This is a genomic window from Spiroplasma endosymbiont of Nebria brevicollis (assembly GCF_964030895.1).
Classification (GTDB): domain Bacteria; phylum Bacillota_I; class Bacilli_A; order Mycoplasmatales; family VBWQ01; genus Spiroplasma_E.
Genome location: NZ_OZ034986.1, coordinates 576,714 through 692,056, shown reverse-complemented (window position 1 = coordinate 692,056; position 115,343 = coordinate 576,714). Strand labels below are relative to the sequence as shown.

The following is a 115,343-nucleotide window of genomic DNA, read 5'->3' as shown; positions in this document are numbered from 1 at the left end:
TCCACCATGACATTAAAGACTTTACTAGTGTCCATAGTATGAAAAAAGATTATGTTAAAAACTTAAATCCAAACATGCAAAATAAAAATATCGCCATTTTAAATTATGATAGTTATCAATGAACTCCTGACATAAAACAAGCATTTGATGATGCAGTTAATAATTTAATTACCGATGGTGCTAAAATTAACAAAATTAATTTTGATGAACAATTACTACAAGCACTATTGCCAGTTTACATGATTATTTCCTTTGCTGAAGCGACAAGTTGTCATGCTAATTTAACAGGAATTAACTTTGGAATCCGAGAAGCAGGAGCAGATTATTCACAAGTAATGACAAATTCGCGAACTGCTGGTTTTGGCGATATGGTTAAAAGACGTTATATTATTGGTGCTTATGCATTGTCGGCAAGTCATCAAGAAGAATTATTTAACAAAGCCAAAAAAGTAAGAAGATTGGTCGTTGAAGCATTAACACAAATCTTTAAAAAATATGATGCCTTTATCGTAATGCCTACGATTACTAGTGCTCCAACAATTAAAGATGTTCTAGAGCAAAAAAAAGTTATTAGTCCCAAACACGACTATTTAGAAGACTTATTATTGTTATCTAATCTAAATGGTGGCCCAAGTATTACCATTCCTTTAACAACTGTTAATAATTTACCAATTGGTATTAATATTAACGCTGCACCTTTTGATGACCAAACAGCACTTGATATTGCTCAGTTTTTAAGTAACTATATTAATTTTAATAATAAAATGTTAGGTGATGAAAATGAATAATTATGATATTGTGATGGGGATTGAAATCCATTGTGAATTAAAAACTAAAACTAAATGCTTTTCTAGTGCACCTAATACTTTTGGTGAAAAACCAAATAGTCAAACTAGTGCGATTGATTGTGGATTTCCAGGCACTTTACCTGCTATTAATCAAGCAGTTATTGTTAATGCTATTCAAACTTGTAGTGGCTTAAATATGAACATTGATACGCTTGTCCGTTTTGATCGTAAAAATTATTTTTATCCTGATTTACCTAAAGGTTATCAAATCACGCAATTTTATCATCCCATTGGTCGTAATGGTTATTTAAAAATCTTAGTTGATGAACAACCATTTACGGTTGAATTTGAACGCTTACACATTGAAGAAGATACTGCTAAACAAACTCATCACAACGGAGAAACTTTGTTAGATTATAATCGTGCCGGGATTCCCTTATTGGAAATTGTTACGAAACCTGTTTTTACTACTAGTAATCAAGTCGTAGCTTACATTAATGCCTTACGAAGATTACTAATTCATCTCAAAGTTAGTGACGTGAAAATGAATGAAGGTTCATTACGTTGTGATATAAATATTTCCTTAAAAGCAGCAGGTAATGAAACCTTAGGAACCAAAGTGGAAATTAAAAATTTAAATTCAACTAATAATATTGCCTTAGCAATTCAAGATGAAATTTTTCGTCAAAGTCAAATCTTAAATAACAATCAAAAAGTATTATTAGAAACGAGAAGATTTGATGAAAAAAGTGGAAAAACGATTTTAATGCGTAGTAAAGAAAACAATATTGATTATAAATACTTTCCTGAACCTAATATTTTCCCCATTCAATTAGATGAAAAATGAGTGAAAACAATTATTAAGAATTTGCCTGAGTTACCAAAAGATTTAGAAGAACGGTTAGAAAAACAATACAAGTTAAACAAAACTGATATTAATATTCTAATTGATAAAATAGAAATCTTAAATATGTTCGAAGAGACTGTTAAAATAAATAATTTACCAATCCCAACTGTTAAATGTTTATTAGGTTTAGTACAAGCTTATTGTAATAGTAATAATATTAATATTGACGATACTAAATTAACTCCTGATAATTTATCAGAATTAGTTGTATTAATTAATAATCAAAAAATTAATGATAAACAAAGTAAAGAATTGTTAACTATCATTATGACTAATAATGAAAAAACTCCTAATAATTTAGTTAAATCATTAAATATGACACTAGTTAGTGATGAACAATCTTTAACTGACATTTTATTGCCACTAATAACAGAATATGAAAGTACTACGATTTTATATGAAGATAAACCAGAACGAGTTATGAAATTTTTTATGGGACAATTAATGAAAATTACTAAAGGTAGTGCTAATCCGCAAATTGCTCAAGAAATTTTAAAAAAATTACTCGATAATTATAAACAATAAAAAGTAATTGTCCCATAGTTACACAACTATGGGACAATTTAATAATTACTTTAAAAGACTACATTTTAAGGAGTGTTTTCATTTCCAATGATTCATATTTAACTTTTGGTAGGGGAGTGTTATTGTTATTACATTCTCCTACAAAAGTTTTTGAAAATGGTTCTTTTTTTGAATTTTCATTAATTGGTTTTGCTTTCAATTTTAAAATTACTGCTTTAAACCTTTCAATTTTAATATTGATTTCAGTATTGGATTGAAATATTTTATCACTTTTTTTGTTCTTTTTCTATATTTGAAATTTCTTCTGTTAACTTTTTAACTATAGTATCAATTTCTTGTTTTAACGCTGTAATTTTATTGTTTAATTCAGTTTTGATTCGAAATTCTTCGTTCTTATTATTAATAATTCAGTCTTTTAATTCGTTTAACTCATTTTTTATATTAGTATATTTAGTTTTTTCTTTTTCTAAAAAATCTTTTCTAATTAATTTATTAACTGTTTTTTCTTCTTCTTTTTTAATAAGTAAAGCTTTTAATTCATTAGACTTTAAAAGTCTAGTCTTTGTTAATTGTTTGTAATTATTTTTTATGGATTTTTGTTTGTTTTTTAAAGTATTAACAAAAATTTCTAATAAAGTTTTATAACTACCAAAATATTTTATTGCGCTAAAACAATCTAAATCTTTAAGTTCTTTTTCTGAAAAATATCTTATTATTGGGTTAATCAAATTAACAATTTTTTCTATTTTTTCAAATAAATAATCACTTTTTTTGATATTTTGAATTTGTCAAAGAGTAAAGTCTTGTTCTTGTAACCCTTCTGATTCCTTACTCAAATAACTACATATTTCTTCTACTTCTTTTACTATTGGTAAAATTTTCTTTTTTTGTTTAAAGATATCCAATTTATTCTTATTTTTTGATATACTGTTTTCTAATTTTATTCTTTTAAATAGTTTCATTTTTGCTTATTTCCTTTACAATAATTATTTTAAAATCTAACTAATTACAAAATACAATTAATTAGATTACCAATGATATTTTTATTGAATTATAAAAATATCATTGAGTAAATACTATAAAGGATTTTTTTTAAAAAAATCGACACATTTCGGGCGATAAGTGAAAATATTTTGTTTTAGATTTTTTAATCAAACCTTGATTTTATTTTAAAATTAATATTCACTTTATTGTTAAAAAGATTATTACTTATCTTTTTTGGCTTTAGGTTTAGAACTAGGTATTTTTTTAACATTAGAACCATTATTTTTACCGAATTTTTTTTTATTTTTTTTACCCCATCTTTTTCAAAATGGTAACTTCTTTTCTTGCGCTTTAGTAATCACTCGTTCAGGTACTTTCGTACTATTGTTTATAGAAAAATCGTTATAAACATTGTTAATATTATCATTAGAACTAATGAATAATAACTCATCATTTAACATTAATATTTCATTTCTACTAGGGATGATGACTTTACCATCGCGTTTAATAGCCACTAAGTTAATCTTATAATTAGTAGGAATGCGTAACGCTTCTAACTTCTTGTTAGTAAATCTCATATTTTTAACAATCACACTAGCAATTGAATATTTATCATCAACCGTTGTTAAATCAACACCTAATTTTCAAATAGCACGATAAGCAGCTTTTTTCCCTGCTTCTGTTTCTGATAAAATAATATTAGTAATACCAATGGCTTCTAAAATTAATTGGTGGGTACTATCAACAGCTTTGGCTACTAAATTAAGACGATTTAAAGTATTATTCTCACGATGAATTGCTAAAACATGAACAGCAGTGACAATTGATGCTGCTAAATCAGACCCCACAGCAATAATAATATTTTGAATTTTATGAATACCAGCATCTTCTAAGGCTCCTCGATTAGTAGAATCTAAAATTAAAGTTTCAGAAGCAATAGAGGAAACTAATTGACAGCGTTCTTCTTTTTTATCTATGGCCAAAGTAACTTTACCTAAATCTTCTAATGTTCTAACAACCGAAATACCAAATTTTCCTAAACCAATGACACAAAAATCATTTTCTGATGAAGACATTTGTACCCTTCTTTCTGTACTAATAATATTTACTTATACAAACGTATTATAATAAATTATACCTTAATTCAAAAGATATTAGTAATAAAACCAGATATCATAATTTTAAATATTGTTATCTTTCAAATTTGGTATTTGTTGTTAGAGTCTTGATTTTATTAGTTTATTCACCATTAGCAAACATAACTAACTTCATCTCAATTTTTAATAAATTTAATTTAAAATCAACTAGTAATTTTTATTGATTTTAGTTTTGATATTTTTTGACAGAATAATAAATTTTGGGAGCATAACTATGTTGTCGATTATCATTCATTAATTGTCTTAAAATTATAAAGTTAGACGAGAATAATTGAGACTAAGTTATGTAATTGTATATTAATCTTAGCACTTAGAAATCTATACGTTAGATTAATTCGTCCGTGCGGGGTGAGTAAAGTTAATGGTTAGATTTAATAAAAATATAAATGAGAGATAATACTCTCATTTTTTAATTGTTAAATTAAATATACTGTCGTAGAAGTCAAATAGTGAGTACTAAATGTAAATACTTCTATGTCAGGATAAAAGAGTGATTTATTAAAATTAATAGAATTGTTATTGTATGTAATAGAGTTTAATTGAATGGCCTTTTGGGTTCAGTAAGGATACTTATAGATTATGTAATAACCATAAACCCTGTTTTATTTTTATTTTTTAAATCATTACACTAAAGGGGGTTATATATAAATACATACCTTATAAATTATATATTAACATAAATTAAATAATTAGTATATATATTTTTATTTTTTTAGGCTTTATCACCTACAGTGATAAAGATCCTATTTATAAGATTTAAAAAAAGAAAATAAAAAACAGCAACTGCTTACTAAAAGTAGCAGTGCTGAATAAAAAGAAAGGTTTTTAAAATGAAACATAATTTTACTGTTAAAAGATATTATTGTAATTATTGTGATACTTATAGAATAAAACATTTATTTTATTTTCAAAATATATTTTTACAAGATAAAAATAATAAAGTTATTTGTATTTATTGTTGAAAATTAGAATTACATTTAAAAGAAATTTGATATGAAAAAAAAGAAAGGAAATATTAATGAGTATTGAAACAATCATATTATTAATAATAATAGGAATTTTTGCATGAATAATATTAACAACTCTGGGTTTATTTATGTGTAATGATAATAATGCAATGGGAGTAATAATATTATTTATTACTTTAAATCTTATAGGTTTATTATTAGGAATTGCAATTATTTATAATAAAAAACAAAAAGAAAGTAATAAATAAAAAGAAAGGTTTTTAAAATGATAATAGAATTTTCACAAGACCAAATTATTAAAGAAACAAATAATGGTGCAATAATAATTGAATTTGGAGAATATAAAATATCAATTTCTAAATGTTTTATTAAAAAAAATTCTTTTAATATTGATGAAACACGAATATATTGAGTTTTTAAAGATAATATAAAAAAAAGAATTAAATGGTAAAGAATTAAAAGAATTATTAAAACAATATATTCAAATTGAAGATTTAAAAGAAAAACCAATAATAAATAATAAAATTATTGAAAAATTAATTACTTTTGAATTTTATAAAAAATATAATGGTTATTATATTGGACAAATAAAAAATGAAGAATGTTTTAAATATAATATTACCTGAGAAAAAGATAGAAAAAGTTTTAAAATAAATAATCCATATAATCATAATGATTTAGTAATAAATTATATAGTAACATCATTAAAAGATTTAGTAACTCATAATAATAAAATATTTTATTTAAAATATTAAGAAAGGAAATATTAAACATGCAATATGTTTATTTATTAAAATATACAGTTAATTATACAAATGAAATAAAATATAAAGTTTTTACTAAAATTGAAAATGCTATTAATTTTCATAAAAATTATAAACATTATATATTAAAGAATGCTTATATTGAACATTATGAAATATTAGTAATGGAATTAAATATAAATAGTTAAAGGAGAATATATATGTATTTATGAAAAGAAAATATTGAATATAAAAAAACTTATTTAAATAATATTATTACTACTCATAGTTGTGATATATGTCGTAAACAATCATCTATAAATAATAGAACATGTAATAACTGTTTTTATAAATTAATAGGTAAAAATAATGAAATGTAAATTACATAATAAAAAATATATTTGAATTAGTGAAATAGATAATTCTTATTATTGTAATAAATGTATTAATAATATGATTGAAGAAGATATATATTTAACAAGTGATAACTATGATAGTTTATATAACTATTATATTAATGAATTACAATTAGAAAATTTTTAAAGGAGTGTAAATAATAATGGATAAATTAATTAATTATTTAGAATTACAACTTACAGTTAATAAATATATTAATATAAAAGATTTAATAAAAGATATAGAAGATGGTGATTTTAATGCCAGCCCTTAAGAAAAATAAAGAAGATTTAATTAATAAACAAATTCATATTAGAGCTAATAAAAATGATTATTATAAATTAAAAATAATTTGTGTAGAAAAAGATATTACAATTAATAAATTTGTAAGGAATTTAATTAAAAATGCAATTGAATAATAATTTAATTTTTAAAAAAGATACACATCAATATTTTATTAAAAATAAAGAATTAATTTCAGTTTCTAAAATTATTCAATATTATTTATATGAAGATAAAAATCCTTATGAAAATATACCTTTTGATAGATTAGAAAATGCTAGATTAAGAGGAGAAACTGTTCATAAAGTAGCAGAATTATATTTTAAAAATATAAATATTAATAATATAAAAGATAAATTATTAAATAATATTCAACATTTATTTAATAAAAATTATTTACAATATTGTGAAAATTTATTAAATAATTTACAAGAATTTAAAGTAAATACTAAATATATATGTGAACAAGTATTTACTTATGATATTATTGCTGGAACACCAGATTTAATTTATAAAGAAAATAATTTATATACAATAATTGATTTTAAAACATTATCAAATATGTATAAAGAAAATAAAGAAAAATCAATATTACAATTAACCGCTTATTATTGAATATTAAAAAATAATGGTTTTAATTTATCAAATACACATTATATTTATTGAATTCAAAAAGATAATGTAGAAAAAATATTAGTAGAAATAACAGATGAATTAGTATATGAATGAGAAATGGCAATTGCACTTTGAAAGGAAAATCACTAATGGCAAATTTAACTTTACCTAAAAATATAGATAAATCAAAAATACAACAATTTACTAACTATTATGAATTAACAAAATTAAATGATAAAAAATTATCAACATTAAATCCACAATCAGTTATTAATACTTTAGCAACTATATTTGAATTAGATTTAAGTAATAATCCAATTAAAAAAGAAATAGCATTAATACCTTATAATAATGAATTACAAGTACAAATACAAGAAGATGGTTTTTTAACTTTATTACAACGTTCAAATTGTGTAATTGATTTTCAAAGAGAAATTATTACTGATAAACATATTTTTAATAAAGAAACTCAACGTTGAGAATTAGACCCTAGTAAAATATTTGAAAATAAAATAATTATTGGTTATTATGGTATGATTTCTATTAAAAATTATTTAGGTAAAATAATTACTTTTATTAAAGGTATGACTAAACAAGAATGTGAAGAACATAGAAAAAAATATAGTAAAGCAAATGGTAATAGTCCATGAACTACTAGTTTTAATGCTATGGCACTTAAAACAGTTATTAAAGCAATTATTAGAGATATTAATAAAGACCCTAGTATTAAATTAGAAAATCAAAATATTATTGATAGAGCAATGCAAATTGATCAAGCAATAGTATTAGAAAATGAAAATATAATGTATGTTGATAATCCAAATAATGATAATAAAGAAATTAAATTAAAATCTATTGAAGAACCAAAAGAAGAAATAAATATTAATTATGAACAAATACAAACTAATATTGATAATTTAGATAAGGTAGTATTTAGTAATGAATAATTATTTACTTTCAATTGACCCAAGTATAAAAAATACTGGGTTTACATTATGAGAAAATAAAAAACCAGTATGAATAAATAGTTATAGTTTTAAAAAATATACTGAAAAATATATTGAAATTAAATTTAATGCTTTTATAATTGATGAAATTAATAGTTATGATGAATGTATAAATAAAAATAATTTATATTTAGTAATTGAACGTGGGATATTTAATCCAAAATTTGGTAAAGGTAAAGAAACTTTAGACCATTTACGTGGTTTTATTACTGGACAATTTAATAAATTATTAACAAAAGATATGTTAATAAGTCCTAAACAATGACAAAATTGATATTTAAAAGAATGAAGTGTAGCAAATTTTAAAAAAATTAATAAATGAGATAAATACTTATCATTAGAATTAGCAAATGAATTAATTGAACAATATTATTGAAATATAACAATATCAAATCATGATGAAGCTGATAGTTTATTAATTGGTTGATATTATTTAGATAAGGAAGTGAAATAATGTCTTGATGAGAAATTTTATTAATTAAATTACAATCTACAGATTTAGAAAATACTTCTGTTCAATTTTTTAAAATGTGTAAAAAACATCAATTAGATTTTAATAATAAAGTAAAAGAAATAAAAGAATATTATAAAAATAAGGAGTAATAATATGAATAAAGAATTTACTTATTTAAATGAAATTAGTTATTGATTATTAAATAAAAGTGATTTTACTCATAGTGAATATAATCTTAGTGGTAGTAGATATTCTAGTAAAACATATAGTATAGCAGAAGAATTAGCAATATTAATAGTTATATCAATTAAAGTACAAAAATCAATTGCTATTTATGCATTTAGAAAATTAAATAAAGATATTAATGATTTAGTAAAAGAAATATATAATGCTTTAATAATAATTGGATTGAATGATTATAAAGACTTTACTTTAAAATACCCTAATAAGCAAGCAGACTTTCGTTTTAAAGGTTTTAAATCATTTATTAGGGTATAATGGGTGTATATAGTAATTCAAATGATAGAATACCTTTAAAAGGTCTTTCTCGTAGTGAAATAAAAGGTTTTGATTTAGCAATTGAATGATGTGAAGAAGCAAATGAATTTAGTCAACAAGAATTTCAAGCAATAACATTTGCATTAGGTAATGCTAAAAAAAGAATAAAAATAAAAAGTTGTAATCCAGATAATATTTATCAATATTATATTGAATATATGAATAAAATTGTACCTTTTAATTTAGAAATAATGAAAGAAAAAAATGAACAAATTAAATCAATATTTGATAATAATATTTTTAAATTATTTCATTATAGTAATTGAAAAGTAAATGCTCATAATCTTACATTAGATATGATTAATGATTTAGAAGAATTAAAAGTATTAGATCCAATTAAAGCACAAAGTTGATATTATGGTGTACCAAGTATTTTACAAGGTGCTATTTTTGCTAGATATTTAGATAAAGTTAATACTAAATTAGATTTTCAAGTACAAAGATTAACTGGTGGTTTAGATATAGGTATGGCAACAAGTCCAAGTGGTCATCCTACATCTGCTTCATTATGATTTATTGGTGAAAATGATAATGGTAGAAGAGCACATAAAGAAAGTGAATTTTATCATAGTAATGTTACTATGCAATATAAAGATACTGATACTTTAGCAAATGATATTATTAATTATTATATTAATGAAAGTAAACGTTATATAGCAATGTTATTTGGTTTTACTTGTTATGTTGATTATGGTAATGGTGGGTTAGTATTTATTGATGTTTTAAAAAGTTGAGTTAAAAAACGTAATATAACATGATTAAAATTTATAGCAGTAGATAAATCAATTTTATATTTAAATGATAGAATTGATTTTACAACAATTTGTATGCTTAAAAATATTATTAGTTTTAATTGAGAAAGATGTCCAGAAACTAAAAGACAATATAGTTTAATGCAATGATTAGATAAAAAGAAATTAGATACTAATAATAATAGTCCGAAAATGTTAGATTTACATGATGATACTTGAGATAGTGATATGTATGCATTAATGCATGAAATGAAATGATTAATTAATGGTATTAATAATAAATTATTAATTAATAAAAATAATTTTGGTGGTGATTAATATGATAAATACAATGGAATATTTAAGTTGTGATAAAAAAGATTGATATATTGATATACCAATGATTATTGCTCAAAAATCAACTAAATTATGATTAGGTAAAGGATTTTTATTTAATTCAAGTAAAAAAGAAATATTAGATTATCTTAATGAAATGAATTTAAAAGATAAATGATTAGAAAAATTTTATAAATTTGGTTTACAAAATTCACTAATGGGTAAAGTATTTATTATGATTATAGTTAATGAAGATAATAGTAAATCCCTTAAAATATTACCTAATAGTTTTTGTGGTAGAGTTGCTAAATATAATGAACAAGAACAATCAGCAGAATTTTATTTTATTAATGAACAAGCAGATAGTGCTACTTTAACTTGAGTAACAATACAAAATGGAAAAGTTAAATATGAAACATATAAAGATAATAATAAAGATATTATTTTAGGTTCTACAAGAACTAAATTAAAACCAAATATAACACCATTAAATACTTATGAAATTAAAAATCCATTTAATTATATTCCTATTTTTGAAATAACTAATTTACCAATTATTAATTTATATGGTAATACAACTACTTTAAATGCATATCCAGATTGTACAGCAGTATGAGATTTAATATGAGATTTAAATCAAGTTATTAAGAAAAAAAGATTAGAAAGAGAATTTAATGTTACTACTTTATTTGCTGTATTAGATAATGAAACAGTTAAAGAAATGCAAGAAAATGGTAATATTATTGAAAATCCTAAAAAAGATATGATAGTTAATGTTGGTAGTGCTGGATATGATAAAAATGGGAATGGTAGTATGCAAATTATACAAGGTGACCCAAAATTTAGTGAATATTGATTAGATTATAATGGTACTGCTAAAGCAATATTTAATGGTTCTGGTTATGATTATGATGAACATGGTAATGATGTTTATACTAATAAAACACAAAGTATGTTTAATAATAAATTTGATATGGAAACAACAGAAATTAAAATAGCATTTTATAGTGCTTATTTTTATCGTATATTTGATTTACTTCTTATTAGTGAAAATTTATGAAATGGTATTGGTGAAAGACCTTATTCATTTAAATTTATACCTATAGCAATGACTGACCAAATAGTACAAGACCAAATTATTAATTCAAGATTAAATAATGGTACTATGACAGTAAGTGAAGCAATTGGTGAATATGATAATATTGACCAACTTATGGCAGAAAATAAATTTGAAAATATTATTACAGAAAATAAAAAATTAAATAAAGAATTAGGAGATAGTGAAAATGAGCAATCATCAACGAATTCAATTAATGAAACACGCACATCTAAATCTAAAGAGACAACAAGCAATAATTAAACGTTTAAGTCATTGAAAAATATTTCCATTTATAATTAATAATGGAGCAATACCTTTAACTGAAACTGGTTATAAACCTATTAATAGTAAAATTAGTGATTTTGGTCAATATGAATTAATACTTTCTGGTAATACTCCAGTTGTATGTATTTGAAAAAATAGTACTAAAATCTATCAAAAAAATAAAGGTATAACAGACCCAACTACTCATAAAACTACTGGACAAGACCAATATTATACTAAACAATATAAAATTGGTGATTATTGAAATGCTTATTTAATTGATGATACAAGTGGTGTAGATTTTGGTGGTTTACCTAATAATCAATTATTTAAAACAATTTCTACAACAAGACAATATATATTAGTTATGTTTGAAGAACAAATTACAGTAGATGATTATTTACAATTTTTTTGTGTATTTAATGATAAAAATGAAAATATTGGTGGTAATACTGGTAAAAATCAAGATAGACAATTATTATATATTTCAAATGTAACTAATTATTATAGTCCTTATAATGGTGAATTTAGTATGCAAGTATTAACTTTTAGTTCAGTTAATGATAGAGCAGTAGCAAGTGGTCAAAATACGCTTGATTATGTACAATATGCAAGTCCAGGTAGTGGTTATGCTTTCCCCCTACTATTCAAAATAGTTTAGTAACGTTAAATCGTACTTTAATGCGTGATATTGGAGTTAGATATAGTCATAGACAATCTTATGGTTTAGAATTATTATCTAGTTGTTATTATTATGGTAGACCTATAATACAAGGTCAAGCACCTAATCAAATTAATAATAATGAAATATTTGAACAAAAAGTATTTGCTTCAAGAAGATTATTTATTGCTGGTAATAATGACCATTCAAATACATCAGTTAAAAATAATGGTGGTTTATTAGCAGGTATTAATGATAAAATAACTACTAATAGTCATCCAGAAACTACATTTTATAATTTAATGGATGTAAAACCTACTGGATATCTTAATTTTAAAAATTGAAAAGAATGATTATCAACTAGTTTAAATTTACAAGCAAATTTATTTGTTACAAAAGATTTTAAAGGTATGTTAGCATTTGATAAAACAAAAGCAACTAATAGTAATGGTACAGCAATTGGAGAAGCTAAATTCTTTTGAGATAGTGAATGAAATATTAATAATATCTCTGGTAATTATAATGTAGATATGTCTAGTAATTTTAAATATAAAGACCCAGATACTAATTTAATTATTGGTTCACCAACTGTAGATTATTCAAAAATAAGTCAAAAATATATGAGTGCTATATTAAATTTTAATTCAGTAGTATTTAGTAGTTTAATACAAATGCCTTATGATAGTGTACAATGATTACCTTTTGCTTTAAGTGATATACCATTAATTGGTAAATTATTAAATGTTTTAAGTTTAGGTATTCCAATTGGTTTTATTATTAATCAAAATAATCAACAATATAAAAAAATGTTATATTTTAATGGTTTTATGTCAGCATTTTTTACAAATAATTTAGAAAATATTATTGGTAATGGTGGTTTAATTCCATTAAATGCTTTTGCTAATGAAAATGCTTTTGCTATTGGTAAATTATTAGGTGCTAATATTTCTACAACTGCTATGACTATGAAATTAACTGATAGAATATCAGTATATCCATGAGACCCTAAAACTGGTCATAAATTAAAAACAAAAGAACAAATAAGTACAGTTGATTTATCACAAAAGAAAAATAATAAAGTTTATATTTTAGCAGAAGATACTGAATTTTTAAATATAGCAAGTCCATTAACTAACTTAGACACAGAAATGCAATGAAATCCAACAAGTAATGGTGTTAGTGAAGGTTCTAATTATGCATACATTATTGATACAATTGTAACTCAATCATTACATCAAGGTGAAGAAAGACATACATTTTATAGTGATAATCCATTTACTTATCAAGGTGATTATAATGAACTTTCAATAGCACAATTTAGATATAAAAATAAAGGAGCATTAACTAGTAATGCTTTTAATTGAACTACTTTATATAAATTAAATCATGATGAATATAAAGAAACTGAAGAAACTACATTTAGTTATCCAGCAAATATCTTACCACCAAGTCCACAAAATATAGCAAAACAAATAGTTATTATTCCAAGTAATCCTACTTATACTGCTGATTTACCATTAGAAAAAATATTTGATATTAATAGTACCAGTGATTATAGTATGAGATATGCTCCTTATAATTGAAATAATTTTGTAGAACCAAAAATTAAGCCCTTAGAAATTGATTTAGATATTAAATCATTATTAGACCCAACTTTATTAATAAAAAACTTTGAAGATTTACAAAGATATTACAAAAGTATTGATATTTATATTTCTTGAAATTATAAAACAAGTAAACATACTAATACTACTTCTACTTATCCAGATTTTTATACATCTCAAACATTTAGTGAAAAAGAATATACACATACATTTCCTTATGATTTAAAAGACTTACTTTATTATAGTAATAATAAAGAATTATTAGTAGATAATGATAATTATAATATTAATAAATACGATAATGATTTAAGTCATACTTGAAAAGGTATTGCAACAATGGGTAAACATGTAAATAACAAAGATAACTTGTATATATTAAATGAAAAACCAATAAACGTTTCAGCAACTGAAGACCATAATGGTACTATTTACAATAAACAATATAATAGTAATATTTTACTTGGATTTAAAAATTTAGATAATTCAAGATTAAAATTTATACTGCAATTATTTCCTACTTATTTATACTCTATGGCTAATAGAACTGGAAGACACCCAAATAGTCAACATGAAGATTTATGATATATTGAAAATACAGACAGTTATTCAATATCAATTACTAAAATAGTATTAAATGTAAGATAAATGTATTATAATTTATTATTATAAAGGGGGAGATAAAAATGCCAACTTGAGCAATAATATTAACAGTGCTAGGTTCTATATTACTTTTAGGTTTTATTACATTATTTACAATGATAGGTGTAGCTATGTTAACTTGCATACGAGAAGATAGGAGTGCTTGGGGTATTCTAGTTTTATTCATAACATTAAATATATTTGGTTTAATAATAGGTATAATAATAATTCAAAAAAAATATAATGGATTGTTAGAAGAATTAGGAATTAAAAAAGGTAAATTAATTTTATATGATTATGAAAAAAGAAAAGAAGTAAAACAATTACAAGAAAAAGATAAAACCCCACAATCTTAAATAATAATGTATAATATAAAAATTCTTACTTAGAGTTTAATTAAGAAAAACATTAGGTTGGCACCTAATTAAAAAGTTACCTTAATTGGTAACTTTTTATATTTATTCTTGTAATTCTTCTAATTTTAAAATATTTCCATAAATAATACCACCAGCGTTGTTAATTCTAATAAAATTATTACTAACTTCTAATTTAAACAACTCAATTCTATTTTTAACTAAACTTCAATTTCGTACATAACTATCTATTGTATATATACAATCATTCTTGTTTGATACTAGTTTATCAAATTCTTTAGTTATAGAATAAGAAATAGGTTGCGTATCTCCGTATCACATATAAGTAACTCTATATTTTTTACCCACAATAAAATCATATAAAATTCTATCTTTAGTTTGTCTTGTTCCTACTTCTTTTCATTTTGGACATGGACAAGGTGTTGGTGGTATTGGTGGAGTTATTGGTAATATTTGTTCACTATAATTTTTAGTATTTGTATTTTCTGCTTCTTCTAATGAAAGCAAAAAACCAGTTTGATAATTATATTTTTTTAAATAAATCATTGCTGATGTAACACCTAAATCAACATAATTAGTTACTACCTTTTGATTATTTTCTGCTTGAAATGTACTATCTAATATAGCAGGTGCGCCTCTTCACATAAAAATTAAATATTTACTACTTCCATTACTTTTAAGATATGCTCATGAATAAGCAACTCTATATAAAGTATTTAATTTAAAATTATATTCAATATTTTCATTACTAATAGTACCAACTGATTTTCATTTAATAAAATTTAATTCATTAATTTTATCATCAACATATTTTTTATGTGGAATATCTAAATCATCAGTTACAAACGGATTATTTCTATATGTTAATGTATTAGCACCTTTTTTAATAACATTATTAATTAAATTAGTAGTAGTATCTTTATCATCTTTATTATCAAATATTCTATTTTCATCAACTGAACTTCCCCCAGTAGCACTAATTTTATTATTTTCATTAATAGCAGGAACAATTTCTTTTTTATCTGTAATTAATTTTTCATCTTTAATATTTTGTTTCAAAATTATATTACTCATATTATTAGTTACTTCAGTATGAAGTTGACTAATTTTTAATTCTACTGATTTTATATCATTATTATGATTTTCAATACTTTCTTTTTTATCTAATAAATTATTAGTTTCTTCTTTTTTATAATAATCAGTTAAATCTGGTGGTTCACTACCACCAGTAGCACTAATAATATTATCTTTAATAGTTATATTAGTACCTGCAATTAATTTATCTTGTTTTAATAATAATTTATCATCTGCATATTTTTTTGGAATTAAAGTTCCATTTAAATAACTTGAGTAATCTTCTGTAAACGGATTAAAATTTTTATAAGCAACTCATTTATATATAAAATTAGGTACTAAAGTATGTTTTAAAATTTCAATAGCATTTTTTTTATCATCAAGGTCATCAAAATAAATTACTTTATCACTAACATCACTATTAACTATATGAGTTTCTTTATCATATTTAATATTAATAGTTTTTTTTGGACTTTTAAATTCAGGTACTGTAGTACTTGTATTAATACCTCTAGTATCAATATTAACAACTGGTCTTAACATATTTTGTGTATTAGTAATAGTAATTTTAGTTCTAATATCTAATGATTTTATATTAGTATATGGTATATATGCATTTAATGGACTATCTTCTCCACAATTTGAAATAAATTTATTAAAATAATTATTTTTTTGTGGTTCTATTCCTTTTAAATTAAAACCTTTAATATTTGGATATTCTTTAATTTTTCTTAAATAATTAAATACTTCGGGTGGGATAAAATAAGGGTCATCTGGATTAGTTTCACTATAAGTTAATCCACCTTGACCCCGCACTAATGGGCGTATAAAGTTAATAGTTATAATTTAATTTTCTTTAAATGAAAGACAACATTAAATTATTTAATTGTTGGTATTATTATACCATACTATTAATATAAATACAGCATTTTTACTTTTTATTTTTATTATTTTATAACAAAAATTCCTAACTATTTAAGTTAAGATTTATTTAGTTTTAATAATATTAAAACAATAGATTTAATTTATTAATTCTTGCTGAATTAATTAAAAGCATATTATTAAATACTTTATCTGAATATATTTTAGCACCATACCCTTTTAATGATTTAACTAAATGTGAAACATCACTTTCAGCACAAACACCTTGATTTCAGTTTTCTTTTTGATTAATAATACCTTCTTTATTATTTTTAAAATATTTATATATTTTTTCATCAATATTATTTACTTTTAAAAATTTTAATAATTCATAATATTTACCATTATAAAATAGTTTTTTAGCATTTTTTAATTTTTCATTTTCTATTAAAAATAAATGCTTTTTTTAATGTTTTACAAGCATGATATCTATCAATTAAATATGGAATATTTTCTGATTTAGCAGAAGTTTTAATTCAAGGTGCGCCATCACCAATAAATACTAAACTACTTTTATTATAAATAAAATTTGAATTAAGAAAATCATAAATTTTATCAATTAATTCTACTTTTTTAATTATTTGACCATTTTTAGTTTTCATAAAAATAATTTTTTTATCTTTCAAAACATTTCTATTTTTAGTAGATTTTTTTAAATCTGTACCATTATTTGCGCTAATTGTACGAATACGATATTTTTGTTTTTTATTATCATTTAATAAATTTAAAAAACAATCATCCATATTTACAAATAATTTTTCATTTTCTAAGACTATCTTTTTTTCTTTTGGTTTTTCAATATTTATTTTAGTATTTTTCATTATATTAGTAATAGACATCTTAGAAATATGAGAATTTGGAATTATATCTTTAATATCACATTGTCTTTTACCATTTCCTGAGTTTTTTATTACTATATTTTCTAAAATATCAATTATTCTTTTTCTTTTTTTAATTTTTATATAATTATCTAATGGATAAAAATATTCGTTATTTTCTAAATTTAAATAACATTTTCTATAAATATTTTCTACTATACCATATTGAGTTTTTGGGCTTCTTTTAGCAGTTTTAACATATTTATATTTAGTTTTATACCAATCATTATCATAATTTAATCATTTATTTTTTAAATAATTAATAGTATTGTTATTTATTTCATTATCAAAATTATAATAATTAAATTCATTATTAATTAAAGTCATAATATTAATTCCTTTCTTAATTATTAATCTAAAATGATTATATATAAGAATAATAGTAAATGTTATAATATACATAAGGATAAAAGGTGAATAATATGCCAAAACAAAGAAAAGAATTAGGAGATTATGAGGTTAAAATTAGTAATTATTTACGAACAAAAAATAAAACATTAACACCACAAGGATTAAATAACGCTCTTGGAATTGATAGAAAATTTATATATGATTGCCGACGTAGAAATAGTCCATGACAAGTAAAATTTTTAAAAAGTTATGATAAAACACGTAGTATTATTTCAACTCATATGTTAGAAAAAGCATTAGTAACTCCACAATTAATTTATGAACATTGAAGAAAATCACATCCTAATGAATTTGATATTATTGAAGAAGATAATAATACACAAAGTAATATAATTATTAATATTACTGAACCAAGAAAAATTGAAAATAATGACTAGAACATCTATATCAAATATAGATTTTTTATTTATTTTAAAGGATAAAAATGATATAATTAATATTAAGGAAACAGTAGTCATTCTGTGAGAATAGGAGTTAAATATGGAAAACTTTAACTGAGATAAAAGTAAAAATTATACTAATGAAGAATTAGAAAGTTTATTAGAACAACACCGAAATTTTGTTTACAAAACTACTAAGACTGAATTAGAACCAAAACTACAAGAACAACAAACTAAATTAAAAGAATATGAAACTAAAATTAATAGTTATGAAGAGCAACAATTATTTTCTAATATTAAAGATACTAAAAAAGTAAATTTAATTAAAAATTTAATGAGTATTGATAATTATAAATCTTTATCTAAACAAGAAGCATTTAATAAAATAAATGAAGATTATAAAGAATTTCTTATTGATAAAATATCAGAATCTTTTAAACAAGAAAATAAACCTAATACAAATGATTTTAATCCTAAAACTCTTTTAGATTTACATACAAATAGTATTAATCTAGAAGAATTAGAAAGAAAATTAAATGAAAAAGCAAAAACTACAGGTATTACTGACCCTAACGAATTAGAAAAACTTGTAAATTTAGCAAGAGGAAATGCACTTAAATCTATTAAATAGAAAGAGGATAAAATGGCAATTCCACAAATACCTAAAGCATTTATTATTGGTGATAATACACCTACTGAAAATGCTGTTTTAAGTGTACTTGAAGCACAAGTTCGTGGTGAGTTAACTGCTGAAATAAGTACTTTATTTATGAGAAATACTGTTACTGCTGACCAAATAGTAAATATTAGTGGTGTCGCAATGGCAATATATAGAGCAACATTTCGTGTATTATGAGGTTCAACATGAGATGAATTTACTGGTACTAAAAGACAAAAAGGAACAGTTAAAACAACAACATTAATTATTGATAAAGAATTAACAATTGATTTTAATATTCCAGAATTTGATATTGAAAGATTTATGACTTCACCAGCAAATGTAGCAACTCAAATTGTTTCAAATTGAACAAGTTCATTTATGAGAAATTTAAGAGAAAATTTTGAATTAATATTTTTACAAGGTACCAAAGATTATGCAATTGCTAAATCATTAGTATTACCTTTAAATTTAAATAATATGACTAAAGAACAAGCATTAAATGCTTATTATATAATTGGAGAAAGAAATAATAAATTAATTAAAAAAGTAGATGATATTACGGTTGGTATTAATAAAGCAGATTTAACTGGTGCTTGTGGTATTGATAGTAGTTTTAATTTGGCAAAAGCATTTACATTATTAAATTATGGTCAAATTGCTGCAAATACTTTAGCAACTGGTAAAAGATATACAAATCAAATTATGGGTATGGAATTTTATGAAAGTTTTTATTTAGAACAAGATTTTATTCATGATACAGTTTCTGGTATGCATTTAGAAAAAGATTATAATTTATTAAATTTATTTGGTGTAGTTTATAACAGATATATGTGAGGTATGCCTATTTCATTTACAAAAGTAAGAAATAAATTAGATAATGCAACAGATAATATTCGTATTATTGGGAAAGCATTATATGCATTACCAAGTGCAATTAGACCAGATTTAATGTATATTATTCAAGAAAAAATGCCAACAATTGATGAAATTAAAACAGCAAGAGCAAAAAATTATAAAACAGACCCAACTAATGTTAATGCTACTTATCAATCAACAGATTATGATAATATGAATATTTTAGATTTACAAAATATAATTTATTATAAAGATTTAGGAAAAATTACTATTGCTAGTGATAATCCTACTAGTGATGAATTAGATATAGCAATAGTAAAAATAGGTAATGTTGGATTTGAACCTAAAAAAGCAACATATACTAATATTACTAATACAAGTGCAACTATGACTGGTGATAATAAAGAATATTATGGAACAGTTAAATTAACATTTACTAAGGCTTAAATTATGGAATTTATATATAAATATTTTAATGATAAATCACATATTATTATAAATTCCCCAAAACCAGAAGATTTAAATAGTTCACAAGATATATTAGCAATATTACTTTATGAATTTCCAACATTAAATCCAAATTATATAAGAGTAAGTAATGTACATGATAATTTTGCTGTATGTGTTGGAGATAATGTTAATTTAAAAGGTAAAGTATTAATTCAAATTAAAAAATCTACTAAATTATTAAAAGGAGAAAATAAACATGCCACAACATGCTGAAACTATACCATTGAGTAACTATACTTTAATAAAATTAATAAGAACAGGTATAAGTCCAATTTCAGCAATGATTGGAACCAGTGCTTATTATGGTCAATTAATAGGTAATCCAATATTAGGTTCAATTAATAGTTTATTATTTGGTAAAAAATTAGGTTTAGATATATGAAATTTAAATCAAAGACCTTCTTCTAAAACTAAATTTATTAATACTTCTAAAAAAATATTATTAGGTTTAGGAACTATTACTTTAGTAAATTATAGTAAGTTTTTAAAACTGTTATTACACCAATAGAACCTACTACAACACCGTTTCCTATTACTAGTAGTACAACACCTATACATACAACAACATTAAGCACTACAACTTCTAGTACAACAACTGTTAATCCATTTCCAGATAATTTATTTAATAATAATTCTAATAATTTAATGGATTGAGATACTTATATTTCATTAAATGCTTATGGTATTTCAAATCTTATTAGTGGAATTACTGAATTAATACCTAATAGATTTGAACCAATAAGAAAAATAGCAAATATGGGTACTGTTGGGTGTTTAATTAGTAGTGGTGTAGCAATGGGTATTAATAATGATTTTAATAATGCTTATGCTATTCCTACAATAATAGCGGGTGCTAGTGAAATTATACATAATTTATTACCAATGAAAACAAATCATGATAGAGAAATGCAAGAAACTTCATTTATTGATAATGAAACTCAACCAATAATATCAGATGATAATAATTTTGATTGAGATAACTATGAAACAAGAGATACTATTAATGATTATGACCCTAATATTCAACGTAGTAATAGTTTATTTACTTTATAATGTTACCTTTAATTATTAGATTAATATATTCTGCATTAGCTAGTGATGATATTCGAGTATTAATTGTTAGTTTATTAAAAAATTATAGTAAAGATAATGGATTAAAATCAGTGTTAGATAGTGAAAATGTTTCTATTGAAGAATTAAATCAACCTTATTCAGTTTTTAATCCTAATATTGCTAAAAAATTATTATCTATTTTAAAACCTAATGAATTAACTATTTTAAAAACTGAATTAGATAAATTATTTGTTAATCCAATTAAAAAAGTTAATAATTTATTTAAAGATAATAAAACTAAAGATACTAAAGATTTAAATAATAAAGATGTAAAAGAAACTGATAATAAAGATGATAAAGGTTGAGTAATATTATCTAGTTCATGATTAAAAAAAGGTTTATTTTATAAATCTAATAAATCACTTAAATTAGGATTATTACAAGTTTTAATACAATCTGATACATATAAAATAAACGTTGATATGGTCCATATACTTATCCTAATGTAAATGAAGAGACTTGAGAATTAATGAAAGTTCAAAAAGGTAAAAATGGTAGTGGTGCTGGAACAATATTTTGAAGATATTTTTTAAGGGGTTTTTTAACTTCACAAATACGTAAATATGTTAAGAAACAACTTAAAGAAGAAGAAAGGTATTAGTAAAGGTAAACAACGCTATAATGTGCTTAAATCAACTAATATTAATGTATTAAAAACAACTGCATTTATTAATAGATTAGAACGTGGATTTTTTAAACTTAAAGAATTTAAAACTTTACCAAAAACTGAATTAGGTAGTAGAGCATGAAGAGTAGAAAGAAAAGAATATTTAAATTTTCATAAAACAAGTAGTACTACTAAAAATATAGGTATTTCTATTTATAAAAATAAAAGTAAATATAAAACATGAAAGTAGGTGATTATATGGATATAGATTTAACAAAACCTATTAAACCAATTGGTATATGAAATACTATTAATCCAATATCAAAAGATAATAAAGAATATAAAAAATTAAATAAAATTTGATTTAATAAAAATAGTACTCATATAGATAAAATCAAAATATTAATATCTAATATTTTAAAAATAACTAGTCATATTATTGGTATATTAATAACATTATTTTTTACAATAACACCATGATTACTACCTAAAATACCAATAGAAATGGGAATTGGAAGTTATACAACTCAATATAATTTTACTTGACCTGACCATTTGGTTTTAACTTTATTTCCAATGTTTAGTCATATAGGATTAAATCTAGCAACTAAATTAGGTAATTATGGAAAATTACTTAAATTTGGATTAATAATAATTCCAATTATTATTACAAGTCCTTATTTAATTTATCAATATCAACAAATTAAAAAACATAAAAAAGAATGTATTTTATGTAAAAATCATTCAAATAAAATTCAAATAGAAAAGGTGTAATAAAAAATGAATTTAACAGTATATTTATTAATTGGAATTATAGGAGGAGCAGTTACTAGTGGTGTTATTATTACTTTTGTATTATCTATTATTTCAAAAAAATTAAAAAAAATAAACAAGATATAGTTGCTAAAGAACTTAAAATTAATAAATTAATTGAATATATTATTTTAAATATTAAACAATTAAATGATAGATTACAATTAACAGAAACTCCTATTGCACAAAAATTAGATGCTTTTGATGTTGATGAAAAAGATTTTGAAGATTTTATTATTGCTCAAAAAGCAAAACGTCAAGAATTAACAAATAAAGATAAGAAAAAAGTAACTAAAATTAAAATTTAAAGGGTTTAAATACCCTTTATTTTTACATTAAGGAGTAAATTATGACAATTAAAGACCCAATATTATTTATTACAGTTGAAGAATTTAAATTATCAAAATATTTTAATGAATTATTTTTTGATAAAGTAACTACTCCAGATAATGAAATTTGATTTGCAATATCTGTAGCTAGTAGTAATATTGATTATTTAAGTGGTTTTACTATTAGTAAAAAATGACCAGAAATAACACCAACAGATTTTACAGATAATGTTCAAACAGCAACTACTAATTATGTTAGATTTTTATTAACTAAAGATGTAGATTATTTACGTGGTCAAGGTTCAATTAGTCAAGGTGGATTAACTTATAGTGAAACTAATCCAGATGACCCTTATTTTATCCCACCCGAAGTATTTAATTATTTAAGAAAAATTAAAGAATATCCAAATATTAAAGGTTTTAATTTAAAAGGAATAGAACCACAAAAAAATAATTATTTTAATAAATTTATTTCAAATTGTGGAGAAGATAGTCCATTAAATGCATATATACCATATACTAATATAAAATCATTAGATATTAGAACTAAAATTACTATTACTAATACACAAAATATGTTAAGACCAGTTGTTAATATTGATACTAGAGGTATTAATACAAGTACTACAGTACCTGAATTTAAAAGTCCAAAAAAAACTATTAATATTAAATATGATAAAGAAACTCATATAGTTAATAGTGATGTTAGTGATAAAGTAATTTATTTTGATGACCTTGATGATAAAAAAAATGCTATTGAAATTTTAAAACATACTTTAGTACCTAATTTTATATATAAATGAGTTGCTTATAAAAATTTTAATCCGTTTACAGAAGATTACTCAAGTTATTTAAATGGAACTTTAATTCCAAAAAAATATGCAGATGATAAATTATTATTAAAACAAGATAAATTAATTGCAGGTACTAATATAACTATTAAAGATAATATTATTAGTGCTACTGGTGGTAGTGAACCACCAGATTTAACTGATTATTATAAAAAAGAAGAAACTAATAATTTATTAGATAAAAAAGAAAGTATTGAAAATCATAATAATGATATAAAATCAGTAGAATTAAAAATTAGTCAACTTCATACTGAAGTAACTAATAATATGAGTAATATAATTTTGAAACAAAATATTAAAGATGAAAAATTAATTACAGATAAAAAAGAAATTGTTCCTGCTATTAATGAAAATAAAGTAAATATTGATAAAAAAGAAAATAAATTAAATCTTATATATGAAGCAAATAATAAAAATCAAATATTATATAGAAATGAACCAGATGTAGGTACAGATTTATGAATTCCAAATGGTGGTTGAGTTAAAAAATATGTTGATGATGAAAATAAAAAATTAAATTTTATTAAATGAAAATCAGTTGGTACTATTAGTAATGAAAATATTGAATATAATTTTAAATTAAATACTTTATATCGTGTTAGTTATTCATGAGCATATCTTAAAAGTAATGGAAGTAGTAAATATTTAATTTTTATGTGAAGAGGCGCTCCTGCTATATTAGATAGTACATTTCAAGCAGAAAATAATCAAAAGGTAGTAACTAATTATGTTGATTTAGGTGTTACATCAGCAATGATTTATTTAAAAAAATATAATTACCAAACTGGTTTTTTGCTTTCATTAGAAGAAGCAGAAAATACAAATACTAAAAATTATAGTGAACAAATATTACCAATAACTCCACCAATACCACCAACACCTTGTCCATGTCCAAAATGAAAAGAAGTAGGAACAAGACAAACTAAAGATAGAATTTTATATACTTTTATTGTGGGTAAAAAATATAGAGTTACTTATATGTGATACGGAGATACGCAACCTATTTCTTATTCTATAACTAAAGAATTTGATAAACTAGTATCAAACAAGAATGATTGTATATATACAATAGATAGTTATGTACGAAATCGAAGTTTAGTTAAAAATAGAATTGAGTTGTTTAAATTAGAAGTTAGTAATAATTTTATTAGAATTAACAACGCTGGTGGTATTACTTATGGAAATATTTTAAAATTAGAAGAATTACAAGAATAAATATAAAAAGTTACCAATTAAGGTAACTTTTTAACCTTAAACCCCATATATAAATACAATACTTACCTAAGTAAGTATTTTTTATTATACATTAATATTTATTATTGTGGGGTAATAACTTTTTCTTTATTTTTTGTAATTGTTTTTTCATTACCTAAAATTAATATTCCCCATATAAAACCAAAAATATTTAGTGATATAAACATAAAAATTAATCCTAATGGTTTATTTCTATGGCATAAATCATGACCTTTACAAGCGATTATTGTTAGTAATATTATACCTATAATTGTAGAAACGATTATTACATCTGCTAATCAAAGTTCCATTTTTATTTCTCCTTTTTTAAAACATTTATTGTTTGATTTTTATTATAACAGAAAATAAATTTAATTATAACAGAAAATAAATTTATCTGGGATTTAACACTATTTTAGTAATATTTGTTTTAATATTATTAATATATCTGTAAGCATATGCATAACCTGTAAAATCTGCTGAATATATCATTTCTTGTCTACCAAAAGTTGCAAGTAAATAAAAATCTCAATATAATGCATTATTAATATTAATTATTCCTATTTGTAAAGGATTAGGATTTTCATATTTTTTTTCTATTCCAACTAATCTTTCGCCTACTGTAAAACTATATGAAAATAAATTAATAACCCCATCAGTAATATTATTTTTTCCATAAACATAAGCATAAGCACCATCATCATACTTATTAGTGATATAATCAAAGTTACTTTTAGAACTATTATTAGCGCTAGGTTCACTAGTTACAAAATTTAAGTTTTTTAAATCAATAGTAACAAAACTACTTTCTATTTTTGAATTTCTAAAATTTTCGGTTGTATAAAAACTAGAATTACCACTGTGACCTGCTATTGAAACATAATTATTTTGTATTTCTTCTTTTGTTTCTATTTCATAATCATAATATATAGTTATACTTTTATAATATCTTTGTAAGTCATTAAAAGTATTAATTAATAATGTTCGGTCTAATTTTGATTTAATATCTATCTTTTTTCTAGCTATTACATTTTGATTTTTATTAATTCATTGTTGAATATCATTAACATTTGGGGGAGAAATTATAAGTGTATTATTTTCATTAGCATTAATACTTATATTAGGTATTATAATTATTTGTTTTGCTATGTTTTGTGGACTTGGTGGTAAGATATTTGCTGGATAACTAAATGTAGTTTCTTCAGTTTCTTTATATTCATCATGATTTAATTTATATACAGTTGTTCAATTAAAAGCATTATTAGTTAAAGCACCTTTATTTTTATATCTAAATTGTGCTATTGAAAGTTCATTATAATCACCTTGATAAGTAAATGGATTATCACTATAAAATGTATGTCTTTCTTCACCTTGATGTAATGATTGAGTTACAATTGTATCAATAATATAAGCATAATTAGAACCATCACTAACACCATTACTTGTTGGATTTCATTGCATTTCTGTGTCTAAGTTAGTTAATGGACTTGCTATATCTAAAAATTCAGTATCTTCTGCTAAAATATAAACTTTATTATTTTTCTTTTGTGATAAATCAACTGTACTTATTTGTTCTTTTGTTTTTAATTTATGACCAGTTTTAGGGTCTCATGGATATACTGATATTCTATCAGTTAATTTCATAGTCATAGCAGTTGTAGAAACATTAGCACCTAATAATTTACCAATAGCAAAAGCATTTAATGGAATTAAACCACCATTACCAATAATATTTTCTAAATTATTTGTAAAAAATGCTGACATAAAACCATTAAAATATAACATTTTTTTATATTGTTGATTATTTTGATTAATAATAAAACCAATTGGAATACCTAAACTTAAAACATTTAATAATTTACCAATTAATGGTATATCACTTAAAGCAAAAGGTAATCATTGTACACTATCATAAGGCATTTGTATTAAACTACTAAATACTACTGAATTAAAATTTAATATAGCACTCATATATTTTTGACTTATTTTTGAATAATCTACAGTTGGTGAACCAATAATTAAATTAGTATCTGGGTCTTTATATTTAAAATTACTAGACATATCTACATTATAATTACCAGAGATATTATTAATATTTCATTCACTATCTCAAAAGAATTTAGCTTCTCCAATTGCTGTACCATTACTATTAGTTGCTTTTGTTTTATCAAATGCTAACATACCTTTAAAATCTTTTGTAACAAATAAATTTGCTTGTAAATTTAAACTAGTTGATAATCATTCTTTTCAATTTTTAAAAATGATGAGTTATCGACATCTTTGCCACGTTCCCAAAATTTTTTATAAAAAGCATTGTAAAATATTCAAAATTCGTTAATCTTTAATAATAAATATATAAGTTTTACTTAAAATCATTACTTTAATTTTAAAGTCAATAGGTTTTTATAATTACAAAGGAAGGTATTGTTAATGAAAAAAATTAAATTATTACAGTTAATAATTGTAATAATGTTAGCTTTAATAATTTTAATTACAATTATCGGATTATATTTAATTGGATTTAGTGATTTTCATTATGACGAAAAAGGTTCTCAAAAACGTAATAACGGGTTTGCTACCTTATCACACTTTGGAATAAGTTTTATCGTAGACCATTCTGTAACATATATATGTCATGTTCTAAATAATAAAGAAAACTATCATAGTTTTCTTAAATTGCAAATTGGAGTAATTTTATGTTTAATTATAAGCCCAACTTTATTATATGTAACAATTTTATTTATAACATTTATTTTAGTTTTAAAAATAAAATCTAAAAATAATAATTTTTGAGATGCAATTAGTAATTGTCAAATAATTAACAATTACTATGTTCATTAAATTCAACCAAAGTTGATGAAGATTGACAAATTACCTAATATGTATGGTATAATACGATTAGTTTTATATTGGCATTTTAAGCTTCCTATAGGTTTTATTCTTATAAGTTAGTTTTTTTTGTTTATATAGAACAAAATTTAATTAAAGGAATAATTATGAACCATAATTTATCACCCCAAATAGTAAACGCTATTACTAGTAGTATTCATGAAGAATATGAAAATAGTAACAATCATTGATGAATTAAATTAATAACTAAGCGCTGATGGCTTATTTTATGAATTATTGTTACTATCATAGCTATTATTGGCATTATTTTTTCCATTATTACTTTTCAAAGTCAATTTATTAAAAAACCAATGTCTATTATTAGCATTATTGTTTTGCTTTCTGCTGCCTTTTTAATAATTCAAACCATTGCTTTAAAAAATAAAATTCGCGATACTACCCTTCAAAACCTACCTATTCAAAAGTATTATCAATGAGTAGTTAAAGATAATAATAGTAGTGTTACGTTAGAAAAAATTACTGATAATTGAGAAATTGCTCCTCAAGGTAATTTACCATTGGATGAAGAACCTTATTATTTTAACTATTGTGAAAATGTTATGATTGGCACAATTAATAATCAACCTTTTAATTATGGGAGCATTATTAATCAAAAAGTAGTATCAGACTATGATAAAACTTATAATGTTGTTGGTGAACTAATAACAACTAGTAAAAACACTTGTTACTATACAAGATTTGTTTATTATACAACTTATATTAAAAATGATAATTTAATCATGACTTTAACACCACGTAATTTATTTTCTAAAAAATTCAGTAGTAAAAAACAAATTCAACTAGAATCAAATTTTTTTGAAAATTTGTTTGAAGTTAAATGTAATGACCAAATCAAATTACGATTATTGTTAGAGCCACGAGTGATAGATGCACTTAATCAATTTGCTGCTAGTTTAAACCAACAAAATTTACCAATTATCCATATTGAAAATCAACAATTAACGTTAAATTGAAAATATAATTTAGGTAAAGACCCTTATCGTTATCCAAAAGGTAAAATTATGAATTTACCTAGTGGTAGTAACTATGAAAAATTTATTAGCAATTTATTAAGTATTATTAGTGAAGATGTTTGTAATTTAACTATTGCACAAACCTGAAGTGATAATTTATCATAATTTTAGTAATTATCATATAATATAAAGGTATAATCAAAAATAAGGCAGATGATAACTATGACAAGATATCAGTTATTAAAATCTAGTTGAAGATGATTTAGTAATAAATATTTAATACAAACTATTTTATGATTAATTTTTACAATTGCTTTAATCATAACTGCTATATTATGAGAAAGTGACAGTAAAGATTTTAGTAAAATTTTACTTATGGATTTTTTCAATAATGCTAAAATTACTGATGATGTTATTACCACTTTAAAAACATATTTATATATTGCTATTTTAGGTAGTTGTGTTGCTGCTAACGCGTTAATTTTAATTCAAATCAAATGTTGATTTAAAAAATATGTTGAAACTAAATACGAAGTGATTTCTAGCTTTGAAAATAATTTCTTTATCTTTAAAACGTTCTTACTGTTAAACGTTGCTAAAAATATTACTTATATTTTCTGTTTTACTAATGCTTTTACTACTGCATTAGTGTTAATTTACTGATTTTTCTATCTTATTATTTATTTAATATTACAAAAAATTGTCGGTGAAAAACATCAAATTTTAGGTAATCCTTGATGAAAAGATTCACAAAAACGTTCATTATTCTTTATTTTAGGAATTGAAGTTTTATATTTAATTGTTAAAAATCTAATCTTAAAATTTACTGCTGGTCAAACTAATATTGACCAAGTTTTAAAATATTTTATTCCTGCTAGTTCATTAGCATTAATTTTAGCAGTCTTTGTCCAAAGCCTAGTTAAAAATGATGTCAAAAAGATTTTACATAATATTAATGATGTTAGTGATAAAATTGACAACTTTAAAATATTTTATAATTGAGATTCGACAAAAGTAGTAGATGATTACTTATTTATAAAAGAAGCGCCACTGATTATTCGAAATAAAATTAAAGATAAAGTGCTTGCTACTAGTGACAAAAAAGAAGTATTAATATTACTAACTGAAATTTATAAATTCTTAAATTTTGTTGAAACACAAAATATTAAAACAAGTGAATTACGGTATATTTATTATCATTTATTTTATGAATTAAGTGATGCTAATGAAATGGAACAAATAAAAATCCGAATTATTAAAACAAAAAAAGTGGGCGTATTATTAGTAAATAACTTTTAATTACTTTCATATTAGAGGAACCAATTATGAAAAAACTTTTACAAATTATGAGCGTTATGACGCTAACAACTATTACAACTATTAACCTTACTGCTTGTAAATTATTTCAAAAATCGCCACCAGTTGACTGAAATCAACGGTTAAGTGATGCTGTTAATTTAATTAGTACCAAACGTGATGGTAAAATTAATACTTTTTTCTATGATAAAAATAAAACCAAAACTAAAGTTAGTGATTTTAAAGATGATATTATGAAAAGAATTGAAACTTTACTTCATAATGCTAGAAAAGACTATAGTTTGTTGCTTTATAAGATTACTAATCTTGATGATACTATTAAAGCTACTACGATAATTAAATTAGAATTATCAGTTTATGATATCCCTAATATTAAAAAAACTTGTAACTTTGATGCTAACTTTACTGATATGCAAGATTTTGTTAACAAAAGTATTTACCCATATACAGATTCCCAATTAACAAACAAACAACATTTTACGTTAAATAAAAAAGAAAAAAATTCAAAAACTAAGAGTTTTTATGATACTTTAATTGGTTATGGTGCCAAGTTTGAGCAGCTAATTCCTGACAAACCTAAACCTAATACCTTTAAAACTAGTGATTCTGGTGAATTAGGTAATGCTTCAAACTTTTGGAATGCTTTTCAAACTGCTAAAGGTGATGAAAAAACCAAAGCAGCATATCTTGGTAATGTTTTATATCCAATCTTCCAATGTTTTGGTTTAGATGATATGGGTGGTTTAACTTTCTTTAACTTTGAAGCAACACGTGATAACGACGTCATTGCGCTTACGGGTCATAAAAAATTTGCTGGTAAAGATTATGATTATATTGAAATCAATATCAAAGGTGTTAAGACTGAGGATGTTGATTTAGGCAATAGTTTTAAGGATTTAACATATATTTTTGAAGAATAATTATTATTTTCATCTAATTAGGCTTATAATATAAAGTAGTAACAATGGAGGTGTGTAGTTAATGGGCAATAAAACATTATTAATTGTGGGTCATCCCCATTTTAGTTCTAAATCACGAGTTTCAGCACTAATTGTTGAACAATTGAATAAAAATAAATATTAATCAAGTTTTAATTTTAGAAGATGAATTTGATGATAAAACTAATACTTTTAATAATGAAACTACTATGCAAGCATTAACCTTTATTATTTCCCATATGGTGATATGCTGTTCCCGCTCGTATGAATCAATTATTAATTTTACTAACCAAGTTAATGACGCATTATTGAAATAATAAAATTAATTTAATCAAAATAAAAACGAATGAGTAATAACATTCGTTTTTATTCTAAGTTTTCAACATTATCTGCTGCTTAATTTTTCTTAAATTAATAATTGCTGTACTAATTAGTGATACTGATGTATATCAAATAACGCCAATTACTAATCATAATAAAATATTAATAAATTGTTCCTTACTCAAACCTAAACCATTTTGAATCCCGAGAAAAACAATACAGTAAGCAGCAATCACCCCAAACGAACCACCTAAAGAAAAACAGAGCGTTGGTTTAATTTCATAATTTTTATCCTTAATAAAACAACTTCCAACAATGGGCATTAAAAAGGCTGCTGAGCCCATCATAATTGGAAAAGCACATTCGGCATTTTAAAGCCTAGTAAATATGTAGTTGCCATTGCAGGGGCATATATCCCTACTCCTAAGGCCATAAAAAGACCAAGTACAAAGAAGACACTAACTAACTCTCTCCTACTAAATATTTTCATCAAACATTAAGACCAGTAGCAATACCTGCTGTGGGCATGATGCCAATTTGTTTTTGACCTAGTAACATAATAATTGAAACAATAAATAATAAACCACCAATAAATAATTGTGATCAAGTAAGTTTAATTTTATTAGCTAAAATTGCTCCTACATAAGCACCAACACTTGCTGCTACAATTAGTGAAACCAAAGTTGGTCATGCCACTTGTATTAAAGCAATAAAAATAATAGCTTCCAAACAAGTAGGAATAGTATGACCAACGTTCATAATTCCCATAATTTTTTTATCATTACGTACTTGTTTACTTAATTTTAATAACACAATACTAACTGCAAATGAACCAATCCCAATCGTATCACAAAAATCAGCAACAAAACCAATAATACCTAGTTTTCAATATCTTTGTTTAATATTATCTTCATTTTCAAATTGTTGGTAACTAGTTTTAATAAAATAAAAACTAAAGATACCGACAACTATTAGTAGTACACTAATAAAAATCATAGCAACTAATGATGGCGTTCAAATTTTAGTAAAAAATAATGTTAGTAAGAGGCTGATTAAAAATAAAGGAATTAATAAGAAACTGCAATATAAAACCTTTTTATTTATCATGTTGTAATGTCCTTTTCACTTTTAATATTAATTTCATAAATAGAATTTTATCATGTAATTGTTTTATTTTGGGCGTATCCAAAATAGGTATAGATTTAATAAAAATATAAATGAGAGATAATACTCTCATTTTTAATTGTTAAACAATTATAATTAATTATTTTGATAAATCTGTACTTTATTAAAGTAATTAATTATTACATAACTTAATAAAAATTATTAAAGGCTATAGTGCAGATATAACTAATAGTAATTTTTGTGTTGGTCTTTTATAACTTTATATTTTTTTTTGGTTCCCTTCCCCCTAGAACCCCCTACCCTCCGAGGCTTATTGCTACTTACAGTAGCAATAAGCCTATACGTAGTAGATAGTAAATATTTAGTATATAAGCCTTATCACTTACAGTGATAAGGCTTATACATAATAGAAAGGTTAGAAAGGAATATATGACAACTATTAATTTAGAATTAAAAAGTAAAATTAAAGAAACAGATAAAGGTATATTATTAGAAATTGGTGAATATGAAACATGATTTTCTATTCAATATACTAATATTGATAATAAAAATAAAAAAATATTAATAAAAATTTTTGAAGATTGAGATTATAAATTAGGTAAAAAATCTATTATAAATGATATTTCTACTATTAAAGGTAGTGAAATTTTAAAATATATAAAAAATATTCCAAATGTTACTGCTAATGAAAATGAATTAATATCTTGTGAATTTTATAAAAAATATAATGGTTATTATATTGGACAAATAAAAAATGAAGAATGTTTTAAATATAATATTACCTGAGAAAAAGATAGAAAAAGTTTTAAAATAAATAATCCATATAATCATAATGATTTAGTAATAAATTATATAGTAACATCATTAAAAGATTTAGTAACTCATAATAATAAAATATTTTATTTAAAATATTAAGAAAGGAATTAATATAAATGCTTAATTGAAATATTATTACTCATAACTGTGATATTTGTTATAAAAAATCTTCATTTGCTAATAGAACATGTAATAACTGTTTTTATAAATTAATAGGTAAAAATAATGAAATGTAAATTACATAATAAAAAATATATTTGAATTAGTGAAATAGATAATTCTTATTATTGTAATAAATGTATTAATAATATGATTGAAGAAGATATATATTTAACAAGTGATAACTATGATAGTTTATATAACTATTATATTAATGAATTACAATTAGAAAATTTTTAAAGGAGAAAAGATAATGAATCAATTAGAATTACAAAATGCAAGAAAATTAATAGATAAATTTGAAGAATTACAAGAAGTATTTAATAGTAAATATGAAGAATTAGAATTTGAAATTGATAATGATGGTGATTTAAAAATTATGAAAGATTATTTTTCATATGAAAAAATAAATAAATTAGAACAAGTAATTATTCATTATAAAAAAATTATTAAAGGTTAAAGGAGAAAAATAATATGCAATATAATTATTTATTAAAATATAAAGTAAATTATACTAATAAAAGAAAACAAAAAATATTTTCTACAATTGAAAATGCTATTAATTTTCATAAAAATTATAAACATCATATATTAGAAAATGCTTATATTGAACATTATGAAATATTAGTAATGGAATTAGATATTAAAGGAGTTGAATAATAATGCCAGCACATAAGAAAAATCAAGAAGATTTAATTATTAAACAAATTCATATTTGAGTTAATAAAACTGATTATTATAAATTAAAAATAATTTGTGTAGAAAAAGATATTACAATTAATAAATTTGTAAGGAATTTAATTAAAAATGCAATTGAATAATAATTTAATTTTTAAAAAAGATACACATCAATATTTTATTAAAAATAAAGAATTAATTTCAGTTTCTAAAATTATTCAATATTATTTATATGAAGATAAAAATCCTTATGAAAATATACCTTTTGATAGATTAGAAAATGCTAGATTAAGAGGAGAAACTGTTCATAAAGTAGCAGAATTATATTTTAAAAATATAAATATTAATAATATAAAAGATAAATTATTAAATAATATTCAACATTTATTTAATAAAAATTATTTACAATATTGTGAAAATTTATTAAATAATTTACAAGAATTTAAAGTAAATACTAAATATATATGTGAACAAGTATTTACTTATGATATTATTGCCGGAACACCAGATTTAATTTATAAAGAAAATAATTTATATACAATAATTGATTTTAAAACATTATCAAATATGTATAAAGAAAATAAAGAAAAATCAATATTACAATTAACTGCTTATTATTGAATATTAAAAAATAATGGTTTTAATTTATCAAATACACATTATATTTATTGAATTCAAAAAGATAATGTAGAAAAAATATTAGTAGAAATAACAGATGAATTAGTATATGAATGAGAAATGGCAATTGCACTTTGAAAGGAAGATAAACATGGCAAATGAGTTAGTAATTAAACATATTAATAATGGTAATGTAGAAAAATATATTAAAAATAAAGGAATTATTAATAATTTAGAAATACAAAAATTTAAAAGTAATGTATTAGCAATTTCAAATCAATATGGTTTAGATAAAGCACATCCAGAAACTATTATTAATAGTTGTTATCAAGCAGTATTATTAAATTTACCATTAGAAAAAAACTTTGGTTATTGTTATGTTGTACCTTATTGAGATAGTAATACTAAAGTAAATAATGCTCAATTTCAAATGGGATATAAAGGTTATATTCAATTATCATTACGTAGTCAACAATATAAAGAAATTAATGTAAGTGATGTTAGATTAACAGAAATGGAAAAAGTAAATAGACTTAAAGGTATTGAATTTAATTGAATACAAAATGATTTAGAAAGATTAAAACAACCTATTATTGGTTATGTAGCATATTTTAAATTAGTAAATGGTTTTGAAAAAACTTTATATATGTCAAAAGAACAAATAGAAAAACATTTTTTAAAATATTCAAAAACTTATGCAAAAAATAAAGAATTTATTGTTAGTGATTTTGATAGTATGGCATTAAAAACTGTACTTACTCAATTATTAAGAAAATGAGGAATTATGAGTACTGAAATGCAAACAGCGTATGAAAGTGACCAAGCAATTATTACTGAAACTGAAAAAATATATATTGATAATCCAAATAATGATAATAAAGAAATTAAATTAAAATCTATTGAAGAACCAAAAGAAGAAATAAATATTAATTATGAACAAATACAAACTAATATTGATAATTTAGATAAGGTAGTATTTAGTAATGAATAATTATTTACTTTCAATAGATACAAGTATGAAAAATACTGGTTTTACATTATGAGAAAATAAAATACCAATATTAATAACTAGTCTTAATTTTTCTAAAAAAGATTATCATTATTTTAATGATTTTATTAATATAGTTTTTCTACAATGTCAAACTAATAATTTAGGTTTAATTGATGATAAAACAGATTATAGTTTATATTTAGTAATTGAACGTGGGATATTTAATCCAAAATTTGGTAAAGGTAAAGAAACATTAGACCATTTACGTGGTTTTATTACTGGACAATTTAATAAATTATTAACTAAAGATATGTTAGTTAATAGTAGTGAATGAAGAAAATGATATCAAAGTTTAGATGAAATTAAATATAATTGAAATTATAAACCTTGAACTAAAGAATTATCAATTGAAATTTCTCAATTCATGATTAAGAACCATAATTGAAATATTAAAATTAAAGACCATGACCAAGCAGAAAGTTTATTAATTGGTTGATATTATTTAAATAAGGAAGTGAAATAATGTCTTGATGAGAAATTTTATTAATTATAAATGGCTTTTCTCCCTTTATGTACTATTAAATTTTATCACATAAATGCTGAGAAAAGCCTATCTACGGACTTCTCCCCACAGTTTTAAATCAAACATAGCATTACAGTTTCAAAACTAGGTATGTTATTGAATTTATATGCTGATTCTTTTGCATATAAATGAACATGATGTTTTGCAACTTTGATATGTGTTTTAAATGTTCTTCGTATATGTTTTCATACTGATTCAATTTGGTTGGTATTTACACCAGTTTTTGAAACATAGCCATTTTGATGGTTAACTGTTTCATGCTTAGTGAAAACCGATTTCAAATCGCGATATCCTTTTCACAAATCAGTATGTACATCACACTTTGAAGACATGTGGTTTCTTGCAAACTGCAAAAGATTTTTACTGTTTGCGTTTTTCAATACTTTCACAATTAAATTATTGGTTGTTTTTTGATAAATGCCAACAATCAAGGTTTTGTTTAACAAGGATCTTCCTTGTTTTTTAAAACCCATATGTGAAAGATACATTTCATCTATTTGCACTATCCCTTCAACAATGAATTGAGGTTTTTGTTTAGCAATGGCACTTCGGATTTTATGACCCATTCTTCAAGCTGTTTTCAAGGTCACTCCCAATTCTTTTGCAACATCAGTTGATGGAATTCCATGTTTGGTGTTTATTCATCTAAAGATGAGATAAAACCAAGATATTAAAGACGTTTGGGACTTTGAAAATATAGTGCCCGTGAGAATACTAAATGTTTGATGACATTTCAAACATCTCATTCTTTTTAAATCAGAAGTATTCAAATTAAAACTAGAACACCTAATACATTTGCTTTGTTTCAAACTTGCTATATATGCAAGACATTGTTTTTCAGTTTGAAATATTCTGTTGAATTCATTTCAATTCATTTTTTCCTCCACAAGTACATGTGGGGAGAAGTCCGTTATAAATTTTACAATAATAGCATTAACAAATTTAGGTTGTTTTATAATTTTATTAATTGATTTATTAAAGGAAAAAAGAAAATGAAAACTAAATTAAAATGTATTTGTAAAGATTGTAATAATAAAGTATTAATTAAATTACAATCTACAGATTTAGAAAATACTTCTGTTCAATTTTTTAAAATGTGTAAAAAACATCAATTAGATTTTAATAATAAAGTAAAAGAAATAAAAGAATATTATAAAAATAAGGAGTAAATAATGAATTGATTTGATTATTTTATGATAACTTGAATAATAATAACAATTATGATTTTTAATCATATTTTAAATATAAAAAATATGGATGTAAAACATTTAAAAAATATGCAAAATATGGATGTAAAACATTTAAGAAAAATAATAAATATACAAGAAAATCATTTTCATAATATGTTAGATATTCATAAAGAAATGTTTGAAAAAATAAATGAAAGAATAAATCAAATAATTGAATATCTTAATAATGAAAATAAGGAGTAAATAATGACAAAATGAGATTTAGTAAAATGATTAATGGAACAATGATTAGAAGCAAGAATTAATAATGATAAAGAATATATGTAAGTATTAAATAAAAATTCTAGTGAATTTGATTGAGAATAATAATTAAATTATCTATTTTATTATAAATATGATATTATAAGTCTGAAACTTTATATAAAGTTTTAATTCATTACTTTATTTCAAAGTAAATGAGTTTTTATTTTGAAAGGAAAGATTATGAATACAATAATACATAACAACCAATTAATTACTATTGCAAAAGATGATTTTAATAACAACAATATTCTATTTGCCAAATATATGCTTGCAGATAAAAAAGGAGGTAATTATGATTATGAAAAACAAGAACTAATTAAAAATATATATTTTTTATATATATTAATTGAAGAATTAACAATTTTGAAAATAGAAAAAAAAGAATTACTAGAAATACCTATAAATAATAATTTTAATAATTTTTTAATAAATTTTTATGTCAATAACTATAAGCGAATATTTTTTTTTATGTTTTATGTTTTATCTTTAACAATATTTTTAGTTTCATTATTTGTTTTTCCAATTGTTTTTCCAATTGTTTTTCCAATTATTACTCCAATTATGATATTAATTCCAGTTATACCTCTTATTTCTTACTTTTTTAAAAGAGTTTATTTTAATATAAAAAAAAATTTTATTAAAATAAAAAATAATAAGATAAATAAAGACAATAAATATGCAAAGAATAAAAAAATTTCTAAAATATTAAAGATATATAATGTTAACGAAAAAGATTATAATATTTGAAAAAGTGAATATTTAAACAATTTATATAAAAAAATTAGTAAAAATGAAGAAACTGAAAGAAAAGATATTTCAAAACAAGAATATTTTAAAAATGAAGTAAATTCAATTGATATAAAAAATAAACCGTCTACAAGTGGATATCAATCAAATTCACCAACAATGTAAATACAAACAAAAAAAGTTACCTTAATTGGTAACTTTTTAATTAGATTGTGGGGGAATGTTATTTTTTTTAGGTTTTCTTTTCTTTTTTTTATCTTTTATTCAAAAACATATAGGAAGAATTATATAAGCACCTATAAGTACAATACCAATAAAACTTAATACTATTATTAATATAATTATACTTCTATCCATATTTAGTTAAAATTTCCTTTCAAAAATATACAAAATTAATATATCATATTTATAAAATAATTATCTGGAATTTAATATAATTTTTGAAATTGTTAATGTTATACTTTGTGTAGCAATTATTTTTTCTTTACTAACTTTACCAATTCCACCGAAATATCCTTGTCCGTTGCCTTGTAAATATATAGGAAATAATTCTATTTTAAATTTTAAATTATTATCTATATTTTTAAAACCTAAATACATTGAACTATTATCTTGTGGGATTTCTAATGCTTCTACTCATCCTTGTCAGTCATGATACTGGTCTCTTTTTACTTTAATATTAGAATCTAATAAATTATATAAATTATTTGTATTATTTACTTTTACTCCAACAGTTGCTAAACCAGTATAAAGAAAATCATGTATTTTATCAATAATTTTATTATCATCTTTTTTAATTAATTCTTTATTGTCATTATAATAATTTAAATCTTTTAAATCAAATGATTTTGTTATAGTTTGTGTCTTATTTGAAAATGTTTGGTTAATATCTAAAATAATATTGTTTGGGTCAGTTCCCTTAATTCAATCATATGTTTCATATTCTCAACTAATATATAATTCAATTGACTTATAATATCTTTTTAAATCATTAAAAGTATTAATTAATAAAGTTGGATCTAGTTTTGATTTAATATCTAAATCAATTTGTAATGGTTTAATTTTTGGAAAAACATAATTATTTCAATTATAAGGTGTATAATCTAATTTACTTCCATTTATAGTAAATACACTTTCTAATGGTAAATCCATTTTTATAGTTGGATTACTTGGAATAATAACTATTTGTTTTGCTATATTTTGTGGACTTGGTGGTAAGATATTTGCAGGATAACTAAAGGTAGTTTCTTCAGTTTCTTTATATTCATCATGATTTAATTTATATAAAGTAGTTCAATTAAAAGCATTACTAGTTAATGCTCCTTTATTTTTATATCTAAATTGTGCTATTGAAAGTTCATTATAATCTCCTTGATAAGTAAATGGATTATCACTATAAAATGTATGTCTTTCTTCACCTTGATGTAATGATTGAGTTACAATTGTATCAATAATATAAGCATAATTAGAACCATCACTAACACCATTACTTGTTGGATTTCATTGCATTTCTGTGTCTAAGTTAGTTAATGGACTTGCTATATCTAAAAATTCAGTATCTTCTGCTAAAATATAAACTTTATTATTTTTCTTTTGTGATAAATCAACTGTACTTATTTGTTCTTTTGTTTTTAATTTATGACCAGTTTTAGGGTCTCATGGATATACTGATATTCTATCAGTTAATTTCATAGTCATAGCAGTTGTAGAAACATTAGCACCTAATAATTTACCAATAGCAAAAGCATTTAATGGAATTAAACCACCATTACCAATAATATTTTCTAAATTATTTGTAAAAAATGCTGACATGAAACCATTAAAATATAACATTTTTTTATATTGTTGATTATTTTGATTAATAATAAAACCAATTGGAATACCTAAACTTAAAACATTTAATAATTTACCAATTAATGGTATATCACTTAAAGCAAAAGGTAATCATTGTACACTATCATAAGGCATTTGTATTAAACTACTAAATACTACTGAATTAAAATTTAATATAGCACTCATATATTTTTGACTTATTTTTGAATAATCTACAGTTGGTGAACCAATAATTAAATTAGTATCTGGAAATGGATTAACAGTTGTTGATGTTGTACTTGTAGTAGTTATAGGAGATATAGTACTTGTTATTGGATTAATTGTTGTAGTAGATTCTATTGGTGTAATAACAGTATTTAAAAACTTAGTATAATTTGCTAATCCAATTGTTCCTAAACCTAATAATATTTTTTTACTACTATTAATAAATTTAGTTTTAGAAGAAGGTCTTTGATTTAAATTTCATATATCTAAACCTAATTTTTTACCAAATAATAAACTATTAATTGAACCTAATATTGGATTACCTATTAATTGTCCATAATAAGCACTGGTTCCAATCATTGCTGAAATTGGACTTATACCTGTTCTTATTAATTTTATTAAAGTATAGTTACTCAATAGTATAGTTTCAGCATGTTGTGGCATGTTTATTTTCTCCTTTTAATAATTTAGTAGATTTTTTAATTTGAATTAATACTTTACCTTTTAAATTAACATTATCTCCAACACATACAGCAAAATTATCATGTACATTACTTACTCTTATATAATTTGGATTTAATGTTGGAAATTCATAAAGTAATATTGCTAATATATCTTGTGAACTATTTAAATCTTCTGGTTTTGGGGAATTTATAATAATATGTGATTTATCATTAAAATATTTATATATAAATTCCATAATTTAAGCCTTAGTAAATGTTAATTTAACTGTTCCATAATATTCTTTATTATCACCAGTCATAGTTGCACTTGTATTAGTAATATTAGTATATGTTGCTTTTTTAGGTTCAAATCCAACATTACCTATTTTTACTATTGCTATATCTAATTCATCACTAGTAGGATTATCACTAGCAATAGTAATTTTTCCTAAATCTTTATAATAAATTATATTTTGTAAATCTAAAATATTCATATTATCATAATCTGTTGATTGATAAGTAGCATTAACATTAGTTGGGTCTGTTTTATAATTTTTTGCTCTTGCTGTTTTAATTTCATCAATTGTTGGCATTTTTTCTTGAATAATATACATTAAATCTGGTCTAATTGCACTTGGTAATGCATATAATGCTTTCCCAATAATACGAATATTATCTGTTGCATTATCTAATTTATTTCTTACTTTTGTAAATGAAATAGGCATACCTCACATATATCTGTTATAAACTACACCAAATAAATTTAATAAATTATAATCTTTTTCTAAATGCATACCAGAAACTGTATCATGAATAAAATCTTGTTCTAAATAAAAACTTTCATAAAATTCCATACCCATAATTTGATTTGTATATCTTTTACCAGTTGCTAAAGTATTTGCAGCAATTTGACCATAATTTAATAATGTAAATGCTTTTGCCAAATTAAAACTACTATCAATACCACAAGCACCAGTTAAATCTGCTTTATTAATACCAACCGTAATATCATCTACTTTTTTAATTAATTTATTATTTCTTTCTCCAATTATATAATAAGCATTTAATGCTTGTTCTTTAGTCATATTATTTAAATTTAAAGGTAATACTAATGATTTAGCAATTGCATAATCTTTGGTACCTTGTAAAAATATTAATTCAAAATTTTCTCTTAAATTTCTCATAAATGAACTTGTTCAATTTGAAACAATTTGAGTTGCTACATTTGCTGGTGAAGTCATAAATCTTTCAATATCAAATTCTGGAATATTAAAATCAATTTTTAATTCTTTATCAATAATTAATGTTGTTGTTTTAACTGTTCCTTTTTGTCTTTTAGTACCAGTAAATTCATCTCATGTTGAACCTCATAATACACGAACTGTTGCTCTATATATTGCCATTGCGACACCACTAATATTTGCTATTTGGTCAGCAGTAACAGTATTTCTCATAAATAAAGTACTTATTTCAGCAGTTAATTCACCACGAACTTGTGCTTCAAGTACACTTAAAAAAGCATTTTCAGTAGGTGTATTACCACCAATAATAAATGCTTTAGGTATTTGTGGAATTGCCATTTTATCCTCTTTCTATTTAATAGATTTAAGTGCATTTCCTCTTGCTAAATTTACAAGTTTTTCTAATTCGTTAGGGTCAGTAATACCTGTAGTTTTTGCTTTTTCATTTAATTTTCTTTCTAATTCTTCTGGATTAATACTATTTGTATGTAAATCTAAAAGAGTTTTAGGATTAAAATCATTTGTATTAGGTTTATTTTCTTGTTTAAAAGATTCTGATATTTTATCAATAAAAAATTCTTTATAATCTTCATTTATTTTATTAAATGCTTCTTGTTTAGATAAAGATTTATAATTATCAGTACTCATTAAATTTTTAATTAAATTTACTTTTTTAGTATCTTTAATATTAGAAAATAATTGTTGCTCTTCATAACTATTAATTTTAGTTTCATATTCTTTTAATTTAGTTTGTTGTTCTTGTAGTTTTGGATTTAAGATTTTATTTTCCATAAATTCTTCATGTTCTTTAACTAATATTTGTAAATTTTCTGGTTTAGAATAATCTACTTTATCATCTCATTTAAAATTTTCCATTTTAAACTCCTTATTAATAATAATTCCTATTATTAGGCAAATAGTCACGCCATGTTTCATAATAATTATATCATTTTTACCCTTTAAAATAAAGAAAAAATCTATATTAAATATAGATTTTCTAATTATTATTTTCAATTTTTCTTGGTTCAGTAATATTAATAATTATATTACTATTATTTGTTTCTACATCTTGATTATCTATTAAATCATCAAACATATCTCTATGATTTGTTCTTAAATATAATCATTCATATTGTGCAACTTTAGTTACATTTTTTAATCGTGCAATGCCTATTTTAAGGCATGCTTTATCATATTCGTTAATAAAATCTTTTTGTCATTTTGTCGGTCTTCTTCGGCAATCAAATATGTATTTATTATCAACCTTTAAAATATAATTTAATTCTTGTTTAGTACATTTTTTAAGATTATCTTTATTTGTTCTTAAATACTCTTGTATTTTTTCTTTATAATTACCTAATTCTTTTCTTTGTTTTGGCATATTATTCACCTTTTATCCTTATGTATATTATAACATTTACTATTATTCTTATATATAATCATTTTAGATTAATAATTAAGAAAGGAATTAATATCATGACTTTAATCAATAATGAATATGATTATGATAGTTTAGATATTAAATATACAAATTTAAAAATAAAAGAATATGAACAAGATTTATTAAATTATGATTATAATTATTTTAAAACTTATGATAAAAATAAATATAAATATATACAAAGAAGACAAAAATTAATTATTAATCCTTTTGGAAAATCTTATCTTCCATTAAGAATATATAAAAATTTAGAAACTAATGAAAATATATGTCCAGTAAAAAATTTTATTAAAATTCTAAAATATAAAAATTGTACTAATCGTTTATTAAATTTTATATTAAAACAAATACATAAAGGTAAAAGACAATGTGATATTAAAGATATGTTACCCGATTGTCCTATTTCAAATCAAACTATTAGTAATATAATAAAAAATAGTAAATTTACTATTCAACCTTTAAAAGAAAAAATTAAAGTATTAGATAATCAAAAACTTCATATTGATATTGATGATTGTTATGAATTTTTAAGAAATGATTATGGAATAATAGAAAAACATTGTATTAAAATTTTTAATCTTTATACTCATAAAATTAATATTAGTAAAAATAGAAATAAATTATTAAATAAAACAACAGCATTTTTATTATATAAAAATGATGATAATATGTCACAAGATAAAGTATATAATTTTGTTTTTGAAACTATTAATAATAATTATGATATTAAAATAAATAGTTTAAAAGATTTAGAATCTCAAAATCTTAATTTAATAATTGCAGGTGATGGTGCATTATCAATAAGAGCAATGGCTAAATTATTAGGTGGTTATTATATATTAGATAAATTTCATGCTTTTAGTTATCTTTGAAAATCATTTGTTGGAGTTCGTGGTAAGTTAAAATGATTTGGTTTAAGATTTAATTTGATTGCAAGGATACATATAATCAAGGATACATAATTTAGAAGAAAATAAATAACATGGATTAAAATTAATTAATTTTTATTGATATTTAAGTATTTTAGTTACGGAATAAATCTATGAAAGTTAATAAACGCTGATTATAAGTTTATTAAACTAGGTATTCAAATCTTATGGGTTCTTTTTTTCTAGTAATTCTGGTTGATAACATATGAAACTATTTAATCCACTTTTCCCTAAAAGTAGTTCGCGAACATCAATGAGCATGATTTGCTTATCATTAAAAATTATTGACATAATATCTAATACTTTTTCTTGAGTTTCTTTATGATTAAAACTAGGAATTAAAACGATTTTATTACTAATGTATAAATTAACATAACTAGTTACTAGTTTTTGATTGGGAAGTACTACTTGATGATAAATATTATAATCAATTAGTTTAATATCTTCTTCATTGCGCACGTCAATGGGTGGTAAAGAAACTTTAATTACATTATAACGTTTACCGTGAGAATTAGTAGCTCGTAATAAAATATCATAAGCAGCTTTCACTGCTTGATAGCGATCATCTTCGGTATTATTGGTTCAACTTACTAAAATGGTTTTATTGTCAACAACATACATTAGATTTTCTAAACGACCTTTAGTTTCATCAAACGGTAAACCATGAGGAATTCAAATAATGATAATAACATTTAAATAATTTTTTAAATAGTTTTCAGCCTGTTCGACAGTTAAACTAGGATTACGGTCTTCAGACATAATACCTTCGTAACTAGAAAAACATGATTGGTCATTATCAATCATTACCATGCTTGGTTCTAAAACAATCGGTAGGTGGTAATAATCAATATTTTCTATTTCAAAGATTTTATAAGCAGCCATTTCATCATCATGTCAAGGATAATAAATCCCACTATTAAGGCCACCCCATGAATTAAAATTAAATGTTAGACCTCTAATGGTTTGTGTTGCTTTATTTTGTAAAAATATGGGACCGTAATCACGGATGAAACAATCATTAGTGCTCATTTCAATAAGTCTTATTTTTTCATCTAATTGCTTACGGGCGTTAATAAATTTAGTTTTACTTACTAACATGGTAACTGCTTCTTGTTTAACCAACATATTGGCAATTGCTGTAATTTTTTGTTGGGCAGGTTTTGCCCCTAGTCTTCAATTATCTGTTCGTTCTGGTCAAACCATTCAACATTGTTGATGATTTAAAAAGTGGGGAACAGCATAAAGATCATCACTGCTGGGTGTTGAATAAATTTTTTGTGCCATTGGTAGCATTACTTTCTATGTGCTACTGAATAGTTCCCTTATTTTATTGATAATTCCTTTTTTTATTATACTAGTAATTTTTTAAATGTTCTTAATAATTTTAGACTTTTAAATTTATGGGTAATGTTATTTGAATTATAAATATCTTAGATTGCATAAAATAGTAATAATAAAATTAAAAGAAATGAGTCCAATCGAATATCGATTATCTCATCCCCAAACAAATATTAAGTTTATTCCTATGAAATTATATTTAATGTAACATTTATAATAATAATTATATAAGGTTCTTTTTATTGTCCACTTTACTTGACAAGTTCAAAAACACAAATAATTGTGAATACAATAACTAAGAAAATAATATCAATCTCATTTGGAATGGGAAGTACTCATGATTATAAGTTACTTTTAGATTCTAAAGCAAGTTTTCATTTAATTGCAGGTATTTATAATTGAGAAAAAAATTAGAACATTTTTTAACGTTCTAATTTTTATAAAATACCAAGTCTACTATAACTTTTTATTTGTTCAAGAAAATGGTAAATTAAACCTTAAGTTTATGATCAAACATCATCTGTTCCATCTTGTTCAACACTATAAGTATATCCTTCTGGTAATTTTATAAGACCACTGATACCATTAATATTTAAAATACCTAGACTAGAAACTATATTACTAATTTGAAATTTATTATTAGTAATATGTTCATTTAAAACATTTTGGTCAAGTTTTTTACTAACTAAAAATTTTGATAAGTTAAAATAATCATGGTTGTTTACAACTTTTCTGTCTATCTAATGCTAGTCTTTTCATGTTTGAATGTAAATAATCAATAGTATCACCAAAAGTTTTATTAGTAGTCTTATAATTATCAAAATCACTTCTATTCATTTTCAAATTTATTGTATCTGGATTGTTTGTTGCTCAAAACTTGTTCATTAATATTCCTTTGTCTGAAACAATACTAATGAATTTTTGTAATATATCAGCTAGTTTAATAGCTCTTGTTTCATTTTCAATGACAGCAAAAGGAAGTGCTTTTGACATTAACCTTAAATCATCATATTTTCAATTAGTTAACGTAATATTTCCAAATAAGGTAACTTTATCTAAATCATTATCTAGAATTAAATTTTTATAATTTCAAGCATTTGTAAATCATAAGACCCTTTTATTTTCTTCATCTTTATACAACGTAGTTATGTATTCAGTAGTAGTACTTAAAGGTACAGTAAACTTTGTGAAGAATAAACTTATTGTTGATTCTCTTCAGATTGAAGGTATGGAAACATCAGTTATTGTAACATGAGTATTAGTAATCTTCTTAGTTAGAGTGGTCTTGGCAGCATCGTTTAACTTATCATCTTTATCATGTTGTTCTAAATCAAATTTTTGTGCTCCAGTGATTGGAACTAAATAATCTTTTAAACTTTCATCAACCTTATTGCTAACATCTTTAACAACTTTACTTAAATCAGAACCTTGATTGGCAAAGTACATGTCGTATGTTTGATTAATATCGCTCGTATTGCTTCTGCCATTTTCACCTAAACATGTGAAATATAAATTTAAATTAGCGGTAAGATAATATCAATCACTTACAAAATATGGGGAGTCTTTTGCATTAAAATTGTCTATACCAAAATTATTATCCTTTCATGTAAATTTTTTGCTGGTAAATAAGTCATTTAACTTAGTGGTATTTATTTTTAAGATACCATTGGGATTGATTCCGTTGAATAATGGTTTTAATTCTGGGTAGTTTTTTGCTAAGTTGTTGCTCATAGTACCAACTTGTTGGTTTAAGATTTCCAAGAAACCAACAATTGTTTCTGGAAACTTATCTTCAGTAATTTTTACATCTCTTGTTTGATCAGTGGCTTTTAATTTTGTCATAATGGCATCACCTTTTGTGACATCACCAACTTTTCGTAGATTTTTTCATTCATTAATCAAATTAGCAAATTCAGTTTGAATTTTTTCTTTGGCTGTTTGGGCTAGGGTTAAATAGTCAGTTTCGTCTGCTACTGGTGGTGTTTTAGTTCAGCCACAAGGCCATCACATTTAATGGAACTGGGGTTGTTACTGTTAGTACGGTTAGTAAAGATAGTAGTTTTCTCATAAATTGTTCCCCTCTTTCTCAATATTAAAAGTACCACTTATTTAGTGAAACGTTCTACTATTATTATATATAATATATGTATATAAGTGTTAATTATACCTATTTCACCTATTAGGGCAAGTTACCATTGAATTGAATCTCTGCCAAATAAACTTTTTTTAAGAAAATTATAAGAATAAAAATTAAAAATTTCCCTTACTGTTACTATGAAAATAAGGGAAATCATGTGAGTTATTTAAAAATTAAAATTATTTATTGTTCTTCATTGTTATTTGCATTTTTTTTAATGTTCGAAAGAATTTCATCAATCTTTTTAACTTTAGTACTAGTTTCATCATATTTAAAACGGAGAATTGGTACTTTATATTTAGTACTAGTTTTAGCTAAGGTACTACGACAGAAACCTTTAGCATTTTCTAAAGCCGCACTTACTGCTTTGATATCAATGTTATCTAAATAAATAGTTCAATAAACAGTAGCATAACTGTTATCTTTAGTAATTTTAACATCAGTAATAGTAATATCTTTGAATAAAATATTGTTAGCTTGTGTTTTAAGAATAATATTTATTGCTTTTTTAAAAGCACTTGCTTGCTGTTCTAATTTTAATAAGGCCATGTTATTTCTCCAATACTTCCTCAACTAAGAATGATTCAATAATATCATTTTCTTTTAAGTCATTATAGTTTTTAATAGTAATTCCACATTGCGTTTCTTTTTTTGATTCTTTTAAATCATTTTTTTCATGTTTTAAAGTACTAATGTCACCAGTGTAAATAACAACATCATCACGAATAATATGAACTTTACTATTACGTTTAATTAATCCATCAATAACAACACAACCAGCAATTGTTCCTACTTTTGAGAAGTGAAAGGTTTGGATGACTCGTGCTTGGCCAAGAACTTTATTTTCAAATGTTGGTTCTAATAACCCTTTAGCTGCTAATTGTAGTTCTTCTGTTACTTTGTAAATAATGTTATGTAACCTAATTTCAACACCAACGTTTTCTGCTGCAGTGCGAACAACATTATTAGGACGAACATTGAAACCATAAACAATACTATTTGAAGTTTGTGCTAGTTTAATGTCAGACTCACTGATTCCGCCAACAGTGGCACGAATAAATTTAACAGTAATATCATTAACATTAATTTTTTGTACGGCTTGCACGATCGCTTGGACTGAACCTTGCGTGTCAGCACGGAGAATGACATTAATTTGTTTTAACTCGCCATTAGATGCATCTTGTACTAAATTGCCTAAAGTAATTTGACGATTTTTATGTGATGTATTTGTTTCTTGTGTTTTTCGTGCAAGCGCAACTCTTCGTGCTGTTTTATCATCATTAAAAACAATAAATGATTCGCCAGGACTAGGTGCAGTTTCAAAACCTAATACTTGGACAGGCATTGCTGGACCTGCTTTAGTAATTTCTTTTCCTAAATCATTGATTAATCGTTTAATTTTTCCTTTAACACTACCTGCCACGACAATGTCAGTTACTTTTAATGTTCCACCTTGTACTAATAATGTACAAATTGAACCAACATTTTTATCATGGTGTGACTCAATAACTGTCCCATTAGCAATCCGATTTGGGTTAGCTTTTAATTCTTTAAGTTCTGCAACTACTAGGATCGCTTCTAACAAGTCATCAATACCTTGATGCTTTAAGGCACTACCGTAAACAAAGATCGTATCACCACCTCACTCTTCACTAGTTAATCCACATACTGATAGTTCATTCATAATGCGGTCAGTGTTAACGGTAGCTTTATCCATTTTGTTAACAAAAACAATAATGGAAACGCCAGCTACTTTGGCATGGTCAATAGCTTCGCGGGTTTGGGGCATAACACCATCATCGGCTGCTACTACTAAGATGACAATATCTGTAATTTTAGAACCACGAGAGCGCATTTCCGTAAATGCTTCATGACCTGGTGTGTCAATAAACGTAATTAGTTTATTAGTTGCAGTTTTTACTTGATAAGCACCAATGTGTTGGGTAATACCACCGTGTTCTTTATGGGTAATTTTAGAATTACGAATGGTATCTAGTAGTGTTGTTTTACCGTGGTCAACGTGCCCCATAATCGTTACTACTGGTGGGCGTTCTATTAATTTTTTTGGGTCATTATCTAATTCAATATTTTCTAATAGGTTTTCATAAGTAATGACTTTGGTTTCTTCAAAGTCAAATCCTCACTCTAAACAAATTTCAGCCATGCTGTCTTTGTCCAATACTTTATTTTGATTAAATAGTTGACCTTTTTTCATGAAGTAGCGGATAATGTCGGTTACTGGACGGTTTAAACTTTTGGCAAATTCTGATATTGTTAGTGGTTCACTAAATAAGAATGTCCCTTTTTCGTTAATTCGTGATGTTTTTTGTTTTAATTGTTGGTTAATATTTTGTGTTTGTTGAGTTACTCGTTTTTTTGCCATGTGCATCTCGCCTTTCATTTGAGAAAATTAGTCTCAATTTTCTTGAATCTCTTTTATTAGTGCATCATAAAATTCGTTAGGAATTTTTGTTTTTAGTGCACGAGCTAATCCTTGATTTTTTTGCAATTGGGGAATTAAACCCAACCTGGGTTGGATGTAAGCACCACGACCAGCATGCTTACCAGAACTATCAATTAATAATGAACCGTCTTTGGTAACAACAATTCTAATTAGTTCGCGTTTTGGTAAAATAGTGTTAGTAATAACACATTTGCGCATCGGGATTTTTTTACGTTGGATTAATGGGTGATTTTCCATAAATTCCTCCTTTTATTTAATAGCGAATTTTATTATTTCAGTGCGTTTTCTTTTTTAGTTCTTTGATAAAATGATCGTATTCATTCTCTTTAATATTACCATTTCAAGTGAATTTAATATCGCTTTCTTGTGCTTGTTCTAATGAAGAAATATTAATGTTTCAGTGAGTAACTCCAGCTGCTAGTTTTGCTGCCATTCCATTTTTACCAATGGCTAATGATAACTGTTCAGTTGGTACGATGATATTAGCTTGTTTTGTTTGTTCATCAATAGTAATTGAAATAACTTTAGCAGGTGTTAAAGCATTAATAATATAAGTTTTAATATCAGGGCTTCAAGCAATAATATCAATCTTTTCACCACTTAACTCAGTAGTAACTAGTTTTGTTCGTTCTCCATTTTTACCAATACAAGCGCCGATTCCATCAATACTAGGGTCATGGCTTAAAATAGCAACCTTAGCACGAATACCAGGAATACGGGCAACATCTTTTATTTCAATTACGCCTTGAGCAATTTCTGGTACTTCTAATTCTAGTAAACAACGTAAGAAGTTAGGATGAGTTCTTGATGCTAAGATTTGACCATAGTTTTTATTTTTAATAATGTCTTCAACATAAAACTTAATGTGTTCGGTATTAACAATTGGTGTCTCTTTGGGCGGAATTTCATTAGGAATTTGGTTTTGACGTGGTAAAAAGGCATAAGCACGCCCAATTTTAATAAGCATGTATGTTTCTTCTCTGCTTTCAACAGTACCAATTAAAATATGGTCTTTTTTGTCAATGAATTCATCATAAATTGATGTTTTTTCAGCTTCCCGAATTGATTGTTTAACTACTTGAATAGCTTGAAAAATTGATAAACGCGAAAATTGATCAGTGGGGATTAGTTTGGTATATGTATCACCAATCGTTAAATCTGGATTTAACTTTTTAACAGTTGATAAAGCGATTTCAGTATCAATATCTTCCACCTTCGCTACTACTTTTAAATCTTGATAAATTTTAATTTCACCTTTTTGCAAAGCAATTTCAACACGGATATTTTCAAGCGTATCACTTTGACTTTGACGTTCATAAGCCTTAATTAACCCTTCCTTCAAAGCTTCGATAATGTCTTCTTCATTGATTTGTTTTTCTTCAGCAATTAAAGAAATTGCTGCTAAAATAATCTCATTGCGTTCTTTTTCGCTCATTTTATTCTCCTTAAGTTTTAATAAATAAATTATGATTTTATAATGTTTGAAATAGAGTTATTTCAAAATGTTCATATATTAACCCTGATAAAGAACATTAATATATTACATTAAAAATAATAAAGACAGCTTGTAGCTGTCTTGCTATAATTCTAATTCATAGATTATTATACAATAATCTTATTGACAAAACAATATTATCGAACAATAAAATTTATTATTTTACAGTAACTTTGAACATCTATAATTTAAAAAGAAAGACAAAATTATAAGTTTTTAATGACTTAGTCACTAAACTTTGTTATGATAAAATAGTGTTTATATATAGATGCAAATTAGAAAAACATAAGATTATAAGTAAACAAAGGTTGGTGGATAGTGTATATGTTTAAAAAAGATGGTGTTATTAGTTTAATTGACTATTTTAATATGACAATTATGGTTAATTATCTTAATTTGGAAAAAACCAAATCACAAAAGAAAATTGATCAAAAATTAAAATTTGAAATTGAAAATGTGATGTTGGATTTAAGAAGTTTATTTTTACAATTAGAAGACTTAGTAAAAACTATTAATACTAATCAAATCCAAATTATATTTAAAAATTTACTTAGTCAAGAAAAATTTGTACTATTTGAAGATATAATAAAAAATTAATTTAGGTCTAATAGACTTTTTAGTTCAGTTTCACTTAAGTTAGTAATTAGTTGTGCATCATCAGAACTATCAATTACAGAATTAATCATTGCTCGTTTTTTATCTTGAATGGTAATGATTTTTTCTTCAATTGTACCTTTGGTAATTAGTTTGATGACTTGGACAACTTTTTTTTGTCCAATGCGGTGTGCACGGTCAGTAGCTTGGTTTTCTGTTGATGGATTTCATCATGGATCAAAGTGAATCACAACATCAGCACTAGTTAAATTAAGACCAACTCCTCCTGCTTTCAAAGAGATTAAAAACACACTAATATTTTTATCATGATTAAATGCTTCCACCATCGCTAAACGTGATTGAGTTTTAGTACTGCCATCTAAATAAAGAAAATTAATATTTAATTTTTCACAAATGGGAGCAATATTTTTTAAAACACGAGTAAATTGCGAGAAAATTAAAATCTTATGACCTAAGCCAATTAATTCTGATAACATATCTTTTAAAGCATCAATTTTAGCACTTTCATTAGCATAGCCTTCATTTAAAATACTAGGGTCACAACAAATTTGACGTAACATTGTTAAGACAGCTAAAATTTTAATTTTGCTTTGATTAAAACCTTTAGTATCAATGGTAGCATCTAAATCCTTTTTGGCAGCACTCACATAGGCACTATACATTTTTTTCTGACGGTCAGTCATCTCAATAATAATTTTATTTTCAATTTTATCAGGCAACTCTAAAGTTACATCTTTTTTTAATCTTCGTAAAATAAAAGGTTGTACTTTATTGTTTAATTCTTTTAATAATAGTTTATCTTCATTTTTAACAATCGGTGTTTCATATTGTTTTTTAAATTTATGGTGTGATAATAAGAAACCAGGTAACACAAAATCAAAGATTGATCATAGTTCTGTTAAATTGTTTTCAATTGGTGTTCCTGTTAGGGCAAATCGAATCGGAGCATTAATATCTTTAGCGGCTTTGGCATTTAACGAAATCGGATTTTTAATGTGTTGGGCTTCATCAATAAAGCAATGAGAAAATGATAAAGATTCATATTCAGTAAAATCGCGTCGTAATAACGGATATGAAGTAATTAACACTTGGTAATTTTGAAAGGAAGATAAAATAACTTTTCTTGTTGTTTTGTCACCAGCAATAACAATAGTTTTTATGTGGGGAGCAAACTTATTGAATTCACTTTCTCAGTTGTAAATAATAGAAGCAGGACCAATAATTAATATCGGTTTCATGTTAGGATTATCTTCATATTCTTGAGCAATATAACTAATAGTTTGTAATGTTTTTCCAAGACCCATTTCATCAGCTAGAATTCCACCAAACCCAATTCCAGCTAAAGTTTTTAATCATTGATGACCTTTGATTTGATAATCACGTAATGTAGCATTAAGATTCGAATTAATGACAATTTTGTTTTGTGCAAAATTTTTAACTTTTTTAATAAAATCTTTAAAAAATTGGTCCTTTTTAACTGACACGCCTTTAAATGATTTTAGTTGTTGCTCTAAAAAGAAAGCATTAAATTTTGGTAATTTTAATTTACCAGGTGCCATTTCATTTAATGGGACATCAAACTTATCAACCAATTTAGCAAATTTTTGTAACGTTTTATTTTGCAAGTCAATAATCGCACCATCTTCTAATCGGTGATATTTATTAGTAGACTTCACGGCATTAAATATTGCTTGTAATTCTGCAGTAGGGATTTGCCCTAAGGCAAAATCAAATTCTAACAAACTGTTTTCTGGGTTTATCCTTACACCGCTAGTAACTAATTTAAATTCAATAAGACGGACTTTTTTAAAATTATCAGTATAATAAATGGTTGAATGTTTTTCTAACATTGGTAGAAACTGGTCTAGTAATTTCATAATATCATTAATATCACTTAAAAATAGTTGATTATTTTGTTTAACAAATGGTAGTAACTTGATAAAACTATAGTAGTTTTTTTCTTTATCATAATCACGGATTACGAGTTTTGTCGGGTGATTACGATTATTATCTATATCAAACAAGACACTATTGTAATTAAAAATTGGTTTTAAGATTACTGATTTTCCATCAAAATCAAAGAAACTTTCAATTACTAAATTGTTTTCAACATATTCTGGTAATTGTTCATCCATAGTAACAACATCTGTTTCTTGTTTTAAAACAGGAATAATATATTGAAATGCTTCTTGACTACCTTTTTCATCAAATAAAATTTCATTTTTATTTTGGAAACTCATGGTTTGTAAAATAAATCCACTACTATTACGATATTTATCTTGTAAAAATGAAATTTTATCGTTATTAAAAATGGCTTGTAGTTGATTTGTTAAAAATAAAGGATTAGTCTTTTCATTTTTAATTAGAATTTTATTATCTTGGAGTTTAACACTTAAATTAACTTGGTAGTGTTTTTCAGTGATGGGAACATTAGCATATAAAGTATCGTTTATTACTAAATCAATTCTTTCATTTTCCATAAGTTTAAAAAAACGTTCCGTTTGTAACGCTAACATATTAAAACAATTACTTCTATTTTTATGATAAACATAGTTAAAGTGAGTTATTTGGGCATGATTAAACAACTCTGTTTCTTCTTTTAAAAATTTTAATAATCTTAAAAATTTGTTACTGTATCGTTGCGATTCAGGAATTAAAGAAATACCATAAAGATTGGCAAAACGTCTTTCTTGCACAAATGTAGGTTTTTCTTTCATTAATAATTCCAAAAATTCATTAATATCTTTTACTTCTTTGAAGTTTTTAATTCCGACACTAAATTTTAATGTAGATTTGTTTTCATTAATAATTTCACATGTAATTTTACAATCAATGGTATCTGTTGCTGCAATTTTAAGCGATTGTTGCATTTTAAAAAAATTAAGTAAATTAGTAGTTAGTTGAAGAAAGCCACTTCATTGTAAAATATCTCCATTTGATTTATAAAAACAATAAAGTAAAGCACCAATAATATGTTTACAGTCAGCTCTATTAGTTAAAACATACATGCAATTGCACGTTACTTTTTCTAATTCAACTTTATTATTAAAATATAAAAAACTAATTCCAACTTTATACTCTTCATTACTTTGTGAAGCTAAACAGGAAAAAATAAAAATCAATTGCTTTTTTTCATCGCTAATATTAACTATTTCTTTTTTAAGTAATGTTAAATAATTGTTTCTATATATGTTTTGACCACGAAAAAATATTGTACTTGGCGCTATTTGTTTAATAAATTCAATATTAAAACTTGACATTTTATTTCTTTTTGCTCCTTCAATTTAGTTAAAAGTTTATTATATATTATACCTAAAAGTATATTTTTAAAATATAGGAAAACTAGATATTTTTAAATTAATTCCTGTGTTCCAAAATGAGATATTATTATTGTGATCTTAATCTAAATTGTGGGTCATTAGGGGAGTAGGCATTAAAACTTTATCTTCAATTAGATGATTATGTTCACAAGTTAATGATTTAAATGTAGCTGTATCAAGAACACAAACAACATTTATTACAATTGGTAATCATTTATTCGCTGAAAAACAACCATTATTAAAGATTATTTATGATAATGTTCATCTTCATAACTCAGAAGAATATTTAAAAATGATTGAGACACATTAGTAAAAAAAATAATTTTAAAAATGCTATAATTTGATAGTATATAACTATCGTAAGCGCAAAGTATGTTTCACATCTTTTTGCGTTTTTTTATTTTTAAAACGAATTATGAATTAAGATAAGAAAAAAGAGAACCTAACGGTTCTCCATAATCGATGTGAGATTTTGTTACCCACCACCGGTTAACTTACATTAACCTATAACATAAATATTATTACATATTTATTTTAAATTGCAAGTAGGAAACCTGATTATTTTTTATTAATTATTATTAAACCATTATTTATGAAAGGAAGAATAAAATAATTAAATTTCAAAAAAATGAGTATCTATAAATTGTTAAGAAATCCCAAGTTAGATCATGAATTTGGCAGACCTGCTATTTTTTTTAGATTTTTTAGGACAAGAATCATTAGTATGATTTGGAACATCATTGAAAAATGAAAGTAATGAAATTCCGTTAATTATTAAAATTAACGGTGTTAATACCTATTTTTACAATAAAGGCATAATGAAAGTGCCAACCATGAAATTAGTTGGTAAATGAAGGAATAACAATATTCAAAAAATTATTAACTTAACTAATAAAGAGCAACAAAAATTAATTACTAAATTCAGTACCTTAACCTTACAACCAAACCCCTATTTAACCATTAATGAGTTAAAAGAAAATAACTAAAACTTAATAATTAAAACCAATAACATTCTTAAACTCTTAGATAACTATGATCTTAAAATCAAAACCTTAAAAACGAAAGTTGAAAAACTAGAAAAGCAAATTAAAAAGGAGCAACTAACCCATGGATAATAACCTAATTCCTAAATCATTAAAGCAATCACACAGACTGAATAAAGTTGTTTACGGATAGGAATATATTAATAACTATCTATTTTTATTCCCTTAAACATATATGCGCCCCAATTTAACTCATAAACAAGTAATAGATTGCAAGAAATACTTATTTAACTCTCTTATCTGTAAAAATAATTATTCTATCAGTCTAATAAAAAAGTTTGTAATTTCTATTAACAGTATGTATAATCTAGATTAATAATTTAAAGGAGACTGATAAAATATGTCATTAGAAATGCAAAACAGTTTTTGAAATTGTTCTTTGATTTTAAAATTAACAGTTGTTGTTACAGCAGCATGATTAGTAGGTACTCTAGGAGGTTTCCTTTTATATGCTAATATTGATTGATACTATAAACCTGAAAAAGAGAACATTCAATCAATGAAAAATGCTCTTATGATTAGTGGTTGTACTATTGCAACTGTAGGTGTATTACCAGGATTAGGTTTGAATTGTCTTAGTAAAAAAATATATTTGAAAGATGATAGTTCTAATTTTAATGCTAGTGATATTAATAATTTCGAAAATCCTGCAAATAGTAAAAACGTGAAAGGTGCTAGTAAAATATTTGTGATTTAAAGTGCACCCCAACAAATACTAGCCAAAATTAAAAAGAAGTCTAATGAAGCAATTCCCTTGTATGTTTAAAAATTGATTTCATTCTTATTTAAATTAATTTTATTTTAAATGCAATAATCGTAAAAAAAATCAATGTTTAAAATTCTATTAGTTAAATACTTGCTAAAAGTGGTAAAAATATATCAAAAAAGGATAATATCATTATAATAAAAGTTGTGTTATTATTACAGTAATTACTAACATCTTACATGAAACGAGGAAAATAACTATGAATCAATTGTTAACAAGTTTGCCATTGCATATTAATGATGGAACAATCAAAACCTTTAATGATTATAAAAAAGAAAAAGGATATGTTATCTTTTTTTATCCCAAAGCATTAACTCCTGGTTGTACTTTAGAAGCAGTAAAATATAGTGAATACTATCAAACTTTTGTTGATTTAGGATACCAACTTATTGGTATTTCTCGTGATAAAGTTAAAAAGCAAAATGATTTTAGTTGTAAATATGACATACCTTTTCCATTAGTTAGCGATACAGATAGTGCATTATGTAATCACTTTAAAGTTTTAAAAAATAAAAAAATGTTTAATAATACCTTTTTAGCAATTAGTCGTTCTACTTTTATTGTTAATAATGATTTAGAAATTATAAAAGAGTTTCTAAATGTTAAACCAACAGAACATATTAAAGCAGTTTTAGAATACATTAAAGATAAGAAATAATATTTTTTTCCTTTTCTAATTCAGGTATATAAAAGCATCATTACTATAAAAGTAATGATGCTTTAAATTTAAATAATTAACTTATCAATAATGGTTTTTAATAATGGTTGCTTCTGGTAATTCTGATTTACGCTTTAAAGCAATACAAGTATCTTTTAATAAGATTTCTTCAGCATTTGTTACAAGCGGCTCATTTTTTAAAACTACACAGAGATATCCACATTGTCAAAACGTTGGTAATTTAAGAATTACGGTTTTAATATTACTAACAAGAATAATATTATCACGCTTTTTTTCAAACTAAATGTTGTTAAACCTTTATGATTCATAGTAATTTGTTGGTCATTAATAGTAATATACGTTTTACCATATTGGTTTTCAAATCATCAAGTTTTTTCATTATTGTTCATAATTTTTAAACATCTTTTTCTTTAGAAACTTTAGTTGGTGGTTTGGTTTTAATTCCAACCTTATTCAAAATTTTAATCATTGAAGTTTTATATAGACCTTGTTTTTGTAATAGTAATGATGTGTAAATAATTGATTGAGCAACCATCCCTACAACAATGGCAATGATGTATCATAAAATTCCAATGTAACTACCAACAGTATCAGTTACACCACCAAATAAGGCAATAATAAATGAACCTCAGACCCCAACATGACCAACAACTCCAAAGATAAATGCTAATGCCCCTTGCAATAGCGCTTTCCACTACGTTAGCAACAATAGTTCTTCAAGTATCTCTCGCTGCAAATGGAATAACAGATTCAGAGATTCCCATAAAGCCTAGTAATCAAGCATTTCACCCCAATGATTGTTTCTTGTTTACTAAATAATTTACGACCAAATACGGTTGAAGTTAAAGCACAACCTAGTGGTGCAATTGGAATAGCTGCAGCGACAGGGTTTTCTCCCATTAATTGGCCCCCCATATCAAATCCAACCATGGCTCCTAAAATAATCCTACTAAGAAACCAATGCTTGGATGGATTCCCATTCAACTTAATCCATAGTCTAATGCTCCCATTACATATCCGAATGGTGCTGCTGATAAGAAAGCAGTCGGAATAGCAATAATAGCTGTACAGAAGACAGGAATAATAATAATTGGCATAATTGGTAATAATCATTTTGGTACTTTTCATGAGTTAACAAATCTAACTAGATAACCAGATAATAATCCTCCATATAATGCTCCAAATAGCGTTCATGATACATTGGCATTACCTTGGAATGCATGATGAGCATCAATCGGTTTACTATCAGTAAGATTTAATGCGCCATTGAAATCTCACCACATACCAGTAGTTGGACTTACTAGTAAGAATGTCACAATCATGGCTGGTGCAATGCCTGGTCTTCCCGCAATTGAATAAGCAATGTATGCTCCCATAATCGGAATCATTAACGTAAAACCAATCCCTGCTATATTATTAATAATCATTAATACATGCATAAAGGTTGTTGGATGGACACTTAATGCAATTGAACCATCTGTTTGGGCTTTAATAATTCAAGCAATTTGGTTTTCTCAACTATTCTGGAAAGCAAAGTTATTACCATAAGTGCCTTTCGCAATCCCGCTAACAATCGCAAAAATTAATCCGGCAAACACAACAAAGGGAATAATAAATGATACTCCACTTAGTAAATGTTTTAAGATTGCTGGTTTTCCTTTAGACGCATTTAAGATAAAGTCACCACTATCAGTAGCATTAGCAACTCCATATGTTTGACCTTTTGCTAAAGCATCAGCAATTGTTTGTTTAGCACTTTTAACAACTGGTCTTGTGCCACAAGAGTAAGTTTTTTTACCAACAAAGCGATCTAGTTCAATAGCAACATCGGTTGCTAAGATAACAACATCAGCTTCATTGATTTCTTGTTCTGAAAGTACAAATTCAGGCCCTTTTTGGCCTTGACACTCGATATGTACTTGATAGCCTAGTTCTTTTCCTGCGTTTTCTAAAAGTTCTTTGCACATATAAGTATGGACTACTCCAGTTGTACAAGACGAAACTCCAACAATTTTTTTGGTTGGTATTTTTAATAAAGTGGTATTTTCGTTGTTAGTAGTAATGTCATTAATAATTGTAATAAGTTCTTCAGCATTGGTTGCTGTTTTAAGTTTGTGACGGAATTGGTCATTGGCTAGTTTAGTAGCAAGGGCACTTAGTACATCTAAATGTAAAGAACCTGCTTGTGCCTCTGGAATAATTAAAGCAATAATAATGTTTGTTATTAATTAGCCATCAATTGCTTTTCAATCAACGCCATTATTAGTGCGTAATATTAAGATTGCCGGAGTTTTAATTGATTTTATTCGTGCATGCGGAATGGCAATTCCATCTTCAAACCCAGTTGTTGATTCTTGTTCACGAGCAAGAAATGCTTGTATTAATTCTTCACTGTTTGTGATGTAGTCTAATGATAACGCTAAATCAGCAATTTTTTTTAATGCTGATTTTTGTGTTTTAACCTTATCATCGAAAACAATATGTGAAGATTTTAATAAGTCATTGTTTATTTTCAAATTCATCTTCCTTTCCTATGTTATTTTATCTCCTTTTTTATAAAAAGTAGGAATTTTTTATTTATTTGAAAAATATTTTTTAGGTTTTGGATTTCTTTATGTGTAATTGAGATTTTATCACATAAATTGCAAGCAAATGCTATTGATTTTAGTACACCTATAAATGATATTTATTGATTTAATTAGCACATTTAACACTATATGTATACAAATATATATAATAAGAGTAGAATGTTTCACTAAATAAGTGGTACTTTCAATATAGAGAGAAAGAGGGAAACAATTTATGAGAAAACTACTATCTTTACTAACGGTATTAACCCTTACCACCCCAGTTCCATTAAATGTGATGGCCTGTGGCTGAAATAAAACACCACCAGTAGTTGATGAAACTGACTATTTAACACTAGCAGCAACTGCCAAAGAAAAAATTATTAATTCTAATTTTTTAAGACAAATTTCAGATCATGTTATGACAGGAATGCAATTACGTATTTTTGATAATGGTCCTAATATTTTTAATTCCAATAATAAATCAGAAGTAATTAGTGCTTTAAAAAAACATGGAGAATCAGGTATGAATGTTCAAAATCAAACTTTTGAAAGATATTTAGATTCATGACAATCTAAATCTTTAATACCTGCTCAGGATTTATCTAGTGTTAGTTTAACATCAGAGTATAAAATTAATGCTTGAAGTTATGATAACTTAACTTTATTACCAATTACTATCCCGACAGTAATTGTAGAAAATCAAAGCAGAATAAAGAAAATTGATGATGTTGCTGACAAATATGCTACTATTTTTATGAATAACGGAACTTTGAGCCGTAAGTTATTTATAGCTGATAACGGAAGTTTTAGATTAACAATGAATAAAACTGAGTTTGAAAACTATAAAAATAATAATAATACTTTTGGTGATGTTATTAGTTATGCTAATGATAAAATTAAAAAACTTGCTATTAATGAAAATGTTTTAACTACCAATGATTTTTTTCAAACTTATAATACATATGCTGGTGGTAAATCATGTTGATGTAAATTTTACAAATCAAATTTTAAATCAACATTTGAAAGGTGAAAATGCTTTTAAAATTTATTTAGAAAGTAACATTTTTCGATTTAATTTAGATATTAATGGTTATGATTATGAAACATGAAGTAGAAATAATATTTCTATTATTCAAGGTAATGATGATTCAGTTTGACCTGCTTAATTATTAGTAATATGCTTTAGTTTTGTAGAAAAGCATGATGAAAAGTTGTCTCTATAAACTGTCAACACCTATAATAAAGCTTTACCATAATTATCACAATAGTGACTTTTATGTGTCTACTTTATTATAGGTGTTTATGTTTATTTAGGAAAGATCTCTATTTTAAAATATCTTAGCTGCAGCTTTAATTTTAACATCATACTTATCAATTAATTGCTCAGGTGTTAAATCACTTTCTGGCTTAACTTTCGTTCCTGCTACTAATATTGGTGCTACTACTTTGGCTCCAACAAAGTTTCAAGTACCACGCAAATATTCAGTATGATTTCCTCAAGGATATCAACCAAAAGGGGCACCTTGTGTTGTTAAAATTTGTACTTTTAGGTTATCTAATAAACCAATGGCATCACCTTTTTTTTGGTATTTATAAGAGAAGGTTTTGTTAGGTACTAGGATATGGTCTAAGTAAGTTTTTCCAATAGGACTAATATTAAAATTAATCATAGGTGAAACAAAAATTACTTTTTGAACACTTTTTAATTGGTTAATATAAAAATCTGAATCGTCCTTATTGAAATACTCGTTAAAGTTGTGAGTATTAATATTTTTCTTACTCATGGCTATTTCATTTAAATCTAATTCAATAATTTCATCTTCTGGATGGAATTCACAGTAGTATTTAACAAAATGATTAACTAGTGCTATTGAATATGATTTTTCTTTGGTAATTGGTGATGATTTGATTACTAATACTTTGTTTGACATTATTTTCATTACCTCCTAGTGTTTTTATAATTATGATTTTATCATTTTTAATAGTTTTTTTGTATTTAATAAAAAGTACTAAAACATACCTAATATGAAATTTCAATATATTTATTTTCAGATTTTTCTCCATACATGCCAAAAATAACAAATAAATATCAATGAATTCTTGGGTATTTTTCGTTATGTGGTACAATTTTAATTGTATGTAGGATTAAAAAAGGAGCAAGAAAATGGAAGAAAAATCATCAACAAAAATCAAAAAATTCTAAGTGCTTTCTTAGAACTTCAAGAAGAATATGTATTAACTATTAATGATAGTAATGAAAAACTAGCAGTTGCGAACAATATTAATAAAATTAAAATTATTTGGAATTTTATGATTTTTTTATTATTACTTTCAAAAAACTGCTAACACAAAAAAACTTTGACTTTATTAAGAATGTTAAACATTAATTTACTATTTAATTATGATATTTATCACAAATAAATAATTTTTTTAACAATTATAGGAAATATTTATTATAATTTAAATGATGCTAATTAAACACAAAATATGAGGAGTGAATTAAATGTTAAAATTAAAAGGCATTGGTGCTAGTAATGGTATTGCCTTAGCTAAAGCTTTAGTTTTAAAACATGAAGTAATTAAAACTAGTGATAAAAAAGTTAACGAAAAACAAGTAGCTAATGAAATTAAGAAATTTCATGCTGCTTTAGAGGCTGCAGGCAAAGATATTGAAGTTTTAATTCAAAAAACAACAGCAACTATGGGTGCTAATAAAGCTGCTGTTTTTGAAGCCCATCTTAGTGTCACAACCGATCCTGAATTAGTAGAAGGTGTAGAGGAACTAATTAAATCAGAAATGTTTAATGCAGTACGTGCTACTGAAATTGTTGCTAATAAAACTATTACTACTTTACAAGGAATGGATGATGACTACTTCCGTGAACGTGTTGGGGATGTCATTGACGTTCGTGATCGTATTTTAAGAAAAATCTTAAATATCAAAACTGTAGATTTAACAGCTATTAAAGAAGAAATAATTATCGTTAGTCATGATTTAACTCCATCAGAAACTAGTCAGTTAAACCCAAAATTTGTCAAAGGATTCTTATGTGATATTGGCGGTAGAACATCACATGCAGCAATTATGGCACGTAGTATCGGCATTCCTGCTGTTCTTGGTTTACAAGACGTTACTGCTAAAATAAAAGATAATCAAATTTGTGCCTTAGATGGTAGCGAGGGAAACGTTGAAATTAACTTGGATGCTAGTGAAAAAAATAAATGGATTGCTAAACAAACAGCATGAGTTAAACTACAAACAGAATTACTAGTATTTAAAGGAAAAAAAACTGTAACTAAAGATAATCATGAAGTAAAATTAGAAGCTAATATTGGTTCACCGAAAGATATGGATAAAGTATTAGAATTTGATGCCCAAGGTGTGGGATTATTTAGAACTGAATTCTTATATATGGAAAGTAATGATTTTCCTACTGAAGAATTTCAATTTGAACAATATAAAGCCGTATTAGAAAAAACAAAAAATCAAATTGTTATTAGGACTTTAGATATTGGTGGTGACAAAGAATTATCCTATTTAGATTTACCAAAAGAAATGAATCCATTCCTTGGTTATCGTGCTATTCGTTTATGTTTAGATCGTAAAGATATTTTTAAAACTCAATTACGTGCTTTACTGCGTGCCTCTGTTTTTGGCAAATTAGCAATTATGTTTCCTATGATTGCCACAGTTGAAGAATTTAAAGCAGCCAAGGCATTAACTTTAGAATGTAAAGATGAATTAAAAAAAGCTAAGATTGCTGTTAGCGATGATATTAAAATTGGAATGATGATTGAAATTCCTGTTGCTGCTATTAATGCCGAAACATTTGCTAAATACGCTGATTTCTTTTCAATTGGCACAAATGATTTAATTCAATATAGTATTGCTGCTGACCGTATGTCAGAAAAAGTGTCATATTTGTACCAACCATATCACCCTGCTATTTTACGTTTAATTAAAATGACAATTGATGGTGGACATAAACATAATCGTCCTGTTGCCATGTGTGGCGAAATGGCAGGTGACCAAATTGCTGTACCATTATTAGTGGGATTAGGATTAGACGAATTCTCAATGTCAGCATCTAGTGTTTTAGAAACAAGAAAAATTATTAGTACTTTAAATAAAAAGGATATGGAGCAATTGCTTGCCAAAGCCTTAGAATGTGAAACTAACGATGAAGTTAAATCATTAGTTGAAAAGACGTTAAAAATAAAATAAAGGATATTATAAAATGTATTGAAATTTTCAAGCAGTAGCAACACCACAAACTACAACAACTGTTGGGTTCATTGTATGAATAACTTCATCAATAGTGCTAGGAATTATTTTTTTAGGTATTCACTTATGATGAAGTAAACAGCCAAATAATCAAAAGTATTTGAAGATTAGCAAAGAAGAAGGTATTTTAGTATTCATTAAACGTAAAATTTTTTTAATGATTGCCTTTATGTTTTTAGTTTCGCTAATAAGTGCCATTATGTCACTAATTAGTTGATTAAATTAATAAAAGTTATGCTAGAATTATAAGGTATACATATATTGTAATTAAAGAGGAGAATAAAAATGTGAAAATTATTTTCAAAAAATACAGGTAAAAGTAAGAAATTAAAAATCTATGCCCCAGTTTCTGGAAAAATTATTAATCTTAGTGAAGTACAAGATCCTGTTTTTGCCCAAGAAATGTTAGGAACTGGTTTTGCCATTATTCCTCATTATAAAGAAAAAGCAGGAATTAGTTTCGTTGCGCCCTTTAGCGGAGTTTTAGCAACTGTTTTCAATACAGGGCATGCCTATGGAATTAAAGATGATACCACTGGTGTTGAATGTTTAGTTCATATTGGAATTGATACAGTTGAATTAGCAGGTAAAGGTTTTGACATCAAAGTTAAACAAGGTAATAGAATTAACAAAAATGATGTTATGGTGATTGCAAATTTACAAGAAATCAAAGAAAAAGGTAAAAAAGAAGTTGTTACACCAATTGTGTTTACTACTGAAACAATGTTAGACTATAAAGTTAACGTGTTAGTTAAAGGTGAAATAACACAAGGACAATTAGTTGCTGAGATTGTTAAAAAATAATAATTTTAATAAAGAATAAATGCATCTAGGTAATTCTTAGATGCATTTTAAAAAAACTTTTTTAATTAAATATACCTGAATTGCTTTAGTTTGAATAAAATATTAATTAATTTGATAAAATATTAATAAGCAATTTTATTCTTGTGCTATTTTTGGAGGTTATTAAACTATTATGGATAATTTTTGGCAACAGTATTGATGAACAGTAGTCATTAGTATTTTAGCAGTCTTACTATTAATTTATATTATTTATCGCATTTATCAAATTTTTCATATCGACTATTACTGAGAACGTAATCTCCATTTTCCCCAATGAAGTAATGAGGGAATCATAACTCGTGATAATTATTTTTTACATACTGAATTTAAGTTTGTTAATAGTAGCAAATATATTATTATTGGTGTTCATGGAATGGGTGCTTCATTAACTGATTTTAAAACATCAGCTAAATATTTTACTAAAAATGGCATTTCTTTTTTAAGTTTTGATCAACGTGGTTTTGGAGAAAATGAAAAATGAAAATATCACACATTAGGGACAACTATTAATGACATTAAAGATATTATTAGTGTTTTAAATGAACGTTATCCTGATAAAAAGATTATTTTAATGGGTGAGTCTTTAGGTTCAGCTTTAACAGCATTAGCTGCTAAGAAATTAACTAAAATGATTGATGGTGTGGTACTAACTAATTTTGTTACTAAAAAACAAGTATTTAAATTAAAACCTTCATTGATTTGTCAATCATTATTAGGTTTTATATTTCATAAACATCATAATTTACCTCTTACTTTTGAAATGGAAGAAATATCAACTAATCCTAAATATATTAAAAATGGTAAAATGCGGGCAATGACTAATATGAAGTTCACTTTGTTATTCTCCTTACAAGCTCAGAAGTTAAGTAAAAATGTTCCTAAAAATCTTAATAGTGCTAAATGTCCGGTGTTAATTGTACAATCAGGTCAAGATGCCTTTGCTGATTTCAATAAGATTGAAATCAATAATAAACATTGACGAGATGGAATTACTTATAATTTTTATGAAAATGGAAAACATGCTATTTTAAATGAACCTAATATTACAGAAATCTTAGATGATGTTAAGAAATGAATTGATTCTTTGAATATTTAAAATTAAAACCTGTTAGTTATTGAAACTAACAGGTTTTAAAATAAAAGATACTTTTTAACTTAAGAAATAGTTAAAAAATCAGTTTCACTTGTTGTGGGATTAAGAACAATACTTATGTTATCATAAATTGCACCCAAGTTTACTACATAATTAGTAGGAAAAATTTTCAACATTATTACCAGTTTTGTCTATCACATATGATTTATATTCTCCATTAGTATTTACTGAAAACATTAAATAGCCCTCACTTACTACGACAACTGGTGTTCGATAGTCATAAAGATTGATAGGCAAATTATTAATTTTAATTTGAGTATAATTTAATTCATTTGTTATAGGTTCTTGGCTAATTAAATAAGATTCATCATAGTTAAAAACGATACCAAGATTATTGCTACAAAAATCAAATTCTCCTGAGTGTTTTAAAACAGAAAAAGTACCATCAATATTTATTTGGTATGATGATGTTTCGCTAGTAGCAATAATAGTTTTACTATTTAAAAAATCAAGACCGGTACTTTTAAAATCTAATAACTTTAAAGTTACATAATTATTATTACTAACTCAGTAGGTTTTTAAATCAGCTGTTGTTAATACACCTTTTTGATCATTAAACATTTTAATATTAGTAAAGATAATATCATCAAATTCTTGGATTTGTTTGTTATTAACAATATCATAAATAATTGTGATATCTTTTTTTTCTTTTGAAAGTATTTTTTCACTTGTAATAGCAACTAGATTATCACTAATTTTCTTTGCACTAAGAATTGTAATATTTAATTTGCTAACATCTGTTTTTTCATTATTAATAGTTAATAAAAATCCATTATAATATCCATCAGTAATCATAACATGAGTGCTATCAATTACTTGAACATTTTTAATATTTACATTTTTTAAAGCATCAAAGCTATTTAAATCAATAAATTTATAGTCCTTATTAACTAAAAAGAATTGAAGTGGCGAAGTAACAGTTTTACCACCAGTAATAATAATGTAATTATTATTACTAACTTCAGCAAAAGTAGTTGGATTAGGAGTAGGATTGTATAAATTAGTATCTTTAATTTCACCTTTGGGATTAATAAAAAAGAGTTTATTAGTTTTTTTGCTCCTTAATAATACTAGTTGTACTATTTCAAAATGTGATATTTTCGATATTTTTCTTAGTTTTAGTAAATTTTCATGTTAGATTTGATACGGTTTTTGTTGTATTGGTAGGTGTTACTTGATGATTATTAATAGTTGGTAGTACAGTTCCGATTAAAGAAGTTGTAGCAATTAATGTCAATAATGATTTCATAAGTTTGTTCCTTTCCAAATACTAAAATTAGTATTTGTAGTAATTATATAATAAAATAAGTGTTATTTAATAAAAAACCTAAAATTCAATAAAATCAAATTTTAGGTTGTATTGATATCTTTTTCTACAAAATTACAGTGGAAATCGTAAAAAATTATCCCATAATTCCTGCTTCATATAAATGTTTAAAGTGGCCTTCTTTAACTTTCAACTCATCAAAAGTACCAATTTGAACTAAACCTTTCCCTTTTTCTAATACTAAGATTTTATCAACAGTTTTAATAGTTGATAAACGGTGAGCAATAACAATACTTGTACGACCAATCATCAATTTATTAAATTGAGTTTGGATTTCTTTTTCAACAATGTTATCAAGGGCACTTGTGGCTTCATCTAAGATTAGTAATTCGGGATTTTTTAAAAAGATTCGGGCAATGGCAACTCTTTGTTTTTGACCACCTGATAAATTAATCCCACGTTCTCCTAAAATGGTGTTATAACCATTAGGTAGTTCTTGAACATAGTCGTGAAGATTAGCCTTCGCGGCTGCTGCTTTGATTTCATCTAATGTTGCACCTTGCTTTGTATAACTAATGTTTTCAGCAAAGGTACCATATAAAATTTGTGGATCTTGTTCAATATAACCAATGTGGTGTAAATATTGTGTTAAGTCAACATCACGTAAATCAGTATCTTTATTAATTAAAATTCGACCTTGGGCTGGATCATAATAACGTAATAGTAATTTTGAGATAGTCGTTTTACCAACTCCTGTGGCACCAACTATGGCATAACTTTTTCCTTTTTCAAATGTGAAGTTAAAGTTTTCTAAGATTCATGCTTCTTTATCATCATAACGGAAGTTAACATTTTCAAAAACAATATCATTAGTAATTTCATTAACTGCTAAAGCATTATCTTTAGTTTTAATTTTTGGTTCAACGTCTAAAATTTCGTTAACTCGTATAATTGAAGTTGATGTTTTAGCAAGGTTCCCAAGTAAGACAATACTTTGAATAACTGGGAAAATTAAAGTATTAACAGCTAAGATAAAAGCAATTAGAGTTGTGGGTTGTAACATTCCTTTATTAACAAAGATAAATCCTGCTACTAATCCAACAATATTAATACCTGTTAGTAAGGTAATTAGTAATGCTCTCGTAAAACTATCAAAGGTAATAGTTTTCTTAGCAGCTTGGTAGTATTTAAGATGTTCATTAACAAATCTTTCATTCTCTGTTTTTTCAGTAGCATTACTTTTAATTAAGGTAATGGTACTTAAACGGTCGGTAATATCAGCATTAACATCAGTATATACTTTTCGTCATTTGTAGTTTAAGTAACGAATAATTTGGACATTTAATATTGACACTACTAAGATTAATAAAACAATTCCTAAAACAATTAATGATAACTGTCAATTTAAAGAGAAGATAACATAAATTGAACCAAAGAAGGTAACAACAGAACTAAGAATAGTTAAGGGAATTGATTGCATGTTTTCACCAATCACACCTGTATCACTAATAAGTTTAGTTAGAGTATCGCCAATTTTACGGTCTTCATAATATGACATATCTAATTCTAATAAATGTTTTAAAACTTTATTACGATATTCAATTTCTACTTTAACACCAATCATACTTCCTGTTAAATTACGAACATACATAAATAATCCCGAACCAATTTGTAAGCTAATAAGAATATACGCTAAATTTAAAATGTTATTTCAATTACTAAAACCATCAGGTACTGCTAAAAAATTATTGGTAATTTTAGGAATGATTACTGATACTGCCGCTGATGCTACAGTTGCTATCATGGCAACAATATAAAGGATTGGATACTTTTTAAAATATTTAAAAACAGTTAGCATGAAACCACTTTTTTTAATACGTAGTTCATTAAAACCTGATATTCCTTTTTTTAATTTAGCACGTTTTTTATTGGGTGTTGTTTGGTTATCATTAAAATTGTTATTGTCAACTTTATTTTCTGGTTGCACATTAATCTCATCAGACTTTATCAGTTTGGATTTTTTGTTAGTTTTTTCTGCCATCATTGTTACTCCTTAGTGATTCATGATTCATAAATTGTTAAAAAGTTTTTATTTAGTGGTTGATGTTTTGCTTCCAAATTGGTTTTTAAGGTTTTTAAATAAAATTTAAAGGCTAAAGTTAAATCTTTAAATGCCAGTGTTCGTAATTGTTCGACATAAGGTGATGTTCGTTCGATAGAAATTTTATCAGCTAATAACACTATTAAATCTAATTTTGTCATCATAATAGCACCCATAGTATGTTTAGCAATCGCGAGAATGATTGCCTCATTAGTGACTAGATAATGGTTTTTTAAATATAATGCTGCTACATAACCGTGTCAAACTGGAAACGGTTCTTGTAGGATATCTTTATTATGTTTCGTTAAATACCTTGTCATTTTGCCTTTACTTCACTGTTTACAAAGATCATGATAATTACCAGCAATTTGGGCATGAATAGGATTAATATTATAGTGAATAGCCAATTTTCGTGCCATTTCACCAACATTAAGACAATGTTGTGTTCGTTTCTCATCTAAATTAAATTGCAACCTAGTATTATTGTATAATAAATTATTATTAATATAATTATTTACCCTACTATCAAGTTGATTTATGACTTCGCCACTTCTGATTTTGGCAGAACTAATGTCACTACTTGGACTGACAACTAAGTTACGACATTGATATTTTTTCATTAAATCTAACGTTTTCCGAAAATGGGGGCGATTAACAACAACAATTTTTACTAAATTAATTAATTGGTCAATGCCTTGCCACTGGTTTAAAGTGTATAAATTATCAGAACCAATGATAAAATAGAATTTATAGTCACAATAAGTGTTAGTAAAATAAGTAACGGTATTAATAGTACAACTAGGTTCACTATTTGTCAATTCATATTCGTTAAGTTTTAATCATGGATAATCTTTAATGACTAAGTTAATCATTGCTACTCGTTGTTCACTAGTTGCACTAACACTATCTTTTAAGGGATTTTGGTTGGTTGGTAAAATTCATACTTCATCTAATTGCAGTTTTTGATAAGCAGTTTTGATAATATTTAAATGCTGATTGTGAAACGGGTCAAAGGTACCACCCAAAATACCAATTTTTTTCATGTTATTTTTCCCCTAATGCTAATAAGATGTCTTTATTATATTGTTTAGTTCTAATCATTTTGATTTCATGTAAGTATGGTGATTGGTCATTAATTCAGGGCGTTTCTAAAATCTTAATTTTGTTAATTAACTTAGGATGATAAATGATATTAACTAAAGTTTCAAAACCTAAATAACCCATTCCTAAATTGGCATGTCGGTCTTTACGACTACCAAGTGGGTTTTTAGAGTCATTAATGTGCATAACAAATAATTTTTCTAAACCAATTAGATGATCAAACTCATTTATAACTTCATCTAAATTATTATTTAAATCATAACCAGCATCAGATAAATGACAAGTGTCTCAACAAACACCAATTAAGTTAGGTTGTTTAACATTATTAATAATATATTGTAATTGTTCAAAATTAATTCCTACTTCGCTACCTTTACCTGACATCGTTTCTAAAGCAATCTTTAAAGTTTGATTAGGTAAACAAGCAGCGTCTAGTCCTTTCACAATTTGATCTAAAGCAACTTGGGGTAGTGCTCCCACAGCAGCGCCTGGATGTAAAACTAAGGTTTTAATACCAATGTCTTGGCAACGTATAATCTCGGTACGTAAAAAATCAACTGCCAATTGAAAAGTACTAGGTTTGACACTATTACCTAAGTTAATAATATATGGGGCATGAACAATAACATTGTCAATACTAATATTATTAGTTTTTAACGTTTGTTGAAATTCAGTAATGAATAAATCTTTGGTTGGTTTACGAATGGTATTTTGTGGTGCCCCTGTATAAATCATAAAAGCATTGGCACCATAACTAAGTGCTTCTTGGAGTGAATTGAGTAAATATTTAGGTGCTTTCATTGCGACATGGCAACCAATAATTAAATCTTTTGCTTCCATTAATTTATCCAACTTTCGTTATTTAGATTCTTCAAATAATTTTTTTCTACGGGCAATAGCTTCCGTTTTTTTGATTTTTTTAATTGATGCTTTAATGTGCTGGCGTCTAGTTGCTTTTTTAACTGCTTCTAAATCACGGTTTAATTTTTTCTTGTAGCCAGGCGTGACTTTTTTGTTAGCTTTAAATTTATTAATAATGTATTGTTCTGCTTTGTTAGGTTGATTTTTTTTACCTTTGCGAACAATAGTTTCACTAGTAATTTCTGCTACTAATTTATTATCTTTAATTTTATAATATTCTAAAGGAACATGTAAGTTTTTTAATTTATGGAGCGCGGAGTTATCACTTTTGTCATAAAAGACATAAGAAATACCAGAGTATTTACCACGTCCAGTTCTTCCAGCACGGTGAAAATAGTACTCCATATTATTAGTTGGTAATTGTAAAGAAATAACATGTGATACTCCTTCAATATCAATTCCTCTGGCAGCAATGTCAGAACAAATAACGTATTGATAATCAAAGTTTTTAATACGCTTAAAAGTTTGTGTTCGTTCACGGGCTGGTAATCCACCATGTAAGATTGCTACTTTTTTATCTAGTTTAATTAAAATATCACCAATGGTCTTAATTTCATCTTTATTGTTAACAAAGATTAAGCATAAATATGGCTCAAACATCGACAGTAAAGATGGTAATTGTTTTTTAACATCTTGATGGTGAAGATTAATAAAAACATGACGAATTTGTTGAGCTTGATTGGCAATAGTAATCGTTGTTGTATTAGTCATATATTTTTTTAATCAACTAGCAAGTTGTGGTAAAATCGTTGCTGAAAAAGTCATGATTTGTACTTGTTGGTGCATTTTAGAAATTAAAAAGTCTAAATCATCCATGAAACCCATTTCAAAGAGCATATCACATTCATCAATTACTAAAATCTTAGTAGTAGTAATTGCTAACATATTTAATTCATATAATTTTTTTAATCTAGTTGGCGTACCAATAACAATTTGAGGTTGATTATGTATTAAATTATTACTTTGACGGTTAATATCTTTTCCGCCAACTAAACACGCAATAGTAATATCTTGGTCTTTCATTAACGCTTTACAAAAGTTAAATGTTTGTTGGGCAAGTTCTCTGGTTGGGGCAATAATAACCGCTTGGGTAGTTTTAATGGTAGTATCACATTTATTTAAAATCGGAATTAAAAAAGTGTGGGTTTTACCACTTCCAGTTGGACTTTGAATAATTAAGTTTTGATTATTTAGTGCAAGTGGAATAATTTCTGTTTGTACTTGTGTGGGGGTGATAATTTTTTCTTTTTGTAAATTATCAATTAATCATGGTTGTAAATTGAATTGTTGAAATGACATTGGTTCACCTTTTTCTTTAATACTAATATTTTATCTTATTTTTGAGCTAAAAATGTAAAAATTTTTAAAAACAAATTTCTGATTCCTAAAATGAAATTTTATTATTGTATTTTAAATTAGGTTATTGGTGGAACATTAAATCAATACCTTCTTTTGTAGTTTTATAACCTTCATATGGTAGTTATTCTTGTGCTAAGGATGCAAATCAATTTTTAGTTTAATAGTGTTATTCAACTTAGAGACACTCCTCTCTAAGCGCATTTAACACTTATATATAATAAATAGTAGAGTGTTTCACTAAATAAGTGGTGCTTTCAATACGAAAAAGAAAAAAGGTAAGAAAATATGAGAAAACTACTATCTTTATTAACCCTATTAATACTGACAATGCAGTAACTACTAAATGTCATAACCTGTGGTACAACTAACACGCCACCTGAAACAGACCAAACTGACTATTTAACATTAAAAATCAAAGCAATATTTAGTTTATTGGACATACGCTCCTAATGACATGTCAGTTTTCAAAATCTTTTATTTAGCAATTGAATCAATGACAAAAAATGAACAATGCTAATTCAAAATTGAAATGAAGCAATCGCTCATTTTATGATAAAATTTGAAGATAAAATTAATCTTAATTAGTAATTTTATAAAATTAACTTACACAGTTAATTGGAAAGCCTAATTTTATTAATGCTTAACTCTTAAGATTCACGCTACAATATAATTGTAGCTTATTCAAGTTATCTCATAGAGAAAGAAATATTTTTTTGTTTTGACATTATTTTTTCGCGATCTTTTTGTTTTTCTGCTTCTTGAACTTTTTGTGCTAATTTTGCAACATTATTAGTATCTCCACTGTTGTAAGAAGCACGTTCAGGTTGTTTAAAAGAGCATTCTTTGATAGATGCCGTTTGAGTCATTGGTGGAAGTTATTTTTTATTACTAAGTTTATTTGTTTGTTTTTGATTATAATCACAATTAGATGATGTAGATGGACTATTTATTGAAAATTCATTAACGCTTATTTCTTCTAATCTATCAACTTTAATTTCCGATAGTTTTTGTAATTCATTTGCTTGCTTTTCAAATTTTGCTATTACTGCTTGTGAACAATTATCGCTAGCACGATAAATTTCTAATGGTGTCTTACCTTCTGCATTTTTACATTTAACATCAGCTCCATGCTCAAGTAAAAATAAAATTTTTTCATCAGTTCCGTTAGAACACATTTTATGCAAAGCAGTTTCTTGGTTTTTGTCGGCAAAATTAACATCAAATCCTCTTTCCATTAATTCCTTTGCTAATGTTAAATAGTTATTACGTAAAGCCAACTCCAATCGTGAACCTTCCTGTGGACTTGGCCCGTATACGTCTGCTCCTAATTCTAGTAGTGTCATGCATATTTTTCATCTTTAAGGAGCATATTTATACTAATTAGAGTAAAGGGCAAAAATACACTAAAAAGTATATATATGCCCCTTATTTAGTTTTTTTAATTTTCTTTTTGTTGTAATTGTCCTTTTTGTTTAACCAAAGCAATATCTAATATACAACTTGGACAATAATATTCTTTAGTATATAAATTTTGTAAAACTTTCTTAGGACAAATAACTTGGTCACAAAGTTTACACATATACATTGCTAAATGAAAAGGTTGTTGACAAGCACAATTATTAATTTTTGACATAAATTTAATCCTTTAAATAATTATTTAAAATTACCCTATAATAAATAACTATTTAGTTTTTAAATTATGTATGTCAATAATTTTTGCTTCTCATGTTATTTCAACATCATAATAGGAACCAAGACTTAAATTCATTTTTGCAATTTTAGTAAATAATTCACTATCATGTAAAACTCATTTATCCTTAGATTTTTCACCAGTTGATATTTTAATACCTTTATCAGTAATATAAAAAGGCGAAAAAGTAAGTACATCATATTTTTTGGACTTACCACTTTTCTCATCTTTAATTACTTCATTACTTCTAATTTTTGTCAATTGACATAAAAAATAAAATTTACAACAAAAAAACGCAAAAACATAAAGCCTACTTGCAGGTAAAAACTTTACGTATTTGCTATTAACCATTATATATATACAAGTATTTTTCTAATATTTTTTAAATCCATTTATTAATTTGTTTATACATTTTATTTTTTAATAAAAACATATATTTTACTTTTTTCATTTTTTTAATATATTTTTGACTACTATAATTTTTATACAAATCAATTATATTATTATCTTCAATAAAAATTTCTCATTTAATAAAAATATTATCTAATTCTTCTGAATATTTAAACTTAGTATTAAAATCAGAATATTTTATAAATTCTCTTAAAATATTAATCAATCTAGTTTGTATAAATTCTGAGTCTTCAATATATTTAACAACATAATATTTTTGAAAATATTTTTCTTTAAGTTTTTTTTCAAACTTACTTCATAACTTTCTATATTCATCATCTAATATATTTGTAAATGGATTTAAGTCTTTCCAAAAACATACAACTAAAAATTTTCTATTTTTAATTTGCTTTTTTATATGTGCAATTATTATTTCATTATCTTTAAATATTTTTAATAATTCATTTGCATAAGAATTTGCTATATAATCTAATTGCTCAATTTTAAAATATATTTCTTTACTTTTTATATAATAATTTACCAAAAATATTTTATTTTTAAATCAATTAGTAATAACAGAAAAAAGTATTCCAACTAAACTAGATATAAAAGCACCAATAATTAAATAAAAAACAGACTTCATTATAATATAATTTTACTTTCTTACAAATTATTTTTCAAAAATAAAAATTAAATAAAAATTTAATTTATTTTTAGATTATTATTTTATCATTAATAAATAGATTTTAATATACTTTCCAAAAATTAAATATATTAAATAGTTCATAAAATTCTTATGTTTTTTTCAAAAATTAATTATTTTATTACTTAATATAATATAAGTTTTATTTTTTAAAAATTGCTTAATGTAAAATTCTTGGTACACGTTTAATTGCATTCCTGAATCTAATACTATCAATTGAGACATATTCATCATAATCTTTAAAATTATCACCAAAAACAGTAGTATCAAAACTACCACCAAAAAGTATAGTACGACCTAAATTATCAATTTTCTTTTTGAAAAATTGTGTATGTAAAACATTAACAGAAGCGTCAACTAAACGCTGATATAACATTACCTTCTGACCTTTAACCACTTTTGGATTAGAACAATTACGAGAAAAAGCATAAGCACGTACACCTAAATCATATTGATTTAAAGATTTAACATCATTTTGAACCTTAGTAACATATTTTGCTAAATATTTAACTATATTTTCATTAGTACCTTTTTGAACAACTCTTACATCATTAAAACCAAATGGTCATCACTGTGGTAACATACTTTTATGTATTTTTCTATTAAATAAAATATGAAAATGAATAGCACCACGTTTTTGATATTCATAAACATACATATACTTTAATTTACCTAAATACTTAGAACGCTTAGGGTCATTTCACCAACGCTTTAAGCGTTTAAAGAATATAGCAATATCATGTTTTGCTTTATTAATATCTTGCATGTTATCTCAATAAGTTAAAGTAACAAAACTTAAAACTTTTGCATTATAAAAATTATGATAAGCTTTATGTATTAATTTTGTTTTAGTACGAATAGTAGAATTACGTAACTTTTTATCATTAATACCTAAATTTTTAATACCAATTTCATTACGTTTATTATTTAATATAGCACTCATAGGTAAAATTATATTTTTAACATAAGCACCATAATAAACTTTTTTAATATAAAAATTCTCTTGAACACACATTAAAACACCTGCAAGTATTTTTTTTATTTTATATACTTTAATAACAAAATAATCATAACACAAAAAACAAAATAATTAATAAATTATCTTACGGTGAATTGTGTTACTTAATTGAATTGTGTTACTTAATTAAAAAGTAAACACTTATTTTGTTATTTAAAATAATAACTATTTTTTACCATTATCTTTATCATGCTTACTTTTTTTATCAAGTTTTCGTAATACTTTTTGGTAAAAATAATGAAGCCGATGTTCACGACTTTGATAACGTTTATACATTAAATTGTTAATTCAAATATAAAAATATTGTAATCCAAAACACAAACCAAACACCACAACCACTGCTGCAGCAGCCATTAATCATCCATTTGCTCCATTGGAATAATCAAAAAAGAAATATGGATATCACGTGTCACATGGTGGATGGGGAAGAATATCACCTCTAGCAATACTTTCCATATAGTCTAAATAACGTAAATGACCACGAATTAAAATCACTATACAATAAATAGCTGGATAAAGCACAATTAATCATAAATAAATTTTATGTTGTTTCTTTAAACTAACAAAATTTTGACCACAAGTTAAGACAAAACTAGTAATCATGGTGATGGGCATAATCAAATGTAAAATAACAGTTGATATTCAATTAGAAAAACTATACTGTTTCGGGTCTTGTTCTGCTGTAAAGATTCCTAACCAGAACACTAACATGGTAATAGTAATATAAACTGTTACAGCTAATCGCGTTTGAAAACTAGGTTTCGTTCCCCGAAAATGAGCATCAAATAAATATAAACAAAAATATATTACAACCATATAATTACTTTCAGTTGTAAAATAAGAATAATAACTTCCTACTCGCTCACTAAAACCTAAATCTTTAAACTTTTCCATAGGAAAATAAATTGCAGAAATCAAATCAATAATTAAAAATAAAATCAACATAATTAGTGCTGACAGACGCATGTAAAAATTGGCTTTATTACTTAATTTATACATAATACACCTACACTTCTAAAATAGTTGCTACTATAATTCTAACATTAATTGACTATTTTCATCTAAATGTTCTAATACACCTATTGTTAACAATAATTGATAGTTAGTTTTAGTAAGTCCTGTTCGTAATTGTAAATCATTTTTAGAAGTTATGGGTTTTTCATTACGAGCGTTAATAATAGAATTAGCCACAATTTCTCCTAAGCCATCTAAAGCAATGAATGGCGGTAAAATTTGTTTTTCACCATCAATGGTTATTACTTGAAAACTTTTTGCTGCTGAGTGTTCAATACTAATATTACTAAATTTAATATTACGAGCATGCATCTCCAACGCCACTTCTAATAATGGAATAAGTTCTCGTTCTTTACTAGTAATAGCGGTTTTTTGATTAGTACTATTTTTTAATTGTTCATTAATATTTTTTAATTTATTGGTAATAGCACCAATTCCTTGCAACATCGTTTCAATATCAAAACCATCACATCTTGTTGTAAAGTAAGTAGCGTAATATTCATGAGGATAATAAACTTTGTATCAAGATACTCGTCATGCCATTAAGACATAAGCTGTAGCATGAGCTTTCGGGAACATGTATTTAATCTTTTTACAAGATTGGATGTATCAATTAGGCACTTTCATTTGTTGCATAACAGTTTCATATTCTGGTTTTACACCTTTACCTTTTCGCACATCTTCCATAATACTAAAGGCCATTTCGGCAGGTAAACCTTGATATACTAGGTAAGTCATAATGTCATCACGACAGCCAATTACATCTTTTAATTTTAATCCCTGCTTACTAATTAATTCATCGGCATTATTTAATCAGACATCAGTTCCATGTGAAAGCCCAGAAATTTGGACTAATTCAGCAAATGATGTTGGTAACGTATCACTTAGCATTTTACGAACAAAACTAGTACCAAATTCAGGAATTCCGATCGCTCCTGTTATTTCACCAAGCAAATCGTGTTTAGTAATATTTAATGCACTTAAATTAGAAAATAATGATAGTACTTTTGTATCTTGATTAGGAATCGTTTTCGGGTTAATTCCTGTTAAGTTTTCTAACATTTTTAAAGCTGTGGGATCAACATGGCCCAAAATATCTAGTTTTAATAAATTATCATGAATGGCGTCAAAATCAAAATGGGTAGTTTTTCAAGTCGAACTAGTATCATCAGCTGGATAATTAATCGGCGTAAAATCGGTAATATCATATGCTTTTGGTAAGACAATAATTCCTCCTGGGTGTTGACCAGTCGTTCTTTTGATTCCAACACAACCTTGACTTAACATTTCGATTTTTGCTGTGCGCATATCCGTTTGGCCAATTTTTTCAGCATAGGCTTTAACATAACCAAACGCAGTTTTATTAGCAATGGTGGAAATAGTTCCAGCACGGAAGACAAAGTTTTCACCAAACATTTCTTTTGTAAAATCATGAGCTTGCATTTGGTATTCACCTGAAAAGTTTAAATCGATATCAGGAGTTTTATCGCCATCAAATCCTAAAAAGGTTTCAAAGGGAATATCATGACCATCACTAATCATGTTGACATTACACTTTAAACAAACTTGAAATGGTAAATCATAACCACATTTCACAGCACCATTACTAATGAATTGACTGGCTTTACATTGTGGACATAAATAATGTGGTTGTAAGGGATTAACTTCCGTAATATTAGCAAAGGTTGCTACTAATGAAGAACCAACCGAACCACGCGACCCCACTAAATAACCATCATGCAAAGACTTTGCTACTAACTTATGGGCAATTCAATAAACCACAGCAAAACCATGCGTAATAATAGCATTTAATTCACGTGTTAAACGTTTTTCAACAATGGTTGGCAGCGGATTACCATATCTTTTTCACGCTTCTTCATAACAAAGGTTACGTAATTTTTGATCAACATTATCAATGGTTGGTGTAAATAAACCATCTTTAATCGGTTTAACCATGGTAAATTGATTGCTTAATTGTTGGGTATTGTTAATAACAATATCATTAATTAAATTGGGATTATCTAAAAAACTAAATTCTTTTAACATTTGACTTGTCGTGCGAACATATTGGTCAGGGTATGAAGTAACTTTACCTCGTCGATCATATAATGGATGAAATACTCCTCCAATCCCTTTACTATTAATAATAACATCACGATACATTTTTTCATGAGGATGTAAATAATGAGCATCACTAGTGGCAATAACTAATTTATTTAGTTTCATGGCATTATCAATAATTTTTTTAATAATATCATGGAGTTGTTCTTGGGTAATATTACCCATTTGTACTAAGTTTTGGTAAACCGAAGGTGGTTGAACTTCAATGAAATCAAATCATTGCATAATCGCTCCTAATTGTTCATCACTTTTATTCATAGCAGTTTCAAAAACAGCACCATTAACACAACTACTACCAATTAATAAGTCTTTTCGTAAATAATCAATCGCTTTAGTAACAATCTTAGGAGATTTATAAAAATATTGCGTGTGTGATAATGAAACTAATTGATAAAGACTTTTTAAACCAGTTTGATTTTTAGCAAAGACAGTAATATGTTCACCGCGAAGTTTGTTGTTAATATCAGAAGAAATTAACTTATTAACATCACTTAATAATAAACAATTAAATTCATCACGCAATTGTTTTAACATTTTACCAAAAACTTGTGCTAACACATTAGCATCATAGTCAGCCCTATGGGCAGTATCGTCATCATATTTAATACCATAAACGCGACAAATCGCACCTAAACGATAATATTTTAATTGCGCTTGCATAACACGTGATAATTGCAAAGTATCGATCACTGGATTAGTTAATAAAGGAAGATTATGGTTTTTCATGGCAACTTGTAAAAATCCAAAATCAAAATTAGCATTATGGGCAACAATCGTACGATTACCAATTAATTCGACAATGGTTGGTAACACTGTTGCTAGTTCTGGTTTATCTTTTAGCATGGCATTAGTAATATTAGTAAATTCAGTAATGTGTTCTGGTACTAACGTGCGAGGTTTAATGAGAATCGTATCTTGTTTAATAACTACATTATTTTTCATAATTACATATCCTAATTCAATAATTTCATGAAAGTTAACAGATAGTCCGGTTGTTTCTAAGTCAAGTACTATGTATTCAAGGTTTGCTATTTGTTCATTGATAACATTTTTGACAATACTAATATTGTTAGGAATCAAATCCATTTCCACACCATACATAACTTTTAAATTAGGATATTTTTTAGCAGCACTAGCAATATCAGGGTAGGCTTGAACGTTTAAGTGGTCAGTAAAACCAATGGCTTGATGACCTCATTTGACAATTTGATGAATATAATCTTGTGCCGAAGTAATTCCATCCATAGCACTCATTTTGGTGTGGGTATGAAATTCAATTCGTTTTGAAACAGCATCATCATTAACAACAATATTTAATGATTGGTCAACAATAACATCATCAATCCATAAAACTTGTTCTTTACTAAAGTTATCATAACGACTATTGGCTGAAACTTTAATTCAATCATCAACTTTGATACTATCTAATTTTGCATCAGGTTGGTCGCTACTAATAAATGATTTACAAGTAATAGCATCAGTATAATCAGTAATCGAAAATGAATAAAATCATTTTTGAGTTTTAGTTAAGAATTTATTAATTTTAAAAACTTTACCTGTCACAATGATGTTGGGTTCATCGTTAAGAATATCTTTAATTTGGTGCGTGTAATTAGTAATTTCTAAGTTCACTTTGGATTTTTTACGATAAGCACCATACGTTTGTTTTGGTGGAGTAATAGTATTAGTTATTGGTTTTGATTTTAAAGCCTCTGTTATTTTTTGGACTTGTGCTTTTGCTTCACTTTCGTAACTAGAAAATGGTTGTTGATTTGGATTAATCACAGTTTTGATTTGTAAACTAAGAAAACCATATTGATGAAAGTAACTAATAAATTGTGTTAATTCATTTTTAATTAATTTTTCTTCAACACTATTGTGAATAGTAATAGTAATCATGTTATTAATGCAATTAAGGGCAGATGTCGGTAATGAGTAGTAAATACCAGCTAATAAATGGAGTTTGTAGGTTTTAATATATTCAAAATATGTTAAAACTAATTGTTCATTAAAATTGTTATTAACAGTAAAGTAAATATTAAGATTAGGTACTCCTAATTGTTTGAAGTGTTGTTCAAAGCGTTTTAGGGTAGTAATTGGTAAGAAGTTAGGTAAATTAATAGTGATGTTGGCTTGTTGATTATGATGAAAATATTGGACACTATGGACAGTGGCGTTAGTAAAATCATTATCAAAATCGTCAAATCCTATTTCATGGAAAAGTTTTTGTAAATCTTGGTTCATTGGTTTTATGTTTCCTTTCATCATAATTAGTGGGTTAATTATATCGTATTTTTTGGATTAAGATGTTTTGTTTCTAAGATTAACATATAATTATCATTTTTATTAACATATTTTATAATATCATTTGTTAAAGATTTTATTTCTTTACTCATTTCTGAATTTTTTTTGAATGAGAGCTTTGTATTTTTTGGTTAAATTAAGCTAGTTTTTAAATCTTTCATTTCTTTTTCTAAATTAGTTACTTTATTTCCTTGTTGTTTATACATTTTTATATTTTGAATGATTTTTTCAAAAGGTTTACTATTGTTTTCAATTTTTATCTTTTTCATATCAAAGTTAATAATTTCTGAAAAATCAATGGTTTTATGATAAATAAATCTTATATATTGTTTCTTACCATTAATTACAAAAATAATTGCACTTTTACATGTTTTGGATAAGAGTTAATAACAAAACCAGGTCTTATTTTCTGTTTACCATGCTCAATCTTTTGTCATTAAATTGTTAATTAACATATTATCATCACTTTTATTAAAAGAATATATCTTTAATCGTAGTAACAACAAAGATAATTAAAAATAGTAAGGCTCCTGCTATTGTAACAATGGTTTTATATTTAGTATTAAGTTTTTTTCTAGAGGCAGCTTCTACTGCGTTCTCAACAAATTTATAACCATCCAGTGGTGGGATTGGTAACATATTTAATAAAAACAAGTTAGAAGAAAGTAAGGCAGCTCAGCGAAAATAAGTACTTGCCCCTTGGGTTGCTGACAAGTCAGGATTTAAAAAACTATTTGTTGATTTAACAATACCGACAGGTCCAGATATATTTTGTCAGTGGAAAGTAACTAGCTGACCTAGAGCTTGTAATAAACTATAACTATCTTTAAACGCATCGACAATACCTTCAGTAAAAACAGAACCTGAACTTAAATGATAACTACGTTGACTAACACCAATAAACAAGACACCTTTTTGGTATTCTGGTTTAAAGGTAACAACTTTAATTTTATCAAAAGTAATTTGATAATCGTGAATAGTATCATTGTACTTTTTATTATAACTATTCAATCATTTTTGTAAATCATAATAAGACTTAATATCCGTAGCAGATTTAGAAGCACCAGTATTATAAATATGAGTAATCTCAGAACTACTTAAAATAGGCATAGTTGGATTATCTTTATTATATTTTTCCACATCCTCATATAATGGTCCTGTGTTAGCATAAGTTGGTGGTAAATTAGGATCATATTTGTAAGGATAAATCCCGTACCCAACCATAAGTAAAACAAATGCTAATAATAAGTTCATAATGGCCCCAGCACTAATAAAAGCCGCTTTTTTACCACGATGAAGATTTTCCATCATTCGTTTAGGTTCAACAACTTCTTCTTCACGACCTTTAGGAGCATCAGCAATTTCCGATGCTACTGATACATAACCACCTAACGGTAATAGACGCAATGTATAACGGGTTTCTTTTTTACCCCATTGGAAAATCTTGGGACCCATACCAATGGCAAATTCATAAACATACGCACCAGATAATTTAGCAATTACAAAGTGAGCAAATTCATGGAGGGTAATTAAAAATAATATTGTAAATAAACCAATTAAAATGGCTAAAAAGATATACATAACTTCATCCTTAAATATTTTTTATTAATTATTAAATGACACTTGAAAACAATAGTGCCACAATAAATCCGGCAATCGCAACAGCAGAAAATGAATCTAAACGATCTAACAATCCACCATGACCAGGAAATATATTAGAAAAATCTTTAACATCATAATTACGTTTTAAGTATGAAAACAATAAATCGCCCATTTGACTAATCAGTGATAAGATAAAAACTACAGCAACATAAGCAATATAAATTGGTGCTTTACCAATTGAACCTTCATAGAAAGGTAACGGATTGTAATTACTTGTTTGTAAGAAAATAATAACTGTCACCATACTTAATACCATAGCAACTCCTAGTCCAGTAGCAGCACCTTCTCAAGTTTTATTGGGTGAAACACGGGGGGCTAACTTAGTTTTACCATAAATAACACCACCAATAAAAGCACCAATATCATTCGACATGACGATCACAAATAAGAATAATAATGTTGGTCAACCTAATTTTTGAACAGAATTAATTTGTGATAACATCAAAAAGTTAACAGATTTAAACGCTAATACTAAATAAACAACTCATAAAAACACAAATAACACATCACCTAATTGAAAGGTTTTAGCGCGATAAGCAATTAAAAGAAAAATAGCAATAAATCCAAATAACACTACCATTGACATTCATGTTTCAAATCATAAATGATTATAAAGATATGGACCAAAGGTTTCTTTACCAATCGGAAATCAGAGAAAGATAATTCCCATCGTAATAACTAATAATTTTAAGGCTAGTGGTCACTTTGCTGCTTGTCTTAAATTAATGATTTCTCACAAACATCCAATTAAGATTAAAGTATTAATCGCCATGAACGTATATGCAGACCATAATGGTTTGACACCAAATATTGGTTCTAAATACACAGCACCAATAAACATCCACACTGATGCGGCCATAATTAGCACAATACTAGTAATAATTCGTTGTTGATACTTTTTAAAAAACCATGAATTATCTTTTAATATCTTTTTATCTTCATTTTGTATTGAAGAAATTGCTTTTGCTTTCACAATTTTAACCCCCTAATTCACCTCTTATTTAAATTTTCATTAGTTCAGTAATTTTATCTTTTTCTACTTTCATTAATTCAGTAATTTTAATATCAGTTAATTTTTGAATTCTTTCTTCACCTTTTTTATTTTGGTCTTCTGGTAACTCTTGTTTTTTGAGACTATGAATAGCATCACGTCTAACATTACGAACTTTAATTTTGTATTCTTCAGTAATTTTTGCTAAATCTTTCACTAGACTCTTACGGATTTCTTCTGTTAATTGGGGGAAAATTAAACGAACAGCATCAGCTTCAGTTTTAATTTGTAAGCGTAAATCAGCAGCAGTAATAGCTTCGGTAATAGACTTAACTAAACTACGATCATGAGGACGTACTACTAATTGATGCGCACCTTCTACATTAATACGAGCATTATGACTTAGACGATCCATACTCCCATAACATCTAATATTAATGGCATATAAAATTGCTGGATTTGCTCTTCCTGTTCTAATTTTATTAATTTCTTGTTTGTAATGTGAAATTACATTATCCATTTCTTTTGTTGTTGTTAAAACAATAACTTCCATTGGTTACCTCCAGTTACTTGATTAGTATTATGTTTTTAAATCAAACTATAAAAATTATATAATATTTTTTTACAAAACCAATGAAAATTATTATAAACTACAAAAAAAGCAGAATTATTTTATAACTCTGCTACCACGATTTATGACTGTTGTTCTATTGTTTAAATCAACAAGCATTAAAATACCTCCAATAATACCTAGTAATGCCCCAAAAATAATTCCTAAAATTGCTAAAGTCATTTTTTGTTCTTCAGTTGCTTGGCCTTTATTTACTTTTAAGTATAAATTGAAACCAGGAATGGTTCAAAATAATGGAATAATAAAAATTGATTCAAAAATAAAAACAATGAGAATTAAAATGCTCCCTGCTTTTGTCATAAATATACTACCTGCTTTCATTGTTGTTAAATTAAGTAACTTTTTTATATGATATCATTTTTACATGATTTCTGCAATAAGTTATTCAATCATTAATATTAATTGGTTGGTCAATTTTAACTAAGCTAAGATGACAGTCTAAGAACTTAAAGACATCTTGAAGTTTTCTGCATTTTAAAAGTTGTTCTTCTGGACTTAAAGTACTAATGTTAAATCCTTTAATTTCAATGGCAGTAATGTATCACTTTAAACCACCTTCTAAACGTTCGCTTTCAATAAAATTATTAACTAGTTTGGCATAGGGCATGAGAAAACTAGTATTACTAGTTTTGCTACTTTGATGAAAATTTTTTTTCTTGGTACGAAAACGGAATACTCAAATTAAAATTTGGTAAATTTTCAAATTGTAACGGTTATTAGTAACTAGGGTTAAAGATAATAAGGTGAAAATAGTAATCGCTGTCATGACACGATAAAGTAGGAGAATCATAACTAATCCTACTGTTGTTAGGACAGCAACTAGAAAATAGGCAATTGCTAATCCTAAGTCATAGAAGGTAAAATTTTTGAAAATAATAACATGTTGTTGGTTTAAGAATTTGGGGATTAGGTTATTGTCCATGGGTTAACTGCTCATTTTTAATTTGTTTTTCTAGTTTTTCAACTTTCGTTTCTAAGATTTTGATTTTAAGATCGTAGTTATCTAATAGTTTAAAAATGTTGTTGGTTTTAATTATTAAGTCTTCGTTATTCTCTCTTAACTCATTAATGGTTAGATAGAGATTTGGTTGTAAGGTTAAAGTACTAAATTTAGCAATTAATTGTTTTTGTTGTAAGTCTGACAACATAATAATTTTGTTAGTATTACGATTTCTTCATTTATCAACTAATTTCTTAGTATTCACTTTTGTTAAACCTTTATTATAAAAATAGGTATTAACCGTTATTAATTTTAATAGTAAGTGGTTTTTCACTAAGTTCTGATTTGATTGATGTACCAAATCATACTAATGATTCGTTGCCGAAAAAATCTAAAAATATTGCAGGTCGGCCAAACTCATGATCTAACTCCTTAGTTCTTAAAAGTTTATAAATGTACATTTTTTAAAAATTTATCATTTTATATGTTCCTTTCATAATTAGGGTCTAATCATAATTAATAAAAAATCATCAAGTTTCCTACTTGTAATTTAAATTAAATGTGTAATAATATTATTGTTATTGGTTAATGAAAGTTAACCGGTGGGTAACCAAATCTCACTTAGATTATGGAGAACCGTTAGGTTCTCTTTTTTCTTATCTTAATTGATAATTCGTTTTAAAAACAAAAAAACGCAAAAAGATGTGAAACATGTTTTTGCGTTTACGATAGTTATATACTATTAAATTATAGCATTTTATAGTCAATAATTTTGAATATTTAGTCTTATGAATGGATGAGAACCACAAGGGTTCTCTTTTATTTTGTCAGGGAAATTTTGCCACCTAAAAAGGCACAAATTTCCCTGACTTCCCTTTTAATCTACCACTTAAAAGAAAACAGGTTAAGGAGTTGGGACAATCACTCATTTTATCCGGTCTACACCGGATAAAATGAGTGATTGTCCCAACTCGATATTTTGTTGTACCTAAATTTGACCATACACATTCAAAAAAGGAGGTGTTAACCGTACTTTTTGGTGTGTCCAAATTTGTGGCAAGCAACAAAAAACTCGGAAACCGAGTTTAGAATAATTATTTTTTTATAGCTAAAGTAATTATTGCAGCAACTAATCCAGCAACAGCTAATAATGTAGTAAAAATAGGAACTAATCATTTATAATTTCTTGTTCATGGATTGCTATTTAAAATTTCTAAACCTTTTTCTGTTAATTGTGAGTTAACTTCACAATATTTTATATGAATTATATGATTGCCTTTAAAAAGTAATTCTTTTACTAAATCATCTGAACTATGCTGATTTCCTTTAATAAGGAAATAAAGGATTATTATTGTTTATTTCTTTGTTCAAAATATCTTTATCATTTCAAAAACAAAATCCTTCAACATTTTCAAAAGATAAATAATTATTTAGGATATAATCAGTAGAAAAGATTATAGGCAAATTATTTCAGTCTTGAACAAGTTTTTTTGAGTTGATGATAACTTTAAACTTGCATATACCTGCTTCAGTTTGAATTTCTTTTAAGTTTGGAACTTTTTCATCTAAAATATTTAATTCATTAGGAAAAGTTGTAAGAATAGTTTTTTTAAATAAAGCAATTTTTGAACTGTTAATATTTTTAGTATCAATTTTTTTTAAAGTATCTTTTAGTTCTTTTATTTTTCATTTTAATATACCTTCTATTTCAATTTAATATTTATAATTCAATGTCTAATTGATGCTTGATTAAAAATTTTTCTTTATCATTCTTATCAGATTTTTCATCTGTATCAGTATCAATTCAATAAAATACTTTATCATCAATAAATTCTATTAAGATTCAAATTCGTAAAACTTTATTTTTTGTAAAATTTTCAGCATATAAATTTAAAGGTTTTTTACTTCTATAATCTAGTGATATACTTTTAATGTTATTTTCATTTTAAATTTTAATATAATTTGTAGTATATTTTCTTAACCATATTGTAATTATTATACAAACAAAAAATCAGAATTACTCTGATTGATTGAAAATATTTAATTTATTTTTGATGTTGGTTAATTTACTCCTTAAATTACCTAACATTAACCGTTCTTCAGTAGTTAAGGTTTCAACATCACTTTGTTCTAGTTCTAATTGATGAATTTGGTCTCTAATCAGTGCTTCATCTTGTTGCAATTGTTCTTGATTTTCACTATACAGTTCTAAATTGTTATTTTGTAAATCCAGTAACTCTTGGATTTCAAAGATGTATTTTTTTTAATTTAACTTGAAAGTCATACTTAATTAAATCAAAGAAATGGTCTTGGTAAAAATCAATAACATTAACTTTTCTTTTATCAATGGGGTTATAAGTTCTTAAATTAAAACTAGGACAATTATAAGCATATTCAATATTCATTGGCACTAAAAACATTGGCTTTATATAATTGTGAGACAAACAATGAACCAATAATATGGCGATTAGTTTTTCATCGGGAATGATTAAAAATAGAGCTTTGGGTTTTTCGGTAAACTTAAATAAGTCAATGTCATTATTACAAGTAATGTTTTGTACTCCTAACTCTTCAAAGATTTTAAGAGCAGGACCAATATTTGAGAATGCTCCTTGTCGTGTTTGTTCAACTGAATTAACTACTGGCGCAGCTGTGATAAAGGCTTTACTCGTTGGTTTAACTAACCCAAGGTTAGTAAATCACTTTACTAAATTTTCTTGATTGGCAAGTAAGAACGCGACTGTTGTTAAGTTAATTCGTGCTAATGGTAAATCATTGACATCAAGGATTTCTAATAGTGCACATATAACCCCAGCAGTCATACGTCCTGCATTTTGTGTTCACATCGGATTATCAGATTTGGGAATGGGAAATAAGGTATGAATTTGTCATTTACTGAAAAAGAAATTCAAGCATTAATCCAAAGAGAATCGTTATTAAATAAAAAAGAAAGTGAATACACAGTAGAAAGAGCAGACGAGTTACTAAGCGATTCAAAAAAATGTTGTGATAAGATTGAGGTATTAAAAAATAATTAGGAAAATTTTTCTTCTGTAGAATACATTAATAATAATTTAGTAACTAATGAAGGAGTACCATCAAAAAAATTTAACCAACTAATCCTTGAAATGTCTGATTTAGAAGTTTGCAACAGTGAATTCCCAGAACCACTAGTTCCTAAGAGTAAAAAACCCTCTAAGGAGACTCTGTGTTATCATAATTATCTTTAATTTATAACAAAGTAATGATAATCTACCATTATCCCAATTTAAATTACAATTCACGAAAGTGGTTAAGTCCAAAGTTCATCAGCAAGTAGTTATTATGTAAAAGGAAAAGGTATTAATTGCTCAGTAGTAATGAGTTTTTCTAAATAAAAAGTGAAAGTTTGGACAAAGGAGAGAGGCTTTCCAGTAATCTGTGCAACTTAGTTTTACAAAATTACTAATTCAGATTAATTCAATCTTCAAATTTTATCATAAAATGAGCGATTAGGTAGTTTATCATCAATAATAAGGTTTTGTTCAAATGCTACTTATTTCAATAATACTCTTCAAACCAAACAACAAAATCTTAAATATATAGCAATTTTGAAAGAAATCAAATGCATACGATGTTCTAATTTAAATACTTCTGATTTAAAAAACTATTGGAAAAACATTAAAAGTATTGCAACTGAAGAGTTAATTATCAAATTGCGTTACCTTTAATAATTTGCCTTTATGACTACCAGTTATTGTTCCGATATATAAATCATTACCAAAAGTGTATAACCTATTAATTCAACCATTTGTTGCTTGCCAATTATTTATTAAAGTAATTGTGGTGCCATCAAATTTAAAGAATTTACCTGTATGATTATTATTTCCTGTTCCAATATATAAATCATTACCAAAAACTGCTAAACTATAATAACCCAACCATTTGTTTCTTGTCAACCAGATAATTGGTTAAAGGGAGTGCTTATTTTTTGATTGGTGCAACTACTAAATTTAAAAAATAATAACAAATATAATACCACTAGCAATTAATATTGATGATAAAACAATAGATAATCAAACCTTTTTCTTTTTTTTCATACATTCATCCCTTTCTAAAATATGGAAATGTTAGTATTTATTCTTTTAGATTTGCTCAATAATTAATTTCATACACTATTAATTAGATTTTTATTCTTCAATATTAGATTTCTTGCATAAATCATTTAAAATTTTTATTAATAAAACCAAAGCAATATTTATTTTAGTTTGAGATTATACAAAAAATTTAATATATTCATAATATCATTAATTAGGGATTAAAATATTTAAAAGCAATATTATACTTGTTTAAGTTGATATTTTAACGTTTACTTTGATAATTGTATACCATTTTTAATACTATTCTAAATGGTAAAATTTTCATAATACATTTTGTGATTTTGTTAGAACCACCTACTACCAAAAATCCTTTTCTTTTTACTTTTAAAGCTTTCTTCAAAGACTTATCGGCATAAGTTTGCGTATCCAAAACTGGTAATAATGAACTATAATGTTCTTTGCTACCTTTACCATTACTACTACGATTTCAAAAATCAGTTTCTAATGGTCCAGGACAAATAGTAACAACACGAACTTTACTCTTAGCGCGAACTAATTCATAATTAATCGCTACTCCTAAATTTCATACATAAGCTTTAGATGCATAGTAACTAGCAAAAGAAGGACCTGGTGTAAATGACGCCATACTCCCAATATTAATAACCCGCCCAAAATTATTTTTAGCAAAACGTTGCACAAATAGTTTCGTTAAAATATGCAAAGTAGTAATATTTAAATTAATCATATTTAATTCTTGTTCTAAAGAACTTTCTTGAAATTTGCCTCATACTCCATAGCCAGCGTTATTGATAACTACTGTCACATTTAATTCTTTGGTAAATTCAAATAATTGGTAAGCATTTTTAATATATGATAAATCACAATCATAATTTTTAACTTGTAAATGAGGATATTGTTTGACTAAGTCTAAAATATTTTTACTATTACGTGAAACACCTAAGACATGATAGCCTTGGGATAATAAAAATTGACAATAAAAATACCCTAGACCTTTAGAAGCACCAGTTACAACTGCTCATTGATTTAATACACTAACTTTGTTTTTCATATTTGATACTCCTTTTTTTATTTTTTTTCCACACTAAATAAATTTTTAGCATTAAGATGAATATAATTATAAGCACTAAAAATACTTAAAATAGTAGCAATATACATTGGTAATAGTACTAATTGGTTAATTATACCATAGTAATCATTGATACTGTTACCACTAACAGTTCCACTTAGGAAGCGAAAATTAACAAAAAATAAGATTGTGATTCCTACCATTTGCACTGCTGCTTTGACACGACCATAATTATCAGCAGCCATAATCGTACCTTTGCTAGCTAAAATTTGACGGACAACATCGATAATAAAATCACGTAATACTAAAATAACTGCCATTCAAATGGGAACGATAGTAGCGCAAGCCATAACAATTATGACACCATTAGTTAGTAATTTATCAGCAATCGAATCAAAAAACTTACCAAAGACAGTTACTTGATTAAATTTTCGTGCTCACCACCCATCAATAAAATCACTAATTGAAGCGATAATAAATAAGATACCTGCCATTAATCAACTAATAGGCAATTGATAGTTTCTAATATTAATAGTACCATTTCATAAATGATAGAAACTATCATTAATAGGTGCGATTATCATTAAAAATATAATCACTGGCGCCAATAATAGTCTGAATAATGATATTGAATTAGGAACGTTCATGAACAAAATCCTTTCATATAAGTTTACTTATCTATTATACTATATACCACAGTTTGTATAAAGAAGTTTGGAAAAAACAAATAAGTAACCTAACAAAAATTCCTGAACTAAAAATGAGAAGAAAAAACTAGTTTCTGCATCATCAATTCGCAAAGCGTAAAAAACACAGATACTGCTGAAACAAAAGGGTATGATGCTGGTAAAAAGATTTCAGACATAAAACGCCATATTGCAGTTGATAATCAGGGTTTACCACATGCAATTTATGTAACAATAGCAGAAATAACTGATCGTAACGGTGCTACAACAATGGTTAAGAAAACACAAGAAAATCTCTCTGAAGTAAAAAATATACTAGTTGATGGAGGTTATCCGGGAGAAAAATTTGCAAATCAAATAATAGAAATTAATATGGCTTTTCTCCCTTTATGTACTATTAAATTTTATCACATAAATGCTGAGAAAAGCCTATCTACGGACTTCTCCCCACAGTTTTAAATCAAACATAGCATTACAGTTTCAAAACTAGGTATGTTATTGAATTTATATGCTGATTCTTTTGCATATAAATGAACATGATGTTTTGCAACTTTGATATGTGTTTTAAATGTTCTTCGTATATGTTTTCATACTGATTCAATTTGGTTGGTATTTACACCAGTTTTTGAAACATAGCCATTTTGATGGTTAACTGTTTCATGCTTAGTGAAAACCGATTTCAAATCGCGATATCCTTTTCACAAATCAGTATGTACATCACACTTTGAAGACATGTGGTTTCTTGCAAACTGCAAAAGATTTTTACTGTTTGCGTTTTTCAATACTTTCACAATTAAATTATTGGTTGTTTTTTGATAAATGCCAACAATCAAGGTTTTGTTTAACAAGGATCTTCCTTGTTTTTTAAAACCCATATGTGAAAGATACATTTCATCTATTTGCACTATCCCTTCAACAATGAATTGAGGTTTTTGTTTAGCAATGGCACTTCGGATTTTATGACCCATTCTTCAAGCTGTTTTCAAGGTCACTCCCAATTCTTTTGCAACATCAGTTGATGGAATTCCATGTTTGGTGTTTATTCATCTAAAGATGAGATAAAACCAAGATATTAAAGACGTTTGGGACTTTGAAAATATAGTGCCCGTGAGAATACTAAATGTTTGATGACATTTCAAACATCTCATTCTTTTTAAATCAGAAGTATTCAAATTAAAACTAGAACACCTAATACATTTGCTTTGTTTCAAACTTGCTATATATGCAAGACATTGTTTTTCAGTTTGAAATATTCTGTTGAATTCATTTCAATTCATTTTTTCCTCCACAAGTACATGTGGGGAGAAGTCCGATTAATATAAATACAAATGTTGAAGTAGTAAAACGTAACGAATTACACAATTTTGTTGTATTACCCAAAAGATGAGTTGTAAAACGTTCTTTTGGTTGATTAGAAAAATGCAGACAATTATGAAAAAATTGCGAACGTAAACTCAATACTAGTTTACAAATGATTGTTTTATGTTTCATTGCCTTTTATTACAAAGATTTTAAACAAACTCTTATAAGTAATAACATTTGGGTCATTTTTATTTAACGTTGAAAATAAACCAAGATTCTCTTTTAGAAATTCTCTTTCTTCATCGGTTACTTCCTCAGGTTTTTTAAGAGTAAAAACATTTTCCTTTTGTAATAATAAACAAGCATGTTTTCATGCTGTTAATACTGCCTTATCTTTAGCATTAATATCAACTTGTTGGTTTTCAACTAAATAATTAAATAAATTTGGCATGTTTTTTCTTACTGCTATATGTAATATTGAAGAACCTTCATCGAACTCTAAATTATTGATAAATTCTTTTTTTAGAAAGTTTACAACGTTTAAATTTAATTCCTTACTTTCTGCTTCTATTTTAGTTTGAAAAGCTTCTAATAACTCTATTATCCGTGTTTCTTGCTCTAACTCTTCAATAGCACTAATGTCTTCAAAACTATCTTCAACTTCTTTATTGGTTTCTATTCATCCTTTAATCTCTAAAAATTTATCTAATGCTTCTTTTATTTCTGTATGACCATTTCGCTCAGCTAAGATTAAAGCAGTTTCAACATATTCATCTTTATGGTTGACATCAGCACCTTTCCCTAATAACATTCTATCTATTTCTAGATGACCATTTCTAGCAACAAACATTAAAGGAGTATAACCATATTCATCTTTATGGTTGACATCAGCACCAGCAACTATTAATTCTTCCACTACATCTAAACGTCCTTTTTTAGCAGCTGTTAATAAACTAATATCTCTTCTTTCATTTTCATTCATTTTTCTGTTCTCCTTTCAAAATAAAAACCCTTGAAAATTATAAAATTTTCAAGGGTTTTCACAACTTATATTAAGATATGCAAATTATAACACTAATATTTTTTTAATAACTTTTGCCATTGTTGAAATTTACGATACTTGATCAAAGGTTCACTTGTGTTCATCTCTCTATTTAACACCTGACGCTTTCAAATAACTCCTTTTCCATAACGATCATTACCTTGGCTCTTTACCAACGCAACTTATGGTGGTTTAAACCTACTCTTGTAAGTCGATCCAAGGGGGGCCCTACCCTCATCTACTACACAACTTGGCTATGGCACACTATACCACTTATTTGTTATTACTAGTATCGATTAAGATATTTATTAATTTTTAAAATTTAAAAAACTTCTTTATTAAAACTAACAATTAATACTAATAAAGAAGTTTTCTTAATTAAATTATCTTTTCGCTTGAGGTTCTGATTCTTTCTGTTCACGAGCAGCAGCTTCAGGATTTTTCCGTTTTTCAATATAATAAAAGAGACCAATATAACTTAAATAGTAATCTTTATTAAAATCAATTAACCGTGAAGCATTAGTAACAGATGACATTCCTGTCGGTTTAACACCTCATTCATAAAAGGGGATTAATCTTGTTTTGGCAGGGTTATGTTTAGCTAAGAAAATAACGGCAGTATTAAAATCTAATTTCATCAATTCACTACCAGTAATCAATTTCTTACCTTGCAAAGAAGAGTTAATATTATCAGCTTTTTTATCTTTATTACCCGAGTGGCTATAGTTAATAATAGTTTTTTCACCAAACATATCAGAATATTTATTAGCAGTTTGTAAATCCATAGTTTGTAAAAACGTATGTAAAATACAGTTATTAAAAATAGTTTCCGCCGTTTCTTTACCATATTTTTGTGTTAGCTGTTGTAAATCTTGCATAATCATCATAAAGAAAATATTACGACTTCGTGCTACGGTAATCATTTGTGCCATATTAGCAATCGTTGGAATATTTCCAAACTCATCAAAAATGAAATATAAAGGACGCGGTAACTTTAAATCAGGTAAAGTACTAGCATAACGAATAGTATTCTTATATAACTGAGCAATAAACATTGAGACAAAGGCATTACGTTCATTAGATTCATCAGGAACAACTAAGAAAACAGCACTTGGTTTTTTAACAACATCATCTAAATTAATATCATTGCTACAACTAATATTTCTAGTAACAGGATCAGTAAATAAACGTAATCCATTGGCTACCATTTGACTAATTGAACCTGCAGTTTCTTCAGCTCCTTCTAACACTCCTAATCCAATTTGACGCGCCAAACTTTGAGTTGGCATCTTCTTTAGAATTTCAACGAAACGTTGACGATTAGTAGCTACAATCGCTGCATTAGACATGCTAAAGTATTTTAATGGCACGTCAGGCTGATCTTCTAATTGTTCAAGCATAAATAACATAATAGCTTTCACAACTTGCATCGCTGATTGATTTCAAAACTTTTGTTTTGGGTCTGATTCAGGAAACAATGCTTCAACAATATCATTAATTCATGATAACGCCATTGATTCATAAGTAATAGATTCGTTTAACGGATTATTTTCTTTTTTTAAGCGCATTGATTCCACATAGAAATCATAAACTTTAACAAAGGGATTTCAAGAATTAGAAACTGACGTATCACGTAAATTAATAACGTAAACATCATAACCATTATCTTTTAAAATCTTAGAATGATTTTGAAATAGTTCTCCTTTGGGGTCGGTAATAACCATTGATGGTTTAACTTTTGATTGCGCATTTAAATATAAAGTAGGAATAACTAATTTTTGGGTTTTACCAGAACCAGTCCCTCCAATCACAATGTTATGGGCATCAGGCTTAATATTAAATTGGACACCACCAATTTTAGCTTTTGATGTTTGCACAACAATTCCATAATCATCCTTGACTGTTTTTGATAAGGGGAAAATATTAGCAATTTCATTAGTTGTTAGTCATGCTGCAGAACCATAAACTTTATTTTTAGAATCACGAAGAAAGCGACTTTTATTATGTGTTTCGCGGTGAATCTTATATTTATGCATCATTAAGTAAAACAATAAAACACTAATTTCGATTACTCATAAAACTAAAAATATCAATCAATGATTTTTAACACCTTGAATTAAATGTTCGAAAGTAAATGATTGTTCTTGTTTAGCATCAGTAAACATACTACTAACGAAAATAATAGCATAAATACCTAAAGTATTAATAACAACTAAGAACGGTATTACTATCAATAAGATAGTTGGTAAGACTCATTTTTTTGTGCGTAGAAATTTCATGTTTTGCTCCTATTTTAATAAAATTGAATATTAACCGTAAGTGGCAATTGCTCCAGCAATTGTACAAACAATAAGCATGCAGATCCCAATTATGACATTACGACGAAACCGATAACTTTTTTTCTTTTTAAATTCGTTTTTTGCTTTCATAATAAACTCCTAGTTACATTTATTAAAACATGATTTTAGTCCATTTGATCATAATTAGGACCGCCATATCTGCCTTCGCCATAAGAACTACTCAATGCATCGCGTGCACTACTAAGAGTACCCAATACATTTTTTACTGGAGTTGTAATGGGACTTACAAGTTTACTTCCAAAGTCTTTGGCTTTAGTACCCTCAGCATGGGACTTTCCAATTCTTCCTGCAATGTTAGCACCTCATTTACCACCTTTACCAATGTAACCAGTTAATCCATTTTTCAGTAATCCATTGGCAGAATTAGTACTTCCATCAGGATTTTTGCCATCCTTAGCACCACCCACCAGCATTTGTTTTCCAAGTTTTAAGGCACCAGCACCACCAGAAGCAAGGCTAGCAAAACCACGCGCTTTACCAGCAATACTGCCAGCAATCCCTGCACCATTAGAATCAATAGCGCTTTGCACTCCCAAGTTTTGAGTTACTAAATGGTTAATGATTTTTTGGGTTTTTAAACAACTAATAGCACCTGCTGTACAAAATAAGGCATATAGAATTTGTTTTTCTAATCAGATATCACCACTAGAACCGTTAAATGTTTTACTAATATCAACAACTGCAGCCGGTAATACTTGCATAAAAATGTAAATTGGCAACATGGTACCAGGACCGATAATAAATTTACCAATCACCATTTCTTTTCAAACACCTAACCTTTTTCCTTGGTCGACAGGCATCATAGAAGCAACAATTGGCGAAATTGAGAACAAAAGAATTAAATCAATGATTCGTTCTACTAGAGTCATGGCCGCAACAAATAATACATATAATGTAAATCAAATCGCAACAAGTTCTAAAATAAAATTTCAATTTTCTATCGATCCTGGTGGCATACCATAACCTTCAGCAACTTGGCTGGCACTTTGCGCATTAGGGGCACCAATTCCTCATAACCTATCTGCTAAATCAGTAAAACTACCTTCAGCAGTAATTTTCAAAACCACTAACAATCCTGTTATTAAATAATTAATTAAACTAAAAAATAAGGGGATAAACACAATAACTAAGACTGCTAAAAAAGTATTTTTAATGGCCTTACCTAGTTTCTCACGTATCGTATGGGTCTCAGTAAATTGAATGATTATTAATTGCATAATAAACATAATAACAATTAAACCGACAGCAACAATAGAAAGTGCTAAAAAGAATTGCGGCAAATGCTTAGTATTAAATGGATCATCTATAAAGTTACCAAAAATTAAATTAGTTAAGGCATCAGTTGTTAAATAGTCAAATATACCATGTGGTGATAATAGCAAGTGAATTATTTCTAATGGTCCAGAAACAAATATCATTCATGGAAGGAGTAATAATATATGCAATAGCCCATCTCATAGTCAATTCATACGTTCTCACCTCGTTTCATAAAATTATTTTTATTTAAGACTAATTAGCAAGCACGTTTCCGCTACCTGCTTTAAAGACATTGACAAAAATCATCATCGTACCTGAAGCAGCAACACCAATGATTGGGGCAATTAATGTATACATAAAGGCTTTTTTTATCTCACTTCTTCTTTGTGGATCATCACCTGCAGCAGCTAAATCTTTTGCTAAAATAACAATTTTGAAAACACTAAAAGCAACTAAAGCAGCAATTAAAAGTGCTGTTACTGCTGTTACATAAGGTTTTATGGCAGTGATAATTTTGTCTGTGTCAAAACCATCTAAAAAATTAAGATTCATAATTTGCTTCTCCCTTGGTTTTAAAAAATATAAAAAGTATCATTAATCAAAATTGTTTATAAAGCATGAATTTTTTTAGTAAAACTATAAAAAGCCCTATTTTACTTGTAATAAGTAAATTAGGACTAATAGTCAAAATTCATATTTTATAAATAATATTAAATAATATTGATACACTTTAATTATAGTTAATTTTAAAATAAAGTAAATAACATTTAAGAATATTATTCATTAATTTCAAAAATACTATTAGTTTCATCTTCATACGAAGAACTAATTCCTTTAATGGCATTAGTTTCTCCAATACTAACATTAATAGTTAAACACATACGATATAAACTAGAAATAGCAAATAAACATTCTCCGACTTTGGCACGAGCAATAAAGTCCGTTTCATTAGGAGAAATTCCGCCATAAGAAGCATACAGTTCATTTAGCGCTGCTAAGTCATGGGGTTGAAGGTTTAAAACTTTCAAATATTGGCTAGAGTTAATAATGGCAGTTGTATACTTTTTAATTTCCTCAGAACCTAGAAAATCATTAATATTTTGAGTAATAATATTAATCATCCCTGTATACTTTCTAATTCGTTTTACAATTTGGTACATGAATAATAATGCCGCAGGGAATTCTTTATCAATTAATAAATGTGCTTCATCAATGGTGATGGAAATTCATTGTTCTTTTTTGTTGATTTCATTATCATTTTTATTTTTTCGCACTTCATTTTCAATGTATTTTAAAATTAAAAACATTTGGGCATTAACTAATCGTTTATTACCAGATTGTGTTAAAGTATATAAATCATAAACTTGTACTAAACTATTAGTATCATTCAGATTAGTATGGGCATTTCATAAATTGGAATCGGTTCCTCCGCTAACAAATCTTGATAAAATAATTAATAAATTTTTTAAGTCATTTTTATTACGCATATCAGTTTCTTTTAACATATCAGTTTCAATAATATGGTATAAGTCTTGAAAAATGGGGAATTCATGTGGTTGTAATAAATGAATTTTAGTTCTGGTTGTAATGCCAGCATTTTCATACATTAAACGCACATAAATCATAAGTAAACTTGATTCATTGCGAGTTAGGCCACCAGAAGCAACATTTAAAAATTGTTCTAAAAATTGCATATGGGGTGCTAGAATATCACGACCATTGTTATCATTATTAGCATCGTCACTTAAAGCTAAAGTAATTTGAAAGGGGTTAATGTTTCCTGATGAACCATCACCGACATCAATTCAGCTTCCATCATGATAGTTACATAAATCACGATATTCACGCTCTGGGTCAATAACAATCACTTTATGACCGAGCATAATTTGATAATTAACTTCTTTTTTAGAAGTATAAGATTTACCAGAGCCACTAGTTCCGATAATTAATTGATTATGATTCTTTCTATTACCACCTTTTGTTCGTTGGTCAAAAAAAACTTTATTACCGCTTTCATTAAATCCTAAAAATAAACCTTGTTTATCATTTAATTCTTGATTTAAAAATGGAAAGCTAGCAGCAATCGTTAAACAAGGCATTTCATGACCAGTAATTTTAAATCAGTCAGCACTATCGGGCATAATTGATAAAAATGCTTCTAACTGCCGATAATATAGTTTATCAAATTTCATACCATTATTTTTAATTTCATATTCTGCTGTACTCATATTCTTTTTCAAATCTTTACGATTAGAACCAGAAATCATTAAATATAAATTGGTATTAAAAATCTTTTCGCCACCACCAGAAATTTGATTTAATAACTCGTTAAGTGATTCATAGTGATAATCATAATCTCTTCGTTCTGAGACTGATTTGGTCATATAATTTAAAGTTGCTAAATTTTGCATAGCTTTATTTAATTGTTTTTTAGCACTTTCTTCGCTAATACTATTAAAAGTAAAAATTAAACTGGAATTAGGAATAGTAACAAGATTAGCTAATCAAACTGCTGATACTTCAAAAGGATAATCATATATATTATAAATAGTTTGAAAGCAGTTAGCAAATTCTAAATTATTTTTATGAACCAGTAATTCTTTGATAGCTAAATCATTAGTTAAATCTTTACTTTTCATAGTTTTATCTAAATTAGTAGTGAACATGTCATTTAAAATAGCATTTTCATTTGTATTAATTAGTTTTCTATAAACGACCATCATTTCCAAAACATTAACGTCAGTAGTTTTGACACCACTACGACTAATATAATTTTTAAAGGCATTCACTTCTTCACGAAGTTTGTCTTGATTGGAACTGTAAAAAAATAAGTAAAAGAATGGTTGAGTCATTTCACTTTCATTTTGAATTTCATTATTAACAGCAATTGATGTTAACAATTGCTCTCTTCGTGCTTTTTTGGCTTTAACGCTAATGTTTTCTAAATCCACTTGTTCTAATTGTGTTTGGTAAAAATTAGTTTGAGCACTAATATCTAACGGCATATCAATTTTTATTAGTGACATAGAAATATTAACAATTTTAAAAGCAGCAGCTAAATCTTTAATCTTATTAGATGCTTCTTCATTTGATAATAACGTAATATTAAAACCTTCTAATAACAACGTCCGCGTATAATTGGTATTTTTAACATTTAATTGCATCACATTTTCGCTAATAATTTTTTTAAAAGGTACTAATGCTTGTGAGGTTTTATCAGATTTATAATAACGACTTTTACTATGAAATTTAAATCATAAAATAATGATTTCTCAACCTTTTTTTCGTGGTTGTCACGAAAAAGTTAATGGAATTGTTGCAATTGCTACTAAAGAAACTGATAATAACTTTAAAATGATGTTAATATTTAACAGCAAAATTATAATTGAAGCAAATCCAATAACCATTAAGATAATTAGTAAATCAACTAAACCAACATTTCTTCAAATTTGTAATTTAACAAATTTAATGGTTTTAGGTATTAAGAATTTCATTTTTTTTCCTCAGTTAATAACTCATTATGTTTCGAGTTTGATTTAATATTGTTCTCTTTCTTTTCAATTTTCATAGTTTCAACACGCTTTTTAAAACCACATCGATTACAGTTAACTTGAATATTTCTGCCTTCTAAGTAATCTGCTATTAAAATTACTCTTCCACAACGATAGCAGGAAAATGAATTTTGTGGTTTTTGAGATAAGCGAACTGATGCAAATGTATCTTTCATAATATTGTCTCCTAACTGAATTTAATTTAACTACCAAACTCAAGAAAAAGTCTTCTGATTTGCCCAAACTTTTTAAGCAGTCAGCGTAGAAAATTTGTACTTCCTAGTTCTTTTTAATTTAAACTCAATACAACCCATTTTAAGACAATATTTATAAAACTCAAGAAAATCAAAGAATTTCCAACAAATTTCTTGAGTTGAGTAAATTTTAACAAATTAATTTAAAATAACAAATCTTTTTTATAATTTGTTAGTCTTTACAATTGTCATATTTTATGACTTTAATTTAAATATCTATTGTCTATATGTATATTTAAATTAAAAATGTAGTTAGAAACTAAGTTATAAAATTATATAAATTATTTTTTTTAACATTTTTTAACATTATTTTTTCATAAGATCTTCCATACCAGGAATGCTTGGCATTTCACCACGTTTAATTTGACCAGCAATTTGATCCATGACTTTTTTGGTTTTTTCAAATTGATTCAAAACTTTATTTAATTCTTTTTCACTACGACCAGAGCCCTTTAGAACTCGTGTTTTACGAGTTGGATAACGTAAGATTTGTGGTTTTTCACGTTCTTGTGCAGTTGTTGACGCGATAATGTATTCCGCAATTTTTAAATCAGCTTCAGCATCACTAATCTTATTCTCACTAATCTTAGCAGACATACCTGGAATCATTTTTACTAATGAACCTAATTTACCCATTTTCTTAATTTGTTTCATTTGATTAACAAGATCATTTAAATCAAATTGTCCTAACATCATGCGATTCATAGTTTCTTCAACGTCACGAGAGGAAACAGTACTTTGAGCTTTTTCCATTAATGTGGCAATATCACCCATACCTAAAATTCGTTCCGCCATTCGCTCAGGATAAAAAGTTTCTAAATCAGTAACTTTCTCACCCATACCTAAAAACTTAACAGGAATTTTAGTTAAATAAGCAATCGAAAGGGCAGAACCACCTTTGGCTGTGCCATCTAATTTAGTAATAATGCTTCCTGTAACAGGAATAGCATTATTAAATTCAATGGCAACATTAATAATATCTTGACCAGCCATTCCATCACAAACTAATAAGATTTCTTGTGGTTGAGTAATTTTTTTAATATCCACTAACTCATTCATTAATTTTTCATCAATGTGTAATCTTCCTGCTGTATCAATTAAGACAACATCAAATTTATTTTTATCAGCATATGCTTGGGCATTTTTAACGATTGTTTGTGGTGTTTCATTTTCTAATGAAAATACTTCAATGTGTAGATTCTTTCCTAAAACTTTTAATTGTTCAACCGCAGCAGGGCGATAAATATCACCTGCAACTAATAAGCATCGTTTTTTATATTTATCAGTTATTAGCTTAGCCAATTTAGCAATCGTTGTTGTTTTTCCTGAACCTTGTAAACCCACAACCATAATCACTGCCAGATTACCAGATAGATTAAGTTCAATATTTTTAGCACCCATAATTTTTGTTAATTCTTCATGCATGATTTTAACTAGCATTTCTTTTTGGTCTAAACCTTCTTTAATAAACTCACCTTTGGCTTTAGCAGTAATTTCATTAATTAAAGTTTTAACAACACGAAAGTTAACGTCAGCTTCTAATAAAATTAATCTGAACTCTTTAATTGTATCTTCCATGTTCTCCAATGTTAATGTTTTTTTACTTAAATTTTTTTCTAAAGTTTTTTGGACTTTTTTCGACATCATATCAGCAAAACTCATATTTGTTATTCACCTCTTGTTTTTTTAAGACATATTTAATTTTAACATTAAATTTATCTTAAACATTAAAAATATAAGCACTTAACAACTTATATTTTTGATTTATATTTCAAATTTTAACTAATTAATTCTGTAGCACGAACTTCACGAATCACAGTAATATGAATATCACCAGGAATAGTAATAATACGTTGTAATTTTTCTTTTAACGTGCGAGCTAATGTGTGAGCATCAATATCATTAATAACATTTGGGTCAACAATAACTCTTATTTGACGTCCTGCTTGCACAGCATAGGCTTTATCAACACCTTTAATCGTTTTACATAAATCTTCAATTTCTTTAATTCTTGTAATAAATTCTTCTAATGAATTATTACGAGCACCAGGTCGTGCTGCTGATAATGTATCGGCTGTTGACACTAAACAAGAATAAATATTATTTTTTGGAACATCACCATGGTGAGAATGAATAGCATTAATAATAATATCTTCTTCACCATATTTTTTGGCTAGGATAACACCGTTATAAACGTGTGAACCTTCTAATTCATAATCAACTGCTTTTCCAATATCATGTAGTAAACCAGCACGTTTAGCTAGATTAATATCTAGTCCTAATTCAGCAGCCATAGTACCTGCTAATTTAGCAACTTCATAGGAATGTAATAAAACATTTTGACCATAACTAGTACGATATTTTAAACGACCAATATAATTAACTAATTCTGGTTCAAAATTGGTTAATTTTAGTTCATCAATTATTTTTTTACCATCAATTTTAAAGTTTTCATTTAATTCTTGTTCATGAAATTTTAAAACTTCTTCAATTCTAATGGGATGAATACGTCCATCTTTAACTAAATCTTCTAACGCCCTAGTGGCAATTTCTCTTCTAATAGGATTAAAAGATGAAATTTGAATAGTTTCTGGTGTGTCATCAATAATAATATCAACACCAGCAGTTAATTCAAATGATTTAATGTTACGGTCTTCTTTTCCTATAATCCGTCCTTTCATTTCATCATTTGGCAACTTAACATAAGCAACTGATTTATCAACTACAAAGTTACTAGCATAACGTTCAATCGCTTCACTTATGATATTGTTAGCAAGTTCTTTTGCTTGTAGTTTAGTATTGTATTCATGATTTTTAATCATTTTATTAAATTCTAATGACAAGCGTTCTTCTAATTTTTTAAACAATTCTTCTTTAGCTTCATGTTTACTCATACCAGAGTTTTTTTCTAATTCTACAATAATTTGATCAATTTTGTGATGATAATCTAATTTAATATTTTTAACAATTTCACGTTGATGATAAAGATTTTGAGTTTGTGTTTCAATTATTTCTTCTCGTTCAGTTAACTTGCGCTCACGTTTATTTAATATTTTCTCATAATCTAAATTTTGTTCTTTGCGAAAATCAATTTCAGCATATAAATCTTTTCTTAGTTTAGCAATTTCAACTTTAGCATCAGCTTTTGTAGTTTGAATTAATTTTTGTGCTTCTTTTTCCTTCTGTTTAATGTTATCCAAACTTTTTTCTTCTTGTTTCTTTAAATAAAATTTTCTAATAAAAACACCTGCTATTATCCCTATAGTCAGTGTTATCGCTATTATTATACTCAAGTATATTCCCATTTGTCCACTAATTATACTTATTAATAATGTTGTTATACTAATTTTCATAATATATCCTCTCCTTGATTGATAGCAAGGAAAAATAAGACGCCTTAAAATTGAAAAAATTAAAATTCAATAATAACAGTTTTTCTAATCTCAACACAAATACGTAGGATTATTATCCTGTCTTAATTTTAACATGTTTTAATTGTAAAAATTAAAAATTGATTTGTGCCTTAATTTCATTTAAAAGTGTAGTATTTAGTTCTAAATTTTCTTTTGCTTTTTCTTTTCCTTGACCTAATTTTATTTCTCCATAATTATACCATCCACCTGATTTATTAATAATTCCCTTCTCAACGGCAATATCAATAATTTCACTTTGCTGTGAAAATCCCTGCGCAAAATAGAAATCAATAATGGCGGTTTTAAAGGGCGGTGCTACTTTATTTTTTACGACCTTTATTTTTCTATTATGTCCAATGATTTGACTATTTTTTAATAATTGTTCACCTTTCCGTACTTCTAATCTAATACTACTATAGAACCGTAAAGCTTTGCCACCTGGTGTTATCTCAGGATTACCATATATAATACCAACTTTTTCACGAATTTGATTAATAAATATAACAATACAATTTGTTTTAGCAATACTACCACTTAGTTTTCGTAAGGCTTTGGACATTAATCGAACTTGAGCGCCAATTGTTTGTTCTGTCATATCACCATCAAGTTCCACTTGTGGTACCAATGCTGCTAATGAATCAACGACAATCATATCTAATGCTTGCGATTTAACTAAAATGTCTAAGATTTCTAAAGCTTGTTCACCAGAGTCTGGTTGTGATACTAATAAACAGTTAATATCCACTCCCAGTTTTTGACTATACTGACGGTCTAAAGCATGTTCAGCATCAATGAAAGCTATTTTACCATTTATTTTTTGGGCTTGTGCTAAAGCCATTAATGCTAATGTAGTTTTACCAGCGGATTCAGGACCATAAATTTCAATAATTCGACCTTTAGGAAAACCTTTAATTCCTAAAATATCATCTAATAACATACTACCCGAACTAATCACTTCTATATCAGTAATAGTACTATCACTTAATAACATAATAGCACCTTTACCAAATTCTTTTTCAATTTGTTTCATGGCTATTGAAACCAAATCTTCTTTACTTTTAATATTTGTTTGCAAATTTTTTTCTTGCATTAAAATCACCTCGTAAACAATTAACGTGCAAACGAGGTGATACCTTTTTTTATTTTTTAAAATTTAATAAAATCTTTTTTAAAATAATTATTGCTTGTTCTACAACTTGAGTTCTAATTTCATTTCTGTTACCAACAAATTGAAAAGTTTCACATCAAGTTTTATCATTTATAACAATGCCCACGTAAACTAAACCAATTAGTTTAGTTTCCATAGTTCTTGGTCAGCATTACCAGTAAAAACTAATAGCAACTTCTGTTTTAAACATGCTTTGACTATTAATTGCCATTTCTAATGCACATTCTTTACTAACTGAATCATATTTTTTAATAGTTTGTTTTTTAATTTTTGCAATATTTATTTTAGCTTCATCACTGTATGTTGCAATACCTCCATTAAAGTATTGTGAAACACCAGCAATAATAGTAAATTTTTGGGCAAAAAGACCACCCGTAATACTTTCACAAGAACTAATTTTAAAATTTAATCTTTCTATTAATTCTATAAGTTCATTCATCTTTTAAACCTTCAATAAAATATTTTAAAAGAAAAAAAGAATAAAAAAATCATAAGCCACGTTCTGTTCTTGCATTTGCAAGTGCTAACCATTTATCTACCACTGTTTCCAATAGTTCGGTTTATTGTTCGATTCCAATAAACCAATGCCCCTACCTAAATTTGGGTTTCTCGCTTGTGGGGTTTACCTCGTTCCATACTTTAGGTTTCCCTAAAACTCGTCTCTATGACACTTTTATAGACGCCAACCTTATTTTTCAAACTTAGGTTCTTGTCAGCCGTCAGGATTACTGCTTAGAGTTATTGTTTCCTCTAACACAAACATTACTTTCATCACAGAAAGTGCGAGCGTGGACTTTCCTCTACATATTACTGCAGCGATTAGCTCATTTTTTATTCTTTTAGGATAAGATTATATCATATTTATTCTTCATGTACAATACTTTCTAATTTACTTAATCTAGTAATAATATCAATGTTCTCTACACCTTTTGCTTCTAATTTTTGTTTTTGTTGTTTTAAAATTACTAGGTGTGTCTTTAAACTATCATTTTCTAACAACATTTTATTATTATCTGCTTCTAAAATTTCATTTTGTTTTTTTAGTTTAGTAACATACTCTTCTAACAATTCAAAATTAGAAGCTACTAAATCTAAAAATAAGTCTACCTCTTGTGCGTTATAACCTTTATAGTCAACACTAAATTCTTTATTAATTATATCTTTTTTATTAATATTCATAATTAAACCTCACTTTATTTGTAAATTAAAAAGAAAAGTTATTTGCAATTTATTAGTTATCATTAGGAGTTGATAATTATGTTTTATGCAAATCGTGGCATGTTTTTGGAAGCCATAATTAATTATACTATTGAAATAATAAATAATGAAAAACGAGCATTAATTTTTAAACATAATCCTCTAACTATGAGTAATAAACATGGTAAGTTTATGGAAAAAAGTAATGTTGACTATCATGGTATTTACAAAGGTAAATACTTATGTTTTGAAGCTAAAAGTACTAAAAGTTTAACACTACTCTGAAATAATTTTAAAATTCATCAGTTGGATTATCTAGAAAATGTTTTTAATCTTGGGGGGGATTAGTTTTATTATCATTTATTTTTGACAATATGATGAATATTTTTTAGTTTTTTGAGAACAATTAAAAACCATAAAATTAAATAAAAAAAATCTTTCTTATCAAGAGATAATAAAAAATGGACATAAGTTAGAAATTTTATATCCATTTTCTCTTGATTTTTTAAAGTTTTTGTTTTAAATGTTAATTTCTACTTTGTTTGCATGTTTTTTAAATTCAGAACTTGCTTTAAACTTAGGTGCCTTAGAAGCATTAATTGTAATAGTTTCACCAGTTTGGGGATTACGCCCTATCCTTGAAGAACGTAAAATAGATTCAAAAATACCAAATTTAGGTATATTAATTTTTCCTCCATTAGCAATTTCGTTTTTGACTTCATCAAAAAAAGCATCAATAATACTAGTTGCAGAGATGATAGTAATGTCACACTTTTGTGCAACCAATTTAATAATATCTGCTTTAGTTTTAGTATTACCTTTTGTCATAAAAGATTTCCTCCTCATGTTTTCAAAAGTTATATTTTTTTACTATAACTTTTTTTCAAACCAAATTAAAAATGATACTGGTTTATACTTAAAATTATATAATAAGTTTTAACTAAATGAACTATAAATTTTGATTTTTTCGAAAATAAATCAAGAAAAATTAATAAATAAGTGTTAAAAAAAATATTTAAAATAAATTAATTTTATAAGTGTTATAAAATTGAAAATTATCTATAATGATAATAGAAAATTGTAAGAAAAATATTTGAAAAAATTAAAAAATTATTGATTATTTACTAGTTATAATAAAACTTTAAATGTTAATAATTGACGTAAGACGAATTATCATGTATCACTTACTTTTGTTATAAATCAAAAAACTTATTCTTATTTATGTCCAAAACAACTTACCAAAGATTCCAAAAAAATGAATATTTTTTATCTTTAAACAAATACTTATAATCTAAAACTCCTTACACTAACAATAGTTAAACCTGAATCTAATTGCAAATCAAAAGTTACAACCATGAATTAGATAAGTTTAATAAATACTTCAACCTGTTATATAATTAAAATTTTATTAATTATTAAACTAAAATCAGGTAAAATGTAGTTATAGTTCAAGTTGCTAATATAGGTTATATTATTAACTTAAAAAAATTAATCTCCTGCTTTGCAAAAATGTTTAGATCAACACAAGGATTAATTTGAACATCATAAATATTTATATAGAGAAAGAGTGATAACAATGAATAAAACCATTCAAACTGATAAAGCCCCTTTTGCGATTGGTCCTTATAGTCAAGCTATAATTGCTGGTGACTTCTTATACATTTCCGGACAACTACCTATTAATAGTGTCACAGGTGAGTTTGCTAGGAAGGATATTACTGCTCAGACTAAACAATGTTTAATAAACATTAAAGCCATTTGTGAAGCTGCTAAAATTACTTTAAACCATATTGTGAAGGTAAATATTTTTTTACAAGACTTAAACCATTTTATGGATATGAACGTTGTTTATGGAGAACTATTTGGTGACCATAAACCAGCAAGAGCTGCTGTCCAAGTTGCTCGTATTCCTAAAGATGCTTTAATTGAGATTGAAGCTATTGCTTACTTAAAATAAAAGTTTAAGGTTGCCTACTTGTAAATAAGTAGGCAACCTTTTAATTAATTTTTAGTATTTAAACAAAATAAAAAAATCTTAATGTTTAAAATTAAGATTTGTAAAAAAATAATAAAAAATTTGGCATCGTGCTATTTTCCCATTACTGGTATTTTCGCCGCTGGAGTGCTTAACTGCTGTGTTCGAGATGGGAACAGGTGTGACCACTCCGCCATTGACACCAAATAGTTTACAGCAATTGCTCCCTAAAAACTAGAAATAGACATCTTTAAATTTGATTACTTTTGATTTGCAATAGAGAATATCTTTAATAAATCCTCGATCTATTAGTATCAGTAAGCTAAACACATCACTATGCTTACACACCTGACCTATCAACCTTGTAGTATTCAAGGGATCTTACTTCTTTCGAATGAGAAATCTCATCTTGGAACTGACTTCGCGCTTAGATGCTTTCAGCGCTTATTCATGCCCTACATAGCTACCCAGCTGTGCCACTGGCGTGACAACTGGTGCACCAGAGGTAGGTCCATTCCGGTCCTCTCGTACTAGGAACAGCTTTCCTCAAATTTCTTGCGCCCACGACAGATAGGGACCAAACTGTCTCACGACGTTCTGAACCCAGCTCGCGTACCGCTTTAATGGGCGAACAGCCCAACCCTTGGAAGCGACTACACCTCCAGGATGCGATGAGCCGACATCGAGGTGCCAAACCTCCCCGTCTATATGAACTATTGGGAGAGATTAGCCTGTTATCCCCGGGGTAACTTTTATCCGTTGAGCGACGGCCTTTCCACACAGCACCGCCGGATCACTAAGCCCAACTTTCGTTCCTGCTCGACTTGTATGTCTCGCAGTCAAGCACCCTTTTACCTTTGCGCTCTACATATGATTTCCATTCATATTGAGGGTACCTTTGGGCGCCTCCGTTACTTTTTAGGAGGCGACCGCCCCAGTCAAACTACCCACCAGACACTGTCCTTAAACCAGATCATGGTTTCAAGTTAGAATTTCAATATAGCAAGGGTGGTATCCCAATGGTGACTCCATGCCTACTTGCGTCTGCATATCAACGTCTCCCACCTATTGCTGTACAAACTACACCAAAATTCAATATCAAGTTGTAGTAAAGCTCCACGGGGTCTTTCCGTCTAATCGCGGGTAACCTGCATCTTCACAGGTACTAAGATTTCACCGAGTCTATAGCCGAGACAGCGTCCGGATCGTTACGCCTTTCGTGCGGGTCAGAACTTACCTGACAAGGAATTTCGCTACCTTAGGACCGTTATAGTTACGGCCGCCGTTCACTGGGGCTTCAGTTCAATGCTTCGCTTGCGCTAACAAATCTCTTTAACCTTCCAGCACTGGGCAGGCGTCACCCCGTATACTTCGTCTTACGACTTTGCACAGAGCTGTGTTTTTGCTAAACAGTCGCCCGGACCTCTTCACTGCGACTCATATTGCTATGAGCTCCCCTTCTCGCTAACTTACGGGGTTATTTTGCAGAGTTCCTTAGCTATAGTTATCTCGCTTGCCTTAGGATATTCTCCTTGACCACGTGTGTCCGTTCTCGGTACAGGGCACCATGATGATGTCTTTAGAAGCTTTTCTTGGAAGCTTGGCGTCAAATACTTCGTTACTAGGCGAACCGTTCACTCCCCATCATACTTCAAGGTTATTGCTGTGCGGATTTGCCTACACACCCCTCTTTGTATTTAGCCCAGCACAACCAACGGCTGGGATATTTTAGCCTTCTTCGTCACTCCATCAGTCACCATGGTGGTACAGGAATATCAACCTGTTGTCCATCGACTACGCCTTTCGGCCTCGCCTTAGGTCCTGACTAACCCTGGGTGGACGAACCTAGCCCAGGAAACCTTGGTCAATCGGCATGAAGGATTCTCACCTTCAATCGTTACTCACGCCGGCATTCTCACTTCTAAACGCTCCACTAGTCCTTCCGGTCTAGCTTCGTTGCAGATTAGAACGCTCCCCTACCGCCCACAATATATGCGTACATATATATAGACCCATAGCTTCGGTACAATACTTAGCCCCGGTACATTTTCCGCGCAGAATCATTCGACTAGTGAGCTGTTACGCACTCTTTAAAGGATGGCTGCTTCTAAGCCAACCTCCTAGCTGTTTAAACAATTCCACATCGTTTTCCACTTAGTATTGATTGGGGACCTTAGCTGATGATCTGGGCTGTTTCCCTCACGTCCATGGACCTTATCACCCATAGACTGACTGCCAGACATGTAACAACGGCATTCGCAGTTTAATTGCATTCAGTACCCCGAGGTGGGGCCATCATACATTCAGAGCTTTACCTCCGTTGCACTAATTCTGACGCTAGTCCTAAAACTATATCGGGGAGAACCAGCTATCTCCAGGTTCGATTGGAATTTCACCGCTAGCCACAAGTCATCCACGGTCTTTTCAACGAACGTTGGTTCGGTCCTCCATTGACTGTTACATCAACTTCAACCTGCTCATGGCTAGATCACCTGGTTTCGGGTCTACGACCACATACTAAACGCCCTATTCAGGCTCGCTTTCACTTCGGCTCCGTCTTTGCGACTTAACCTTGCATGTAATCGTAACTCGCCGGCTCATTCTACAAAAGGCACGCCGTCACCCATTAACGGGCTCCGACTTGTTGTAAGCATATGGTTTCAGAAACTATTTCACTCCCCTCTCGGGGTACTTTTCACCTTTCCCTCACGGTACTGGTTCACTATCGGTAATTGGTTAGTATTTAGCCTTACGCAGTGGTCTGCGCAAATTCCGACAAGGTTTCACGTGCCTCGCCGTACTCAGGGTTTACCAAGGAGATCTACACATTTCGCATACTGGGCTTTCACCGTCTATGGCGTTGCTTCCCAACAACTTCTGCTATATGTAAACTTTGTAACTCCTTCAAACTTAATTAGTGGCTCCCTATAACCCCAGTCTGACGACTGGTTTAGGCTAGTCCCTTTTCGCTCGCCGCTACTAAGGGAATCGCATTCGCTTTCTTTTCCTCTAGGTACTAAGATGTTTCAATTCTCTAGGTATCACTCTGCATAACTATGTATTCGTTATGCAGTACTATCTGATTAAAGATAGTGGGTTTCCCCATTCGGACATCTCCGGATCAAAGCTTATTTCCAGCTCCCCGAAAGCTTATCGCAGGTAATCGCGTCCTTCTTCGTCTTCCAATTCCAAGGCATCCACCATACGCTCTTAATAATTTATTTTTAGAATATCCTATTGCAAGATAAAATTTATCTTATTTTTTTTAAAAGATGTCTATTATCCAGTTTTTAAAGAACAATTACTCAGAGATAACAATCCCTGAAAACTAAACAGAACAATTAAATTAATCCAATAAGTCACACATCTGATTTTTCTTGTTGTCTTGATTTCTCGAAAGAAATTAAACTCCATAGAAAGGAGGTGATCCATCCCCACCTTCCGGTAGGGATACCTTGTTACGACTTAACCCCAATCATCAACCCTTCCTTGGGTGACTCCCTCCTTACGGTTAGGACACCAACTTCTGGCATTGCCAACTCTCATGGTTTGACGGGCGGTGTGTACAAGACCCGAGAACGTA

General features: G+C 26.3%; 126 protein-coding genes, 3 rRNA genes, 1 other RNA gene and 4 pseudogenes (2 of these 134 cut by a window edge). 64 read left to right on the top strand and 70 right to left on the bottom strand.

The window, feature by feature from the left end:
• Together AAHM98_RS04020 and gatB are read left to right on the top strand one after the other, a co-directional pair.
• A protein-coding gene (locus AAHM98_RS04020) for an amidase family protein (RefSeq protein ID WP_342277174.1) crosses the window boundary here: on the top strand, window positions 1-788 show its 3' portion. 688 nt of this gene lie to the left of the window's left edge; 788 of the gene's 1,476 nt are visible here — the last part of the coding sequence; the start codon falls outside the window, past its left edge; the stop codon is at window positions 786-788.
• On the top strand, window positions 781-2,220 hold the full coding sequence (gene gatB, locus AAHM98_RS04015; RefSeq protein WP_342277173.1) for an Asp-tRNA(Asn)/Glu-tRNA(Gln) amidotransferase subunit GatB: 1,440 nt from the start codon (window positions 781-783) through the stop codon (window positions 2,218-2,220). The genes AAHM98_RS04020 and gatB overlap by 8 nt, the downstream gene beginning before the upstream one ends.
• 263 nt (window positions 2,221-2,483) lie before the next feature.
• Here the strand turns inward: gatB and AAHM98_RS04010 are convergent, their stop codons facing one another.
• Both AAHM98_RS04010 and AAHM98_RS04005 read right to left on the bottom strand, forming a co-directional pair.
• The gene (locus AAHM98_RS04010) at window positions 2,484-3,182 is read right to left on the bottom strand and encodes a hypothetical protein (RefSeq protein ID WP_342277172.1); all 699 of its coding nucleotides are present in this window, start codon (window positions 3,180-3,182) and stop codon (window positions 2,484-2,486) included.
• A gap of 243 nt (window positions 3,183-3,425) precedes the next feature.
• Window positions 3,426-4,280 (bottom strand): TrkA family potassium uptake protein, encoded by an 855-nt coding sequence (locus AAHM98_RS04005; protein ID WP_342277171.1) that lies wholly within the window; start codon window positions 4,278-4,280, stop codon window positions 3,426-3,428.
• A 911-nt stretch (window positions 4,281-5,191) separates the two neighbouring features.
• Between AAHM98_RS04005 and AAHM98_RS04000 the strand changes: the two genes are divergently transcribed.
• The 17 genes from AAHM98_RS04000 (at window position 5,192) to AAHM98_RS03920 (ending at window position 15,074) form a co-directional block, all read left to right on the top strand.
• Window positions 5,192-5,380 carry a hypothetical protein gene (locus AAHM98_RS04000; protein WP_342276212.1) on the top strand — a complete coding sequence of 63 codons (189 nt, stop codon included), beginning with the start codon at window positions 5,192-5,194 and terminating at the stop codon, window positions 5,378-5,380.
• Window positions 5,380-5,577 (top strand): hypothetical protein, encoded by a 198-nt coding sequence (locus AAHM98_RS03995; RefSeq protein WP_342277170.1) that lies wholly within the window; start codon window positions 5,380-5,382, stop codon window positions 5,575-5,577. Before AAHM98_RS04000 ends, AAHM98_RS03995 begins: the two co-directional genes overlap by 1 nt.
• 17 nt (window positions 5,578-5,594) lie before the next feature.
• Window positions 5,595-5,780 (top strand): hypothetical protein, encoded by a 186-nt coding sequence (locus AAHM98_RS03990; protein ID WP_342277169.1) that lies wholly within the window; start codon window positions 5,595-5,597, stop codon window positions 5,778-5,780.
• Window positions 5,781-6,101: 321 nt separating this feature from the next.
• Entirely contained in the window at window positions 6,102-6,281 is a 180-nt protein-coding gene (locus AAHM98_RS03985) for a hypothetical protein (protein ID WP_342277168.1), read from the top strand.
• A 12-nt stretch (window positions 6,282-6,293) separates the two neighbouring features.
• On the top strand, window positions 6,294-6,452 hold the full coding sequence (locus tag AAHM98_RS03980) for a hypothetical protein (RefSeq protein ID WP_342277167.1): 159 nt from the start codon (window positions 6,294-6,296) through the stop codon (window positions 6,450-6,452).
• Window positions 6,442-6,615: a hypothetical protein gene (locus AAHM98_RS03975; protein WP_342275760.1), complete on the top strand. Its 174-nt coding sequence runs from the start codon at window positions 6,442-6,444 to the stop codon at window positions 6,613-6,615. The genes AAHM98_RS03980 and AAHM98_RS03975 overlap by 11 nt, the downstream gene beginning before the upstream one ends.
• A 113-nt stretch (window positions 6,616-6,728) precedes the next feature.
• Complete coding sequence (locus AAHM98_RS03970; protein WP_342277166.1) at window positions 6,729-6,887, top strand: hypothetical protein; 159 nt, start codon at window positions 6,729-6,731, stop codon at window positions 6,885-6,887.
• Window positions 6,874-7,515, top strand: a complete 642-nt coding sequence (locus AAHM98_RS03965; RefSeq protein ID WP_342275949.1) for a PD-(D/E)XK nuclease family protein — start codon at window positions 6,874-6,876, stop codon at window positions 7,513-7,515. Before AAHM98_RS03970 ends, AAHM98_RS03965 begins: the two co-directional genes overlap by 14 nt.
• Entirely contained in the window at window positions 7,515-8,312 is a 798-nt protein-coding gene (locus AAHM98_RS03960; protein ID WP_342275986.1) for a recombinase RecT, read from the top strand. The genes AAHM98_RS03965 and AAHM98_RS03960 overlap by 1 nt, the downstream gene beginning before the upstream one ends.
• Window positions 8,305-8,826 carry a hypothetical protein gene (locus AAHM98_RS03955; RefSeq protein WP_342277165.1) on the top strand — a complete coding sequence of 174 codons (522 nt, stop codon included), beginning with the start codon at window positions 8,305-8,307 and terminating at the stop codon, window positions 8,824-8,826. The genes AAHM98_RS03960 and AAHM98_RS03955 overlap by 8 nt, the downstream gene beginning before the upstream one ends.
• A complete protein-coding gene (locus AAHM98_RS03950) occupies window positions 8,826-8,975 on the top strand; it encodes a hypothetical protein (RefSeq protein ID WP_342277164.1) in 150 nt (49 codons plus the stop codon). The genes AAHM98_RS03955 and AAHM98_RS03950 overlap by 1 nt, the downstream gene beginning before the upstream one ends.
• A gap of 4 nt (window positions 8,976-8,979) precedes the next feature.
• Window positions 8,980-9,324 (top strand): hypothetical protein, encoded by a 345-nt coding sequence (locus AAHM98_RS03945; RefSeq protein WP_342277163.1) that lies wholly within the window; start codon window positions 8,980-8,982, stop codon window positions 9,322-9,324.
• Window positions 9,324-10,454: a hypothetical protein gene (locus tag AAHM98_RS03940; RefSeq protein ID WP_342276432.1), complete on the top strand. Its 1,131-nt coding sequence runs from the start codon at window positions 9,324-9,326 to the stop codon at window positions 10,452-10,454. Before AAHM98_RS03945 ends, AAHM98_RS03940 begins: the two co-directional genes overlap by 1 nt.
• Before the next feature lies 1 nt (window position 10,455).
• On the top strand, window positions 10,456-11,811 hold the full coding sequence (locus tag AAHM98_RS03935; RefSeq protein ID WP_342275751.1) for a hypothetical protein: 1,356 nt from the start codon (window positions 10,456-10,458) through the stop codon (window positions 11,809-11,811).
• On the top strand, window positions 11,765-12,475 hold the full coding sequence (locus tag AAHM98_RS03930) for a hypothetical protein (protein WP_342277162.1): 711 nt from the start codon (window positions 11,765-11,767) through the stop codon (window positions 12,473-12,475). Before AAHM98_RS03935 ends, AAHM98_RS03930 begins: the two co-directional genes overlap by 47 nt.
• A gap of 20 nt (window positions 12,476-12,495) precedes the next feature.
• Window positions 12,496-14,724 (top strand): hypothetical protein, encoded by a 2,229-nt coding sequence (locus tag AAHM98_RS03925; RefSeq protein WP_342277161.1) that lies wholly within the window; start codon window positions 12,496-12,498, stop codon window positions 14,722-14,724.
• A gap of 38 nt (window positions 14,725-14,762) precedes the next feature.
• Window positions 14,763-15,074, top strand: a complete 312-nt coding sequence (locus AAHM98_RS03920) for a hypothetical protein (RefSeq protein WP_342277160.1) — start codon at window positions 14,763-14,765, stop codon at window positions 15,072-15,074.
• Between the two features lie 102 nt (window positions 15,075-15,176).
• Here the strand turns inward: AAHM98_RS03920 and AAHM98_RS03915 are convergent, their stop codons facing one another.
• Window positions 15,177-16,982, bottom strand: coding sequence for a hypothetical protein (locus tag AAHM98_RS03915; protein WP_342277159.1), 1,806 nt, complete (start codon window positions 16,980-16,982; stop codon window positions 15,177-15,179).
• Window positions 16,983-17,446: 464 nt separating this feature from the next.
• A complete protein-coding gene (locus tag AAHM98_RS03910) occupies window positions 17,447-18,292 on the bottom strand; it encodes an Mbov_0401 family ICE element transposase-like protein (protein WP_342277158.1) in 846 nt (281 codons plus the stop codon).
• Between the two features lie 95 nt (window positions 18,293-18,387).
• Between AAHM98_RS03910 and AAHM98_RS03905 the strand changes: the two genes are divergently transcribed.
• The 11 genes from AAHM98_RS03905 to AAHM98_RS03855 all read left to right on the top strand — a co-directional run bounded on the left by AAHM98_RS03905 (window position 18,388) and on the right by AAHM98_RS03855 (window position 25,710).
• Window positions 18,388-18,753: a hypothetical protein gene (locus AAHM98_RS03905; protein ID WP_342277157.1), complete on the top strand. Its 366-nt coding sequence runs from the start codon at window positions 18,388-18,390 to the stop codon at window positions 18,751-18,753.
• 103 nt (window positions 18,754-18,856) lie between these two features.
• Window positions 18,857-19,387: a hypothetical protein gene (locus AAHM98_RS03900; protein WP_342277156.1), complete on the top strand. Its 531-nt coding sequence runs from the start codon at window positions 18,857-18,859 to the stop codon at window positions 19,385-19,387.
• A gap of 12 nt (window positions 19,388-19,399) precedes the next feature.
• Complete coding sequence (locus AAHM98_RS03895; protein ID WP_342277155.1) at window positions 19,400-20,719, top strand: hypothetical protein; 1,320 nt, start codon at window positions 19,400-19,402, stop codon at window positions 20,717-20,719.
• Between the two features lie 3 nt (window positions 20,720-20,722).
• On the top strand, window positions 20,723-21,013 hold the full coding sequence (locus AAHM98_RS03890) for a hypothetical protein (RefSeq protein ID WP_342275923.1): 291 nt from the start codon (window positions 20,723-20,725) through the stop codon (window positions 21,011-21,013).
• Window positions 20,979-21,290 carry a hypothetical protein gene (locus AAHM98_RS03885; protein WP_342277154.1) on the top strand — a complete coding sequence of 104 codons (312 nt, stop codon included), beginning with the start codon at window positions 20,979-20,981 and terminating at the stop codon, window positions 21,288-21,290. Before AAHM98_RS03890 ends, AAHM98_RS03885 begins: the two co-directional genes overlap by 35 nt.
• A gap of 137 nt (window positions 21,291-21,427) precedes the next feature.
• The gene (locus tag AAHM98_RS03880; RefSeq protein WP_342277153.1) at window positions 21,428-21,835 is read left to right on the top strand and encodes a hypothetical protein; all 408 of its coding nucleotides are present in this window, start codon (window positions 21,428-21,430) and stop codon (window positions 21,833-21,835) included.
• Complete coding sequence (locus AAHM98_RS03875; RefSeq protein WP_342277152.1) at window positions 21,835-22,344, top strand: hypothetical protein; 510 nt, start codon at window positions 21,835-21,837, stop codon at window positions 22,342-22,344. The genes AAHM98_RS03880 and AAHM98_RS03875 overlap by 1 nt, the downstream gene beginning before the upstream one ends.
• Before the next feature lie 20 nt (window positions 22,345-22,364).
• The gene (locus AAHM98_RS03870; RefSeq protein WP_342277151.1) at window positions 22,365-22,496 is read left to right on the top strand and encodes a hypothetical protein; all 132 of its coding nucleotides are present in this window, start codon (window positions 22,365-22,367) and stop codon (window positions 22,494-22,496) included.
• Window positions 22,459-22,752, top strand: coding sequence for a hypothetical protein (locus AAHM98_RS03865; RefSeq protein ID WP_342277150.1), 294 nt, complete (start codon window positions 22,459-22,461; stop codon window positions 22,750-22,752). The genes AAHM98_RS03870 and AAHM98_RS03865 overlap by 38 nt, the downstream gene beginning before the upstream one ends.
• A gap of 8 nt (window positions 22,753-22,760) precedes the next feature.
• The gene (locus AAHM98_RS03860) at window positions 22,761-23,276 is read left to right on the top strand and encodes a hypothetical protein (protein ID WP_342275917.1); all 516 of its coding nucleotides are present in this window, start codon (window positions 22,761-22,763) and stop codon (window positions 23,274-23,276) included.
• 388 nt (window positions 23,277-23,664) lie between these two features.
• Window positions 23,665-25,710: a hypothetical protein gene (locus AAHM98_RS03855; RefSeq protein ID WP_342277149.1), complete on the top strand. Its 2,046-nt coding sequence runs from the start codon at window positions 23,665-23,667 to the stop codon at window positions 25,708-25,710.
• Window positions 25,711-25,811: 101 nt separating this feature from the next.
• Here AAHM98_RS03855 and AAHM98_RS03850 read toward each other — a convergent pair whose 3' ends face one another.
• Both AAHM98_RS03850 and AAHM98_RS03845 read right to left on the bottom strand, forming a co-directional pair.
• Window positions 25,812-26,039 carry a hypothetical protein gene (locus AAHM98_RS03850; protein WP_342277148.1) on the bottom strand — a complete coding sequence of 76 codons (228 nt, stop codon included), beginning with the start codon at window positions 26,037-26,039 and terminating at the stop codon, window positions 25,812-25,814.
• 82 nt (window positions 26,040-26,121) lie between these two features.
• Window positions 26,122-27,909, bottom strand: coding sequence for a hypothetical protein (locus tag AAHM98_RS03845; RefSeq protein ID WP_342277147.1), 1,788 nt, complete (start codon window positions 27,907-27,909; stop codon window positions 26,122-26,124).
• 249 nt (window positions 27,910-28,158) lie between these two features.
• Here AAHM98_RS03845 and AAHM98_RS03840 point away from each other — a divergent pair, with 249 nt between their 5' ends.
• The 4 genes from AAHM98_RS03840 to AAHM98_RS03825 all read left to right on the top strand — a co-directional run bounded on the left by AAHM98_RS03840 (window position 28,159) and on the right by AAHM98_RS03825 (window position 31,828).
• A complete protein-coding gene (locus tag AAHM98_RS03840; RefSeq protein ID WP_342277146.1) occupies window positions 28,159-28,569 on the top strand; it encodes a hypothetical protein in 411 nt (136 codons plus the stop codon).
• A gap of 155 nt (window positions 28,570-28,724) precedes the next feature.
• Window positions 28,725-29,756, top strand: a complete 1,032-nt coding sequence (locus AAHM98_RS03835) for a DUF3137 domain-containing protein (RefSeq protein WP_342277145.1) — start codon at window positions 28,725-28,727, stop codon at window positions 29,754-29,756.
• Between the two features lie 57 nt (window positions 29,757-29,813).
• Window positions 29,814-30,890, top strand: coding sequence for a hypothetical protein (locus tag AAHM98_RS03830; protein WP_342277144.1), 1,077 nt, complete (start codon window positions 29,814-29,816; stop codon window positions 30,888-30,890).
• 26 nt (window positions 30,891-30,916) lie between these two features.
• On the top strand, window positions 30,917-31,828 hold the full coding sequence (locus tag AAHM98_RS03825; protein ID WP_342277143.1) for a hypothetical protein: 912 nt from the start codon (window positions 30,917-30,919) through the stop codon (window positions 31,826-31,828).
• Between the two features lie 389 nt (window positions 31,829-32,217).
• On the opposite strand, the gene AAHM98_RS03820 is transcribed toward AAHM98_RS03825, so the two are convergent.
• A complete protein-coding gene (locus tag AAHM98_RS03820; RefSeq protein WP_342277142.1) occupies window positions 32,218-32,514 on the bottom strand; it encodes a hypothetical protein in 297 nt (98 codons plus the stop codon).
• A gap of 115 nt (window positions 32,515-32,629) precedes the next feature.
• Complete coding sequence (locus tag AAHM98_RS03815) at window positions 32,630-33,274, bottom strand: sulfite exporter TauE/SafE family protein (RefSeq protein ID WP_342277141.1); 645 nt, start codon at window positions 33,272-33,274, stop codon at window positions 32,630-32,632.
• A 447-nt stretch (window positions 33,275-33,721) separates the two neighbouring features.
• Between AAHM98_RS03815 and AAHM98_RS03810 the strand changes: the two genes are divergently transcribed.
• From AAHM98_RS03810 to AAHM98_RS03775, 8 genes are all read left to right on the top strand, one after another.
• Window positions 33,722-34,207, top strand: coding sequence for a hypothetical protein (locus tag AAHM98_RS03810; RefSeq protein ID WP_342275892.1), 486 nt, complete (start codon window positions 33,722-33,724; stop codon window positions 34,205-34,207).
• 126 nt (window positions 34,208-34,333) lie between these two features.
• Window positions 34,334-34,507 carry a hypothetical protein gene (locus AAHM98_RS03805; protein WP_342275760.1) on the top strand — a complete coding sequence of 58 codons (174 nt, stop codon included), beginning with the start codon at window positions 34,334-34,336 and terminating at the stop codon, window positions 34,505-34,507.
• Window positions 34,508-34,520: 13 nt separating this feature from the next.
• Window positions 34,521-34,727 carry a hypothetical protein gene (locus AAHM98_RS03800; protein ID WP_342277140.1) on the top strand — a complete coding sequence of 69 codons (207 nt, stop codon included), beginning with the start codon at window positions 34,521-34,523 and terminating at the stop codon, window positions 34,725-34,727.
• Between the two features lie 14 nt (window positions 34,728-34,741).
• Entirely contained in the window at window positions 34,742-34,927 is a 186-nt protein-coding gene (locus AAHM98_RS03795; RefSeq protein ID WP_342275906.1) for a hypothetical protein, read from the top strand.
• Window positions 34,928-34,929: 2 nt separating this feature from the next.
• A complete protein-coding gene (locus tag AAHM98_RS03790) occupies window positions 34,930-35,088 on the top strand; it encodes a hypothetical protein (protein WP_342275895.1) in 159 nt (52 codons plus the stop codon).
• Window positions 35,075-35,737: a PD-(D/E)XK nuclease family protein gene (locus AAHM98_RS03785; RefSeq protein ID WP_342275896.1), complete on the top strand. Its 663-nt coding sequence runs from the start codon at window positions 35,075-35,077 to the stop codon at window positions 35,735-35,737. Before AAHM98_RS03790 ends, AAHM98_RS03785 begins: the two co-directional genes overlap by 14 nt.
• Complete coding sequence (locus AAHM98_RS03780; RefSeq protein WP_342277139.1) at window positions 35,715-36,554, top strand: recombinase RecT; 840 nt, start codon at window positions 35,715-35,717, stop codon at window positions 36,552-36,554. Before AAHM98_RS03785 ends, AAHM98_RS03780 begins: the two co-directional genes overlap by 23 nt.
• Complete coding sequence (locus AAHM98_RS03775; protein WP_342277138.1) at window positions 36,547-37,077, top strand: hypothetical protein; 531 nt, start codon at window positions 36,547-36,549, stop codon at window positions 37,075-37,077. Before AAHM98_RS03780 ends, AAHM98_RS03775 begins: the two co-directional genes overlap by 8 nt.
• Before the next feature lie 113 nt (window positions 37,078-37,190).
• Here the strand turns inward: AAHM98_RS03775 and AAHM98_RS03770 are convergent, their stop codons facing one another.
• On the bottom strand, window positions 37,191-37,727 hold the full coding sequence (locus AAHM98_RS03770; RefSeq protein ID WP_342275883.1) for an IS1595 family transposase: 537 nt from the start codon (window positions 37,725-37,727) through the stop codon (window positions 37,191-37,193).
• A gap of 402 nt (window positions 37,728-38,129) precedes the next feature.
• Here AAHM98_RS03770 and AAHM98_RS03765 point away from each other — a divergent pair, with 402 nt between their 5' ends.
• From AAHM98_RS03765 to AAHM98_RS03755, 3 genes are all read left to right on the top strand, one after another.
• Window positions 38,130-38,306, top strand: coding sequence for a hypothetical protein (locus AAHM98_RS03765; RefSeq protein WP_342277137.1), 177 nt, complete (start codon window positions 38,130-38,132; stop codon window positions 38,304-38,306).
• Between the two features lie 3 nt (window positions 38,307-38,309).
• Window positions 38,310-38,570 (top strand): hypothetical protein, encoded by a 261-nt coding sequence (locus AAHM98_RS03760; protein ID WP_342277136.1) that lies wholly within the window; start codon window positions 38,310-38,312, stop codon window positions 38,568-38,570.
• Window positions 38,571-38,810: 240 nt separating this feature from the next.
• Window positions 38,811-39,542 carry a hypothetical protein gene (locus AAHM98_RS03755; protein WP_342277135.1) on the top strand — a complete coding sequence of 244 codons (732 nt, stop codon included), beginning with the start codon at window positions 38,811-38,813 and terminating at the stop codon, window positions 39,540-39,542.
• Window positions 39,543-39,794: 252 nt separating this feature from the next.
• Here AAHM98_RS03755 and AAHM98_RS03750 read toward each other — a convergent pair whose 3' ends face one another.
• From AAHM98_RS03750 to AAHM98_RS03730, 5 genes are all read right to left on the bottom strand, one after another.
• Window positions 39,795-41,858: a hypothetical protein gene (locus AAHM98_RS03750; protein ID WP_342277134.1), complete on the bottom strand. Its 2,064-nt coding sequence runs from the start codon at window positions 41,856-41,858 to the stop codon at window positions 39,795-39,797.
• Complete coding sequence (locus tag AAHM98_RS03745; protein WP_342275923.1) at window positions 41,824-42,114, bottom strand: hypothetical protein; 291 nt, start codon at window positions 42,112-42,114, stop codon at window positions 41,824-41,826. The genes AAHM98_RS03750 and AAHM98_RS03745 overlap by 35 nt, the downstream gene beginning before the upstream one ends.
• Before the next feature lie 3 nt (window positions 42,115-42,117).
• Window positions 42,118-43,437 carry a hypothetical protein gene (locus tag AAHM98_RS03740; protein WP_342277133.1) on the bottom strand — a complete coding sequence of 440 codons (1,320 nt, stop codon included), beginning with the start codon at window positions 43,435-43,437 and terminating at the stop codon, window positions 42,118-42,120.
• A 12-nt stretch (window positions 43,438-43,449) separates the two neighbouring features.
• Window positions 43,450-43,974, bottom strand: coding sequence for a hypothetical protein (locus AAHM98_RS03735; RefSeq protein WP_342277132.1), 525 nt, complete (start codon window positions 43,972-43,974; stop codon window positions 43,450-43,452).
• A gap of 121 nt (window positions 43,975-44,095) precedes the next feature.
• Window positions 44,096-44,479, bottom strand: coding sequence for a hypothetical protein (locus AAHM98_RS03730; protein WP_342275810.1), 384 nt, complete (start codon window positions 44,477-44,479; stop codon window positions 44,096-44,098).
• A 95-nt stretch (window positions 44,480-44,574) separates the two neighbouring features.
• On the opposite strand from AAHM98_RS03730, the gene AAHM98_RS03725 reads away from it, so the two are divergent.
• The gene (locus AAHM98_RS03725; protein WP_342277131.1) at window positions 44,575-45,501 is read left to right on the top strand and encodes a hypothetical protein; all 927 of its coding nucleotides are present in this window, start codon (window positions 44,575-44,577) and stop codon (window positions 45,499-45,501) included.
• A 132-nt stretch (window positions 45,502-45,633) separates the two neighbouring features.
• Here AAHM98_RS03725 and AAHM98_RS03720 read toward each other — a convergent pair whose 3' ends face one another.
• From AAHM98_RS03720 to nusA, 6 genes are all read right to left on the bottom strand, one after another.
• Entirely contained in the window at window positions 45,634-46,752 is a 1,119-nt protein-coding gene (locus tag AAHM98_RS03720) for an agmatine deiminase family protein (RefSeq protein ID WP_342277130.1), read from the bottom strand.
• Window positions 46,753-47,508: 756 nt separating this feature from the next.
• Window positions 47,509-48,816, bottom strand: coding sequence for a hypothetical protein (locus AAHM98_RS03715; RefSeq protein ID WP_342277129.1), 1,308 nt, complete (start codon window positions 48,814-48,816; stop codon window positions 47,509-47,511).
• 310 nt (window positions 48,817-49,126) lie between these two features.
• A complete protein-coding gene (rbfA, locus tag AAHM98_RS03710; RefSeq protein ID WP_342277128.1) occupies window positions 49,127-49,492 on the bottom strand; it encodes a 30S ribosome-binding factor RbfA in 366 nt (121 codons plus the stop codon).
• A gap of 1 nt (window position 49,493) precedes the next feature.
• Window positions 49,494-51,326, bottom strand: a complete 1,833-nt coding sequence (infB, locus tag AAHM98_RS03705) for a translation initiation factor IF-2 (protein ID WP_342277127.1) — start codon at window positions 51,324-51,326, stop codon at window positions 49,494-49,496.
• Between the two features lie 27 nt (window positions 51,327-51,353).
• Window positions 51,354-51,644: an RNase P modulator RnpM gene (rnpM, locus tag AAHM98_RS03700; RefSeq protein WP_342277126.1), complete on the bottom strand. Its 291-nt coding sequence runs from the start codon at window positions 51,642-51,644 to the stop codon at window positions 51,354-51,356.
• A gap of 16 nt (window positions 51,645-51,660) precedes the next feature.
• The gene (gene nusA, locus AAHM98_RS03695) at window positions 51,661-52,842 is read right to left on the bottom strand and encodes a transcription termination factor NusA (RefSeq protein ID WP_342277125.1); all 1,182 of its coding nucleotides are present in this window, start codon (window positions 52,840-52,842) and stop codon (window positions 51,661-51,663) included.
• 384 nt (window positions 52,843-53,226) lie between these two features.
• Between nusA and AAHM98_RS03690 the strand changes: the two genes are divergently transcribed.
• Entirely contained in the window at window positions 53,227-53,499 is a 273-nt protein-coding gene (locus AAHM98_RS03690; protein WP_342277124.1) for a hypothetical protein, read from the top strand.
• Here AAHM98_RS03690 and AAHM98_RS03685 read toward each other — a convergent pair.
• The gene (locus tag AAHM98_RS03685) at window positions 53,496-56,777 is read right to left on the bottom strand and encodes a DEAD/DEAH box helicase (RefSeq protein ID WP_342277123.1); all 3,282 of its coding nucleotides are present in this window, start codon (window positions 56,775-56,777) and stop codon (window positions 53,496-53,498) included. The genes AAHM98_RS03690 and AAHM98_RS03685 overlap by 4 nt on opposite strands.
• Before the next feature lie 148 nt (window positions 56,778-56,925).
• Between AAHM98_RS03685 and AAHM98_RS03680 the strand changes: the two genes are divergently transcribed.
• From AAHM98_RS03680 to AAHM98_RS03665, 4 genes are all read left to right on the top strand, one after another.
• A complete protein-coding gene (locus tag AAHM98_RS03680; protein ID WP_342277122.1) occupies window positions 56,926-57,147 on the top strand; it encodes a hypothetical protein in 222 nt (73 codons plus the stop codon).
• A gap of 358 nt (window positions 57,148-57,505) precedes the next feature.
• Window positions 57,506-57,823 (top strand): hypothetical protein, encoded by a 318-nt coding sequence (locus AAHM98_RS03675; protein ID WP_342277121.1) that lies wholly within the window; start codon window positions 57,506-57,508, stop codon window positions 57,821-57,823.
• 397 nt (window positions 57,824-58,220) lie between these two features.
• Window positions 58,221-58,577: a hypothetical protein gene (locus AAHM98_RS03670; protein WP_342277120.1), complete on the top strand. Its 357-nt coding sequence runs from the start codon at window positions 58,221-58,223 to the stop codon at window positions 58,575-58,577.
• 268 nt (window positions 58,578-58,845) lie between these two features.
• Window positions 58,846-59,304 (top strand): peroxiredoxin, encoded by a 459-nt coding sequence (locus AAHM98_RS03665; protein ID WP_342277119.1) that lies wholly within the window; start codon window positions 58,846-58,848, stop codon window positions 59,302-59,304.
• Between the two features lie 248 nt (window positions 59,305-59,552).
• Here AAHM98_RS03665 and AAHM98_RS03660 read toward each other — a convergent pair whose 3' ends face one another.
• The 4 genes and pseudogenes from AAHM98_RS03660 to AAHM98_RS03645 all read right to left on the bottom strand — a co-directional run.
• The gene (locus AAHM98_RS03660) at window positions 59,553-59,714 is read right to left on the bottom strand and encodes a hypothetical protein (RefSeq protein WP_342277118.1); all 162 of its coding nucleotides are present in this window, start codon (window positions 59,712-59,714) and stop codon (window positions 59,553-59,555) included.
• 5 nt (window positions 59,715-59,719) lie between these two features.
• Complete coding sequence (locus AAHM98_RS03655; RefSeq protein WP_342277117.1) at window positions 59,720-60,007, bottom strand: hypothetical protein; 288 nt, start codon at window positions 60,005-60,007, stop codon at window positions 59,720-59,722.
• A gap of 253 nt (window positions 60,008-60,260) precedes the next feature.
• The gene (locus tag AAHM98_RS03650; protein WP_342277251.1) at window positions 60,261-61,337 is read right to left on the bottom strand and encodes a fructose PTS transporter subunit IIB; all 1,077 of its coding nucleotides are present in this window, start codon (window positions 61,335-61,337) and stop codon (window positions 60,261-60,263) included.
• Between the two features lie 63 nt (window positions 61,338-61,400).
• A pseudogene (locus AAHM98_RS03645) lies at window positions 61,401-61,847 on the bottom strand (PTS sugar transporter subunit IIA); the annotation flags it as partial.
• A gap of 280 nt (window positions 61,848-62,127) precedes the next feature.
• On the opposite strand from AAHM98_RS03645, the gene AAHM98_RS03640 reads away from it, so the two are divergent.
• Together AAHM98_RS03640 and AAHM98_RS03635 are read left to right on the top strand one after the other, a co-directional pair.
• Window positions 62,128-62,937: a hypothetical protein gene (locus tag AAHM98_RS03640; protein WP_342277116.1), complete on the top strand. Its 810-nt coding sequence runs from the start codon at window positions 62,128-62,130 to the stop codon at window positions 62,935-62,937.
• Window positions 62,915-63,061: a hypothetical protein gene (locus AAHM98_RS03635; RefSeq protein WP_342277115.1), complete on the top strand. Its 147-nt coding sequence runs from the start codon at window positions 62,915-62,917 to the stop codon at window positions 63,059-63,061. Before AAHM98_RS03640 ends, AAHM98_RS03635 begins: the two co-directional genes overlap by 23 nt.
• Window positions 63,062-63,223: 162 nt before the next feature.
• Here AAHM98_RS03635 and AAHM98_RS03630 read toward each other — a convergent pair whose 3' ends face one another.
• Window positions 63,224-63,826: an FMN-dependent NADH-azoreductase gene (locus AAHM98_RS03630; protein ID WP_342277114.1), complete on the bottom strand. Its 603-nt coding sequence runs from the start codon at window positions 63,824-63,826 to the stop codon at window positions 63,224-63,226.
• Window positions 63,827-64,028: 202 nt separating this feature from the next.
• Between AAHM98_RS03630 and AAHM98_RS03625 the strand changes: the two genes are divergently transcribed.
• From AAHM98_RS03625 to AAHM98_RS03605, 5 genes are all read left to right on the top strand, one after another.
• Window positions 64,029-64,241 (top strand): hypothetical protein, encoded by a 213-nt coding sequence (locus AAHM98_RS03625; RefSeq protein WP_342277113.1) that lies wholly within the window; start codon window positions 64,029-64,031, stop codon window positions 64,239-64,241.
• A gap of 157 nt (window positions 64,242-64,398) precedes the next feature.
• Complete coding sequence (gene ptsP / locus AAHM98_RS03620; RefSeq protein WP_342277112.1) at window positions 64,399-66,120, top strand: phosphoenolpyruvate--protein phosphotransferase; 1,722 nt, start codon at window positions 64,399-64,401, stop codon at window positions 66,118-66,120.
• Between the two features lie 13 nt (window positions 66,121-66,133).
• A complete protein-coding gene (locus AAHM98_RS03615; RefSeq protein ID WP_342277111.1) occupies window positions 66,134-66,406 on the top strand; it encodes a hypothetical protein in 273 nt (90 codons plus the stop codon).
• 59 nt (window positions 66,407-66,465) lie between these two features.
• A complete protein-coding gene (locus tag AAHM98_RS03610; protein WP_342277110.1) occupies window positions 66,466-66,984 on the top strand; it encodes a PTS glucose transporter subunit IIA in 519 nt (172 codons plus the stop codon).
• 172 nt (window positions 66,985-67,156) lie between these two features.
• A complete protein-coding gene (locus AAHM98_RS03605; RefSeq protein WP_342277109.1) occupies window positions 67,157-68,119 on the top strand; it encodes an alpha/beta hydrolase in 963 nt (320 codons plus the stop codon).
• 150 nt (window positions 68,120-68,269) lie between these two features.
• Here AAHM98_RS03605 and AAHM98_RS03600 read toward each other — a convergent pair whose 3' ends face one another.
• The 6 genes from AAHM98_RS03600 to AAHM98_RS03575 form a co-directional block, all read right to left on the bottom strand.
• Entirely contained in the window at window positions 68,270-68,971 is a 702-nt protein-coding gene (locus AAHM98_RS03600) for a hypothetical protein (RefSeq protein WP_342277108.1), read from the bottom strand.
• Between the two features lie 250 nt (window positions 68,972-69,221).
• A complete protein-coding gene (locus AAHM98_RS03595) occupies window positions 69,222-69,425 on the bottom strand; it encodes a hypothetical protein (RefSeq protein WP_342277107.1) in 204 nt (67 codons plus the stop codon).
• 154 nt (window positions 69,426-69,579) lie between these two features.
• Complete coding sequence (locus AAHM98_RS03590) at window positions 69,580-71,487, bottom strand: ABC transporter ATP-binding protein (RefSeq protein WP_342277106.1); 1,908 nt, start codon at window positions 71,485-71,487, stop codon at window positions 69,580-69,582.
• A gap of 2 nt (window positions 71,488-71,489) precedes the next feature.
• Window positions 71,490-72,587 (bottom strand): nicotinate-nucleotide adenylyltransferase, encoded by a 1,098-nt coding sequence (locus AAHM98_RS03585; RefSeq protein WP_342277105.1) that lies wholly within the window; start codon window positions 72,585-72,587, stop codon window positions 71,490-71,492.
• A 1-nt stretch (window position 72,588) separates the two neighbouring features.
• On the bottom strand, window positions 72,589-73,485 hold the full coding sequence (locus AAHM98_RS03580; protein ID WP_342277104.1) for a deoxyribonuclease IV: 897 nt from the start codon (window positions 73,483-73,485) through the stop codon (window positions 72,589-72,591).
• A gap of 18 nt (window positions 73,486-73,503) precedes the next feature.
• Window positions 73,504-74,865, bottom strand: coding sequence for a DEAD/DEAH box helicase (locus AAHM98_RS03575; RefSeq protein ID WP_342277103.1), 1,362 nt, complete (start codon window positions 74,863-74,865; stop codon window positions 73,504-73,506).
• 505 nt (window positions 74,866-75,370) lie between these two features.
• Between AAHM98_RS03575 and AAHM98_RS09005 the strand changes: the two are divergent.
• Window positions 75,371-75,510, top strand: a pseudogene (locus AAHM98_RS09005) (IS256 family transposase); the annotation flags it as partial.
• A gap of 101 nt (window positions 75,511-75,611) precedes the next feature.
• On the opposite strand, the gene AAHM98_RS03570 reads toward AAHM98_RS09005, so the two are convergent.
• From AAHM98_RS03570 to AAHM98_RS03490, 17 genes are all read right to left on the bottom strand, one after another.
• Window positions 75,612-75,791 carry a hypothetical protein gene (locus AAHM98_RS03570; RefSeq protein WP_342277102.1) on the bottom strand — a complete coding sequence of 60 codons (180 nt, stop codon included), beginning with the start codon at window positions 75,789-75,791 and terminating at the stop codon, window positions 75,612-75,614.
• Between the two features lie 9 nt (window positions 75,792-75,800).
• Window positions 75,801-76,268: an ankyrin repeat domain-containing protein gene (locus AAHM98_RS03565; protein ID WP_342277101.1), complete on the bottom strand. Its 468-nt coding sequence runs from the start codon at window positions 76,266-76,268 to the stop codon at window positions 75,801-75,803.
• Window positions 76,269-76,363: 95 nt separating this feature from the next.
• Complete coding sequence (locus AAHM98_RS03560; protein ID WP_342277100.1) at window positions 76,364-76,558, bottom strand: hypothetical protein; 195 nt, start codon at window positions 76,556-76,558, stop codon at window positions 76,364-76,366.
• A gap of 48 nt (window positions 76,559-76,606) precedes the next feature.
• Window positions 76,607-76,876 (bottom strand): hypothetical protein, encoded by a 270-nt coding sequence (locus AAHM98_RS03555; RefSeq protein WP_342277099.1) that lies wholly within the window; start codon window positions 76,874-76,876, stop codon window positions 76,607-76,609.
• 121 nt (window positions 76,877-76,997) lie between these two features.
• Window positions 76,998-77,648, bottom strand: a complete 651-nt coding sequence (locus AAHM98_RS03550; protein ID WP_342277098.1) for a hypothetical protein — start codon at window positions 77,646-77,648, stop codon at window positions 76,998-77,000.
• Window positions 77,649-77,868: 220 nt separating this feature from the next.
• Complete coding sequence (locus AAHM98_RS03545; RefSeq protein WP_342277097.1) at window positions 77,869-78,723, bottom strand: rolling circle replication-associated protein; 855 nt, start codon at window positions 78,721-78,723, stop codon at window positions 77,869-77,871.
• A gap of 168 nt (window positions 78,724-78,891) precedes the next feature.
• A complete protein-coding gene (locus tag AAHM98_RS03540) occupies window positions 78,892-79,725 on the bottom strand; it encodes a Pr6Pr family membrane protein (protein ID WP_342277096.1) in 834 nt (277 codons plus the stop codon).
• A 30-nt stretch (window positions 79,726-79,755) separates the two neighbouring features.
• Window positions 79,756-84,105, bottom strand: coding sequence for a PolC-type DNA polymerase III (locus AAHM98_RS03535; RefSeq protein ID WP_342277095.1), 4,350 nt, complete (start codon window positions 84,103-84,105; stop codon window positions 79,756-79,758).
• A 191-nt stretch (window positions 84,106-84,296) separates the two neighbouring features.
• Window positions 84,297-84,434: a hypothetical protein gene (locus tag AAHM98_RS03530; protein WP_342277094.1), complete on the bottom strand. Its 138-nt coding sequence runs from the start codon at window positions 84,432-84,434 to the stop codon at window positions 84,297-84,299.
• Between the two features lie 202 nt (window positions 84,435-84,636).
• A complete protein-coding gene (locus tag AAHM98_RS03525) occupies window positions 84,637-85,746 on the bottom strand; it encodes a site-2 protease family protein (protein ID WP_342277093.1) in 1,110 nt (369 codons plus the stop codon).
• Window positions 85,747-85,777: 31 nt separating this feature from the next.
• Complete coding sequence (locus AAHM98_RS03520; RefSeq protein ID WP_342277092.1) at window positions 85,778-86,800, bottom strand: phosphatidate cytidylyltransferase; 1,023 nt, start codon at window positions 86,798-86,800, stop codon at window positions 85,778-85,780.
• 28 nt (window positions 86,801-86,828) lie between these two features.
• Window positions 86,829-87,371 carry a ribosome-recycling factor gene (locus AAHM98_RS03515; protein WP_342277091.1) on the bottom strand — a complete coding sequence of 181 codons (543 nt, stop codon included), beginning with the start codon at window positions 87,369-87,371 and terminating at the stop codon, window positions 86,829-86,831.
• Window positions 87,372-87,485: 114 nt separating this feature from the next.
• Window positions 87,486-87,770, bottom strand: a complete 285-nt coding sequence (locus AAHM98_RS03510) for a hypothetical protein (RefSeq protein ID WP_342277090.1) — start codon at window positions 87,768-87,770, stop codon at window positions 87,486-87,488.
• Window positions 87,771-87,780: 10 nt separating this feature from the next.
• Window positions 87,781-88,371 (bottom strand): hypothetical protein, encoded by a 591-nt coding sequence (locus tag AAHM98_RS03505; protein ID WP_342277089.1) that lies wholly within the window; start codon window positions 88,369-88,371, stop codon window positions 87,781-87,783.
• A complete protein-coding gene (locus AAHM98_RS03500) occupies window positions 88,361-88,654 on the bottom strand; it encodes a hypothetical protein (protein WP_342277088.1) in 294 nt (97 codons plus the stop codon). The genes AAHM98_RS03505 and AAHM98_RS03500 overlap by 11 nt, the downstream gene beginning before the upstream one ends.
• Window positions 88,655-90,406: 1,752 nt before the next feature.
• On the bottom strand, window positions 90,407-90,571 hold the full coding sequence (locus AAHM98_RS03495) for a hypothetical protein (RefSeq protein WP_342277087.1): 165 nt from the start codon (window positions 90,569-90,571) through the stop codon (window positions 90,407-90,409).
• Between the two features lie 34 nt (window positions 90,572-90,605).
• On the bottom strand, window positions 90,606-91,235 hold the full coding sequence (locus tag AAHM98_RS03490) for a hypothetical protein (protein ID WP_342277086.1): 630 nt from the start codon (window positions 91,233-91,235) through the stop codon (window positions 90,606-90,608).
• Between the two features lie 33 nt (window positions 91,236-91,268).
• Between AAHM98_RS03490 and AAHM98_RS03485 the strand changes: the two genes are divergently transcribed.
• Entirely contained in the window at window positions 91,269-91,427 is a 159-nt protein-coding gene (locus tag AAHM98_RS03485) for a hypothetical protein (protein WP_342277085.1), read from the top strand.
• 645 nt (window positions 91,428-92,072) lie between these two features.
• Here the strand turns inward: AAHM98_RS03485 and AAHM98_RS03480 are convergent.
• From AAHM98_RS03480 to pgsA, 3 genes are all read right to left on the bottom strand, one after another.
• Window positions 92,073-92,327, bottom strand: coding sequence for a hypothetical protein (locus AAHM98_RS03480; RefSeq protein ID WP_342277084.1), 255 nt, complete (start codon window positions 92,325-92,327; stop codon window positions 92,073-92,075).
• Between the two features lie 403 nt (window positions 92,328-92,730).
• Window positions 92,731-93,537, bottom strand: a complete 807-nt coding sequence (locus AAHM98_RS03475) for an SDR family NAD(P)-dependent oxidoreductase (protein ID WP_342277083.1) — start codon at window positions 93,535-93,537, stop codon at window positions 92,731-92,733.
• 17 nt (window positions 93,538-93,554) lie between these two features.
• A complete protein-coding gene (pgsA, locus tag AAHM98_RS03470) occupies window positions 93,555-94,202 on the bottom strand; it encodes a CDP-diacylglycerol--glycerol-3-phosphate 3-phosphatidyltransferase (protein ID WP_342277082.1) in 648 nt (215 codons plus the stop codon).
• A 117-nt stretch (window positions 94,203-94,319) separates the two neighbouring features.
• On the opposite strand from pgsA, the pseudogene AAHM98_RS03465 reads away from it, so the two are divergent.
• A pseudogene (locus tag AAHM98_RS03465) lies at window positions 94,320-94,601 on the top strand (transposase); the annotation flags it as partial.
• Between the two features lie 95 nt (window positions 94,602-94,696).
• Here AAHM98_RS03465 and AAHM98_RS03460 read toward each other — a convergent pair.
• Window positions 94,697-95,233 (bottom strand): IS1595 family transposase, encoded by a 537-nt coding sequence (locus AAHM98_RS03460; RefSeq protein ID WP_342275883.1) that lies wholly within the window; start codon window positions 95,231-95,233, stop codon window positions 94,697-94,699.
• A 341-nt stretch (window positions 95,234-95,574) separates the two neighbouring features.
• Between AAHM98_RS03460 and AAHM98_RS03455 the strand changes: the two are divergent.
• Window positions 95,575-95,799 (top strand): annotated as a pseudogene (locus AAHM98_RS03455) (hypothetical protein); the annotation flags it as partial.
• Here AAHM98_RS03455 and AAHM98_RS03450 read toward each other — a convergent pair.
• From AAHM98_RS03450 to AAHM98_RS03390, 13 genes are all read right to left on the bottom strand, one after another.
• Window positions 95,722-96,525: an ankyrin repeat domain-containing protein gene (locus tag AAHM98_RS03450; RefSeq protein WP_342277081.1), complete on the bottom strand. Its 804-nt coding sequence runs from the start codon at window positions 96,523-96,525 to the stop codon at window positions 95,722-95,724. The pseudogene AAHM98_RS03455 and the gene AAHM98_RS03450 sit on opposite strands and share 78 nt — an antisense overlap.
• Before the next feature lie 443 nt (window positions 96,526-96,968).
• Window positions 96,969-98,864 carry a VirD4-like conjugal transfer protein, CD1115 family gene (locus tag AAHM98_RS03445; RefSeq protein WP_342277080.1) on the bottom strand — a complete coding sequence of 632 codons (1,896 nt, stop codon included), beginning with the start codon at window positions 98,862-98,864 and terminating at the stop codon, window positions 96,969-96,971.
• A 185-nt stretch (window positions 98,865-99,049) separates the two neighbouring features.
• Window positions 99,050-100,414, bottom strand: coding sequence for an Mbov_0396 family ICE element transmembrane protein (locus AAHM98_RS03440; protein WP_342277079.1), 1,365 nt, complete (start codon window positions 100,412-100,414; stop codon window positions 99,050-99,052).
• Window positions 100,415-100,454: 40 nt separating this feature from the next.
• On the bottom strand, window positions 100,455-100,754 hold the full coding sequence (locus AAHM98_RS03435) for a hypothetical protein (RefSeq protein ID WP_342277078.1): 300 nt from the start codon (window positions 100,752-100,754) through the stop codon (window positions 100,455-100,457).
• Between the two features lie 224 nt (window positions 100,755-100,978).
• Window positions 100,979-103,696 (bottom strand): Mbov_0397 family ICE element conjugal transfer ATPase, encoded by a 2,718-nt coding sequence (locus AAHM98_RS03430; protein ID WP_342277077.1) that lies wholly within the window; start codon window positions 103,694-103,696, stop codon window positions 100,979-100,981.
• Window positions 103,684-103,929, bottom strand: coding sequence for a hypothetical protein (locus AAHM98_RS03425; RefSeq protein ID WP_342277076.1), 246 nt, complete (start codon window positions 103,927-103,929; stop codon window positions 103,684-103,686). The genes AAHM98_RS03430 and AAHM98_RS03425 overlap by 13 nt, the downstream gene beginning before the upstream one ends.
• A 384-nt stretch (window positions 103,930-104,313) precedes the next feature.
• Window positions 104,314-105,669 carry a signal recognition particle protein gene (gene ffh / locus AAHM98_RS03420; RefSeq protein WP_342277075.1) on the bottom strand — a complete coding sequence of 452 codons (1,356 nt, stop codon included), beginning with the start codon at window positions 105,667-105,669 and terminating at the stop codon, window positions 104,314-104,316.
• Window positions 105,670-105,785: 116 nt separating this feature from the next.
• Window positions 105,786-107,360, bottom strand: coding sequence for a ribonuclease Y (gene rny / locus AAHM98_RS03415; protein ID WP_342277074.1), 1,575 nt, complete (start codon window positions 107,358-107,360; stop codon window positions 105,786-105,788).
• Window positions 107,361-107,511: 151 nt separating this feature from the next.
• Window positions 107,512-108,510, bottom strand: coding sequence for a recombinase RecA (recA, locus tag AAHM98_RS03410; RefSeq protein ID WP_342277073.1), 999 nt, complete (start codon window positions 108,508-108,510; stop codon window positions 107,512-107,514).
• 49 nt (window positions 108,511-108,559) lie between these two features.
• Window positions 108,560-108,724 carry a CinA family protein gene (locus AAHM98_RS03405; RefSeq protein ID WP_342277072.1) on the bottom strand — a complete coding sequence of 55 codons (165 nt, stop codon included), beginning with the start codon at window positions 108,722-108,724 and terminating at the stop codon, window positions 108,560-108,562.
• 15 nt (window positions 108,725-108,739) lie between these two features.
• Window positions 108,740-109,027: a nicotinamide-nucleotide amidohydrolase family protein gene (locus AAHM98_RS03400; protein WP_342277071.1), complete on the bottom strand. Its 288-nt coding sequence runs from the start codon at window positions 109,025-109,027 to the stop codon at window positions 108,740-108,742.
• 47 nt (window positions 109,028-109,074) lie between these two features.
• Window positions 109,075-109,420, bottom strand: an RNA gene (gene rnpB, locus AAHM98_RS03395) — RNase P RNA component class B.
• Between the two features lie 29 nt (window positions 109,421-109,449).
• On the bottom strand, window positions 109,450-109,767 hold the full coding sequence (locus AAHM98_RS03390) for a DivIVA domain-containing protein (protein WP_342277070.1): 318 nt from the start codon (window positions 109,765-109,767) through the stop codon (window positions 109,450-109,452).
• 78 nt (window positions 109,768-109,845) lie between these two features.
• On the opposite strand from AAHM98_RS03390, the gene AAHM98_RS03385 reads away from it, so the two are divergent.
• Window positions 109,846-110,133 (top strand): Holliday junction resolvase RecU, encoded by a 288-nt coding sequence (locus AAHM98_RS03385; RefSeq protein WP_342277069.1) that lies wholly within the window; start codon window positions 109,846-109,848, stop codon window positions 110,131-110,133.
• 171 nt (window positions 110,134-110,304) lie between these two features.
• On the opposite strand, the gene AAHM98_RS03380 is transcribed toward AAHM98_RS03385, so the two are convergent.
• On the bottom strand, window positions 110,305-110,613 hold the full coding sequence (locus AAHM98_RS03380) for an HU family DNA-binding protein (RefSeq protein ID WP_342277068.1): 309 nt from the start codon (window positions 110,611-110,613) through the stop codon (window positions 110,305-110,307).
• A gap of 748 nt (window positions 110,614-111,361) precedes the next feature.
• Here AAHM98_RS03380 and AAHM98_RS03375 point away from each other — a divergent pair.
• The gene (locus tag AAHM98_RS03375) at window positions 111,362-111,742 is read left to right on the top strand and encodes a RidA family protein (RefSeq protein ID WP_342277067.1); all 381 of its coding nucleotides are present in this window, start codon (window positions 111,362-111,364) and stop codon (window positions 111,740-111,742) included.
• A gap of 118 nt (window positions 111,743-111,860) precedes the next feature.
• On the opposite strand, the gene rrf is transcribed toward AAHM98_RS03375, so the two are convergent.
• The 3 genes from rrf to AAHM98_RS03360 all read right to left on the bottom strand — a co-directional run.
• A 5S ribosomal RNA gene (gene rrf / locus AAHM98_RS03370) occupies window positions 111,861-111,967 on the bottom strand.
• An 81-nt stretch (window positions 111,968-112,048) separates the two neighbouring features.
• A 23S ribosomal RNA gene (locus AAHM98_RS03365) occupies window positions 112,049-114,984 on the bottom strand.
• Window positions 114,985-115,176: 192 nt separating this feature from the next.
• A 16S ribosomal RNA gene (locus AAHM98_RS03360) occupies window positions 115,177-115,343 on the bottom strand; it runs 1,358 nt beyond the window's last position.
• The 16S, 23S and 5S rRNA genes sit together here, the layout of an rRNA operon.